103 protein-coding genes, 1 other RNA gene and 1 pseudogene (2 of these 105 cut by a window edge) are annotated in these 113,584 nt (G+C 61.9%); 44 read left to right on the top strand and 61 right to left on the bottom strand.

Annotated elements, in window-relative coordinates; genetic code table 11:
- Positions 1 to 720 carry the 5' portion of a magnesium transporter gene (mgtE, locus tag AC07OF_RS01865; protein ID WP_157194590.1) on the bottom strand. The gene continues 339 nt to the left of window position 1, outside the view, so only the first 720 of its 1,059 coding nucleotides appear in the window; the start codon lies at positions 718 to 720; its stop codon lies beyond the left edge, outside the window.
- A gap of 524 nt (positions 721 to 1,244) precedes the next feature.
- Here mgtE and ilvD point away from each other — a divergent pair.
- Positions 1,245 to 3,086, top strand: coding sequence for a dihydroxy-acid dehydratase (gene ilvD, locus AC07OF_RS01860; RefSeq protein ID WP_157194591.1), 1,842 nt, complete (start codon positions 1,245 to 1,247; stop codon positions 3,084 to 3,086).
- Between the two features lie 77 nt (positions 3,087 to 3,163).
- Here ilvD and AC07OF_RS01855 read toward each other — a convergent pair whose 3' ends face one another.
- The 6 genes from AC07OF_RS01855 to AC07OF_RS01830 form a co-directional block, all read right to left on the bottom strand.
- Positions 3,164 to 5,560, bottom strand: coding sequence for a TonB-dependent siderophore receptor (locus tag AC07OF_RS01855; RefSeq protein ID WP_157194592.1), 2,397 nt, complete (start codon positions 5,558 to 5,560; stop codon positions 3,164 to 3,166).
- Between the two features lie 131 nt (positions 5,561 to 5,691).
- A complete protein-coding gene (locus AC07OF_RS01850; protein ID WP_157194593.1) occupies positions 5,692 to 6,639 on the bottom strand; it encodes a FecR family protein in 948 nt (315 codons plus the stop codon).
- A 29-nt stretch (positions 6,640 to 6,668) separates the two neighbouring features.
- Positions 6,669 to 7,202 carry an RNA polymerase sigma factor gene (locus tag AC07OF_RS01845; protein ID WP_342623611.1) on the bottom strand — a complete coding sequence of 178 codons (534 nt, stop codon included), beginning with the start codon at positions 7,200 to 7,202 and terminating at the stop codon, positions 6,669 to 6,671.
- Between the two features lie 77 nt (positions 7,203 to 7,279).
- Complete coding sequence (locus AC07OF_RS01840) at positions 7,280 to 10,336, bottom strand: efflux RND transporter permease subunit (RefSeq protein ID WP_157194595.1); 3,057 nt, start codon at positions 10,334 to 10,336, stop codon at positions 7,280 to 7,282.
- Positions 10,333 to 11,403 carry an efflux RND transporter periplasmic adaptor subunit gene (locus AC07OF_RS01835; RefSeq protein WP_157194596.1) on the bottom strand — a complete coding sequence of 357 codons (1,071 nt, stop codon included), beginning with the start codon at positions 11,401 to 11,403 and terminating at the stop codon, positions 10,333 to 10,335. Before AC07OF_RS01835 ends, AC07OF_RS01840 begins: the two co-directional genes overlap by 4 nt.
- Positions 11,400 to 12,491: an efflux RND transporter periplasmic adaptor subunit gene (locus AC07OF_RS01830; RefSeq protein WP_157194597.1), complete on the bottom strand. Its 1,092-nt coding sequence runs from the start codon at positions 12,489 to 12,491 to the stop codon at positions 11,400 to 11,402. The genes AC07OF_RS01835 and AC07OF_RS01830 overlap by 4 nt, the downstream gene beginning before the upstream one ends.
- A 148-nt stretch (positions 12,492 to 12,639) precedes the next feature.
- On the opposite strand from AC07OF_RS01830, the gene AC07OF_RS01825 reads away from it, so the two are divergent.
- A complete protein-coding gene (locus AC07OF_RS01825; protein ID WP_495072518.1) occupies positions 12,640 to 13,836 on the top strand; it encodes an AAA family ATPase in 1,197 nt (398 codons plus the stop codon).
- Positions 13,837 to 13,910: 74 nt separating this feature from the next.
- On the opposite strand, the gene AC07OF_RS01820 is transcribed toward AC07OF_RS01825, so the two are convergent.
- The 7 genes from AC07OF_RS01820 to AC07OF_RS01790 form a co-directional block, all read right to left on the bottom strand.
- Positions 13,911 to 14,801, bottom strand: a complete 891-nt coding sequence (locus tag AC07OF_RS01820; protein WP_476446173.1) for an ABC transporter permease subunit — start codon at positions 14,799 to 14,801, stop codon at positions 13,911 to 13,913.
- Positions 14,798 to 15,718, bottom strand: a complete 921-nt coding sequence (locus AC07OF_RS01815) for an ABC transporter permease subunit (protein ID WP_191830578.1) — start codon at positions 15,716 to 15,718, stop codon at positions 14,798 to 14,800. Before AC07OF_RS01815 ends, AC07OF_RS01820 begins: the two co-directional genes overlap by 4 nt.
- Positions 15,715 to 16,857 (bottom strand): polyamine ABC transporter ATP-binding protein, encoded by a 1,143-nt coding sequence (potA, locus tag AC07OF_RS01810; RefSeq protein WP_038615642.1) that lies wholly within the window; start codon positions 16,855 to 16,857, stop codon positions 15,715 to 15,717. The genes AC07OF_RS01815 and potA overlap by 4 nt, the downstream gene beginning before the upstream one ends.
- A gap of 59 nt (positions 16,858 to 16,916) precedes the next feature.
- Positions 16,917 to 18,011 (bottom strand): polyamine ABC transporter substrate-binding protein, encoded by a 1,095-nt coding sequence (locus AC07OF_RS01805; RefSeq protein ID WP_476446174.1) that lies wholly within the window; start codon positions 18,009 to 18,011, stop codon positions 16,917 to 16,919.
- Positions 18,012 to 18,174: 163 nt separating this feature from the next.
- Complete coding sequence (locus AC07OF_RS01800; RefSeq protein WP_157194601.1) at positions 18,175 to 19,272, bottom strand: polyamine ABC transporter substrate-binding protein; 1,098 nt, start codon at positions 19,270 to 19,272, stop codon at positions 18,175 to 18,177.
- Positions 19,273 to 19,441: 169 nt separating this feature from the next.
- Positions 19,442 to 20,800: an aspartate aminotransferase family protein gene (locus AC07OF_RS01795; protein ID WP_038615648.1), complete on the bottom strand. Its 1,359-nt coding sequence runs from the start codon at positions 20,798 to 20,800 to the stop codon at positions 19,442 to 19,444.
- A gap of 47 nt (positions 20,801 to 20,847) precedes the next feature.
- Positions 20,848 to 22,206: a glutamine synthetase family protein gene (locus AC07OF_RS01790; RefSeq protein ID WP_038615650.1), complete on the bottom strand. Its 1,359-nt coding sequence runs from the start codon at positions 22,204 to 22,206 to the stop codon at positions 20,848 to 20,850.
- 581 nt (positions 22,207 to 22,787) lie between these two features.
- On the opposite strand from AC07OF_RS01790, the gene AC07OF_RS01785 reads away from it, so the two are divergent.
- Positions 22,788 to 24,164, top strand: a complete 1,377-nt coding sequence (locus tag AC07OF_RS01785; RefSeq protein WP_038615652.1) for a glutamine synthetase family protein — start codon at positions 22,788 to 22,790, stop codon at positions 24,162 to 24,164.
- Positions 24,165 to 24,332: 168 nt separating this feature from the next.
- Here the strand turns inward: AC07OF_RS01785 and argA are convergent, their stop codons facing one another.
- Both argA and argE read right to left on the bottom strand, forming a co-directional pair.
- Positions 24,333 to 25,631, bottom strand: a complete 1,299-nt coding sequence (gene argA, locus AC07OF_RS01780) for an amino-acid N-acetyltransferase (protein WP_157194602.1) — start codon at positions 25,629 to 25,631, stop codon at positions 24,333 to 24,335.
- Positions 25,632 to 25,746: 115 nt separating this feature from the next.
- Entirely contained in the window at positions 25,747 to 26,904 is a 1,158-nt protein-coding gene (gene argE, locus AC07OF_RS01775) for an acetylornithine deacetylase (RefSeq protein WP_495072517.1), read from the bottom strand.
- Between the two features lie 127 nt (positions 26,905 to 27,031).
- On the opposite strand from argE, the gene AC07OF_RS01770 reads away from it, so the two are divergent.
- Complete coding sequence (locus AC07OF_RS01770; RefSeq protein ID WP_495072516.1) at positions 27,032 to 28,423, top strand: CYTH domain-containing protein; 1,392 nt, start codon at positions 27,032 to 27,034, stop codon at positions 28,421 to 28,423.
- A 3-nt stretch (positions 28,424 to 28,426) separates the two neighbouring features.
- On the opposite strand, the gene AC07OF_RS01765 is transcribed toward AC07OF_RS01770, so the two are convergent.
- A complete protein-coding gene (locus AC07OF_RS01765; protein WP_038615673.1) occupies positions 28,427 to 28,897 on the bottom strand; it encodes an Lrp/AsnC family transcriptional regulator in 471 nt (156 codons plus the stop codon).
- 125 nt (positions 28,898 to 29,022) lie between these two features.
- Here AC07OF_RS01765 and AC07OF_RS01760 point away from each other — a divergent pair, with 125 nt between their 5' ends.
- The 3 genes from AC07OF_RS01760 (at position 29,023) to AC07OF_RS01750 (ending at position 31,521) form a co-directional block, all read left to right on the top strand.
- On the top strand, positions 29,023 to 29,343 hold the full coding sequence (locus AC07OF_RS01760) for an ACT-like domain-containing protein (protein WP_476446177.1): 321 nt from the start codon (positions 29,023 to 29,025) through the stop codon (positions 29,341 to 29,343).
- A 99-nt stretch (positions 29,344 to 29,442) separates the two neighbouring features.
- Positions 29,443 to 31,152: a GspE/PulE family protein gene (locus AC07OF_RS01755; RefSeq protein WP_495072515.1), complete on the top strand. Its 1,710-nt coding sequence runs from the start codon at positions 29,443 to 29,445 to the stop codon at positions 31,150 to 31,152.
- A 54-nt stretch (positions 31,153 to 31,206) separates the two neighbouring features.
- Positions 31,207 to 31,521 (top strand): DUF2388 domain-containing protein, encoded by a 315-nt coding sequence (locus tag AC07OF_RS01750; RefSeq protein WP_157194607.1) that lies wholly within the window; start codon positions 31,207 to 31,209, stop codon positions 31,519 to 31,521.
- Between the two features lie 61 nt (positions 31,522 to 31,582).
- Here AC07OF_RS01750 and gcvP read toward each other — a convergent pair whose 3' ends face one another.
- From gcvP to AC07OF_RS01700, 10 genes are all read right to left on the bottom strand, one after another.
- Positions 31,583 to 34,459, bottom strand: a complete 2,877-nt coding sequence (gcvP, locus tag AC07OF_RS01745; protein ID WP_495072514.1) for an aminomethyl-transferring glycine dehydrogenase — start codon at positions 34,457 to 34,459, stop codon at positions 31,583 to 31,585.
- Between the two features lie 81 nt (positions 34,460 to 34,540).
- The gene (gene gcvH, locus AC07OF_RS01740) at positions 34,541 to 34,924 is read right to left on the bottom strand and encodes a glycine cleavage system protein GcvH (RefSeq protein ID WP_157194609.1); all 384 of its coding nucleotides are present in this window, start codon (positions 34,922 to 34,924) and stop codon (positions 34,541 to 34,543) included.
- Positions 34,925 to 34,969: 45 nt separating this feature from the next.
- Positions 34,970 to 36,052 (bottom strand): glycine cleavage system aminomethyltransferase GcvT, encoded by a 1,083-nt coding sequence (gene gcvT, locus AC07OF_RS01735; RefSeq protein WP_495072513.1) that lies wholly within the window; start codon positions 36,050 to 36,052, stop codon positions 34,970 to 34,972.
- A gap of 121 nt (positions 36,053 to 36,173) precedes the next feature.
- The gene (locus AC07OF_RS01730) at positions 36,174 to 37,796 is read right to left on the bottom strand and encodes an ABC transporter permease (RefSeq protein WP_157194611.1); all 1,623 of its coding nucleotides are present in this window, start codon (positions 37,794 to 37,796) and stop codon (positions 36,174 to 36,176) included.
- A gap of 111 nt (positions 37,797 to 37,907) precedes the next feature.
- Positions 37,908 to 38,909: an extracellular solute-binding protein gene (locus AC07OF_RS01725; RefSeq protein ID WP_038615691.1), complete on the bottom strand. Its 1,002-nt coding sequence runs from the start codon at positions 38,907 to 38,909 to the stop codon at positions 37,908 to 37,910.
- 115 nt (positions 38,910 to 39,024) lie between these two features.
- Positions 39,025 to 40,242, bottom strand: coding sequence for a 2-octaprenyl-3-methyl-6-methoxy-1,4-benzoquinol hydroxylase (locus AC07OF_RS01720; RefSeq protein WP_495072560.1), 1,218 nt, complete (start codon positions 40,240 to 40,242; stop codon positions 39,025 to 39,027).
- A gap of 9 nt (positions 40,243 to 40,251) precedes the next feature.
- Entirely contained in the window at positions 40,252 to 40,734 is a 483-nt protein-coding gene (locus AC07OF_RS01715) for a DUF4442 domain-containing protein (protein ID WP_038615696.1), read from the bottom strand.
- 2 nt (positions 40,735 to 40,736) lie between these two features.
- Positions 40,737 to 41,930, bottom strand: a complete 1,194-nt coding sequence (ubiH, locus tag AC07OF_RS01710) for a 2-octaprenyl-6-methoxyphenyl hydroxylase (RefSeq protein ID WP_157194613.1) — start codon at positions 41,928 to 41,930, stop codon at positions 40,737 to 40,739.
- Complete coding sequence (gene pepP, locus AC07OF_RS01705) at positions 41,927 to 43,261, bottom strand: Xaa-Pro aminopeptidase (RefSeq protein WP_157194614.1); 1,335 nt, start codon at positions 43,259 to 43,261, stop codon at positions 41,927 to 41,929. Before pepP ends, ubiH begins: the two co-directional genes overlap by 4 nt.
- A gap of 22 nt (positions 43,262 to 43,283) precedes the next feature.
- Positions 43,284 to 43,838 carry a YecA/YgfB family protein gene (locus AC07OF_RS01700; protein ID WP_157194615.1) on the bottom strand — a complete coding sequence of 185 codons (555 nt, stop codon included), beginning with the start codon at positions 43,836 to 43,838 and terminating at the stop codon, positions 43,284 to 43,286.
- 152 nt (positions 43,839 to 43,990) lie between these two features.
- Between AC07OF_RS01700 and AC07OF_RS01695 the strand changes: the two genes are divergently transcribed.
- From AC07OF_RS01695 to AC07OF_RS01680, 4 genes are all read left to right on the top strand, one after another.
- Positions 43,991 to 44,200 (top strand): TIGR02449 family protein, encoded by a 210-nt coding sequence (locus AC07OF_RS01695; protein ID WP_010221172.1) that lies wholly within the window; start codon positions 43,991 to 43,993, stop codon positions 44,198 to 44,200.
- A complete protein-coding gene (locus tag AC07OF_RS01690) occupies positions 44,197 to 44,514 on the top strand; it encodes a cell division protein ZapA (protein WP_038615705.1) in 318 nt (105 codons plus the stop codon). The genes AC07OF_RS01695 and AC07OF_RS01690 overlap by 4 nt, the downstream gene beginning before the upstream one ends.
- An 18-nt stretch (positions 44,515 to 44,532) precedes the next feature.
- Positions 44,533 to 44,710: non-coding RNA, 6S RNA (ssrS, locus tag AC07OF_RS01685), on the top strand.
- Between the two features lie 83 nt (positions 44,711 to 44,793).
- On the top strand, positions 44,794 to 45,402 hold the full coding sequence (locus tag AC07OF_RS01680; protein WP_038615707.1) for a 5-formyltetrahydrofolate cyclo-ligase: 609 nt from the start codon (positions 44,794 to 44,796) through the stop codon (positions 45,400 to 45,402).
- A gap of 18 nt (positions 45,403 to 45,420) precedes the next feature.
- On the opposite strand, the gene AC07OF_RS01675 is transcribed toward AC07OF_RS01680, so the two are convergent.
- Positions 45,421 to 45,561, bottom strand: coding sequence for a hypothetical protein (locus tag AC07OF_RS01675; RefSeq protein ID WP_165392175.1), 141 nt, complete (start codon positions 45,559 to 45,561; stop codon positions 45,421 to 45,423).
- Between the two features lie 180 nt (positions 45,562 to 45,741).
- Here AC07OF_RS01675 and AC07OF_RS01670 point away from each other — a divergent pair, with 180 nt between their 5' ends.
- The 4 genes from AC07OF_RS01670 to AC07OF_RS01655 all read left to right on the top strand — a co-directional run bounded on the left by AC07OF_RS01670 (position 45,742) and on the right by AC07OF_RS01655 (position 51,081).
- Positions 45,742 to 46,191: an EVE domain-containing protein gene (locus AC07OF_RS01670; RefSeq protein ID WP_038615710.1), complete on the top strand. Its 450-nt coding sequence runs from the start codon at positions 45,742 to 45,744 to the stop codon at positions 46,189 to 46,191.
- A gap of 92 nt (positions 46,192 to 46,283) precedes the next feature.
- Entirely contained in the window at positions 46,284 to 47,243 is a 960-nt protein-coding gene (locus AC07OF_RS01665) for an HlyD family secretion protein (RefSeq protein WP_157194618.1), read from the top strand.
- Complete coding sequence (gene rbbA / locus AC07OF_RS01660) at positions 47,240 to 49,963, top strand: ribosome-associated ATPase/putative transporter RbbA (protein ID WP_157194619.1); 2,724 nt, start codon at positions 47,240 to 47,242, stop codon at positions 49,961 to 49,963. Before AC07OF_RS01665 ends, rbbA begins: the two co-directional genes overlap by 4 nt.
- Positions 49,963 to 51,081: an ABC transporter permease gene (locus tag AC07OF_RS01655; protein WP_157194620.1), complete on the top strand. Its 1,119-nt coding sequence runs from the start codon at positions 49,963 to 49,965 to the stop codon at positions 51,079 to 51,081. The genes rbbA and AC07OF_RS01655 overlap by 1 nt, the downstream gene beginning before the upstream one ends.
- Positions 51,082 to 51,093: 12 nt before the next feature.
- Here AC07OF_RS01655 and AC07OF_RS01650 read toward each other — a convergent pair whose 3' ends face one another.
- Positions 51,094 to 51,498: a flagellar basal body-associated protein FliL gene (locus tag AC07OF_RS01650; protein WP_495072512.1), complete on the bottom strand. Its 405-nt coding sequence runs from the start codon at positions 51,496 to 51,498 to the stop codon at positions 51,094 to 51,096.
- A gap of 156 nt (positions 51,499 to 51,654) precedes the next feature.
- Between AC07OF_RS01650 and AC07OF_RS01645 the strand changes: the two genes are divergently transcribed.
- Complete coding sequence (locus AC07OF_RS01645) at positions 51,655 to 52,632, top strand: NADPH:quinone oxidoreductase family protein (RefSeq protein WP_495072511.1); 978 nt, start codon at positions 51,655 to 51,657, stop codon at positions 52,630 to 52,632.
- 132 nt (positions 52,633 to 52,764) lie between these two features.
- Here the strand turns inward: AC07OF_RS01645 and AC07OF_RS01640 are convergent, their stop codons facing one another.
- From AC07OF_RS01640 to trxA, 5 genes are all read right to left on the bottom strand, one after another.
- Positions 52,765 to 53,421 carry a gamma-glutamylcyclotransferase gene (locus AC07OF_RS01640; protein WP_157194622.1) on the bottom strand — a complete coding sequence of 219 codons (657 nt, stop codon included), beginning with the start codon at positions 53,419 to 53,421 and terminating at the stop codon, positions 52,765 to 52,767.
- A gap of 275 nt (positions 53,422 to 53,696) precedes the next feature.
- Positions 53,697 to 54,665 (bottom strand): CDP-6-deoxy-delta-3,4-glucoseen reductase, encoded by a 969-nt coding sequence (locus tag AC07OF_RS01635; protein WP_038615728.1) that lies wholly within the window; start codon positions 54,663 to 54,665, stop codon positions 53,697 to 53,699.
- Entirely contained in the window at positions 54,666 to 56,132 is a 1,467-nt protein-coding gene (ubiD, locus tag AC07OF_RS01630) for a 4-hydroxy-3-polyprenylbenzoate decarboxylase (RefSeq protein WP_038615731.1), read from the bottom strand.
- 126 nt (positions 56,133 to 56,258) lie between these two features.
- Positions 56,259 to 57,518, bottom strand: a complete 1,260-nt coding sequence (gene rho / locus AC07OF_RS01625; protein WP_010221159.1) for a transcription termination factor Rho — start codon at positions 57,516 to 57,518, stop codon at positions 56,259 to 56,261.
- A gap of 229 nt (positions 57,519 to 57,747) precedes the next feature.
- Complete coding sequence (trxA, locus tag AC07OF_RS01620; protein WP_045201042.1) at positions 57,748 to 58,077, bottom strand: thioredoxin TrxA; 330 nt, start codon at positions 58,075 to 58,077, stop codon at positions 57,748 to 57,750.
- Positions 58,078 to 58,319: 242 nt separating this feature from the next.
- On the opposite strand from trxA, the gene ppx reads away from it, so the two are divergent.
- Complete coding sequence (gene ppx, locus AC07OF_RS01615) at positions 58,320 to 59,822, top strand: exopolyphosphatase (RefSeq protein WP_157194817.1); 1,503 nt, start codon at positions 58,320 to 58,322, stop codon at positions 59,820 to 59,822.
- Here the strand turns inward: ppx and ppk1 are convergent.
- Together ppk1 and hemB are read right to left on the bottom strand one after the other, a co-directional pair.
- A complete protein-coding gene (ppk1, locus tag AC07OF_RS01610) occupies positions 59,809 to 62,052 on the bottom strand; it encodes a polyphosphate kinase 1 (RefSeq protein WP_157194623.1) in 2,244 nt (747 codons plus the stop codon). The genes ppx and ppk1 overlap by 14 nt on opposite strands.
- A 19-nt stretch (positions 62,053 to 62,071) precedes the next feature.
- Positions 62,072 to 63,082 carry a porphobilinogen synthase gene (gene hemB, locus AC07OF_RS01605; RefSeq protein ID WP_038615739.1) on the bottom strand — a complete coding sequence of 337 codons (1,011 nt, stop codon included), beginning with the start codon at positions 63,080 to 63,082 and terminating at the stop codon, positions 62,072 to 62,074.
- 207 nt (positions 63,083 to 63,289) lie between these two features.
- On the opposite strand from hemB, the gene AC07OF_RS01600 reads away from it, so the two are divergent.
- Both AC07OF_RS01600 and elbB read left to right on the top strand, forming a co-directional pair.
- The gene (locus AC07OF_RS01600; protein ID WP_191830555.1) at positions 63,290 to 63,910 is read left to right on the top strand and encodes a DedA family protein; all 621 of its coding nucleotides are present in this window, start codon (positions 63,290 to 63,292) and stop codon (positions 63,908 to 63,910) included.
- A 153-nt stretch (positions 63,911 to 64,063) separates the two neighbouring features.
- On the top strand, positions 64,064 to 64,732 hold the full coding sequence (gene elbB, locus AC07OF_RS01595) for an isoprenoid biosynthesis glyoxalase ElbB (protein WP_157194625.1): 669 nt from the start codon (positions 64,064 to 64,066) through the stop codon (positions 64,730 to 64,732).
- On the opposite strand, the gene AC07OF_RS01590 is transcribed toward elbB, so the two are convergent.
- From AC07OF_RS01590 to AC07OF_RS01570, 5 genes are all read right to left on the bottom strand, one after another.
- Positions 64,733 to 65,182, bottom strand: a complete 450-nt coding sequence (locus tag AC07OF_RS01590; protein WP_157194626.1) for a YaiI/YqxD family protein — start codon at positions 65,180 to 65,182, stop codon at positions 64,733 to 64,735. It abuts the gene before it with no gap.
- 60 nt (positions 65,183 to 65,242) lie between these two features.
- Positions 65,243 to 67,141 (bottom strand): FTR1 family protein, encoded by a 1,899-nt coding sequence (locus AC07OF_RS01585; RefSeq protein ID WP_495072510.1) that lies wholly within the window; start codon positions 67,139 to 67,141, stop codon positions 65,243 to 65,245.
- Between the two features lie 162 nt (positions 67,142 to 67,303).
- The gene (locus AC07OF_RS01580) at positions 67,304 to 67,936 is read right to left on the bottom strand and encodes a LysE family transporter (RefSeq protein WP_157194628.1); all 633 of its coding nucleotides are present in this window, start codon (positions 67,934 to 67,936) and stop codon (positions 67,304 to 67,306) included.
- 83 nt (positions 67,937 to 68,019) lie between these two features.
- A complete protein-coding gene (locus AC07OF_RS01575) occupies positions 68,020 to 68,598 on the bottom strand; it encodes a mechanosensitive ion channel domain-containing protein (RefSeq protein ID WP_371262016.1) in 579 nt (192 codons plus the stop codon).
- 8 nt (positions 68,599 to 68,606) lie between these two features.
- The gene (locus AC07OF_RS01570; protein ID WP_157194629.1) at positions 68,607 to 70,517 is read right to left on the bottom strand and encodes an ATP-binding cassette domain-containing protein; all 1,911 of its coding nucleotides are present in this window, start codon (positions 70,515 to 70,517) and stop codon (positions 68,607 to 68,609) included.
- 50 nt (positions 70,518 to 70,567) lie between these two features.
- On the opposite strand from AC07OF_RS01570, the gene AC07OF_RS01565 reads away from it, so the two are divergent.
- On the top strand, positions 70,568 to 71,050 hold the full coding sequence (locus AC07OF_RS01565; RefSeq protein WP_495072509.1) for a TIGR02444 family protein: 483 nt from the start codon (positions 70,568 to 70,570) through the stop codon (positions 71,048 to 71,050).
- Here AC07OF_RS01565 and AC07OF_RS01560 read toward each other — a convergent pair.
- On the bottom strand, positions 71,026 to 72,096 hold the full coding sequence (locus AC07OF_RS01560) for an AlgP family protein (RefSeq protein ID WP_495072508.1): 1,071 nt from the start codon (positions 72,094 to 72,096) through the stop codon (positions 71,026 to 71,028). The two genes, AC07OF_RS01565 and AC07OF_RS01560, sit on opposite strands and share 25 nt — an antisense overlap.
- A gap of 226 nt (positions 72,097 to 72,322) precedes the next feature.
- On the opposite strand from AC07OF_RS01560, the gene AC07OF_RS01555 reads away from it, so the two are divergent.
- A complete protein-coding gene (locus tag AC07OF_RS01555; RefSeq protein ID WP_495072507.1) occupies positions 72,323 to 72,988 on the top strand; it encodes an FKBP-type peptidyl-prolyl cis-trans isomerase in 666 nt (221 codons plus the stop codon).
- Between the two features lie 16 nt (positions 72,989 to 73,004).
- Here AC07OF_RS01555 and rsd read toward each other — a convergent pair whose 3' ends face one another.
- The 8 genes and pseudogenes from rsd to AC07OF_RS01515 all read right to left on the bottom strand — a co-directional run.
- A complete protein-coding gene (gene rsd / locus AC07OF_RS01550) occupies positions 73,005 to 73,475 on the bottom strand; it encodes a sigma D regulator (RefSeq protein ID WP_157194633.1) in 471 nt (156 codons plus the stop codon).
- 223 nt (positions 73,476 to 73,698) lie between these two features.
- Complete coding sequence (locus AC07OF_RS01545; protein WP_157194634.1) at positions 73,699 to 74,217, bottom strand: disulfide bond formation protein B; 519 nt, start codon at positions 74,215 to 74,217, stop codon at positions 73,699 to 73,701.
- Between the two features lie 216 nt (positions 74,218 to 74,433).
- Positions 74,434 to 75,672, bottom strand: coding sequence for a heme biosynthesis protein HemY (locus AC07OF_RS01540; protein WP_157194635.1), 1,239 nt, complete (start codon positions 75,670 to 75,672; stop codon positions 74,434 to 74,436).
- The gene (locus AC07OF_RS01535) at positions 75,669 to 76,763 is read right to left on the bottom strand and encodes a uroporphyrinogen-III C-methyltransferase (RefSeq protein ID WP_232478217.1); all 1,095 of its coding nucleotides are present in this window, start codon (positions 76,761 to 76,763) and stop codon (positions 75,669 to 75,671) included. Before AC07OF_RS01535 ends, AC07OF_RS01540 begins: the two co-directional genes overlap by 4 nt.
- 45 nt (positions 76,764 to 76,808) lie before the next feature.
- On the bottom strand, positions 76,809 to 77,576 hold the full coding sequence (locus AC07OF_RS01530) for a uroporphyrinogen-III synthase (RefSeq protein ID WP_495072506.1): 768 nt from the start codon (positions 77,574 to 77,576) through the stop codon (positions 76,809 to 76,811).
- Positions 77,573 to 78,514 carry a hydroxymethylbilane synthase gene (gene hemC, locus AC07OF_RS01525; RefSeq protein ID WP_157194636.1) on the bottom strand — a complete coding sequence of 314 codons (942 nt, stop codon included), beginning with the start codon at positions 78,512 to 78,514 and terminating at the stop codon, positions 77,573 to 77,575. Before hemC ends, AC07OF_RS01530 begins: the two co-directional genes overlap by 4 nt.
- 118 nt (positions 78,515 to 78,632) lie before the next feature.
- A complete protein-coding gene (locus AC07OF_RS01520) occupies positions 78,633 to 79,379 on the bottom strand; it encodes a LytR/AlgR family response regulator transcription factor (protein ID WP_157194637.1) in 747 nt (248 codons plus the stop codon).
- A pseudogene (locus tag AC07OF_RS01515) lies at positions 79,376 to 79,483 on the bottom strand (sensor histidine kinase); the annotation flags it as partial. The gene AC07OF_RS01520 and the pseudogene AC07OF_RS01515, both read right to left, overlap by 4 nt.
- Before the next feature lie 219 nt (positions 79,484 to 79,702).
- Between AC07OF_RS01515 and argH the strand changes: the two are divergent.
- Complete coding sequence (gene argH / locus AC07OF_RS01510; RefSeq protein WP_038615780.1) at positions 79,703 to 81,097, top strand: argininosuccinate lyase; 1,395 nt, start codon at positions 79,703 to 79,705, stop codon at positions 81,095 to 81,097.
- A gap of 52 nt (positions 81,098 to 81,149) precedes the next feature.
- Here argH and AC07OF_RS01505 read toward each other — a convergent pair whose 3' ends face one another.
- Entirely contained in the window at positions 81,150 to 81,812 is a 663-nt protein-coding gene (locus AC07OF_RS01505) for a glutathione S-transferase family protein (protein WP_495072505.1), read from the bottom strand.
- Positions 81,813 to 81,958: 146 nt separating this feature from the next.
- On the opposite strand from AC07OF_RS01505, the gene AC07OF_RS01500 reads away from it, so the two are divergent.
- The 3 genes from AC07OF_RS01500 (at position 81,959) to AC07OF_RS01490 (ending at position 85,583) form a co-directional block, all read left to right on the top strand.
- Positions 81,959 to 82,243, top strand: coding sequence for a hypothetical protein (locus AC07OF_RS01500; protein ID WP_191830543.1), 285 nt, complete (start codon positions 81,959 to 81,961; stop codon positions 82,241 to 82,243).
- Between the two features lie 84 nt (positions 82,244 to 82,327).
- On the top strand, positions 82,328 to 82,573 hold the full coding sequence (locus AC07OF_RS01495; RefSeq protein ID WP_038615787.1) for a TIGR02647 family protein: 246 nt from the start codon (positions 82,328 to 82,330) through the stop codon (positions 82,571 to 82,573).
- A 163-nt stretch (positions 82,574 to 82,736) separates the two neighbouring features.
- Entirely contained in the window at positions 82,737 to 85,583 is a 2,847-nt protein-coding gene (locus AC07OF_RS01490; RefSeq protein WP_495072504.1) for a class I adenylate cyclase, read from the top strand.
- A gap of 3 nt (positions 85,584 to 85,586) precedes the next feature.
- Here AC07OF_RS01490 and rnk read toward each other — a convergent pair whose 3' ends face one another.
- From rnk to cyaY, 3 genes are all read right to left on the bottom strand, one after another.
- Positions 85,587 to 86,006: a nucleoside diphosphate kinase regulator gene (gene rnk, locus AC07OF_RS01485; protein ID WP_157194640.1), complete on the bottom strand. Its 420-nt coding sequence runs from the start codon at positions 86,004 to 86,006 to the stop codon at positions 85,587 to 85,589.
- A 133-nt stretch (positions 86,007 to 86,139) separates the two neighbouring features.
- Positions 86,140 to 86,361 carry a DUF1289 domain-containing protein gene (locus AC07OF_RS01480; protein ID WP_157194641.1) on the bottom strand — a complete coding sequence of 74 codons (222 nt, stop codon included), beginning with the start codon at positions 86,359 to 86,361 and terminating at the stop codon, positions 86,140 to 86,142.
- 1 nt (position 86,362) lies between these two features.
- Positions 86,363 to 86,695 carry an iron donor protein CyaY gene (gene cyaY / locus AC07OF_RS01475; RefSeq protein WP_157194642.1) on the bottom strand — a complete coding sequence of 111 codons (333 nt, stop codon included), beginning with the start codon at positions 86,693 to 86,695 and terminating at the stop codon, positions 86,363 to 86,365.
- Positions 86,696 to 86,886: 191 nt separating this feature from the next.
- On the opposite strand from cyaY, the gene lptM reads away from it, so the two are divergent.
- Genes lptM through AC07OF_RS01445 form a run of 6 tightly spaced genes read left to right on the top strand, consistent with a single transcriptional unit; the run spans position 86,887 to position 91,458 of the window.
- Entirely contained in the window at positions 86,887 to 87,024 is a 138-nt protein-coding gene (lptM, locus tag AC07OF_RS01470; protein ID WP_038615799.1) for an LPS translocon maturation chaperone LptM, read from the top strand.
- A gap of 9 nt (positions 87,025 to 87,033) precedes the next feature.
- Positions 87,034 to 88,281, top strand: a complete 1,248-nt coding sequence (gene lysA / locus AC07OF_RS01465) for a diaminopimelate decarboxylase (RefSeq protein ID WP_191830541.1) — start codon at positions 87,034 to 87,036, stop codon at positions 88,279 to 88,281.
- 4 nt (positions 88,282 to 88,285) lie between these two features.
- Positions 88,286 to 89,116, top strand: a complete 831-nt coding sequence (dapF, locus tag AC07OF_RS01460) for a diaminopimelate epimerase (RefSeq protein WP_157194644.1) — start codon at positions 88,286 to 88,288, stop codon at positions 89,114 to 89,116.
- Positions 89,117 to 89,129: 13 nt separating this feature from the next.
- The gene (locus AC07OF_RS01455; protein WP_495072503.1) at positions 89,130 to 89,867 is read left to right on the top strand and encodes a DUF484 family protein; all 738 of its coding nucleotides are present in this window, start codon (positions 89,130 to 89,132) and stop codon (positions 89,865 to 89,867) included.
- Entirely contained in the window at positions 89,867 to 90,766 is a 900-nt protein-coding gene (gene xerC / locus AC07OF_RS01450; RefSeq protein WP_495072502.1) for a tyrosine recombinase XerC, read from the top strand. Before AC07OF_RS01455 ends, xerC begins: the two co-directional genes overlap by 1 nt.
- Positions 90,763 to 91,458: an HAD family hydrolase gene (locus tag AC07OF_RS01445; RefSeq protein ID WP_157194647.1), complete on the top strand. Its 696-nt coding sequence runs from the start codon at positions 90,763 to 90,765 to the stop codon at positions 91,456 to 91,458. The genes xerC and AC07OF_RS01445 overlap by 4 nt, the downstream gene beginning before the upstream one ends.
- A gap of 67 nt (positions 91,459 to 91,525) precedes the next feature.
- On the opposite strand, the gene sutA is transcribed toward AC07OF_RS01445, so the two are convergent.
- The 3 genes from sutA to glnK form a co-directional block, all read right to left on the bottom strand.
- The gene (gene sutA / locus AC07OF_RS01440) at positions 91,526 to 91,852 is read right to left on the bottom strand and encodes a dormancy-specific transcriptional regulator SutA (RefSeq protein ID WP_038615813.1); all 327 of its coding nucleotides are present in this window, start codon (positions 91,850 to 91,852) and stop codon (positions 91,526 to 91,528) included.
- Between the two features lie 475 nt (positions 91,853 to 92,327).
- Positions 92,328 to 93,659, bottom strand: a complete 1,332-nt coding sequence (locus tag AC07OF_RS01435; RefSeq protein ID WP_157194648.1) for an ammonium transporter — start codon at positions 93,657 to 93,659, stop codon at positions 92,328 to 92,330.
- A gap of 41 nt (positions 93,660 to 93,700) precedes the next feature.
- Positions 93,701 to 94,039 carry a P-II family nitrogen regulator gene (gene glnK / locus AC07OF_RS01430; RefSeq protein WP_002555808.1) on the bottom strand — a complete coding sequence of 113 codons (339 nt, stop codon included), beginning with the start codon at positions 94,037 to 94,039 and terminating at the stop codon, positions 93,701 to 93,703.
- Between the two features lie 371 nt (positions 94,040 to 94,410).
- On the opposite strand from glnK, the gene AC07OF_RS01425 reads away from it, so the two are divergent.
- The 8 genes from AC07OF_RS01425 (at position 94,411) to AC07OF_RS01390 (ending at position 101,123) form a co-directional block, all read left to right on the top strand.
- Positions 94,411 to 94,674, top strand: coding sequence for an accessory factor UbiK family protein (locus AC07OF_RS01425; RefSeq protein WP_038615819.1), 264 nt, complete (start codon positions 94,411 to 94,413; stop codon positions 94,672 to 94,674).
- 43 nt (positions 94,675 to 94,717) lie between these two features.
- Entirely contained in the window at positions 94,718 to 95,146 is a 429-nt protein-coding gene (locus tag AC07OF_RS01420) for a TOBE domain-containing protein (RefSeq protein WP_157194649.1), read from the top strand.
- Positions 95,147 to 95,365: 219 nt separating this feature from the next.
- Positions 95,366 to 96,862 (top strand): YifB family Mg chelatase-like AAA ATPase, encoded by a 1,497-nt coding sequence (locus AC07OF_RS01415; protein ID WP_495072501.1) that lies wholly within the window; start codon positions 95,366 to 95,368, stop codon positions 96,860 to 96,862.
- 140 nt (positions 96,863 to 97,002) lie between these two features.
- A complete protein-coding gene (locus AC07OF_RS01410) occupies positions 97,003 to 97,782 on the top strand; it encodes a winged helix-turn-helix domain-containing protein (protein WP_157194658.1) in 780 nt (259 codons plus the stop codon).
- Positions 97,782 to 98,258 carry a hypothetical protein gene (locus AC07OF_RS01405; protein ID WP_232478220.1) on the top strand — a complete coding sequence of 159 codons (477 nt, stop codon included), beginning with the start codon at positions 97,782 to 97,784 and terminating at the stop codon, positions 98,256 to 98,258. Before AC07OF_RS01410 ends, AC07OF_RS01405 begins: the two co-directional genes overlap by 1 nt.
- Before the next feature lie 135 nt (positions 98,259 to 98,393).
- On the top strand, positions 98,394 to 99,080 hold the full coding sequence (locus AC07OF_RS01400; RefSeq protein WP_476446235.1) for a DUF3313 domain-containing protein: 687 nt from the start codon (positions 98,394 to 98,396) through the stop codon (positions 99,078 to 99,080).
- Positions 99,081 to 99,121: 41 nt separating this feature from the next.
- On the top strand, positions 99,122 to 99,622 hold the full coding sequence (locus AC07OF_RS01395) for an outer membrane beta-barrel protein (protein ID WP_476446236.1): 501 nt from the start codon (positions 99,122 to 99,124) through the stop codon (positions 99,620 to 99,622).
- A 70-nt stretch (positions 99,623 to 99,692) separates the two neighbouring features.
- The gene (locus AC07OF_RS01390) at positions 99,693 to 101,123 is read left to right on the top strand and encodes a mechanosensitive ion channel domain-containing protein (RefSeq protein ID WP_495072500.1); all 1,431 of its coding nucleotides are present in this window, start codon (positions 99,693 to 99,695) and stop codon (positions 101,121 to 101,123) included.
- Positions 101,124 to 101,126: 3 nt separating this feature from the next.
- On the opposite strand, the gene amaA is transcribed toward AC07OF_RS01390, so the two are convergent.
- Positions 101,127 to 102,413 carry an L-pipecolate oxidase gene (gene amaA, locus AC07OF_RS01385; RefSeq protein ID WP_157194661.1) on the bottom strand — a complete coding sequence of 429 codons (1,287 nt, stop codon included), beginning with the start codon at positions 102,411 to 102,413 and terminating at the stop codon, positions 101,127 to 101,129.
- A 130-nt stretch (positions 102,414 to 102,543) separates the two neighbouring features.
- A complete protein-coding gene (gene amaB, locus AC07OF_RS01380) occupies positions 102,544 to 104,034 on the bottom strand; it encodes an L-piperidine-6-carboxylate dehydrogenase (RefSeq protein WP_495072499.1) in 1,491 nt (496 codons plus the stop codon).
- A gap of 136 nt (positions 104,035 to 104,170) precedes the next feature.
- On the opposite strand from amaB, the gene AC07OF_RS01375 reads away from it, so the two are divergent.
- Together AC07OF_RS01375 and hglS are read left to right on the top strand one after the other, a co-directional pair.
- Positions 104,171 to 105,082, top strand: a complete 912-nt coding sequence (locus AC07OF_RS01375; RefSeq protein ID WP_038615849.1) for a LysR family transcriptional regulator — start codon at positions 104,171 to 104,173, stop codon at positions 105,080 to 105,082.
- An 81-nt stretch (positions 105,083 to 105,163) separates the two neighbouring features.
- Positions 105,164 to 106,561, top strand: a complete 1,398-nt coding sequence (hglS, locus tag AC07OF_RS01370) for a 2-oxoadipate dioxygenase/decarboxylase HglS (RefSeq protein WP_476446238.1) — start codon at positions 105,164 to 105,166, stop codon at positions 106,559 to 106,561.
- Between the two features lie 76 nt (positions 106,562 to 106,637).
- On the opposite strand, the gene AC07OF_RS01365 is transcribed toward hglS, so the two are convergent.
- Positions 106,638 to 107,558: a LysR substrate-binding domain-containing protein gene (locus tag AC07OF_RS01365; RefSeq protein WP_476446239.1), complete on the bottom strand. Its 921-nt coding sequence runs from the start codon at positions 107,556 to 107,558 to the stop codon at positions 106,638 to 106,640.
- 155 nt (positions 107,559 to 107,713) lie between these two features.
- Here AC07OF_RS01365 and AC07OF_RS01360 point away from each other — a divergent pair, with 155 nt between their 5' ends.
- Complete coding sequence (locus tag AC07OF_RS01360) at positions 107,714 to 109,105, top strand: NorM family multidrug efflux MATE transporter (RefSeq protein WP_157194666.1); 1,392 nt, start codon at positions 107,714 to 107,716, stop codon at positions 109,103 to 109,105.
- A gap of 102 nt (positions 109,106 to 109,207) precedes the next feature.
- Here the strand turns inward: AC07OF_RS01360 and AC07OF_RS01355 are convergent, their stop codons facing one another.
- On the bottom strand, positions 109,208 to 110,872 hold the full coding sequence (locus AC07OF_RS01355; protein ID WP_476446240.1) for a putative bifunctional diguanylate cyclase/phosphodiesterase: 1,665 nt from the start codon (positions 110,870 to 110,872) through the stop codon (positions 109,208 to 109,210).
- Positions 110,873 to 111,136: 264 nt separating this feature from the next.
- On the opposite strand from AC07OF_RS01355, the gene rep reads away from it, so the two are divergent.
- Positions 111,137 to 113,146: a DNA helicase Rep gene (gene rep, locus AC07OF_RS01350; protein ID WP_038615862.1), complete on the top strand. Its 2,010-nt coding sequence runs from the start codon at positions 111,137 to 111,139 to the stop codon at positions 113,144 to 113,146.
- A 63-nt stretch (positions 113,147 to 113,209) separates the two neighbouring features.
- Positions 113,210 to 113,584: the 5' portion of a xanthine phosphoribosyltransferase gene (locus AC07OF_RS01345; protein ID WP_038615864.1), read on the top strand. The gene runs 198 nt beyond the window's last position; only the first 375 of its 573 coding nucleotides appear in the window; it begins with the start codon at positions 113,210 to 113,212; its stop codon lies off the right edge, out of view.

Genomic DNA, 113,584 nt, shown 5'->3' with positions numbered 1-113,584 from the left:
CAGCGTTGCCGACTGGGCACCGGCATTTCCGCCGCTATCGACCAGCAGCGGCAGGAAGAACACCAGGGCGATATGCGCAGCGATGGTGTCTTCGAACGCGGCAATGCCCGCTCCGGAAAACAGGTTGCCAAACACCAGCAGCACCAGCCAGAGCACGCGCTTGCGATAGAGCAAACCCACCGTAGCCGTCTTCAGGTTGCCCAGATGGGTACCGATCAGCGCGCCTTTATGGAAGTCCTCGGTGGCCTCCTCAACCACCACATCCATGGCATCGTCACAGGTAACGATGCCCACCAGACGCCCGCCGCGGTCCAGCACCGGCAAGGCCAGCAGATCGTGCTCGCTGATCAGTCTGGCCACTTCCTCCTGGGAGGTGGCAGTGCTGACACTGAGCACCGGGCGCACCATCAGTTGCTCTACCGGCAATTCGGGTGTGGCAAGAATCAGCTCGCGCAGGGACAGCGTGCCGAGCAGGTTGCCCTGCTCGTCGAGCACGTAGGACTGGTAGATGGTTTCGGCATCAGCGGCTTCGCGGCGCAGCATGTCGATGGCCTGGCTCGCGCTCAGGCCGCTGCAGATGCAGGAGTAATGGCTGCTCATCAACGCCCCTGCGGTACCGGCAGGGTAGCGACCGGTTTGCAGCAAGTCGTCGCGGCGAGCCTGGGCTTGTTCGCGCGGCAAGGCCAAGCCGCCCAGGTTTGCTTCGTGGATAGTGGTCATATCGATCTCCAGGCAGCGACGCAGCTGCCTGGAGTCCGACCGGAAAGGCTGTCGGTCAGCTAACGGGCAGCCCTGACGCCACTGCGTTCAGTGCCAGAATGTAGGTTCGCGATGAACTGAAACTGGGAAGGTCCATTAAGGGTGTCGTCTCGTAAGCCGCACATGCGGCGCGGGGATAATAGCCAGTCCGGCAGGCGGGAACAGCCGCTTTTCCGGGCTTTTGCGGCATTTCAGAATGGTCCTACAGGCGTACTTAGAAGCGGTCTGACAGACCATTCGCAGAGCAACAGCGCCGCCGATCGCCACCAACCATCTACAACGCCATTCCTTCGCGGCGCCAGCGGTGTAGAATCGGGCTATTCATCGCCAGTCATCCCCGGCGGGTTTATGAGCTCTGGCCGAGCGCACGGCGATCCCGCGGCGATCTCGGCTTCATCCGTACCAGCGGCCACCTGCCTTCGGTGCAAAGGACAAGAGAAGCTCACTCCCCTTTTTGTTACCTGATTAGCCGCCAGGAGTGCTTCATGCCTGATTACCGCTCGAAAACGTCCACCCACGGCCGCAATATGGCCGGCGCACGCGCTTTGTGGCGCGCCACCGGGATGAAAGACGAAGATTTCAAAAAGCCGATCATCGCCATCGCCAACTCGTTCACCCAGTTCGTCCCGGGGCATGTGCACCTGAAGGACCTGGGCCAGCTGGTCGCCCGCGAGATTGAACGCGCCGGTGGCGTGGCCAAGGAATTCAACACCATCGCGGTCGACGATGGCATCGCCATGGGCCACGACGGCATGCTCTATTCGCTGCCGAGCCGCGAGATCATCGCCGACTCGGTGGAGTACATGGTCAACGCGCACTGCGCCGACGCCATCGTGTGCATCTCCAACTGCGACAAGATCACCCCCGGCATGCTCATGGCTGCCCTGCGCCTGAACATCCCGGTGATCTTCGTTTCCGGCGGGCCGATGGAAGCCGGCAAGACCAAGCTGGCCAGCCATGGCCTGGACCTGGTCGATGCCATGGTCATCGCCGCCGACTCAAGCGCTTCCGATGAAAAGGTCGCCGAATACGAGCGCAGCGCCTGCCCGACCTGCGGTTCGTGCTCCGGCATGTTCACCGCCAACTCGATGAACTGCCTGACCGAAGCCCTGGGCCTGGCCCTGCCGGGCAACGGTTCTACCCTGGCCACCCACAGCGACCGCGAACAGCTGTTCCTGCAGGCCGGACGCACCATCGTCGAGCTGTGCAAGCGTTACTACGGCGACAACGACCAGAGCGTCCTGCCGCGCAACATCGCCAACTTCAAGGCGTTCGAAAACGCCATGATGCTCGACATCGCCATGGGCGGTTCGACCAACACCATCCTCCACCTGCTGGCCGCCGCCCAGGAAGCCGAGATCGATTTCGACCTGCGCGATATCGATCGCCTGTCGCGCAAAGTGCCACAGCTGTGCAAGGTTGCGCCGAACATCCAGAAGTACCACATGGAAGACGTCCACCGCGCTGGCGGCATCTTCAGCATCCTCGGTTCGCTGGCCCGTGGCGGCCTGCTGCACACCGACCTGCCGACCGTGCACAGCCCGAGCATGGAAGAAGCCATCGCCAAGTGGGACATCACCCAGACCGACGACGCAGCGGTGCACCACTTCTTCAAGGCCGGCCCTGCCGGTATTCCGACCCAGACCGCGTTCAGCCAGTCGACCCGTTGGGAAACCCTGGACGACGACCGTGAAAACGGCTGCATCCGCAGTGTCGAGCACGCCTACTCGCAAGAAGGCGGCCTGGCCGTACTCTACGGCAACATCGCCCTGGACGGTTGCGTGGTGAAGACCGCAGGTGTCGACGAATCGATCCACGTGTTCGAAGGCAACGCGAAAATCTTCGAAAGCCAGGACAGCGCCGTACGCGGCATCCTTGCCGACGAAGTGAAGGAAGGCGATATCGTCATCATTCGCTACGAAGGTCCGAAAGGCGGCCCGGGCATGCAGGAAATGCTCTACCCGACCTCCTACCTGAAGTCCAAAGGCCTGGGCAAAGCCTGCGCCCTGCTCACCGACGGCCGTTTCTCCGGCGGTACCTCGGGCCTGTCCATCGGCCACGCTTCTCCGGAAGCAGCTGCCGGCGGTGCCATCGGCCTGGTGCAGGATGGCGACAAGGTGCTGATCGACATCCCTAACCGCTCGATCAACCTGCTGGTCAGCGATGAAGAGTTGGCGGCACGTCGTGTCGAACAGGACAAGAAAGGCTGGAAGCCGGTGGAAGTACGCCCACGTAAAGTGACCACCGCCCTGAAAGCCTACGCCCTGCTGGCCACCAGCGCCGACAAGGGTGCGGTACGCAACAAGGCGTTGCTCGACGGCCTGTAAGCCGACGCAGCAAACAAAAACCGGCGCCCTGTGCGCCGGTTTTTTTGACCTGAAAGGTATCGCGGGGCAAGCCCCCGTCAATACTTGGCGCGCAAGGTCAACGTCAGGTTACGCGGCTCGCCATAGAAGTTCGAACCCCAGGAGCTGTCCACCCGCTCATAGTAAGTGCGGTCAAACAGGTTGTTGGCCGTCAGCTTCGCCGACAGGTGCTCGTTGAACTTGTAGCCAACCTGGGCCGTGGTAATCGCATAGCCGCCCTGAACAAAGTCCACATCACGCTTGTAGTAGGTGGCACTTACCGCACGCACCCCTCCGCCAACGTTGAAGTCCTTCAGTGGCCCATCGGTAAACTCGTAGTTGGTCCACAGGTTGAAGTTGTGCTTCGGGGTGATGGTGGTGCCCTGGTTGGTGTCTGCGCCGCTCAGCGACTTGAGCATGGTGAACGCGTAACCGGTGCTGATGCTCCAGTTGTCGGTCAGGTTGCCGCTCAGTTCGGTTTCCCAGCCCTGGCTGCGGATCTTGCCCTGTGGCTCGTAGTACTGATTGTTGGCCACCAGTTCCGCACGGTTTTCGTCGTAGATGCGGAACACCGCGACGCTGCCATTCAGGCGACCGTCGTAGAACTCACGCTTGAGGCCCAGTTCGTACTGTTTGCCCTTGCGCGGGGCGATGGTCTGGTTATCGGCATCGACCTCGGTCTGTGGTTTGAACACGCTGGTGTAGCTGGCGTACGCGGACAGTTCAGGCGTCAGCTTGGCCACCAACGCACCGTAGGGAATGACTTTGCGGTCGATGTTGGTTTCGGTGTTGCTGAAGTTGTTGAAGAAGGCGTTGGCATTGTGCGCCTCGCTTTCGAACCAAGTCACCCGGCTGCCGAGGATGACGTCCAGCCAGTCGGTAGCGCTGATTTTGCTGCGGGCATAAAGGCCGTACTGGTGGGATTTCGACCAGTTGCCGTTATCCATTTCGTACTTACGCTTGGGTATGTTGATGCTGCCCGGATCGAACACATTGGTGTCAAAGTACTCGCCACCACCGTAGGTGAAGTCCTTGTCCAGGTGCTGGTACTCGACCCCTGCAGTAAATTCGTGGGTGCGGCCAAAAGCCTCCACCGGCAGGGTGACAAAGCTGTCCAGGCCCAGGGTCTTGATGTGGGTGTAGTAGGAGTAGGCCACGGCCGCGCTGGCGCCGGTCGCCGGGTCTACCGCGCCATCGCTCCAGGTGAAGTTGCGGGTCGGGGTTTCAGCATCGCGGTAGGTCAACGAGGTCTTGAACTGACCGCCATTCTCCAGGGCGTGATCGACCTCGAAGAAACTTTCCCAGACGTGCTCGTCCAGCTCGTTCCACTTGGCATCGACGAAGGTCGAGCGGCTGACATCCAGCAACTTGCCATTGGCATACGCCGGCAGGCCAAAGGCCGGGGTGGAATGGTTGTTCTGGTAGGCGCCGCCCAGGGACAGCGTGGTGTCCGGGGTCACGTCGTATTCCAGACGGCCGTAAACCATCGGCCGTTCGTTCTGGGCGTAGTCGACAAAGGACTTGTTGTCTTCATAGGCGGTGACAAAGCGTCCGCGCAGGCTACCGTCGCTGTTCAACGGACCGGTGATGTCCACGGTCGAGTGATAGTGGTCGTAGGAGCCGGCAGACAGCTCGCCACTGAGGGCAAACTGGCCCAAGGCGCGCTTGCGTACCAGGTTGATGGTGCCACCCGGCTCGCCCGAGCTCTGGTACAGGCCGGAAGGTCCGCGCAACACCTCGACCCGGTCGAACATCGCCAGGTCGAAGCTGGTCATCAGGTCGCCCTGGCCAGTCATCTGCGAAACCCCGTCAACCTGTACCTGGTCGACAAGGAATCCGCGCATGTAGACATCGTTCAGGCTTGAGCCAGCGTTGTAACTTTTGATGGTCGCACCGGTGACCTGGCGCATCGCGTCCTGCAGGCTGTTCATGTTCTGGTCGTCCATTCGCTGGCGCGTGACGACCGACACCGATTGCGGGATGTCCTTGAGTTTCTGCTCGCCTTTGCCAATGGTCAGGGCACCTGTGGTGTAGGACTGGCTGCCCTCGGTGGTGGCGCCCAGCACCTTGCCACCGACCATGGTCGCGCCCAGCTGCAGGGCAGCTTCATCCGCCTGGCGCCGTTCCAGTGTGACGCTGTCACTGTCGATATAGGTTGCGCTCAGGCCGGTGCCGGCCAGCAGGCGGGCCAGCGCCTGACTCTGTGGATAACTGCCGCTGAGGCCCGGGGAACGCAAACCTTGGGTCACCTCGGCGCCAACCAGCACCTGCACCCGGGTCACCGCACTGAAGGCCGCCAACGCACCGTCCAGCGATTGCGCCGGAATCTGGAACTGATAAGCCTGGGCCTGCACGGCGGGTGCGGCAAGGATCGGCATGGCCAGCGTGCCGCAGCCCAGGGCAATGGCCAGGCTCAGCATAGTCGGCAGGCGCCGGGTGGCGGTGGTGTTATCCATCAGTGAAGCTCCCCCAAATCGTCGAAGTCGTTTAATCGCGCCACACTGTCTGAGAGTGCTTATTATTTGCGCTTACGAGATCAAGGACGTCAGGCTTCGGGGAAACCCTGAAACTTTTTTGAATATTTTTTCTAGCCTTCGCGCAGCACGCGCAGGTAGGGCGTGTACTGCTCAGCACGCAGGCCCAAGGTGTGCGTCAACGCTTTGAGTACAGCGTCGGGCTTGTCGATTTCAAACACCCCGGAGACCTTGCGCTGGCGCAGGGTATCACCGAGCACCAGGGTCTGCCCCGGCCAGTAACGGTTCAACGCTTCGACCACCTCGGCCAGAGGCTGTTGGCGGAACACCAGCTGACGCTGGCGCCAGGCGAACTCGGCGGCAACATCAAAGCCGTGCTCGCTACCCAGCTGCAAACCGCTGTACTCGACGCCGCGCCCTGGATCGAGCAGCACCGATTGCCCCTCGTCGACACTGACCTGAACCCTACCCTGGGCAACCCGCACAAGGGTCTGGTTACCCTGCTGCGCGACGCTGAAGCGCGTGCCGACGACCTTCACCCAGCCGTCACCGGAGCGAATCAGAAAGGGCCGCAACGGATCATGACTGACCTCGAACCAGGCCTCTCCACGCAGCAGGCGCACCCGCCGCTCCCCGTCACCCAACTCGACCTGCACTGCGGTGTCGGTATTGAGTTGCAGCTGTGAACCATCGGCCAGGGCCAGCGTGCGCGACTCGCCCGTAACCGTCGCGTAGTCAGCACGCCAGCGGTCCGGCCAGGGGCTGGCGATCAGCAGACCGATCATCAACAGAACCGCAGCAGCACTGGCCCAGACCCGTGCCCGCGGCTTGTGCCAACGGGCACGCTGAGCCTGGCGAAGCTGTCGGGCAGGCTCGCGCAAGGCACCGAGCAACTCGAGCACTTCATTCCAGGCGCGAACCTGGCTCGGCCCCTGCGCCAGCCAGGCCGCAAAGGCTTCCCGCTCAGTCGGGGTGAGGTCCTCGGCCTGCAGGCGGTAGTACCAGCCACTGGCTTCGGCGAACAGGTCGTCGTCAGCATCGGTGACATTCGGGTCGATCATCGGGGCATCCGTAGCTGCAAAGGGCCGGTTCACAAATGCGGCCCCTGCGTGTCACTGAGCAACCGTGCCTTGATGAAGGCCCGGCAATCGATCAGCGCACGACGCAATTGGTATTCGACACTACGCGGGGAGACGTGCAACCGCTCGCCAATCTCCCGGTAGGAACATTCGTCGACATGGTAAAGCAGGAAGATGTGCCGAGTCGCCTCGGGCAAGGCCTGAATGGCGTCATGCATCAGCGCTTGCTCCTGCATGGCCGCCAGTTGCTCTTCGGCCCCCGGCGAGTCGCAGGGCAATTCATCGCTGGGCTCGCCCACTTCCCGATGCTCGCGGCGGATCATCTGGCGCTGATGATCGCGTATCAGGTTGCTGGCGATCGTGAACAGAAAGGCTGGCAGATTATCGATTTTCTTGTCGGCAGGCAGCCGCGCCAGGCGCAAGAACGACTCCTGGGTCAGATCGGCTGCGACCTGAGTATTGCCGGTGCGCCGAGCAACAAAGGCCTCCAGGGCTTTTTTGTGCTCGGCGAACAACCGGGCAATCTGCGAATTCCACGAAGACACGGCACTTCCTGGCAGTGAATCTCAAGGTGAGCGCACGCTAGCAGAAGATGAGACATATTCGCAATTGATATCTATTTTTATACACGTTCGCTACCCTGCGGCTCCCTGATCTTGTACCAGGCCACATACAAGGCCGGCAGGAACAGCAAGGTCAGCAGGGTGGCGATGATGATCCCGCCGATCATCGCGTAGGCCATTGGCCCCCAGAACACCTCGCGGGCGATAGGGATCATGCCCAGGCTGGCCGCTGCCGCCGTTAATAGAATCGGCCGTCGGCGGTGGTTGGTCGCTTCCAGCACCGCTGCCCACGGCGACAATCCCTGCCCCTCGTACTCATCGATCTGGGTCACCAGAATCACCGAGTTGCGGATGATGATACCGATCAGCGCGAGAATCCCGAGAATGGCCACGAAGCCCATCGGTGTACCCGTTGGCACCAGCGCCAGGACCACACCGATCAAGCCCAGCGGCGCCACGCTGGCCACCAGGAACAGCTTCTGCACGCTGTGCAGCTGGATCATCAGGAACGTGCCCATGAGGAACAGCATCAGCGGCAACACTTTGGCAATCGGCCCCTGGGCCTTGCCACTTGCCTCCACCGTACCGCCGGTTTCGACCGTGTAGCCCACCGGCAGTTTGCTGACGAAATCGTCGATCTGCGGCTTGAGGTCACGCACCAGGTCGGTCGGCTGGATATCGCCACGCACCGCAGCCTTGATGGTGATGGTCGGTTTGCGGTCGCGACGCCAGACCAGCGGCTGCTCCAGCTCATAGCGCACGGTGGCGAAGGCCAGCAACGGAATCGAGGTGCCGTTGGGGGTGACGATCTGCAGGTTCTGCAAGGTCTGCGGCGAACTGCGCTCACTGTCTACAGCGCGGGCGACGACATTGATCAGGTAGATGTTGTCGTTGACCTGGGTGATCTGCGTGCCGCTGACAATGCTGTTCATGACATTGGCCACGTCCTCGGATGACAGGCCAAGCTGGCGCGCCTTGTCTTGCGCAATCTCGACCCGTAACACTTTGCCCGGTTCGTTCCAGTCGTAAATCAAGCTGCCAATGTGCTCATTGCTGTCGAGCAAGGCCGCCAGGGCAATCGCATGTTTGCGTACCTGGTCGATATCCGACCCCATCACCCGGTACTGGATCGGCAACCCCACCGGTGGCCCCATTTCCAGCGACTGGACGTTGCTGCCAATACCGACAAAGTCCTCGCGCAAGCGCTGCTTCAAGCGTTTGATCAGCCCCTCGCGTTCTTCGAACCCTTTACTGACGATCACCAGCTGGGCGTAGTACGGGTTCTGCAGTTGCTGATCCAGCGGCAGGTAGAAGCGAATCGCACCCTGGCCGATGTAGGTACTCCAGCGCTCGATGTCCGGATCGCCCTTGAGCGTTGCCTCAAGCCGGTCCACCGCCTTGCGGGTTTCCTCGATCGAGGCGTTCTGCGGCAGGTTGAGGTCAACGAGAATCTCCGGGCGGTCCGAAGAGGGGAAGAACTGGTTCTGCACGAAACGCATGCAGAACAACGCCAGCACGAACAGCAAAATGGTGCCGATGATAGTCAGCCAGCGATGGCGCATGCACCACAGCAGGCTGTGTTCGAACGCCTTGCCGACACGGCCGGGCTCTTCATTATGCGGTTTGACCTTGGCACTGAGGATGTGCACGCCCAACACCGGCGCAAATACCACGGCTACCACCCAGGACACCAGCAAGGCCGCAGCAATCACCGCAAACAGCGTGTAGGTGTATTCCCCCGCCGAACTGGCGTTGAGGCCTATCGGCATGAAGCCGGCCACGGTCACCAAGGTACCGGTGAGCATCGGGAACGCCGTCGAGGTGTAGGCAAAGGTTGCAGCCTGCTCCTTGGTTTCGCCCATTTCCAGGCGCGTCACCATCACCTCGACAGTGATCATGGCATCGTCCACCAACAGCCCCAGAGCAATGATCAACGCCCCCAGGGAGATCCGCTGCATGGTGATGCCGCTGTACTCCATGAAGATGAACACCATGGCCAGTACCAGCGGAATCGAACAGGCCACCACCAGGCCGGCGCGAATCCCCAAGCTGACGAAACTCACCACCAGCACGATGATCACCGCCTCGAACAAAGCGCTGGTGAAGCCACCGACGGCTTCTTCCACCACCACGGCCTGATCGGAGACGGTATGCACACCGACGCCGACCGGCAGCTCGCTGATCACCCGATCCATCATTTTGTGCAGATCGGCGCCAAACACCTGGATGTTGCCACCGGCCTTCATGCCAATGCCCAGGCCGATGGCCGGCTGTCCGTTGTAACGGAACAGTGGCGCGGGCGGGTCGACGTAGCCACGCTCGATGTCGGCAATATCCGCCAGGCGGAAGAAGCGGTCATTGATGCGCAGGTTGACCGTCTCGAGGTCTTTCTCCGAAGCGAACTGGCCCGTGGTGCGCACCGACACACGCTCGGGACCCGCCTCGATCACCCCGGCCGGGGTGACCGCGTTCTGGCTCTGCAAGGCTTGCAGCACTTGGCGTTGATCAATGCCGAACGACGCCAGCTTGCGGGTGGAGAAGTTCAGGTACAGCACCTCGTCCTGGGTGCCGATCATCTCGACCTTGCCCAGGCCGGGCACTTCGCGGATCTCGGCACGCACCTGTTCGACGTAGTCGCGCAGCTGGCGCATCGTCAGGCCGTCGGCGGTGAACGCATAAATCGAACCGTAGACGTCGCCGAACTCGTCGTTGAAACCCGGCCCCTGGATTCCCTGGGGAAACTGGCCACGAATATCCTGGATCTTCTTGCGTACCTGATACCAGATCTCGGGAATGTCCTTGGCTGGTGTGGTATCCAGCAGGTTGACATAAACCGTCGACTCACCCGGTCGGGTGTAGCTCTTCACATAGTCGAGCGAATCCAGCTCTTCGAGCTTTTTCTCGATGCGGTCGGTGACCTGATTGAGGGTCTCATCCTGAGTTGCGCCCGGCCAACGGGTCTGAATGACCATGGTCTTGATGGTGAACGAAGGGTCTTCCTCACGCCCCAGGTTCATGTAGGAGAACACGCCCATCAGCAAGCTGACGAACATCAGGTACCAGACAAAGGATTGGTGCTTCAGCGCCCACTCCGACAGGTTGAAGCTTCCTTTCATCGTGGGTCTTCCTCATTGACGATGACCTTCTGGCCCGGTTTCAGGCTGTTCACACCTGCTGTTACTACGCGTTCCCCGGCTTGCACGCCCGAGCTCAACACCACACTGCCGGGGGTGCGTTCAAGCAGCTTCACCTCACGGGTGGCAACCGTGTTCTGTTGTGGATCAACCACCCACACCCGTGGCGGGCCATCCCCTTCGAGCAGCGCGGATGCCGGTAACTCGCTACGCGGCGACACCGTCGAGGTCAGCGTGACACTGATTGCCGTCCCCAGATGAAACGACTCGGGTGTAGCGGTCAAGGTCAGGTGTGCACGGCGGGTTCGCGTGGCTGCGTCGGCCTGGGGATCGAGTTCGCGTAAGGTCGCAGTGGTATTGATGCTCGGGTTGAGTTGCGAAGCCACCTCGAACTTCAAGCCGGCAGACAACTGTTCGGCCAGATAGGTCGGCAAGTCGATGACCGCCTCCTTGATATCCGGGCGCGCCAGGGTGACCACTGGCTGACCGGCACTGACGGTCTGCCCAGCTTCAGCCTGCCAGTTGGTGACCACTGCGGCATGATCGGTCTTGAGCTCACTGTAGCCCAGCTGGTCGCGCGCCTGGGCAACGGCGGCCCGGGCCTGCTCCAGAGAAGCACCGGTGGTCTTCAGATTGGTCTGGGCAGCGTCCAACTGCGCCTGGGCGCCGACGCCGCGATCGAACAACTGCTGCTGGCGACGCGCATCGGCCTGGGCGTTGATCCACTGTGCCTGGACCTTGGCCAGATCGCCCTCGGCAGCACGCAGCTGGTTGCGCTGATCAGCCGGATCCAGGCTGGCCAATGTATCGCCCGGTTTCACTTCGCTGCCGACATCCACCCAGCGCCGGGCGATACGACCGGCCACGCGAAAGCCCAGGGTGCTCTCGTAGCGCGCCTCAATAGTGCCGGCAAACCGCCCGAGACTGGCTTGTGCCTGCGGCTGCACGATCACCGACAGTACCGGGCGGATCGGATCGGACTCTGCGGCCTGCTTTTCACAACCGGCCAGCAACAGCACGCTGCACAGGCCCAGTACGACTGCTTTCATTGCGCCACCCCGCTGTCCTTGAGCGGTGCGATTTCCACCTGCATACCGGGGGTGAGCAACTGCCCGCCGGCCACCACCACGGTTTCCCCGCCTTTGAGACCTTCTGCAATGACCACTTTACCGGTGAGATAGCGACTGACCTTTACCTGCTGCAGGCTGACCTTGTTGCCTTCGCCCACCAGCCACACAGCCGGGTCATGCAGGGCCTTGGTCAACGCCGACCAAGGCAATTCGATACTGGGTTTGCCGCGGGCCTGGCCTGTGGCTGTGACGGCCGAACCCAGCTCCATACCCGGCGGGACATCACGCAACGCGACTTTGACTTGTACCGTGCCACTTTGCGCCGAAACGGTCGGGCTGATTTCCCGCACATGGCCCAAGGCCTTGACCTTGGGATTGTCCACCAGGCTGACGGGGATGGTTTCGCTACTGGGCGGCGCGACCAGCAGCGACTCATAGACATTGAACACCGCATCGCGCTCGCCATCGTGGGCCAGGGTGAAGATTGGCGCCGTAGCCTGCACCACCTGCCCGACTTCAGCCTGACGTTCGGTGATCACCCCGGCCGCATCGGCGATCAGTGCGGTGTAGCTCAGTTGATCACGGGCATTGGCCAGTTGCGCCTGGGCGGCCTTCAAGGCGCTCTGGCTACTGCGCAGCGCCGCCTGGGCGGAGTCGTACTCGCTCTGGCTGGTATAGCCCTTGGGCAACAGTTTTTGCTGACGGACAAAGGCGGCGGCGCTTTGGGTCACCCGCGCCTGTTCGGCGAACACTTCGGCCTTGGCTGAATCGACAGTGGCCTGCAAGTCTTTAGGATCAAGTCGGGCCAGAACCTGGTTGGCTTTCACATGGTCGCCAACATCAACGCTGCGGGAAATGATCTTACCGCCCACGCGAAACGACTGATCCGCCTGCACCCGTGCCTGAATATCACCGGTGAGGGTCACGGATGCAGCAAAATCGCTGGGCTGGACCTGTTGCACACCCACCCTGCGAAGCTCGGGTTCAGCGGTGTTTTTCTCGTCACAGCCTGCGAGTACGAATGCCGAACCCAGGCTGACGACCAATACAATACGCAACACCGTCATGCAGGCTCCTAGCATGTGTCAGATCGATACAGAGATGCGAGTGTTAGCGTAGATCAGGGAATGGGCCGCTGCTGTAACTAATGCAATTCCTTTGAGCTCGATCAGTCGGCGATACTGCCGCCACCATTACCTGCGCAAGGACGCCGAGATGCTGACCACATTGGCCGTTGCCAACTACCGCTCGATCAATCACCTGGTGCTACCGCTGGCGCGGCTGAACCTCATCACCGGCCCCAACGGCAGCGGCAAGTCCAACCTGTACAAAGCCTTGCGCTTGCTCGCTGAAACCGCCAAGGGCGGCGTCGTCAATGCGCTGGCCGGCGAAGGCGGACTGGAATCGACCTTCTGGGCAGGCCCCGAGCGTATCAGCCGACGCATGAGCCGCGGCGAAGTGGCCGTCGAGGGTGGTCCGCGCCAGGAAGCCAAGCGTCTGCGCCTGGGCTTTGCCAGCGAGGATTTCGGTTATGCCATCGGCCTTGGCTTGCCTGTATCCAGCGGCCACTTCATGCTCCCGGGGCAAAGCTCGCCGATCCCCTCGCGCTTCACCCTCGACCCGCAGATCAAGCGCGAAAGCATCTGGGCAGGTCCGCTCTATCGTCCGGCCAGCTTGCTGGTAGATCGCCAGGGCGCAATGGTGCGCGCCCGCGAGGGGCGTCAATGGGACGTGCTGGCCCAGCACACGCCGGATTTCGACAGCCTCTACGATCAGGTCGGCAACCTGCGTTCTTCGCCAGAGGTGCTGCACCTGCGCGAGCGCATCCGTGGCTGGCGCTTCTACGATCACTTTCGCACCGATCGCGATGCCCCGGCCCGACGACCACAACTGGGTACCCGCACACCGGTCCTGCACCATGACGGCCGTGACCTGGCCGCTGCCCTGCAAACCATTATCGAGATCGGCGATGCCCAGGCGCTGTGGGATACGATCAGCGATGCCTTTCCCGGCTCACACCTGACCATCGACGCGGTACCTGGCGGCCAGTTCAGTTTGCAGTTCCATCAGGAGGGCCTGCTGCGACCACTATCTGCGGCCGAGCTATCAGATGGAACCTTGCGCTACTTGCTGCTGGTGGCAGCATTGTTGAGCCCCAGAGCGCCGACCATGATGGTGCTCAATGAGCCGGAAACCAGCCTGCACCCGGACCTGCTACCGGCGCTGGCACGCTTGATCATTCGCGCCACCGGGCATTGTCAGGTGTGGGTGGTGTCGCACGCACGGCGATTGGTGGCCGCGCTGGAACAGGATGCGACCTGCAACTCGATTGTGCTGGAGAAGGAACTGGGGCAGACCCGGGTGGCGGGTCAGGGGATGCTGGATGAGCCGGCCTGGTATTGGCCGGATTGAACCTCATCGCGGGGCAAGCCCGCTCCCACAGATTCACTTTGTGAGAGCGGACTTGCCCCGCGATGTGTTTCAGGTCAGGCCGAAACCGGCGTCGCGGCGCGACCCACGTCCGGCTGCTTCCAGGAGTCGGCAGCGCTTTCTTCGATGGCCTGCTGGATCGCCCGGCGGCGACGTTCTTCGGCCTGACGGCTGAAGTACCAGACCATGAAGGTCACCAACGATACCGACAGCAGGATCAGGCTGGCGACGGCGTTGATCTCCGGTTTCACGCCCAGACGCACAGCCGAGAAGACTTCCATCGGCAAGGTGGTCGAACCCGGACCCGACACGAAGCTGGCCAGTACCAGGTCGTCCAGCGACAGCGCGAAGGACATCATCCCGCCCGCCGCCAGCGAGGGCGCGATCATCGGGATGGTGATCAGGAAGAACACCTTCCACGGCTTGGCACCCAGGTCCATCGCCGCTTCCTCGATCGACAGGTCCAGCTCGCGCAGACGTGCCGACACCACCACCGCCACATAGGCGGCACAGAAGGTGGTATGCGCGATCCAGATGGTCACGATACCGCGTTCCTGCGGCCAGCCGATCATCTGCGCCATGGCCACGAACAGCAGCAACAGCGACAGACCGGTAATCACCTCAGGCATTACCAGCGGCGCGGTGACCAGGCCACCGAACAGGGTACGGCCCTTGAAGCGCGTCACCCGGGTCAGCACGAAGGCCGCCAGGGTACCCAGCGCCACCGCGGCAATCGCGGTGTAGCAGGCGATCTCCAGCGAGCGCATCACCGAGCCCATCAACTGGCTGTTGTCGAGCAGGCCGACGTACCACTTGACCGACCAGCCGCCCCAGACCGTCACCAGTTTCGAGGCGTTGAACGAGTAGATCACCAGGATCAGCATGGGCAGGTAGATGAACAGCAAGCCCAGAATCAACATCAGCTTGGAGAAACTGAAACGCTTCATGCCCTGCCCTCCATCTCTTTGGCCTGACTACGGTTGAAGAGCAGAATCGGCACGATCAGGATCGCCAGCATCACCACCGCCAGGGCAGAAGCCACCGGCCAGTCACGGTTGTTGAAGAACTCTTGCCAGAGCACTTTACCGATCATCAAGGTTTCCGGACCGCCGAGCAGTTCCGGGATAACGAACTCACCGACCACCGGAATGAACACCAGCATGCAGCCGGCGATGATGCCGTTCTTCGACAACGGCACGGTGATCTTCCAGAAGCTGTTGAAGGTGCTCGACCCCAGGTCCGACGCGGCCTCAAGCAGGCTCTGGTCGTGTTTGACCAGGTTGGCGTAGAGCGGCAGGATCATGAACGGCAGGTACGAATAGACCACACCGATGTAGACCGCCAGGTTGGTATTGAGGATCTGCAGCGGTTGATCGATCAGGCCCAGCCACATCAGGAAACTGTTGAGCAGGCCGTTGTTGCTGAGAATGCCCATCCAGGCATACACGCGGATCAGGATCGCGGTCCAGGTCGGCATCATGATCAGCAGCAACAGGACCGTCTGGGTCTCCTTGCGTGCGTTGGCGATGGCATAGGCCATCGGATAGCCGATCAGCAGGCACAGCAGTGTGCTGAAGAAGGCCATCTTCAACGAGCCCAGGTACGCCGAGATGTACAGCTCATCCTCGGTCAACAGGCCGTAGTTGGCCATGTTCAGCACCAACTGCACTTTGTCTTCGACGTAGCTGTAGATTTCGGTGTACGGCGGGATCGCCACGTCCGCTTCAGCGAAGCTGATCTTCAGGACGATGAAGAACGGCAGCATGAAGAACAGGAACAGCCAGATGAACGGCACGCCGATCACCACATGGCGCCCTTCAGGCTTTATTCGGTTGAAGGCTCGCTTGAGCTTGCGCATGTTCATGACCGCAGTACCACGCCGCTGTCGTCTTCCCACCAGACGTAAACTTGGTCGTCCCAGGTCGGCCGGGTGCCCTGGCGTTCAGCGTTGGCTACGAACGACTGGACGATCTTGCCGCCAGGCAGCTCGACGTAGAACACCGAGTGGCCACCGAGGTAGGCGATGTCGTGGACCTTGCCGCGCGACCAGTTGTGTTCACAGGTCGGCTGTTGGGTGGTGACCAGCAGTTTTTCCGGACGCAGTGCATAGGTGATGCGCTTGTCTTCCACCGAGGTGGTAACACCGTGGCCGACGTAGATCTTGCGCTCGAGTTCCGAGCTGGCAATGACCGCGTGGCCTTCGGCATCTTCAACCACTTCACCCTCGAACAGGTTGACGTTGCCAATGAACTCGCAGACCAGGCGGCTGGTCGGGGTCTCGTAAATGTCGATCGGGCTGCCGATCTGGGCGATCCAGCCCAGGTGCATGATGGCGATGCGCTGGGCCATGGTCATGGCCTCTTCCTGGTCGTGGGTCACCATGACGCAGGTCACGCCGACCCGCTCGATGATCTCAACCAGCTCAAGCTGCATCTGCGAACGCAGTTTCTTGTCCAGCGCGCCCATCGGCTCATCGAGCAGCAGCAGTTTCGGGCGTTTGGCCAGGGAGCGGGCCAGCGCTACACGCTGACGCTGACCACCGGAGAGCTGGTGCGGCTTGCGCTTGGCGTACTGGGTCATGTGCACCAGCTTGAGCATCTCGCCGACACGGGCGTCGATCTCGGCCTTGGGCATGCGGTCCTGCTGCAGGCCGAAGGCGATGTTCTGCGCCACGGTCATGTGCGGGAACAGCGCATAGGACTGGAACATCATGTTGATCGGCCGCTCGTAGGGCGGCATGTCGGTGATGTCTACACCATCGAGGAAGATGCGCCCCTCGGTCGGCCGCTCGAAACCGGCCAGCATGCGCAGCAAGGTGGACTTGCCCGAACCTGAGCCACCGAGCAGGGCGAAGATTTCACCCTTCTTGATCTCCAGGGACACATCGTCCACGGCGATGGTTTCGTCGAACTTTTTCGTGACCCGGTCGATTTTGACCAGCACCTGTTTAGGTTGCTGGTCGCCCTCGAGGGCTTTCTTATAGGCACCGGAGGCAACAGCCATTTGTGAAACTCCCAACAAGATTTTTTGCGTCCGCCCCTGCCGTGGCGGACTCTGGATTTTTACTTGCCCGACTTGATCTTGGTCCAGCTACGGGTCATCAAACGTTGCACCTTGGGAGGTAGCTCCGAGTTGACGTACAACTTGTCCAGCACTTCTTGCGGTGGATAAACCGCTGCGTCGGTTCGCACGCTCTGATCCATCAGATCGCCAGCCTTGGGGTTCGGGTTGGCATAACCGACGTAATCGCTGACCTGGGCAATCACCTCAGGCTGCAGCAAATAGTTGATGAAGGCGTGGGCCTCTTTGACATTGGACGAATCCTTGGGGATCGCCAGCATGTCGAACCAGAGGTTGCCGCCTTCCTTGGGAATCACATAAGCCACGTCTACACCCTTGCCGGCTTCTTCGGCACGGGTCTTGGCCTGGAACACATCACCGGAGAATCCTGCGGCCACGCAGATATCACCGTTAGCCAGGTCCGAGATGTACTTGGACGAGTGGAAGTAGGTCACGTAAGGACGCACCGCCAGCAGCTTCTTCTCGGCGTCGGCGTAGTCCTTGGGGTTGGTGCTGTTGGGGTCGCGCCCCATGTAGTTCAGCACTGCCGGGAGCATCTCGTCGGCCGAGTCGAGGAAGGCGACGCCGCACTTGGAGAGTTTCTTGATGTTTTCCGGTTCGAACAGCATGGCCCAGGAATCGATCTTGTCGGTGCCCAGCGCCGCCTTGACCTTCTCGACGTTATAGCCGATGCCATTGGTGCCCCACAGGTAGGGGACGGCGTACTGGTTACCCGGATCGTTCTTCTCCAGGCGCTTCATCAGCGCCGGGTCGAGGTTCGAATAGTTCGGCAGCAGCGACTTGTCGAGCTTCTGGAAGGCGCCCGCCTTGATCTGCTTGCCGAGGAAATGGTTGGACGGCACCACTACGTCATAACCGGTACGACCGGCCAGCAGTTTGCCTTCCAGGGTTTCATTGGAGTCAAAGACATCCTGCACCGGTTTGATCCCGGTGGCTTTTTCAAAATCCGCGAGTGTCGTCTGGCCGATGTAGTCCGACCAGTTGTAAATGTGCACCGTGGGCGCCGCTTGGACGCTGATCGCCAGCGTCAGACCCGCTCCAGCCAACATGGCCTTGCGAAATACAGAAATAGACAAGTGGGAGGTCCTCTACAAAAGTGCCCGAGTCGTACGGCAGAAATCCCTGCCGGACAAGCAAACCGGCGCGCAACTTACCTTCGATACACGCATGTCGCAAAAACAATTTGCCACTTTTTGCGATCCTGGGCGTGATTTGCACCACGCCCAGGGTCAATCAGGCTTATTTGCCCGATTTGATCTTGGTCCAGCTACGAGTGATCTCGCGTTGAGCTTTCGCACCTGGGTCGGCAATTGCGTACAGCTGCTTCTTCACATCAGCCGGTGGATAGATGCTCGGATCGCCCGAGATGTCCTTGTCCACCAGCGCGGTGGCCGCCTTGTTGCCGTTCGGGAAACGTACGGCGTTGGTGATACCGGCCATGACTTCCGGCTGCATCAGGAAGTCCATGAACTTGTAGGCGGCGTCGACATTGACGGCATCTTTAGGGATGGCAACCATGTCGTAGAAGGTACCGGCGCCTTCTTTCGGAATCACGTAGTCCAGCTTGACCTTGTCACCAGCCTCGTGAGCACGGGCCTTGGACTGCTCCAGGTCACCCGAGTAACCCACGGCGACGCAAATGTTGCCGTTGGCCAGGTCCGAGATGTACTTGGAGGAGTGGAAGTAGCCGATCGACGGACGGATCTTCATGAACAGATCTTCGGCTGCTTTCAGGTCAGCTTTGTCTGTGCTGTTGGTCGGCTTGCCCAGGTAATGCAGGGCTGCCGGGATCATCTCGGTCGGGGCATCGAGGAAGCTTACGCCGCAGCTCTTGAGCTTTTCGATGTTCTCGGGCTTGAACACCACGTCCCAGGAATCGATCTTGTCGACGCCCAGCGCCGCCTTGACCTTCTCCGGGTTGTAACCGATACCGATGGAGCCCCACATGTAGGGGAACGCAAACTTGTTACCCGGGTCGCTGGCATCGCCAACGGCCTTGAGCAGGTCTTCGTCGAGGTTCTTCCAGTTCGCAAGCTTGGAACGATCCAGCTCCTGGTAGACGCCCGCCTTGATTTGTTTGGCCAGGAAGTTGTTCGACGGTACGACGATGTCGTAACCGGACTTGCCCGCCAGCAACTTGGCTTCGAGGGTTTCGTTGCTGTCGAAGACGTCGTAGACGACCTTGATGCCGGTCTGCTTCTCGAAGTTGGCGACGGTATCCGGTGCGATGTAATCGGACCAGTTATAGACGTGCAGCACTTTGTCATCCGCCTGAACAGCACTGGCCATGGCGCCCATCAGGGACATAGCCAACAACGTCTTGCCCAATTTCTTCATGCGTAATGCTCCAGAATTTTTTATTTAGCCATCTGTCCAGTGGCCGGCTCTTTACGGCGCAAGCTTCGGGCGACTGAAACAGTCGCTAGTCTGGCAAGTTCCAAGGCGCACTTTCAAGGAAAGCGCGCCTTGAAAAACGATGATGCCATTACGCTAGCCTAGCACTTGGCTATTTCAGCGCCTCAAGTGTCAAGTCCAGGCATTTGCGCGCCTTTTCCACCAGCTCGTCGATCTCTTCACGGCTGATCACCAGCGGTGGGGCAATGATCATGGTGTCGCCCACGGCACGCATGATCAGGCCATTGTCGAAGCAGTGCTGGCGGCAGATCATGCCGGCGCCCTGGCCTTCGTAACGGGCGCGGGTTGCCTTGTCCTTGACCAGCTCGATGGCACCGAGCATGCCCAGGCCACGCACTTCACCCACCAACGGGTGATCGTTGAGCTCACGCAGACGTTTCTGCAAATACGGTGCCGTTTCCTCTTTAACCCGCTCGATAATTTTCTCGTCGCGCAGGATTCGCAGGTTTTCCAGGCCCACAGCGGCGGCCACCGGGTGACCGGAGTAGGTGAAGCCGTGGTTGAAGTCACCGCCTTCGCTGACCACCTTGGCCACTTCGTCACGCACGATCACACCGCCCATGGGGATGTAACCGGAGGTCAGGCCCTTGGCGATGGTCATCAGGTCGGGCTTGAGGCCGTAGTAATCGGAGCCGAACCACTCACCGGTACGCCCGAAGCCGCAGATCACCTCGTCGGCAATGAACAGAATCTCGTACTTGGCGAGGATCTCCTTGATCTTCGGCCAGTAGGTGTCTGGCGGAATGATCACGCCGCCAGCGCCCTGGATCGGCTCGGCGATAAAGGCGGCGACATTGTCTTCGCCGACTTCGAGGATTTTCTTTTCCAGCTGTTCAGCGGCCCAGATGCCGAACTCGTCCGGAGTCATGTCACCGCCTTCGCCGAACCAGTACGGCTGCGGAATGTGCACGATGCCCGGCAGCGTGCCGCTCTGCGCATGCATGCCGCTCATGCCACCCAGCGCGGCGCCGGCCACGGTGGAACCGTGATAGCCGTTGATGCGGCCGATGATCACCTGCTTCTGCGGCTTGCCCTTGACCGCCCAGTAGTGGCGGACCATACGCAGGTTGGTGTCGTTGCCTTCGGAGCCAGAACCGGTGAAGAACACATGGGTCATGCCTTCTGGCGCGACGTCAGTCACCGCCTTGGCCAGTTCCAGTGCCGGTGGGTGCGCAGTCTGGAAGAACAGGTTGTAGTACGGCAGTTCACGCATCTGCGCGGCAGCCTTTTCCACCAGCTCTTCACGACCGTAGCCGACCGCCACACACCACAGACCAGCCATACCGTCGAGGATCTTGTTGCCCTCGCTGTCCCACAAGTGCACGCCTTCAGCTTTGGTGATGATCCGCGGGCCCTTCTCTTTCAGCTGTTTATAGTCACTGAAAGGCGCCAGGTGATGCTCACTGCTAAGGGTTTGCCACTCACGGGTTTGCGGGTTGTTGACGCTCATGTGCTTCTCCGTTTTCTGACGGCCGCGGTCCTGCGGCTCCGGGTTGATCAGACCGCAAACAGCAGGAACTCACGTTCCCAGGAGCTGATTACGCGTTTGAAGTTTTCATGTTCGGCGCGCTTGGTGGCGACGTAACCGGCAATGAATTTCTTGCCCAGGTACGGTTCCAGCGCCTGGCAGTTCTCCATGCGCTCCAGAGCGTCCTCGATGGTCAGCGGCAGGCGCAGGTTGCGCCGCTCGTAACCACGGCCCTGTACCGGCGCGCTTGGCTTGAGGCCTTCGACCATGCCGATATAGCCACACAGCAGACTGGCGGCGATCGCCAGGTACGGGTTGGCGTCGGCGCCTGGCAGACGGTTCTCGACCCGGCGGTTCTGCGGTCCGGCATCCGGTACACGCAGGCCGACGGTACGGTTCTCTTCGCCCCATTCGACGTTCACCGGCGCCGAGGTATCGGGCAGGAAGCGGCGGAACGAGTTGACGTTAGGAGCAAACAGCGGCAGCACCACCGGGATGAACTTCTGCAGACCGCCGACATGGTTGAGGAACAGCTCGCTCATTTGTCCATCGGCATCAGAGAAGATGTTCTTGCCGGTGTGCACGTCGATGATGCTCTGGTGCAGGTGCATGGCGCTGCCCGGTTCACCGGTCATCGGCTTGGCCATGAAGGTGGCGGCGACGTTGTGCTTGAGCGCCGCTTCACGCATGGTCCGCTTGAACACCAGGATCTGGTCGGCCAGGGCCAGGGCGTTACCGTGACGGAAGTTGATTTCCATCTGCGCGGTGCCGTCTTCGTGGATCAGCGTGTCCAGGTCCAGGTTCTGCAGCTCGCACCAGTCGTAGACGTCCTCGAACAGCGGATCGAATTCGTTGGCAGCTTCAATGGAGAACGACTGACGGCCGGTTTCCGGACGGCCGGAGCGGCCGATCGGCGGCTGCAGCGGGAAGTCCGGGTCTTCGCAGCGTTTGGTCAGGTAGAACTCCATCTCTGGCGCCACGATCGGCTGCCAGCCCTTGTCGGCATAGAGTTTCAGTACCTTCTTGAGTACGTTGCGCGGCGACAGCTCAACCGGGTTGCCCTGCTTGTCATAAGTATCGTGGATCACCTGAGCCGTCGGTTCGATGGCCCAAGGCACGAGAAACACCGCGTTCTCGTCGGGTCGGCAGATCATGTCGATGTCGGCCGGGTCCAGCAGTTCGTAATAGATGTCGTCATCGACGTAGTCGCCGGTAACGGTCTGCAGCAGGACACTCTCGGGCAGGCGCATGCCTTTTTCGGCAATGAACTTGTTGGTTGGAGAAATCTTGCCACGGGTGATACCGGTGAGGTCGCTGATCAAGCACTCGACTTCGGTAATCTTGTGTTCTTTCAACCAATCGGTGAGCTGGTCGAGGTTGCTACTCATAAATACCTCAGGAGGTAAATGTCTGGACAGTCGTCAGGACACCCGGAGTGGGCCGTCCCAGACATTCTGGATGCCGCGCCCGGGTAAAGCAAAAGCCGCGCAGGGGCACACCGCGACGAGGGCCGCTATAGTGAAGGCAGAGGATATTCGAAGAGGCATCGACAACAGGCAGGCCGCCCGTGCCGTCAATTATTTCAGCCGGGGTACTGCGTGCTGACGCGTAGCGATAGCCGCTCGCGTAAAATGCGTGCAAACCGATCTGCGCGCGGCAGAGGGTGATGCCGGTTGTCGGCAGGCGTGACATGTAACCCCCGGTATTATTGATGTTATGGGTTGCCACCGAGCTTAGCCTTGTTCATTTTTTTACACAACACCCCCGTAAAAAATAGAACACGGCCCGCTCAAGATCGCTCATATCGTACGAAAGCAGCGATTGTCCGCGCCCTCTATTGCAGCAAAAATGCCGCTCGAGGGCCGTTTTAGGGCATCATGGGCTTGGCTTGACTTCAGTAGGGCTTTCCGATTGACTGGAGCTGCAAGCCCCCATTGATTGATATTTTTAACAACAAAGGTGTTGCATCATGTCGGTACCCCCGCGTGCCGTTCAGCTTAACGAAGCGAACGCGTTCCTTAAGGAACATCCTGAGGTTCTCTACGTTGACCTTCTGATTGCAGATATGAATGGTGTGGTGCGTGGCAAGCGCATCGAGCGCACCAGCCTCCACAAGGTTTACGAGAAAGGCATCAACCTGCCGGCCTCCCTCTTCGCATTGGATATCAACGGCTCCACGGTCGAAAGCACCGGCCTGGGCCTGGACATCGGCGATGCCGACCGCATCTGCTATCCAATTCCCGACACCCTGTCCAACGAGCCTTGGCAGAAGCGCCCTACCGCGCAACTGCTGATGACCATGCACGAACTTGAAGGCGAGCCGTTCTTTGCCGACCCGCGGGAAGTCCTGCGCCAGGTAGTGAGCAAGTTCGACGAGATGGGCCTGACCATCTGCGCCGCGTTCGAGCTGGAGTTCTACCTGATCGACCAGGAAAACGTGAACGGCCGTCCACAGCCGCCGCGCTCGCCGATTTCCGGCAAACGTCCGATGTCGACCCAGGTTTACCTGATCGATGACCTCGACGAGTACGTCGACTGCCTGCAGGACATCCTCGAAGGCGCCAAAGAGCAGGGCATCCCTGCCGACGCGATCGTCAAGGAAAGCGCCCCGGCGCAGTTCGAAGTCAACCTGCACCACGTTGCCGACCCGATGAAGGCCTGCGACTACGCGGTACTGCTCAAGCGCCTGATCAAGAACATCGCCTACGACCATGAGATGGATACCACCTTCATGGCCAAGCCCTATCCGGGTCAGGCGGGTAATGGTCTGCACGTCCATATCTCGGTGCTGGACAAAGATGGCAAGAACATCTTCACCAGCGAGGATCCCGAGCAGAACGCCGCACTGCGTCACGCGATCGGCGGTGTGCTCGAGACCCTACCGGCGTCGATGGCGTTCCTCTGCCCGAACGTCAACTCGTACCGCCGTTTCGGTGCCCAGTTCTACGTGCCGAACTCGCCAAGCTGGGGCCTGGACAACCGTACTGTGGCCCTGCGCGTGCCGACCGGTTCACCCGATGCAGTACGCATCGAACACCGTGTCGCCGGTGCCGACGCCAACCCGTACCTGCTGATGGCTGCTGTCCTGGCCGGTGTTCACCATGGCTTGACCAACAAGGTCGAACCGGGCGAGCCAACCGAAGGCAACTCCTACGAGCAGAACGAGCAAAGCCTGCCGAACAACCTGCGTGATGCCCTGCGCGAGCTGGACGACAGCGAGATCCTGGCCAAGTACATCGATCCGAAATACATCGATATCTTCGTGGCCTGTAAAGAGAGCGAGCTGGAGGAGTTCGAACACTCCATCTCCGATCTTGAGTACAACTGGTATCTGCATACCGTGTAAGCGGTTGGGTGCCGGAAAGAAAAACGCCGCCGGTCCTGGACCGACGGCGTTTTTTGTTGTCTTCGAGGAGCTCATCGCTGGCAAAGCCAGCTCCCACAAGGGATGGTGTACACAGAACCCTGTGGGAGCCGGCTTTGCCGGCGATGGGCTGCAAAGCAGCCCCAAAAGCTACAAAGCCTTCTCGAATATCTTCGAATTACGCTGATAGTTGTACAGCGAAGCTCGCGCAGCCGGCAGCCGCTCGACCCCGCTGGGCACAAAGCCCCGCTCCCTGAACCAGTGCGCAGTCCGCGTCGTCAGCACAAACAGGGTATTGAGCCCCATCTCCCGCGCCCGCGTTTCGATGCGCTCAAGCAGCTCATCACCGCGACCGCCATGGCGATACTCGGGATTGACCGCCAGGCACGCCAACTCCCCGGCCTCGGAATCGGCAATCGGGTACAACGCCGCACAGGCGATGATCATGCCTTCGCGCTCGACCACGCTGAACTGCTCAATCTCGCGCTCCAGCACCTCACGCGAGCGCCGCACCAGAATGCCCTGCTCTTCCAGCGGGCTGATCAGATCCAGCAAGCCACCGACATCCTCGATCGCCGCCTCACGGACCTTCTCGAACTGCTCCTGGGCCACCAGGGTTCCGCCACCGTCACGGGTGAACAGTTCGGTAAGCAAGGCGCCATCTTCGGCATAGCTGACGATATGGCTGCGCGCTACGCCGCCACGGCAAGCCTCGGCGGCGGCATCGAGCAACTCGCCCTGATAATCACTGCCAAGACGCTGCAGATGCGCAGGCACCTGTTGTGGACGCAGTTCCCGCACCAGCCGCCCTTGCTCGTCGATCAGACCGCGCTCGGCACCGAACAGCAGCAGCTTGTCGGCCTCAAGCTCGATGGCGGCACGGGTCGCGACGTCTTCGCAGGCCAGGTTGAAAATTTCACCGGTCGGTGAGTAACCCAGCGGCGACAGCAAGACGATCGAGCGCTCATCGAGCAGGCGGTTGATGCCTTTGCGGTCGACCCGGCGCACTTCACCGGTGTGGTGATAATCCACGCCTTCAAGCACGCCGATAGGACGCGCGGTCACCAGGTTGCCGGAGGCCACGCGCAAGCGCGAACCCTGCATCGGCGACGCGGCCATGTCCATCGACAGGCGCGCTTCGATCGCAATACGCAGGTGCCCCACGGCATCGATCACGCACTCCAGGGTGGCCGCATCGGTGATGCGCATGCCGCGATGGTAGTGCGGGGTCAGGCCGCGACTGGCCAGGCGGGTTTCGATCTGCGGGCGCGAACCATGCACCAGCACCAGACGCACCCCGAGGCTGTGCAGCAGCACCAGGTCGTGGACGATATTGCCGAAGTTGGGGTGTTCGACCCCGTCACCGGGCAGCATGACCACGAAGGTGCATTCCCGGTGGGCGTTGATGTAAGGCGAAGCATGACGCAGCCAGTTGACGTAATCGGGCATAACCACAGAGCCTGTAGAAAAAGGGACAAGAACGGGAAAGCACACAGCGCTCGAAGGGTTATCGTCGGAACAGGCTTGGCGTCACGCGCAATCTCCTTTGGGAAAACGGCTGAACTCAGCCGGCAATTACCGGGCTCAGGCAATAATGTTCAATCAACTCACGCAATAGACGCACGGTAGGCTGCAAGCGTGACATTTCAAGGTATTCGCCCGGCTGATGGGCGCACGCGATATCGCCCGGGCCCAGTACCAGGGTTTCGCAGCCCAGGCGCTGAAGATAAGGCGCTTCGGTGCCAAAGGCTACCGCTTCGGCGCGATGTCCGGTAAGACGTTCGGCCAGGCGCACCAGTTCCGCATCGGCGGCCTGCTCGAACGGCGGCACTTCGGGGAACAACGGGGCATAGTCGATTTTCACCTGGTGCTGCTCGGCCAACGGCGCCAGTTTCTGCCGGATGGCCGCACGCAGCGCCTCTGGGTCCATGCCCGGCAACGGCCGCAGATCGAACTCCAGGGCGCACTGGCCGCAGATCCGGTTGGGGTTGTCACCGCCATGGATGCAGCCGAAGTTCAGGGTCGGTTGCGGCACGCTGAACTGGGCGTTGTTGAATTCTTTCTGCCATTGCCGGCGCAAACCCATCAGCTCAGCCATCACCTGATGCATCGCCTCCAGCGCGCTATGGCCCAGGCTCGGATCCGACGAATGGCCGCTGCGGCCAAGGATGTCGATGCGCTCCATCATCACCCCCTTGTGCAGACGGATCGGCTTCAAACCGGTCGGTTCGCCGATCACTGCCGCGCGGCCCAGCGGGCGACCGGCTTCGGCCAGGGCGCGAGCGCCGGACATGGAGCTTTCTTCGTCGCAGGTGGCGAGAATCAGTAGCGGCTGCTTGAAATCATGGGCCAGCAATGGCTGCACCGCCTCGATGATCAAGGCGAAGAAGCCTTTCATGTCGCAACTGCCAAGACCGACCCAGCGACCGTCGACTTCGGTCAGCTTCAGCGGATCGGTCTGCCACAACCCCGGATCATAGGGCACGGTATCGCTATGCCCGGCCAGCACCAGCCCGCCCGGGCCACTGCCGTAACTGGCGAGCAGATTGAACTTGCCCGGCGTCACCTGCTGGATATCGCAGGCAAACCCCAGGTCGCCCAGCCAACCGGCCAGCAAGTCGATTACCGCACGGTTGGACTGGTCCAGCGCAGGTTGGGTACAGCTGACCGAAGGCGCGGCAATCAACGCGGCGAACTGGTCTTTGAGCGATGGCAGCGGCATGCGCGTTCTCCTTGAGGCGAAACCCATCATAGGGCCTTCGGGCACCTGGAATAAACCGTCAGCGGCCGAGTCCTGTACACTGCACGGCCAAGACGCTCCCTGTCATCCGAGCCTGGATTACTCAGCAATGCACAAAGAAACCGAAATCAAACTGCGGGTCAGCCGCGAGACCCTCGCCGCCCTGCGCGAACACCCATTGCTGAAGAAGCGTAACAAGTCTGGCTGGCAGCAGCGCGAGCTGCTGAATCAGTACTTCGACACCCCTGAGCGTGACCTGGCCGCCGCCAAGGTCGCGCTGCGCCTGCGCCGCGACGGCGACGTGGTCATCCAGACCCTCAAGACCCGCGGCCAGAGCGTCGCCGGCCTGTCCCAGCGCAATGAACACGAGTGGCAGCTGCCCAAGGCCAAGCTGGACCTGAAGAAGCTTGACGATGAATGCTGGCCGGCAGAACTCGCCGAGGTCGACAAAAAGTCTATCAAAGCGCTGTTCACCACCGATTTCACCCGTGAATACGCGGAAATCGCTTGGGGCCGTGGTAAAGCCAAGGTGGTTATCGAAGCCGCTTTGGACCTGGGTACCGTGGTTGCGGGCAAGCAGAAAGAAGAAATCTGCGAGCTGGAACTGGAGCTGCGTGAAGGCGAGCCGGAAGCGCTGCTGGAATTGGCTGCCGAGCTGTCGGCCGCCCTGCCGCTGTTCCCGTGCGACATCAGCAAGGCCGAACGCGGCTATCGCCTGCTCGACCCGACCAGCTATGCGCTGAGCCTGCCGGCTGCCGAACTGAACGCCGAAATGTCCCTCGACGACGCCTTCGCCGCCCTCGCCTGGCAACTGCTCGGTGCCAGCCAGCGCCTGGCCGAACAGTACCGTTTCAATGGCCACTGGCGCCTGCTGCAGGACTGGGTGCAAGCCCTGGCCGAACTGCGCGCCCTGGCCAGCAGCCTCGGCCAGGCCGCGCCGCGCACCACCACCGCCGCCCTGCGCAGTAGCCTCGATGCCCTGCTGGAAGACTGGCGCCCGCTGGTACTGGCCGGCAACGACGACGAAGACGTACGCCGTGCGGCTCCTGAGCAGTTCGCCGAAGAACTGCTGGACACCCGTTGGGGTCAGTTCTCCCTGGAAACCTCGCGCTGGCTGCTGGCCCGTGGCTGGACCGTCGAGCGCAACAAGCGCGGCGACCGTCAGGGTGCCGCGCAACTGGCCAACTGGCTCAACGTACTGCTGGCCGACGAAGCCAAGGCCCTGAACCTGCCGCTGTACCATCGTCAGCCGGAAGACCTGGCCGAACAGTTGCCGCGTATCGAGCGCCTGCTGGCCTGGCTGCACCATGCCCGTCAGGTGCTGGAGAGCCCGGACCTGGACCGCCTGTTCGGTGAACTGAACAAGCTGCACGAGCTGGCCAACCAGTCGATCAGCGACGAAGTGGAAGCCGAGGTTCGCAGCGAAGTTCTGCAAGCCCGTGCCGATCAGGCCATGGCCGTGTTCCAGAGCCGCGGCTGGAAGCATCTGCTGCGCAAGTAAGCCTTAACGCAGCACCGGTAGACTGGTCGTGGACTTGATTTCGGACAAGGCCACGATCGAGTTGACCTCCTGGATCCCCGGCACCATCGACAGCTTCTCGAAGAAAAACCGTTCGTAGGCTTCGATGTCCGGGGTGACGATGCGCAGCAGAAAATCCACTGCGCCCATCAGCACATAGCATTCCAGCACTTCCGGGAAACCGCGAATCGCCTCGGTGAACTCGGTGAAGTTGGAGCGTCCGTGGGCGTTGAGTTTGACCTCGGCGAAAATCTGCGTGTTGAGGCCGATCTTCTTGCGGTCGAGCAAGGTCACCTGGCCGCGAATCACTCCCTCCTCTTTCAAGCGTTGAATCCGTCGCCAGCAGGGCGACTGGGAAAGACCGACGCGCTCGGCAATCTGCGCGCTGGACAGCGAAGCATCCTCCTGTAGCAAGGCCAGAATGCGGCGATCGTAGGCGTCCAGCTCGCTTTGCATAATTTCTCTCCAATTGTGCACCCGTGCGAATTGAACAAGTCTTGAATTCGCCATATTCACCGATCATAGAGAAAAAATACCGGCTTGCGCATGTGAAAATTTCTCGCATTGAACCGGAGAATCCCATGAGCGCACTTGAACGCTTCGACAGCCCGCTGACCCCACTGCGTGACGACGTCTGGGCCGTCGGCAACACACACAGCTGCGTGCACTATCAGCTGCAGGTCGAAGCCGAGCCGGACAGCCTGTGTCGTGTTTTGAATCTGTTCGCCCTGCAGTTCCTCACGCCGCATAAAGTGCTGATGAAACAAGAGGACGATCTGCTGGAAATCGAGATCGAGATTACCGGTTTGAGCTGGCACCGGGCCGAACTCATTGCACAAAAAATGCGCAACCTGATCTGCGTCGACGACGTCCGCCTGCGGCCTGCCCAGCGTCCGGGCTGAGTGCGGAAATGCCTGGAAACGCAGATCGTCCTTGCTATTGCCCAGAGTCAACTACGCTTGTGATTGCCACCCCTTCAGGCAGCAAGGCAAGGACGCCACATGACTGTCAGCGACGAGGATCGCAGGCTGAGCCTGGACGGCCTCCTGACCGACCTGCTCGACGCTCGACTCATCAATCCGGACGCTGCTCAGCTACTGCGAACGCAGCACCTGGCCAGCGACGTCCACCCGCTCGAACACATCGCCCGCCAGGCCCTGCCTGACCCACGCCAACCCGGCCAGCGCCTGGATCTGGAAACCCTGTGCCAGTGGCTGGCCAAGCAGGCCGGATTGCCCTATCTGTACATCGACCCGCTGCAGCTCGACCTCAACGCAACCACTGGCCTGATGTCCGCGGCCTTTGCCCGGCGTCACGGCATTCTGGCGATTGCTGTGGATAACCTTGGCGTTACCGTGGCCAGTGCCGAGCCCTATGTCAGGTCCTGGGAAGCCGATCTGGCCCAGGTGCTGCGACGCCCGATCAAACGCGTGCTGGCCAGCCCCGTGCAGATCCGCCAGTTCAGCCAGGCATTCTTCCACCTCGCCCGCTCGGTCAACGGCGCCAGCCGCCAGCCAGTCCCCGCGCCTGCATCGGCCAATCTTGAACAATTGCTCGAGCTGGGCACAAACGGCCAGCAACATGAGGGAGATGATGCCCATATCGTCACCATCGTCGACTGGCTGCTGCAGTACGCCTTCGATCAACGCGCCAGCGATATTCATCTGGAGCCACGACGCGACCAGGGCCATTTGCGCTTTCGCATCGACGGCCTGCTGCACCCGGTCTATCAGTTCCCCGCCGAGGTCACCCTGGCGATCATCAGCCGCCTGAAAACCCTCGGGCGCATGAACGTCGCTGAAAAGCGCCGCCCCCAGGATGGCCGGATCAAGACCCGCCTGGCAGCTGGCAACGAAGTCGAGCTGCGCCTGTCGACGCTGCCCACCACCTTCGGTGAAAAGCTGGTGTTGCGCATCTTCGACCCCGCCCTGCTGCAGCAGGACTTGCGCCAGTTAGGGCTGGAGAATGACGACCTGCTGCGCTGGCAAGCGCTGATCGGGCAACGCCACGGCCTGATCCTGGTCACAGGTCCGACCGGGTCCGGCAAGACCAGCACTCTGTACGCAACCCTCAAGTACCTGGCCACACCTCAGGTCAACCTGTGTACCGTCGAAGACCCGATCGAAATGGTTGAACCCGGGTTCAACCAGCTGCAGGTCCATCCGGCCATAGACCTGGGCTTTGCCGAAGGCGCCCGCGCCCTGCTGCGCCAGGACCCGGACATCATCATGATCGGTGAGATCCGCGACCTGGAAACTGCCCAGGTGGCCTTCCAGGCCGCGTTGACCGGCCATCTGGTGTTATCCACCCTGCACACCAACGATGCATGCAGCGCCATCAACCGCCTGCTTGAGCTGGGTGTTGCGCCGCACTTGATCAAGGCCGGACTGATCGGGGTCATGGCCCAGCGCCTGGTACGTACGCTGTGCCGGGCCTGTAAAGCGCCGGCGCCCGCAGGTGAAGCCGGTTATCAGGCCAGAGGTTGCAATGAGTGCCGGCAGACGGGCTATCACGGGCGCACCGGTATCCACGAACTGCTGTGCCTGAGCGAAAAGCTGATCAGCCAGATTCGTAGCGATACCGACCTGGCAATCCTGCGCCGGCAAGCCTGCGACGAAGGCCTGACAAGCCTGCAACAGCGCGGCGCACAGAAGGTAGCGAATGGCCTGACCACGGCGGCGGAAGTACTGCGTGTCGCCCCAGGGAACTAGATGCGGGGGAACCGATCCAAGCTGCCAGTTAACCTCAGTTGGAGTCACCCGTAGATGCGTCTCAAATTTGCAGTCGCGACCCTTGCCCTGCTCTCCCTGCCAGTCGGTTCAGCCATGGCCGATACGTTCTGGCGCAATGTCATTTCCTCCGGCGCGACCACTGCGTCGTCCTACCTGACGTCCAAGGATCACAAACTGGTGGTTGCAGCGCAGGATGATGCGGGCAGCTTCGTTGCCAGCGAAGGCGCAATTCGTGGTCCGTACCTGGAATCGGCTATCCAGAAAGTCCGGGCTGACAATCCTGGGCTGGAGGTCAGCGATATGGACCTGGCGCAGGCGATCCTGGCCAAGAATGCGGTAGCGCAGTAATTCTTCGCGGGGCAAGCCCGCTCCCACCGGCCTTGCCTGTGGGAGCGGGCTTGCCCCGCGATCAGGTCCGGTAATCCTCCACCGGCACACAAGCACAGAACAGATTCCGGTCACCAAACACGTTGTCCACCCGATTAACCGCCGGCCAGTACTTGTGCAGGCGTACATGCTCACTGGGCGCAATGCCCTGGGCAATGCTGTAAGGCCGCTCCCATACCCCAAGTACATCCGCCAAGGTATGCGGCGCATGTTTGAGCGGGTTGTCTTCTGCCGGCCAGTTGCCGTCCTGCACCTCCCGGATTTCCGCACGAATGCTCAACATCGCCTCGATAAAGCGATCCAGTTCGGCCTTCGGCTCACTCTCGGTCGGCTCGACCATCAGGGTGCCCGGCACCGGGAACGACATGGTCGGGGCATGAAAGCCGTAATCCATCAGACGCTTGGCCACATCCTCCTCACTGATCCCGGTCAAGGCTTTCAACGGCCGCAGGTCGAGAATGCATTCATGCGCCACCCGCCCGTTGCGCCCCCGGTACAGCACCGGGAATGCGCCACCCAGCCGCTCGGCCAGGTAGTTGGCCGAGAGGATCGCCACCTCGCTGGCATCGGCCAGTTGCGGGCCCATCATGGCGATGTACATCCAGCTGATCGGCAGAATGCTCGCGCTGCCCCAGGGCGCGGCACTCACCGCCGTGTTCTGCGGGTCCGGCCCGGGGATGGGTATCACCGGGTGGCTGGCAACGAACGGCGCCAGATGCGCGCGCACGCCAATCGGGCCCATGCCCGGGCCGCCACCGCCGTGGGGAATGCAGAAGGTCTTGTGCAGGTTCATGTGCGAGACATCGGCACCGATGTCGGCCGGTCGGGTCAGGCCGACCTGGGCGTTGAGGTTGGCGCCGTCCATATACACTTGGCCACCCTGGTTGTGGATAACCTCGCAAATTTCGCTGATGCCTTCTTCGTATACACCATGGGTCGACGGATAGGTCGCCATCAGGCACGACAGGCGCTCTCCCGCCGCCTGCGCCTTGGCCTTGAGGTCGGCCAGATCGACGTTACCGGCCTCGTCACACTCGACGATTACCACCTGCATCCCCGCCATCTGCGCCGACGCCGGGTTGGTGCCGTGGGCTGACGAGGGAATCAGGCAGATGTCGCGCTGAGGCTGATGGCGACTACGGTGATACTTCGCAATGGCCATCAGCCCGGCGTACTCGCCCTGGGCGCCGGAGTTGGGCTGCATGCAGATGGCGTCAAAGCCGGTGATCGCACACAGCCAGGCTTCCAGCTCATCGATCATCGCCTTGTAACCCTGCACCTGCGCCGCCGGGGCAAACGGATGCAACAAAGCGAAGCCTGGCCAGGTGATCGGGATCATCTCGCTGCTGGCATTGAGTTTCATGGTGCAGGAGCCCAGCGGGATCATCGACTGGTTCAACGCCAGGTCCTTGTTCTCCAGCTGCTTGAGGTAACGCAGCATCTCGGTTTCGCTGTGGTGCAGGTTGAACACCGGATGCGTAAGGAAGGTCGAGTGCCGCACCAGGGCCGCCGGAATACCTTCCGGCAAGGCCAGGGCATCGAGGCTGGCGATATCCAGGCCGTGATCGACGCCGAGGAAGATATCGAACAGACGCAGTACCGTGGACTCGTCACAGGTCTCGTCGAGACTCACGCCCAACTGACCGCGACCGAGGATGCGCAGGTTGATCTGCGCCGCTTCGGCGCTTTCGATGATCGCCGTCTGACTGCCGCCGACCTCCAGGGTCAGGGTGTCGAAGAAGTGCTCGTTGAGGCGCTTGATGCCCTTGCTCTCCAGCCCCGCAGCAAGCACAAAAGTCAGCGCGTGCACGCGCTGGGCGATGCGCTGCAGGCCTTCCGGACCGTGGTACACCGCGTAGAAAGCAGCGATGTTGGCCAGCAGCACCTGCGCCGTACAGATGTTGGAGTTGGCCTTCTCGCGGCGGATATGCTGCTCGCGGGTCTGCAGGGCCATGCGCAACGCGACGTTGCCGCGGGCATCCTTGGACACACCGATGATGCGCCCGGGCATGGCCCGCTTGAACGCGTCTCGACAGGCAAAGTAGGCGGCATGCGGACCGCCATAGCCCATCGGCACGCCAAAGCGCTGGGACGTACCCAATACCACGTCGGCGCCCTGCTCACCCGGTGGGGTCAACATCAACAGGCTGAGCAAGTCGGCGGCTACGCAAGCCAAGGCGTGCTGGTTATGCAGTTGCGCGATCAACGGCCGCAGGTCGCGGATCTCGCCGTGGGTGTCGGGGTACTGCAGCAAAGCCCCGAATACCTGGTAGTTGCCGAGGTTATCCACAGCATCGACGACCAGTTCGAAGCCGAATCCTTCGGCGCGGGTCTTCAGCACCGAGAGGGTCTGTGGATGGCAATGCTCATCGGCAAAGAACACGTTGCTTTTCGACTTGGCCATGCGTTTGGCCAGGGCCATGGCTTCAGCGGCTGCAGTAGCTTCATCGAGCAAGGAGGCGTTAGCCAGGTCCAGACCGGTGAGGTCGATGATCATCTGCTGGAAATTCAGCAAGGCTTCCAGGCGGCCCTGGGCAATTTCCGGCTGATAAGGCGTGTAGGCGGTGTACCAACCCGGGTTTTCCAGGACGTTGCGCAGGATGACGTTCGGCGTGACGGTAGCGTGATAGCCCATGCCGATCAGGCTGGTCCACACCTGGTTCTGCTCGGCATAGCCCCTGAGCTTGTTCAGGGCAGCCTGTTCATCCAGGGCGGGGGGCAGGTCCAGCGGCCGGTTCAGCCGAATGCCCGGCGGCACGGTCTGCTCGATCAGCTCGCGGCGGGTGCCCAGGCTCAGGGCCTGGAGCATCTCATGCTGCTCCGGGGCATCAGGGCCCAGGTGGCGACGCAGGAACGGATTGGGGTCGTGCAGTTGGCTCAGGGACGGCGACTGGGACATAGCGGCTCTCTCTTCCTAGACCAAGCCTCGACCAGTCGAGGCATATTGAGTCTAGGAAGAGATTGCCGCTTTGTGTGAAAACTATTCGCCGATGGCGGCTTGGTAACCGGCAGCGTCGAGCAGTTTGTCCAGCTCGGCCTTGTCGCTTGGCTTGAGCTTGAAGATCCAGCTGCCATACGGATCGCTGTTCAGCGACTCAGGGCTGTCGGCCAGCGCTTCGTTGACCGCGATCACTTCACCGCTGACCGGTGCGTAGATGTCCGAAGCGGCCTTGACCGATTCGACCACGCCGGCTGCCTCGCCTGCGGCGAAGACCTTGCCGACTTCCGCCAGTTCAACGAACACCACGTCACCCAGGGCTTCCTGAGCGTGGTCGCTAATACCGACGGTCACCGTGCCGTCGGCTTCCAGTTTGGCCCACTCGTGACTTTCGGCAAAACGCAGGTCGGCGGGGATATTGCTCATCTTGTTGTCCTCGATAGGGTCAGCGGTAGGCCCGCCAGAATAGGTTCAGATCAGAATCTTGCCATGGCGCACGAAGGTCGGCTTGACCACCCGCACCGGGTACCACTTGCCGCGAATCTCCACCTCGGCACGATCGGCGGTTGCCATCGGCACCCGCGCCAGCGCAATCGACTTGCTCAGCGTAGGAGAGAAACTACCACTGGTGATCTCTCCTTCGCCAATCCCGGCGACGCGAACCACCTGGTGGGCGCGCAGAACACCGCGTTCCTCCAGCACCAGGCCGACCAGCTTCTGCTCGACGCCGTGCTCGATTTCCGCCAGCAGACCGCTGCGGCCGATGAAGTCACGCCCGGCCGGCTCCCAGGCCACGCTCCAGCCCAGGTTGGAGGTCAGCGGGGTATGCGCTTCGTCGATGTCCTGGCCATACAGGTTCATGCCGGCCTCAAGGCGCAGCGTGTCACGCGCGCCGAGACCGCTCGGGGCAATACCTGCACCGACCAGATCGTTGAAGAATGCGGGGGCCTGCACAGCCGGGAAGATGATCTCCAGGCCGTCTTCGCCGGTATACCCGGTGCGGGCGATAAACCAGTCACCCTCGGCGCGGCCTTCGAACGGCTTGAGCTCGCGGATCAGCGCGGCGCGCGGCGCCGATAGCAGTTCGGCGACCTTGGCGCGGGCTTCAGGCCCCTGGATGGCGAGGATCGCAAGCTCCGGACGCTCGATGATATCGACCTGGTAACTGCCCTTGCAGGCATTCAGCCAGGCCAGGTCCTTGTCGCGGGTCGAAGCGTTGACCACCAGGCGGTAACCGTCTTCGCAGCGGTAGGCGATCATGTCGTCAATGACCTTGCCCTGCTCGTCGAGCATGGTGCTGTACAGGGCCTTGCCGGTTTCAGTCAGACGAGCAACATCATTGGCCAACAGGCGCTGCAGCCAGACAGTTGCCTGCGCGCCATGGACATCGATCACGGTCATATGGGAAACATCAAACACCCCGCAGTCACGGCGCACCTGATGGTGCTCCTCGACCTGCGAGCCATAATGCAAGGGCATGTCCCAACCGCCAAAATCGACCATCTTGGCGCCTAGCGCCAGGTGCAGGTCATACAGAGGCGTGCGCAGTCCCATGGGTTTCTCCTTCCGGGCGTGGCGAAGCTACGGCTGTTGGCAGCATTTCAGCTACCCGGTCTGTAGGACCGGCCGCAGCGAATGCCGCGCATTGTAGCTGCAAGCTTGATGGCTGACATCCTCAGCGCGTTTGACCGACGTGTCGGGCTGAACGTCGAATCAGGCCGATGACCGGCAACAGACCGACCAGGATCAGCGTCAGGGCCGGCAACGAGGCCCGTGCCCACTCGCCTTCGCTGGTCATTTCAAACACGCGCACGGCCAGGGTGTCCCAGCCGAACGGACGCATCAGCAAGGTCGCCGGCATTTCCTTGAGGACATCGACAAACACCAGCAAGGCCGCACTCAAGGCGCCCGGCACCAACAACGGCAGATACACCTTGAAAAACAATCTCGGGCCACTGACGCCAAGACTGCGCGAAGCTTCCGGCAGCGAGGGGCGAATCCGTCCCAGGCTGTTCTCCAGCGGTCCGTACGCCACGGCAATGAAACGCACCAGGTAGGCCAGCAGCAGGGCATACAAGCTACCCAGCAACAGTGGCCTGCCGGCACCGCCGAGCCAGTTGGACAGCGGCACCACCACCTGGTTGTCCAGGTAACTGAACGCCAGCATGATCGACACCGCCAGCACCGAGCCAGGCAAGGCATAGCCCAGGTTGGCCAGCCCGACTCCGGCGCGAATGCCCGGCGCGGACGATTGCCGGCGGGCGAACGCCAGCACCAGGGCGACACAGACAGTGATCAGCGCGGCCATGGCCCCCAGATAGAGGGTGTGCAGGATCAGGCTGGTGTAACGCTCATCCAGGTCGAAACGTCCGCGTTGCCAGAACCACACCAGCAATTGCAGCAGCGGGATAACGAAGGCACAGGCAAACACCAGCAGGCACCAGCCACTGGCCGCCAGCGCCTTGATCCCGCGCAGGTGGTACAGCGCCTTGCCGCGCGGACGCTCATTGCTGCCACGCACGGCGCCACGGGCACGGCGCTCGCCGTAGAGCACCAGCATCACCGCCAGCAGCAGCAAACTGGCCAGCTGCGCGGCACTCGACAGGCTGAAGAAGCCATACCAGGTCTTGTAGATCGCCGTGGTGAAGGTGTCGAAGTTGAACACCGACACCGCACCGAAATCGGCCAGGGTTTCCATCAAGGCCAGGGCGACACCGGCGCCGATAGCCGGACGGGCCATCGGCAACGCCACCCGCCAGAACGCTTGCAACGGCGAATGCCCAAGCACCCGCGCCGCTTCCATCAGGCCTTTGCCCTGAGCCAGGAAGGCGGTGCGTGCAAGCAGGTAAACATAGGGGTAGAACACCAGCACCAGAACGATGATCACCCCAGCGGTGGAGCGTACCCGCGGCAGGCGCATCGGCCCGAACCATTCACGCAGCAGGGTTTGCACCGGCCCGGCAAAGTCCAGCAGGCCGACGAAGACGAATGCCAGCACATAGGCCGGAATGGCGAACGGCAGCATCAACGCCCAGTCCAGCCAGCGCCGTCCGGGGAATTCGCACAGGCTGGTGAGCCAGGCCAGGCTCACGCCGAGCAAGGTGACGCCGACGCCGACACCGGCAATCAGGGTCAGGGTGTTGCCCAACAGGCGGCTCATCTGGGTATCGAGCAGGTGCGACCAGATCTGCATGTCGACCGACTGCCAGGACAACAGCAGCACGCTCAGCGGCAGCAGCACCAGGGCGGCAATGGCGAAAACCAGGGGATACCAGCGGCGTTGGGCGGGGTGAGCCAAAAGGAAACGTCTCTAGATGTTCAATGGCATCGCGGGGCAAGCCCGCTCCCACAGAACCTGTGGGAGCGGGCTTGCCCCGCGAAAAGGCAGCGGTAGGATAAAGCCTTGCGCTTAGTTCCAGCCAGCCCGATCCATCAGGCGAATTGCCTCAGCCTGACGCTTGCCTGCGATTTCAACCGGGATGGTGTCAGCCTTGAACGTACCCCAGGCCGCCACTTCTTCCGACGGTGCGACTTTCGGGTTGGCCGGGAATTCCTGGTTCACGCCAGCGAAAATCTTCTGCGCTTCTTCACCGGTCATCCACTCGACCAGTTTTGTCGCGGCTTCAGGATGCGGCGCGTACTTGGTCAGGCCGATGCCCGACAGGTTGACGTGCACGCCACGGTCAGCCTGGTTCGGCCAGAACAGCTTGACCGCCAGGTTCGGGTTTTCCTTGTGCAGGCGACCGTAGTAGTAGGTGTTGACGATACCGACGTCGCACTGGCCAGCGTTGATGGCCTGCAGCAGGGCGGTGTCATCGGAGAACACGTCGGTGGACAGGTTGTTGACCCAGCCCTTGATGATTTCCTCGGTTTTCTTCTCGCCGTGGGTTTCGATCAAGGTAGCGGTCAGCGACTGGTTGTAGACCTTCTTCGCCGTGCGCAGGCACAGGCGCCCTTCCCAGTTCTTGTCGGCCAGGGCTTCGTAGGTGCTCAGCTCTTCGGGTTTGACCCGCTCGGTGGAGTAGGCGATGGTCCGCGCGCGCAGGCTCAGGCCGGTCCAGTCGTGGGACGAGGCGCGGTACTGCTTGGGAATGTTGGCATCGATGACTTCCGATTTGATCGGCTGCAGGATGCCCATCTGCTCGGCTTGCCAGAGGTTACCGGCATCGACAGTGAGCAGCAGGTCGGCGGTGGCGTTCTGCCCCTCGGCCTTGATCCGCTGCATCAGCGGTGCTTCCTTGTCGGTGATGAACTTGACCTTGACCCCGGTCTTGGCGGTATAGGCGTCGAACACCGGCTTGATCAGCTCGTCGATGCGCGAGGAATACACCACCACCTCGTCCGCCGCCTGGGCGGTACCGCCCAACAGGGTCAGAGCCAGGGCGGCCAATACGTGCTTGCGTGGCAACATGGTGCAGTCCTCGGAGTTCAAATAGAGGCGCAAATGGTAGTTAATCCCATTTGCCTTCTCAACCGAACTCACCAGGGAGGAGTTACTAGATGTTACGGCAGGACAAGAGCCGGCTTCAGGCCTTCGCCAGTTCTGGCAAATCACCACTGAGCCCCAAGGCCTGACGAACGAACAGCGCCTTGGCTTCAGGCAGTTGCTCAACCCATTTCAGGCCACTGTTGCGCAACCAGCGCAGTGGCAGCGGATCGGCCTGGAACAGGCGCTCGAAACCTTCCATGGCCGCCATCAACGCCAGGTTGTGCGGCATGCGACGACGCTCGAAGCGGCTCAATACGCGCTCATCCGCCAGTCGCTCACCACGTTCATAGGCATGCAGCAGTTCTTCGGCCAATACCGCGGCATCGAGAAAGCCCAGGTTGACCCCCTGCCCGGCCAACGGGTGAATGGTATGCGCAGCGTCACCGATCAACGCCAGGCCTTCGGCTACATAGCGTTTGGCATGGCGCTGGCGCAACGGCACGCAAAGCCGTGGATCGGCCTGCAACACAGCGCCGAGACGCCCCTCGAAGGCGCGCTCGAGTTGCGCGCAGAAATCAGCATCGTCGAGCTTCATCAAGCGCTCGGCCTGCTCCGGGGTGGTCGACCAGACAATCGAGCACCAATCCTGCTGGCCATCGCGGATCAGCGGCAGGAAGGCCAGCGGCCCGTCGTCGGTGAAGCGTTGCCAGGCGGTCGCCTGATGCGGCTCGGCGCAGCGCACGCTGGTGACAATGGCGTGGTGCAGGTAGTCCCACTCGCGGGTCTCGCAGCCGGTCAGGCGTCGCACCGCCGAGTTCGCGCCGTCAGCGGCGATGACCAGCGGCGCGCGCAACGTGCGGCCGTCGGCGAGGGTCAGCAGCCACTCGTCATCGGAACGGCGCATCTGTTCCAGGCGCGCGTTGGCCAGTAGACCGACTTCACTGTCATGCAGGCGTTCCAGCAGGCCATCCTGTATCACCCGGTTCTCGACGATATGCCCCAGCACCTCGGCATGCACGCTGGCCGCCGAAAAATGGATCTGACCGGTGCCGCTGCCGTCCCAGACACGCATGTCCGAATAGGGACTGGCACGCCGCTGCTCAATCCCCTGCCAGGCACCCAGGCGTTCGAGGATGCGCTGGCTGGCCATCGACAGGGCACTGACCCGTGGCTCGAAGGCGGCCTGCTCGTCGAAGGGTTTGATCGACAGCGGACTGCCGTCGAGCAGGAGAATCTCCAGGCCACTGTGCTGCAATGCCAGGGCCAGGGCGCTGCCGACCATACCGGCACCGACAATCAACAGATCTGCGCGCATTTCCATGCCTTAAGCCTGTCTCGCTTGCGGCTTGAGCCGCACGTAAAGGGTTTTGTCGACCTGCGCCACCAGCTCGCCGGCAGCGTCACGGATATCGACCTGAAGTCGTGGCAGGTATTTCTTGCCGCCCGCCGTGTGCTCGCGGATATCCGCCAGCAACTGATCGTCGATGCGCAGTTCAGCGAACACCGGGCCTTTGCCCGGAGTGATGAAATCGATACTGGCGGCCTTGTCCCAGACAATGTAATCGCGGCCGAGCAGCTCCATCAGCATCAGCATGTAGAACGGATCGACCATCGAATACAGGCTGCCGCCGAACTGGGTGCCGACGTAGTTGCGATTGAACCAGCCCAGGCCCAGGCGCACCTTTATCTGGCGCAAGTCCGGACTGATGCTTTGCACGTGAATGCCGGCACCGATATAGGGCGGATAAAAGTTCAGCCGCCAGCGCAGCCTGCGCGCACGCCGTGCCAGTTTGCGCGGATCGTCCATGCTCAGCTCCGTGGGTCCGGACGGGTTCCCAGGCCCATGGCCTGGCGGGCAAACCAACGCTTGGCCGGCGGCAACAGGTCGAGCCCGAGCAGCCCCAGGTTTCGTCCGGTGGCAACCAGCGGTTGCGCACTGCCGAACAGGCGGGTGACCCGGTCGGAGAAGCCCACGGTCAGGTCCTGGTCCAGGCGCTGACGCTCGCGGTAGGCCTGCAGCGTGGCAAAGTCGCCCGGCACGGCAGGGCCTGCCAGCAGCCCTTCGGCCAGCGACTGCACATCGCGCAGCGACAGGTTGAAGCCCTGCCCGGCAATCGGGTGCAGGCTGTGGGCGGCGTTGCCCAGCACCACCAGGTGCGGACGTACCTGCTCCTGGGCTTCGATCAGCGACAAGGGGTACAGGTGCCGTGCGCCGACCTGGCGCAACAGCCCCAGACGGTAGCCGAACACTTCCTGCAACTCGCTGAGGAAGCTGCGTTCATCCAGTTCGGCCAGGCGTTTGGCGTCCATCCCGGCACGGGTCCAGACCAGCGCACAGCGGTTTTCCGGCAAGGGCAGCAAGGCCATCGGGCCTTCGTCGGTGAAGCGCTCGAACGCCTGACCACAGTGCGCTTCGCTCGGAGTGATGTTGGCAATCAACGCGCTCTGGTTGTAAGGGCGCTGGCTGACATGGATGCCCAGCTGTTCGCGCAGGCCGGAGCGGCCGCCGTCGGCGAGCACCGCCAGGTCGCACTCAACCTGGGTATCGTCATTGAGCGACAGGCGATAACCGTCTTCCAGCGCCTGCATGGCAGTCACTTCAGCCGGGCAACGCCAGCTCACCACCTCGGCATCCAGGCCTTTCCACAGGCACTGCCCCAGCCAGGCGTTTTCCACTACATAACCCAGAGCGGGAACCCCTTCCTCCAGCGCATCCAGGCGCGTGGCGCCAAAGCGGCCACGGTCGGAAACCTGGATCTGGCGAATCGGTTCGGCCCGGCGGCTGATCTGCTGCCACAGGCCCAGACGCTCATAGATCTGCCGGGTGCCGAAGGACAACGCCGAGGAGCGTGCGTCATAGCTCGGCTGGTAGCTGTCGCCCGGTGCGAAGGGTTCGATCAGCAGGATCTTCCAGCCGCGCGCCTTGGCGCCCGCTTGCAAGGCAAGCGCCAGACTGGCGCCGACCAGGCCACCGCCAATGATTGCCAGGTTCACCCGGTTCATGCCGCGGCACTGCGCGCAGCAGCCATCAAGGCTTCGATTTCAGCGACCGTCTTCGGCACGCCTGAGGTCAGGATTTCACAGCCCTGCTTAGTTACCACTACATCATCCTCGATACGTACACCAATGCCGCGCCACTTTTTCGCGACATTCTGGTTGTCGGCACCGATATAGATGCCAGGTTCCACGGTCAGCGCCATGCCGGGTTCAAGTACGCGCCACTGGCCACCGACCTTGTACTCGCCGACATCGTGCACATCCATGCCCAGCCAGTGCCCTGCGCGATGCATGTAGAAGGCCCGGTAAGCTTCGCTTTCGATCAGCTCCCGGACCTCGCCCTTGAGCAGCCCCAGCGCCACCAGCCCTTCAGTGATCACCTGAACCGTCGCCTCATGGGCGTGGTTCCAGTGCTTGCCCGGCGCGATGGCGGCAAACGCCGCCTCCTGGGCCTTGAGCACCAGCTCGTAGATCGCCTTCTGCTCCGGCGAGAACTGCCCGCTGACCGGGAAGGTACGGGTGATGTCGCTGGCGTAGCAGTCGATCTCGCAACCGGCGTCGATCAATACCAGATCGCCGTCCTTGAGCAGCGCATCGTTCTCCTGGTAATGCAGGATGCAACTGTTGCGTCCGGCGGCGACGATCGAGCCGTAAGCCGGCATCTTCGCCCCGCCTTTGCGGAACTCGTAATCCAGCTCGGCTTCCAGGCTGTACTCGCGCAAGCCCGCACGACAGGCCTGCATGGCCCGCACGTGAGCCCGCGCGGAAATCGCCGCGGCTTCGCGCATGACTTTCACTTCTGCCGCCGATTTATACAGGCGCATGTCATGCAGCAGATGATCCAGGGCAACGAACTCGTTCGGCGGCTGGGCGCCAAGACGCGCCTTGGAGCGGATCACGTTGATCCATTCCATCAGGTGGCGGTCGAATTCCGGATTGCTGCCCATGGCCGAGTAAACCCGGTCGCGGCCTTCGATCAGGCCGGGCAGGATGTCGTCGATATCGGTGATGGGAAAGGCGTCATCGGCGCCAAAGTCGCGGATCGCGCCTTCCTGGCCGGCGCGCAGGCCATCCCACAGTTCGCGCTCGGGGTTGCGTTCACGGCAGAACAGCACGTACTCGCCATGCTCACGGCCGGGGATCAGGGCGATGACCGCTTCAGGCTCGGGGAAGCCGCTGAGGTACTGAAAATCGCTGTCCTGGCGGTACACATGCTCGACGTCGCGGTTGCGGATGGCAACTGCGGCGGCGGGCAGGATGGCAATACTGTTGGGTTCCATCTGCGCCATCAGCGCCTTGCGTCGACGGGCGTATTCCGACTTGGGGATATGGCTCATGGGCAGTGGAGTCCCTCAGCAATCAGTGCAGCGAAGGTTTGGCGGCAGGCTCGACCGGCTTGGCCAGCTCCGTGTACAGCAGCAGCGGCGCGACGCGCAGGTATTCCATCACTTCCATGTAGTCGCTTTCGCCGTCTTCGGATTCTTCCAGGGCGTCCTGGACCTGGGAGATCGCGTCCAGATCCTGCAAGATTTCCTTGGCCTCGACGCTCAGGGTCAAGCCACCCGAGTTCAAGCCAAAGCCATAGAGGAAGCCCTTGCACCACTCACCCAGGGCCCCAGCCCGGTCGGTCAGCGTGGCGTCATCGCCCGGCAGCAGCAAGACAACAGTGATATCGTCGCCGGTGAGTTCGCCTTTGACCATCTCCTGCAGGCCGATCAAAGCGTTACGAACGTTGTCTGCCGGATCGTTTTCCAGCAGGTGGGCGGCGTCGGCCAGCCAGGCCTCGGCATCGAAGCCGGCACCGGCGCAGCTGCGGCCGAGCAACAGCCCGTGCAGTTCGGCAGGGGAAACAGGATGCCCGTTGCTGCTGAGCAAGGTGGCGAAAGCGGTGTACGGCGAATTGGTATTGGGCATGGGCAACTAGGCGCCAGACGGCGCAATGACTAGAATGAAGACCTTGTATCCTAGCACCGGCAGGCGCGCCAAGACCATCGACGTGGCCAACTCGGGGCAGGCCGGGGCATAAACCGGGCAACCACCCCCAGAGCGAATCGAGTGGGCAACCAATGCAAGAGAACGATCTGCAAGCGCTGATGGGCCGATTCGAACTGCTGATTGAGCGAGTCGAGCAACTAAAACGGCAAAACGCACTCCTATTAGCTCAGGAAAAGTCCTGGCGCGAGGAGCGCGCCCACCTCATCGAAAAAAACGAAATCGCCCGGCGTAAGGTCGAATCGATGATTTTGCGACTCAAGGCCCTGGAGCAAGACTCATGAGTTCAAGCAATAGCGTCACCGTTCAGATCCTCGACAAAGAATATTCGATCATCTGTCCGCCCGAAGAGCGCAGCAACCTGGTCAGCGCCGCACGCTACCTGGATGGCAAGATGCGCGAAATCCGCAGCAGCGGCAAAGTCATCGGTGCCGACCGGATCGCCGTGATGGCAGCGCTGAACATCACCCACGACCTGCTGCACAACCAGGAACGCCCTGAAGCGCCAGCAGGCGGCGCCAGCCGTGAACAGGTGCGTGACCTGCTCGAACGGGTCGATCAGGCACTGGCCGACGATCAAGATTCAAATAAGGGCTGAGTATCGGTATACTGGCGCCACTCCCTGGAGTGCTTGCCAGTCGGTCATGTCCCTGAGCCGATACGCACAACCACGGGGGTTGCACGTGGGGCCGGTGTGCATGTCCGCTTGACGGAAAGCCTTAACGCCTCCTGCAATCTCCACCTTGAACTTTCGGGTTCAAGGGCTACACCGACAGCGGTTCGTCGGGGAGCCTGAATTACCTTTGCTCGCGTTGTTGCGCGGGCAAATCGAGCTGCCGCCCTGCGCCAGGCAGCCCTCTCTGGGAACGCCCGTGCCATGACCGACACCGCGCCGCTCACCCGCCCCCAGCTCCGCCGCCTGCTACGCGATGCCCGCCGCGCCTTGAGTCCGGCCGAGCAACGTCAGGCCGCGCTTGGACTGTACCGGCAACTGGCCCAGCATCCGCTGTTCCGCCGCGCCCGCCACATCGCCCTGTACCTGCCCAATGATTGTGAGATCGACCCGCGTCTGCTGCTGCGCGAAGCCCAGCGGCGCGGCAAGCGCACCTATCTGCCGGTGCTGCACGCCTGGCCGAGAAGCAAAATGGTCTTTCAACGTATCGAGCACGGCGAAAAACTGCGGCCCAACCGTTTTCGCATCGCCGAGCCGCACATCAATCTGGCACGGCAACGGCCGATCTGGGCGCTGGACCTGATCCTGCTGCCACTGGTGGGGTTTGATGAAGTCGGTGGCCGGCTGGGCATGGGCGGTGGCTTCTATGATCGAAGCCTGGCCTATCAGGCACGGCGCAAGGCATGGAAAAAGCCCTTGTTATTAGGCCTGGCCCATGAGTGTCAAAAAGTCGAACGACTGGCCCAGGCCAGTTGGGATGTACCACTGCAAGGAACGGTCTCGGACCGTGGCTGGTACCTGGCGCCCGTCTGAAAAGGCGCCAGCAGGCGATTAACGCTGTTGCGGATTGACCGGCATTTCGTACGGAGCGTCGAGTTTGCGCTCCCACAGGCTTTGCGCATAACCGGTAGTGACCACACCCAAACCGAACAGAAACACCAGAATCCAGAGCAAGTCCGGTTTGCGATTCATTGATTGCCCCCCTCAGGCAAACTGATCACGTTGTCAGCAACGTTTTTTAATGGTTGCGGCAGCGTCAAGCTTGAAAGTGGCGCATTCTCCGACAACCTGAGACGACACGCAAACCTTGACGCCAACCGACTGTCGGTTTCATGCAACAGGTTATTTCAAATTTTTACCAGGAGCAGCCCCATGGCCTATTGGCTGATGAAATCCGAACCCGACGAACTTTCGATCAAGGATCTGGCACGCTTGCAGCAAGCGCGCTGGGACGGCGTTCGCAACTATCAGGCACGCAATTTCCTGCGCAGCATGGCGGTGGGCGATCAGTTTTTCTTCTACCACTCCAGCTGCCCCGAGCCGGGCATCGCCGGCATCGCCCGGATCAGCGCCGCCGCCTACCCCGACCCGACCGCCCTGGATCCGCAAAGCCATTACTTCGACGCCAAGGCCAATGCCGAGAAGAACCCCTGGAGCGCTGTCGACGTTGCCCACGTCGAAACCTTCAGCAAGGTGCTGGGCCTGGGCTACCTCAAACAACAGACCGCCCTCGCCGAATTGCCCCTGGTGCAGAAAGGCAGCCGCCTGTCGGTCATGCCGGTGACCCCTGAACAATGGGCCGCGGTACTCGCTCTGCGTTAAATCGGATAGGATGCTATCAATTTGACCAACATCAACGCACCAGGATCGGTGCCGCGTCACACTCTGACGTGAATGCAGCAGGATGCAGACTGATGAGCCAACATACCCCGAAATTTTTCGCCGGCGCCTTGATCGCCCTGCTTGTGGCCGCAGGCGGCCTGGGTTACTGGAAATCCCTGCACGACCGTCTGCCTGATGGCCTGAGCATGGGTAACGGCCGGCTCGAAGCCACTGAAGTGCAGATCGCCAGCAAGATCCCCGGGCGTCTGGCCGAAGTGCTGGTCGACGAAGGCGACAAGGTTCGCCAGGGCCAGCTGCTGGCGCGTATCGACACCCGCACCCTCGAGGCCCAACGTAATCAGGCTGAGGCCGAAGTGCTGCGAGCCGAGGAAAACTACGCGGCGGCCCAGGCCAATGTGCAATTGCGCCAGAGCGAGCAGCTGCTGGCCAGCCAGGAGCTCAAGCGGGTCCGGGAAATCTTCCAGCGCAAATACGCCAGCCAGCAGTTGCTCGACCAACAGCAGGCGCGCTACGACACCGCATGTTCCGCGGTGGTCGCCGCGCGCGCGCAGTTGGCCGCGATCAAGGCCGCGATCGGTGCCGCACAGGCCCAGGTTGCACAACTCACCAGCGAGATCGACGACAGCAGTTTGCGTGCGCCCATCGACGGTGTCATCCAGTTACGCCTGGCCGAACCTGGCGAAGTGCTCGGTGCCGGTGGCCGGGTATTGCTGCTGATCGATCCTAACGACCAGTACATGAACCTCTACCTGCCGGCTTCGACTACCGGTCGCCTGACCGTCGGCGATCAAGCCCGGGTGATACTCGACGCCCTGCCGGAAAAGGCCCTGCCGGCGAAAATTGCCTTTGTCGCCGCCAAGGCCCAGTTCACCCCGAAGCAGGTGGAAACCCGCGACGAACGCCAGAAGCTGGTGTTCCGGGTCAAACTGCGCCTGACCGAGCCCAGTGCCGTGCCGCAGGCCAAACCCGGCATGCCCGGTGCGGGCTATGTGCGCACCGCTGAAGTGGACTGGCCGGCCAACCTGCAATGAACGCACTGGCGCTGCAGGCCGAGGGCATCCGCCACCGCTACGGCAAACTGGACGCCCTGCAGGACATCACCTTCAACCTGCCGGCCGGCACCCGCTGCGGCTTGATCGGCCCGGACGGTGCCGGCAAGTCCAGCCTGCTCGGGCTGATTGCCGGGGTGAAAAAGCTGCAAAACGGTGAGCTGTCGGTACTCGGCGGCTCGATCCGCAAACGCCGTCACCGCAACAGCCTGTACCCGCGCATCGCTTTCATGCCGCAGGGCCTGGGCAACAACCTCTACCCGGAACTGTCGATCAGCGAAAACATCCGCTTCTTCGCCACCCTGTTCGGCCTCAGCGCCGCCGAGTGCGAGCAGCGCATGCACAACCTGCTGCTGGCCACCGACCTCGCCCGCTTTGCCGAACGGCCGGCGGGCAAGCTGTCCGGCGGCATGAAGCAAAAGCTCGGGCTATGCTGCGCGTTGATCCACGAACCGGACCTGTTGATCCTCGACGAACCGACCACCGGCGTCGATCCGCTGTCGCGCAGGCGCTTCTGGGAGCTGGTCGAACAGGTGCGCCAGGAGCGGCCGCAACTGACCCTGCTGGTGGCCACCGCCTACATGGAAGAGGCCGAACAGTTCGAACATTGCCTGATGCTCGATCGCGGCAGATTGATTGCCTCGGGGCTCAGCCACGAGCTGGCCAGTGTCACCGCCAGCGGCAAGCTGGATGATGCCTTCACCCACTATCAAGGCGACAGCGCACACGACGCACAGCCACTGCAGATTCCACCGCGCGCTGACGGCGACACGACGATTGCCATCGAAGCCCATGAGCTGACCCTGCGCTTCGGTGATTTCACTGCGGTGAACAAGGTCAGCTTTGCCATTGGCCGTGGTGAGATTTTCGGTTTTCTCGGCTCCAACGGCTGCGGCAAGACCACCACCATGAAGGTGCTCACCGGCCTGATGCCGGCCAGTGAAGGCAGCGCCATGCTGTTGGGCCGCCCGGTGGACGCCAAGGACCTGGCCACGCGCAAGCGGGTCGGCTTCATGTCCCAGAGTTTCTCGCTGTATGGCGAGCTCAGCGTGCGGCAGAACCTCGATCTGCACGCGCGGCTTTTCGATCTGCCCAAAGCCGAAAGCGCGCCGCGCATCGCCGAGCTGATCGAGCGTTTCGACCTCGGCGCCATCGCCGACCAGCAATCCGGCGCGCTGCCCCTGGGCCTGCGCCAGCGCCTGTCATTGGCGGTTGCGGTACTGCATCGCCCCGAGGTACTGATCCTCGACGAACCCACTTCAGGGGTCGACCCGGCCGCCCGCGATGACTTCTGGCGCTTGCTGATCGAACTGTCGCGGGATCAGGGCGTGACCATCTTCCTGTCCACCCATTTCATGAACGAAGCGCTGCGCTGCGACCGCATTTCCCTGATGCACGCCGGCAAGGTACTGGCCTGCGACACGCCGGCTGCGCTGCAACAACAGTTCGCCGGCGAGACCCTGGAGGACGCTTTCGTCACTTGCCTGGAACAGGCCCAGGAACCGAGCGAACCACCTGCGGCCACCGCCCAGCTGGACGCGCCTGCCTCGACAACGCCAATGCTCATGTCGCAAGGTTTCAGCATCCGCCGCCTGTTTGCCGTGGCCACGCGCGAAGGCAAAGAACTGCTGCGCGACAAGGTACGCCTGGCATTCGCCCTGCTCGGCGCCGTGTTCATGATGGTGATATTCGGCTACGGCATCTCGCTGGACGTGGAGAACCTGGCCTTCGCCGTCTATGACCAGGACCAGAGCCCGCAAAGCCGTGCCTACCTCGAAGCCTTCCGCGGCTCGCGCTACTTCGCCGAGCAAGCACCGATTCGCGACTCGAAACAGTTGCACCAACGCCTGCAGCGCTCGGAAATCAAACTGGCTCTGGAGATCCCGCCCGGATTCGGTCGCGACCTGCACGCCGGGCGCCAACCGGTGGTGGCCGCCTGGCTCGACGGTGGCATGCCGTTTCGCGCCGAGACCAGCCGCAACTACGTCGAAGCGGTGCACCAGGCCAACCTTGAACAACTGGCGGCACTGAGCAGCAAGGCGCAGCCCGGACAATCCCCGGTGCGCCTGGAAACCCGCTTTCGCTACAACCAGGACGTGGTCAGCGTGAATGCCATCGGCCCCGGGGTGATGGCGCTGATCCTGGCCTTCATTCCGGCCATGCTCACGGCGCTCGGGATTGTCCGCGAGAAAGAGCTGGGTTCGATCACCAACTTCTACGCCACACCGCTGACCCGCCTGGAGTTTCTACTCGGCAAACAGGCGCCGTACCTGGCAATCAGCCTGATCAACCTGGCGCTGCTGGTGGCAATGAACCGCTGGCTGTTCGGCGTGCCGTTCAAAGGCAGCGCCCTGGCCCTGGCCTGTGGCGGTCTGCTGTACCTGCTGGCAACCACCAGCCTGGGCCTGCTGATCTCGGCCTTCACCCGCACCCAGATTGCCGCGATTCTCGGCACCATGATCATCACCAGCCTGCCGACCATCCAGTTCTCCGGGCTGATCGTGCCGCGCTCCTCGCTCGATGGCTCGGCGGCGCTGATGGGCCAGCTGTTCCCGGCCGGCTACTTTCTCGATATCGCCGTCGGCACGTTCACCAAAGCCCTGAGCCTGCGTGAGCTGTGGCCACAGTGCCTGGCGTTGCTGGGCTTCTTCCTCGGTTTCACCGGCCTGAGCCTGGCCATGCTGAAGAAGCAGGAGGTCTGATGCATCGCTTGGCACACACCCTGCGCCTGGGCCTCAAAGAGCTGACCAGCCTGCGCCACGACAGCGTACTGCTGCTGTTTCTGCTGTATGCCTTCAGCGTGGCGATCTACATGCCAGCAGCGGGATCGATCATCGGCGTGCACAACGCCAGCGTGGCGGTGATCGACGAAGACCACAGCCTGCTCTCGCGCAAGCTGGCCGAGGCCCTGCAACCACCCGAATTCCAGAGCGCCGTGCCGCTGGCCTACGACCAGCTCGACCAGGCCATGGACAGTGGCCTGTATACCTTCGTCATCAACGTACCGGTCAACTTCCAGACTGACCTGCTCGCCGGGCGCTCGCCAGAGCTGCAGGTCAATGTCGATGCCACGGCCATGAGCCAGGCGTTCATGGGCGCCGGCTACATCGGGCGGATCTTCGAACGCGAACTGCTGGACTACGCCAACCAGGGCTCGGCGGCAACCAGCAGCCCGGCGCTGATCAGCCCCAGGGCGCTGTTCAACCCGAACCTGGAAGGTGGCTGGTTTCTGGCGGTGATCCAGATCGTCAACAACATCACCATTCTGGCGATTGTCCTGACTGGCACCGCACTGCTGCGCGAACGCGAACACGGCACCCTCGATCACCTGCTGGTGCTGCCGCTGACGGCGCTGGAAATCATGCTGGCGAAGATCGGCAGCAACGCCCTGGTGGTGGTGCTGTGCACCTGGGTGTCGCTGGAAGTGGTGGTCAAAGGGGCTTTGGGCGTGCCACTGGCCGGGTCGCTGGGCTTGTTCCTGGCGGTGACCGCGCTGTATCTGTTTGCCAGTACCGCGCTGGGGATCTTCCTCGCCACCCTGGCCCGCTCGACCCCGCAATTCGGCTTGCTGGCGATTCCGGTGATCATCCCCATGCTCTTGCTGTCCGGGGGCAGTACGCCGCTGGACAGCATGCCGCAGTGGCTGCAGTGGGTCATGCAGCTTTCGCCCTCGACCCACTTCGTCAGCCTCAGCGCCGCGATCCTGTTCCGTGACGCCGGGCTGGCGGTGGTCTGGCCCGACCTGCTGGCCCTGGCCGCCATCGGCCTGGCGTTTTTCGCCGTTGCCCTGGGACGTTTTCGCCGCAGCCTTACATCCTGAGGGCCGGGCGGGTTACTGCACGATCAGGTTGTTGAACAGCAGGTCATCAACCAGCGGCTTGCCTTCTTCGTTCTCCAGTACCTGCTGGACCTGCTTCAGGGCTTCCTGACGCAGCTTTTCCTTGGCCTCGACATTGCTCATGCTTTCCAGGTTCTGCTGAGTGAAGAGCGCCACCAGCTGATTGCGGATCAATGGCTCATGATGCTTCACCGCCGTCGCGGCAGCGTCACTGTTGACCCGCAGGGCGACGTCGGCTTTGTACACACGCAGCTTCGGGCCGCCATCCAGGGCGTAGTTGCCCACGAAGGGTGGGCTCAGGGAGATGTAGGAGACCTTCGGTTCCCCTTCCTTGGCTTCTTCGGCCAAGGCCGCCATCGGCAGCATCAGCGCCATTACCATCAAGATCCACGCTTTCACGAATTCGCTCCTCAAACAGTTCGCGCCAGCATACCCAGCGCACCGGTCAAACCCAAGCCCGGGCTTATGCCGGCCTATCAGGACGGGCCATGCTCGTTGACCCGGCACCTGACCCACCTACACTTATCGGCCACTACGCGCAAAGGAATAGTCCCGATGAAAGCAGTGTTGTGCAAAACCCTGGGCCCGGCTCAGGGTCTGGTCCTGGAAGAGGTCGCAAGCCCCGTACCGAAGAAGAACGAAATCCTCCTGGATGTACATGCGGCCGGGGTCAACTTTCCCGACACCCTGATCATCGAGGGCAAGTACCAGTTCCAGCCGCCTCTGCCCTTCTCGCCCGGAGGCGAGGCGGCGGGGATCATCAGCGCGGTGGGCGAGAAAGTCACTGATCTCAAGGTCGGCGACCGGGTCATGGCCCTGACCGGCTGGGGCAGCTTTGCCGAGCAGGTGGCAGTGCCGGGCTATAACGTGCTGCCGATCCCTGAGCAAATGGACTTCACCCACGCCGCCGCCTTTGGCATGACCTATGGCACCTCGATGCATGCCCTGCAGCAACGCGGTCAGCTCAAGGCCGGCGAAACCCTGTTGGTGCTCGGCGCCTCCGGCGGTGTCGGCCTGGCGGCGGTGGAAATCGGCAAGGCCATGGGCGCACGGGTCATCGCCGCGGCCAGCAGCGCCGAGAAGCTCGCCGTGGCCAAGGCCGCCGGTGCCGATGAATTGATCAACTACAGCGAGCACAGCCTCAAGGACGAGATCAAACGCCTGACCGCTGGCAACGGTGTCGATGTGATCTACGACCCGGTCGGCGGCGACCTGTTCGACCAGGCGGTGCGTGGCCTCGCCTGGAATGGCCGCCTGCTGGTGGTGGGCTTTGCCAGTGGGCGCATCCCGCAGCTACCGGTAAACCTGGCGCTGCTCAAGGGGGCGGCAGTGCTTGGCGTGTTCTGGGGTGCTTTCGCCCAGCGCCAGCCAGCTGACAACGCGGCGAACTTCAAGCAGCTGTTTGCCTGGTTCGCCGAGGGCAAGCTCAAGCCCCTGGTGTCGCAAACCTTCCCGCTGGCCGAGGCCGGAGCGGCCATCGACCTGCTCGGTCAGCGTAAAGCGCTGGGCAAACTGGTGGTGACCCTGCGCTGAGCCAATCCTTCCAGCGCTGCGGAACCAAGTGTGTGTGCGGGCTTGTCCCGCGATACGGCCAATAAGGACTGCACGTTCAGCGCTGCCCGTATTACGACCGCTCCGCGGTCGATCGCAGGCTACCGCCAGCTCCTACAGGGTATGCATCCGGTCTTTATGGCAACGTCGGAACCGGGCCTCCAGGTTACGGTCCGGCATGGCATGAATGCGCAACGCGTTGAGGGTCTGCTCGACGTAGTCACGGGTACTGCCATAACGCCCCTTGGCGTTGGCGAAAATCTGACTGAGCAGATCGTCGGGCAGGTTACCGGCGTAGCACGGCAAGTGCCGCTCGAGCACAAAACCCAGGGCCTGAACCTTGCTGCCATCGTCCAGGCGGCAGGTCAGCCAATGCGGCCGGTAAGCCGGGTAAGGCATCTCGCGCTGCCACAGAGCCAACAGGGAGTCTTCCAGGCATTCGTCTGGCAGGCGGTAGGCAAAGCCGCTGCAGGAGCCGCCACGGTCAAGGCCGAAGACCAGCCCCGGGCACTCGGGAGTCCCCCGGTGCTCGTGCGACCACAGGTATAGCCCGCGATGGTAACCATGCACCCTGGCGCGCCGACGCTCGGCGGCGTTGCATTCCGGGCGCCAGATCAGCGAGCCGTAGGCAAACAGCCAGACCGGACCACCCTGATGGCGGGACATGGTGTGCTGAACCGAAAGTTTAAGTTGCTCATGGGACAGTTGTTGTCCGAAGTCGAGCAACGGAGGATAAGCCACAGGCAAAGATGCAGTTTCAATCGCCGACATAGCTGCCGCCAGAATTCCCCGTGAACTACAGAAGTGAGTCACTGTAAACGAATACCTTATCCGCGTACTTACCGTACGGCAGATTGTGTATTGAACACAAGCCTCACCTCGCCCCGGAAGTGCCCTGCAGCAAGGCTTTGAGCAAACCTCAGGGTGTTATTCCAAGTGTAGCGAAAGTTATTTACGCTGCCGGCAATAATAATTGCCTTATGCCCGCTACAAACAACGGTGGTTATTAAACCGGCACGCTATTGCAGCGTGCCTTATTCCGTCATTCAACCGCGAGGGGCATAAGCGAATACATCAGCACGCATCTGATGAGCATCCATACCCGCTTCGACCAGCGCATCGAGGGTGGCATAGACCATGTTCGGCGAGCCGCTGGCGTAAACATGGATACCGGCCAGATCCTGCATATCTTCACAAATGGCCTCGTGCAACAGGCCGCAACGCCCTTCCCAGCCACACAGATCGCTCACCACCTTGTGCAGGAACAGGTTCGGCAACTGCTCCCATTCGGCCCAATGCTCGATCTGGTAAAAGTCCTCTGGCAGGCGCACGCCCCAGTACAGGTGAACCGGATGCTTGAAGCCCTGGGCCCGGCAATGCTCGATCAGGCTGTGCATTTGCGCCATGCCGGTGCCTGCGGCGATCAGAACCAGCGGACCATCGGGCAGCTCAGCCAGGTGAGCATCGCCAAACGGCATCTCGAGCCGCGCCATACCGTTGCGCTGCAACTGTGCAATCAATGCCACCGCACTGTTTTCGCGGGCCAGCACGTGCAGCTCAAGTTCGCGTCCGCTATGGGGGGCCGATGCCAGGGAGAAGGCCGCCTTGTCGCCCGCTTCGCGCTCGATCATCAGGTACTGCCCGGCATGGTAACGCGGCGGTTTGCCCGCCGGTGCCCGCAGGCGCACCCGCCAGACGTCGCCACCGACCTCAACGCACTCACTCAACTGACAGGCCAGTGTCCGTACCGGCAACTCGCCTAACGCGAGCACGCCATCCCATAACAAGACACAGTCCTCCAGCGGTTCGGCGATGCAGGTGAACAGTTCGCCATGGTCACGCTCCTGCCCGTCCTGACGCACGCGTCCTTCCACCAGCAACGCAGCGCAGACATGGCAGTTGCCATTGCGGCAGCTCTGCGGGCAGTCGTAGCCAAGACGCCGCGCCCCATCCAGAATCCGTTCTCCGGGGTTGAGCGCCAACACCGCCCCGGACGGCTGCAAGGTTACCTGCATTTAGTCTATTCCCAACTGGTTCCACAGCTCATCGATCCGCCGGGTGACCGCTTCATCCTTGACGATGACCCGTCCCCATTCACGGCTGGTTTCTCCCGGCCACTTGTTCGTCGCATCCAGGCCCATCTTCGAACCCAGGCCGGAAATCGGCGAAGCGAAGTCCAGGTAGTCGATCGGGGTGTTGTCGATCATCACCGTATCGCGCTTGGGGTCCATACGCGTGGTAATCGCCCAGATCACATCATTCCAGTCCCGGGCATTGATGTCGTCGTCGGTGACAATAACGAACTTGGTGTACATGAACTGTCGCAAAAACGACCAGACCCCGAGCATGACGCGCTTGGCGTGCCCCGGATACTGCTTCTTCATGGTCACCACCGCCATGCGGTAGGAACAGCCTTCAGGTGGCAGGTAGAAGTCGGTGATTTCCGGGAACTGCTTCTGCAGGATCGGCACGAAGACTTCGTTGAGCGCCACACCGAGGATCGCCGGCTCATCTGGCGGACGGCCAGTGTAGGTGCTGTGATAAATCGGATTTTTGCGGTGCGTGATGCGCTCGACGGTGAACACCGGGAAGCTGTCGACTTCGTTGTAGTAACCAGTGTGGTCGCCGTACGGACCTTCCGGCGCCATCTCGCCCGGATGAATCACACCCTCGAGGATGATCTCGGCGGTGGCCGGCACCTGCAGGTCATTGCCACGGCACTTGACCAGCTCGGTGCGGTTGCCGCGCAACAGGCCGGCGAATGCGTATTCGGACAAGGTGTCGGGTACCGGGGTCACCGCGCCAAGGATGGTCGCCGGATCCGCGCCGAGGGCCACGGAGACCGGGAACGGCTGGCCCGGGTGCTTCTCGCACCACTCGCGGTAGTCCAGGGCGCCGCCGCGGTGGCTGAGCCAGCGCATGATCACCTTGTTGCGGCCAATCACCTGCTGGCGATAGATCCCCAGATTCTGGCGCTCTTTGTTCGGCCCGCGGGTCACGGTCAGGCCCCAGGTAATCAGCGGCGCGACATCGCCCGGCCAGCAATGCTGCACCGGCAGCATGCCGAGGTCGACGTCGTCGCCTTCGATGACCACTTCGTGGCAGGCGGCATCCTTGACCACTTTCGGTGCCATCGACACGACCTTCTTGAAGATCGGCAGCTTCGACCAGGCATCCTTCAGGCCTTTGGGCGGCTCAGGCTCCTTGAGGAAGGCCAGCAGCTTGCCGATTTCGCGCAGCTCGCTGACCGACTCGGCGCCCATGCCCATGGCTACCCGCTCCGGGGTGCCAAACAGGTTGCCGAGCACCGGAATGTCGAAGCCCGTAGGCTTTTCGAACAGTAGCGCCGGGCCTTTGGCGCGCAGAGTGCGGTCGCAGACTTCGGTCATTTCCAGGACTGGAGAGATCGGAACCTGGATGCGCTTGAGTTCGCCGCGCTGTTCCAGGCCACGGATAAAGTCGCGCAAATCGCGATACTGCATGCAAAAGCCTCGTATTCGCCGTACCGGTCGGGGTGCAAAGTGTATCGCCTAACCCGGCCGGCCAGAATAGCCAAAGTACAGATAGCAAAAAGCCGGGTTGCCCCGGCTTTTGCGCAACGCACTGGTTTACTTGCGTTTCATCGACAAGAAGAACTCGTCGTTGGTCTTGGTCTGCTTGAGCTTGTCGACCAGGAACTCGATGGCCGCGACTTCATCCATCGGGTGCAGCAGCTTGCGCAGGATCCACATGCGCTGCAGCTCGTCGTCGGCGGTCAGCAGCTCTTCGCGACGGGTACCCGAACGGTTGATGTTGATGGCCGGGAATACACGCTTCTCGGCGATCTTGCGGTCCAGCGGCAGCTCCATGTTGCCGGTGCCCTTGAACTCTTCGTAGATCACTTCGTCCATCTTCGAACCGGTTTCAACCAGCGCGGTGGCGATGATGGTCAGCGAGCCGCCTTCTTCGATGTTACGCGCAGCACCGAAGAAACGCTTTGGCTTCTCCAGGGCGTGAGCATCGACACCACCGGTCAGGACCTTGCCGGAGCTCGGGATCACGGTGTTGTAGGCACGTGCCAGACGGGTGATCGAGTCGAGCAGGATGACTACGTCTTTCTTGTGCTCAACCAGGCGCTTGGCCTTCTCGATGACCATTTCGGCAACCTGCACGTGGCGGGTTGGTGGCTCGTCGAAGGTCGAGGCAACCACTTCGCCGCGCACGGTGCGCTGCATTTCGGTTACTTCTTCCGGGCGCTCGTCGATCAGCAGGACGATCAGGTGGCACTCGGGGTTGTTACGGGTAATGTTGGCCGCGATGTTCTGCAGCATGATGGTCTTGCCCGCTTTTGGCGGAGCAACGATCAAACCACGCTGGCCTTTACCGATCGGGGCGCAGAGGTCGATCACCCGGCCGGTGAGGTCTTCGGTGGAGCCGTTACCGGCTTCCATCTTCAGGCGCTCGTTAGGGAACAGCGGCGTCAGGTTTTCGAACAGAATCTTGTTCTTCGCGTTTTCCGGCCGGTCGAAGTTGATGGTGTCGACTTTCAGCAGGGCGAAGTAACGCTCGCCTTCTTTTGGCGGGCGGATCTTGCCGACGATGGTGTCGCCGGTGCGCAAGTTGAAACGGCGGATCTGGCTTGGCGAGACATAGATGTCGTCCGGGCCGGCCAGGTAGGAAGCATCCGCCGAGCGCAAGAAGCCGAAGCCGTCCTGGAGAATCTCCAGCACGCCGTCACCGGAGATTTCCTCGCCGCTTTTCGCATGCTTTTTCAACAGGGAGAAAATCACATCTTGCTTGCGCGAACGGGCCATATTTTCTATGCCCATCTGTTCGGCCATTTCGAGCAGATCGGTAATCGGCTTTTGCTTGAGTTCAGTCAGGTTCATAAGGGGAGTGACGTAATCATGTAAGAAGGGGAAATTAAGCTTCTGGCTTAATGAAGCCGCGCCGCAGAGAAGGCGACAGGATCGCGTACTGATTCGAATTAGGGATGCGTCGGCGACGGCGTGCAGAGGGCACCGAAGAAACAGTGCGAGGCCGAATGTAACACCTGCTTTTTCTGGCGTCTAGTCACCAGACAAAGAAAAGCCCCGGCGAATGCGGGGCTTTTTTCACTCAGATATTGGCGTCCAGGAAGGCTGCCAGCTGAGACTTGGACAGTGCGCCGACCTTGGTGGCCTCGACGTTGCCGTTCTTGAACAGCATCAGCGTCGGGATGCCACGCACGCCGTGCTTGGCCGGGGTTTCCTGGTTGTCGTCGATGTTCAGCTTGGCGACGGTCAGTTTGCCCTGGTAGGTAGCGGCGATGTCGTCCAGAACCGGAGCGATCATTTTGCAAGGGCCGCACCATTCAGCCCAGTAGTCGACCAGCACCGGGCCTTCAGCCTTCAGGACTTCGGCTTCGAAGGTGGCGTCGGTGACGTGTTTGATAAGATCGCTGCTCATGGAAGTCTCCAAGGTCGTAAGCAAAAAAACGTGGCCCATCATAGCCGCACCGGCGACTTACAGGAAGTCACGGACGATTGAGTGTAACTATAGTTGTGCATGACCGCGCATATCGGTGCGGTCACAGGAAAGTCATATTTCCTCCATCAACCTGCCCCACATCAAGCCTTGATAAGCTGCGCGTTGGCGTCAGCCCTGGATCGTGGCAGGATTGCCGGGTTATCGACCGAGAAACCATGACCATGCCGCAAACCACAGCCAAGAATCTGTCCTTGATCGCTGCCATTGACTTGGGCTCCAACAGTTTCCATATGGTAGTGGCCAAGGCCCACCATACCGAGATCCGTATTCTTGAGCGACTCGGGGAGAAGGTTCAGCTGGCCGCCGGGATCAACGAAGAGCGCCAGCTCAACGAAGAATCGATGCAGCGCGGTCTGGACTGCCTCAAGCGCTTCGCCCAGCTGATCAGCGGCATGCCCGATGGCGCGGTACGTATCGTCGGCACCAACGCCCTGCGTGAGGCGCGCAACCGCGGCGAGTTCATCCGCCGCGCCGAAGAAATCCTCGGGCATCCGGTCGAAGTGATTTCCGGCCGTGAAGAAGCCCGCCTGATCTACCTCGGCGTTTCCCACACCCTGGCCGACACCCCCGGTAAACGTCTGGTCGCCGATATCGGCGGCGGCAGTACCGAGTTCATCATCGGCCAGCGATTCGAGCCGCTGCTGCGCGAAAGCCTGCAGATGGGCTGCGTCAGCTACACCCAGCGCTACTTCCGTGACGGCAAAATCACCCCGGCACGCTACGCCCAGGCCTATACCGCAGCGCGCCTGGAGCTGATGAGCATCGAAAACGCCCTGCACCGCCTGACCTGGGACGAAGCCATCGGCTCCTCCGGGACCATCCGCGCCATCGGCCTGGCCCTCAAGTCAGGCGGCATGGGCAGCGGCGAAGTCAATGCCGAGGGCCTGGCCTGGCTCAAACGCAAGCTGTTCAAACTGGGCGAAACCGACAAGATCGACTTCGACGGCGTCAAACCGGACCGCCGGGCGATCTTCCCGGCCGGCCTGGCGATCATGGAAGCGATTTTCGATGCGCTGGAACTGCAGCGCATGGACCACTGCGATGGCGCCCTGCGCGAAGGCGTGCTCTACGACCTGCTCGGCCGTCATCACCATGAAGACGTGCGTGAGCGCACCCTGACCTCGCTGATGGAGCGTTATCACGTCGATCAGGGCCAGGCGGCCCGGGTCGAGCGCAAAGCCCTGCACGCCTTCGACCAGGTGGCCAAGGCCTGGGACCTGGAAGACGGTATCTGGCGTGAGCTGCTCGGCTGGGCGGCCAAAGTGCATGAAGTGGGCCTGGATATCGCCCACTACCACTACCACAAGCACGGCGCCTACCTGATCGAGCACTCCGACCTGGCCGGCTTCTCCCGCGAAGACCAGCAGATGCTCGCCCTGCTGGTGCGCGGCCATCGCCGCAACATTCCCAAGGACAAGTTCGCCGAATTCGGCGACGAAGGCGTCAAGCTGATTCGCCTGTGCGTGCTGCTGCGCTTTGCGATTCTGTTCCATCACATCCGCGGCACCCAGCAGATGCCGACGGTGACCCTGCATGCCAAGGGCGATAGCCTGGATGTCGAGTTCCCGGCCGGCTGGCTGGAAGAGAATCAGCTGACCCAGGCCGACTTCGGCCTGGAGGCAGAGTGGCTGACCCGGGTCGGCTTCGTCCTCAGCGTACGCTGAGGACCGGGTTGCTCAGGCGCTCGAGCAGAGCCGCCTGGGCACTGCGCGCGTTCTGGTTGCCGGTAGGCGTGCTGCGCACATAGCGGCCGTCCGGCTGCAGGATCCAGGCGTGGGTGTTGTCGGTCAGGTACCCTTCCAGCTCCTTCTTCACCCGCAGGATCAGCTTCTTGCCCTCGACCGGGAAGCAGGTCTCGACCCGCTTGTCGAGGTTGCGCTCCATCCAGTCGGCACTGGACAGGAACATCTGCTCCTCGCCGCCGTTGAGGAAGTAGAACACCCGCGTGTGCTCGAGGAAGCGACCAATGATCGAACGCACCTGAATGTTGTGCGACACCCCGGCAATCCCCGGACGCAGGCAGCACATGCCGCGCACCACCAGATCGATACGCACCCCTGACTGACTGGCCTTGTACAAGGCGCGGATGATCTTCGGATCGGTCAGCGAGTTGAACTTGGCGATGATGTGCGCAGGCTTGCCCTCAAGGGCGAACTGGGTTTCCCGCGCGATCATGTCGAGCATGCCCTTCTTCAGGGTGAACGGCGCGTGCAGCAGCTTCTTCATGCGTAGGGTCTTGCCCATGCCGATCAACTGACTGAACAGCTTGCCGACGTCTTCACACAAGGCGTCGTCCGAGGTCAGCAGGCTGTAGTCGGTGTACAGGCGGGCGTTGCCGGCGTGGTAGTTACCGGTACCCAGGTGCGCGTAGCGCACGATCTCGCCGGCTTCGCGACGCAGGATCAGCATCATCTTGGCGTGGGTCTTGAAGCCGACCACACCGTAGATCACCACCGCACCAGCGGCCTGCAGACGGCTGGCCAGCTGCAGGTTGGACTCTTCGTCGAAGCGCGCACGCAATTCGATCACCGCGGTGACCTCCTTGCCGTTACGCGCGGCATCGACCAGCGCGTCGACGATCTCCGAGTTGGCGCCGCTGCGGTACAGGGTCTGGCGCACAGCCAGAACGTGCGGGTCCTTGGCGGCCTGGCGCAGCAGATCGACCACTGGCGTGAACGACTCGAAGGGGTGCATGAGCAGGATGTCCTGCTTGCCGACCACGCTGAAAATGTTCTCGGCGTTCTGCAACAGCTTGGGAATCGCTGGTGTGAACGGCGTGTATTGCAATTCCGGGTGACTGTCCAGGCCGGTAATGCTGAACAGCCGGGTCAGGTTGACCGGACCGTTGACCTGGTACAGCTCGCTTTCACTCAGGCTGAACTGCTTGAGCAGGTAGTCCGAGAGGTGTTTCGGGCAGGTGTCGGCCACTTCCAGGCGCACGGCATCGCCATAACGGCGCGAGAACAGTTCGCCACGCAGGGCCCGGGCCAGGTCTTCGACGTCTTCGGAGTCCAGCGCCAGGTCGGCGTTACGGGTCAGGCGGAACTGATAGCAACCCTTGACCTTCATGCCCTGGAACAGGTCATCGGCGTGGGCATGGATCATCGAGGACAGGAAGACGTAGTTGTCTCCCGGACCGCCCACCTCCTCCGGCACCTTGATCACCCGTGGCAACAGGCGTGGCGCCGGAATGATCGCCAGACCGGAGTCACGGCCGAACGCGTCGACACCTTCCAGCTCGACGATGAAGTTAAGGCTCTTGTTCACCAGCAACGGGAACGGGTGCGTCGGATCGAGGCCGATCGGGGTGATGATCGGGGCGATCTCGTCGCGGAAGAAGCGCCGCACCCAGGTCTTGAGCTTGGTGTTCCAGTGACGACGGCGGATAAAGCGGATCTGGTGTTTCTCCAGCTCCGGCAGCAGCACATCGTTGAGGATCGCGTACTGACGATGGACCTCGCTGTGTACCACTTCACTGATCCGCGCCAGCGCCTGATGCGGCTGCAGGCCGTCAGCGCCGGCCTGCTCACGGGCAAAGGTGATCTGCTTCTTCAGGCCCGCCACACGAATTTCGAAGAACTCATCCAGGTTGCTGGAAAAGATCAGCAGGAACTTCAGCCGCTCCAGCAGCGGATAGTTCTCATCCAGCGCCTGTTCCAGCACGCGGATATTGAACTGCAGCTGGGACAACTCGCGGTGAATGTACAGACTGCTGTCATCCAGACCGGGAACAGCGATGGCCGGGGCAACTGGCGCCGGGACAGGCGCAGGCGCCTCGACCTCGGCCACAGGCTCAGGCAGCGCAGCAGGCTCCGGCGGTGTTTCGAGCAGTTGCTCCGGTACCGGCTGGGCTTGCTTCATGTCGACATCACTACTGAGTACTTCGTTATTCATCTAGCGTTCCTGAAGGGCGTTACTGCCCTCTCATCAATTGAGCAGCGCGAACAGCGAAATAGGTCAGGATGCCATCAGCTCCTGCCCGTTTGAAGGCCGTGAGGGATTCCAGGATCACACCTTCACTGAGCCAGCCGTTCTGGATCGCGGCCATGTGCATGGCGTACTCGCCACTGACTTGATAGACAAAGGTCGGGACCTTGAATTCATCCTTGACCCGAAAAAGGATATCCAGATACGGCATACCCGGCTTGACCATGACCATGTCGGCACCTTCGGCCAGGTCCGCCGCCACTTCATGCAGGGCTTCGTGGCTGTTGGCCGGGTCCATCTGGTAGGAGGCCTTGTTGGCCTTGCCCAGGTTCAGGGCCGAGCCGACCGCATCGCGGAACGGGCCGTAATAAGCGCTGGCGTACTTGGCCGAGTAAGCCATGATACGCACGTTGACGTGACCCGCCAGCTCCAGGGCTTCACGAATGGCCTGGATGCGGCCGTCCATCATGTCCGAAGGGGCTACCACCTGGGCACCGGCTTCGGCATGGGACAAGGCCTGACGCACCAGGGCATCGACGGTAATGTCGTTCTGTACGTAGCCTTCTTCGTCGAGAATGCCGTCCTGACCATGGGTGGTGAACGGGTCGAGGGCGACGTCGGTGATCACGCCCAGCTCCGGGAAGCGCTCACGCAGGGCGCGGGTGGCGCGCTGGGCAATGCCGTCCGGGTTCCAGGCTTCGGCACCGTCGAGGGATTTTTTCTCGGTTGGCGTCACCGGGAACAAAGCCAGGGCTGGAATCCCCAGCTTCACCCACTCTTGCGCCGCTTCCAGCAACAGGTCGATGCTCAGACGCTCGACACCCGGCATCGAGGCAACTTCCTCACGGCGGTTTTCGCCATCGAGGACAAACACCGGGTAGATCAGATCATCGACGGTCAGCACGTTTTCGCGCACCAGACGACGGGAGAAATCGTCACGACGGTTGCGACGCAGACGGGTGGCAGGAAACAAACGGTTAGCGGGGGTAAAGCTCACGGCAGACTCCTGAGCCCGCGCAGGCGGGCGAGCGCGACAGTTATAAGCGGCCATTATGACGCTTGAATGACAGCCTGGGACAACCCTGCGACTTGAGGACGCAGTCATTGTCCTTGTAGGAAATGTTAACGTCGAGACACATTTGGATACTTTCCCCAACGGCCACGAAGGGTTAGGCTGCGCGTTCATTTCGCCAGCACCCAGAAAATGCTCCAACAATTCCTGCAGGATTTTGGTTACTTTGCCCTTTTTCTCGGCACGTTTTTCGAAGGTGAGACCATCCTGGTTCTCGCAGGCTTCCTTGCGTTCCGCGGATACATGGATATCAACCTGGTGTGCCTGGTGGCCTTCTTCGGCAGCTATGCCGGTGACCAGCTGTGGTACTTCATGGGGCGCAAGCACGGGCGCAAACTGCTGGCGCGCAAACCGCGCTGGCAGCTGATGGGCGACCGGGCGCTGGAGCACATCCGCCGCCACCCGGATATCTGGGTTCTGAGTTTCCGTTTCGTCTACGGCTTGCGCACGGTCATGCCGGTGGCCATTGGCCTGTCCGGCTACCCGCCACGCCGCTACCTGCTGCTCAACGGCATCGGTGCGGCGGTCTGGGCCCTGGCCCTGGGCGCTGCCGCCTATCACTTCGGCGCCATTCTCGAAGGCCTGCTGGGCAACGTGAAGAAGTACGAGCTATGGGTGCTCGGTGGCCTGCTGGCCTTCGGCGGCTTGCTGTGGTTGCGCCGGCGCTTCAAGGCGGCGCGTGTCGCGCGCAAGGAAGCTGCGGCCATGCAGGCCGAACAGCGTGCCGCGGATCAGGACAGCGACCGGCCCTGAGCCAGATAATCCCCGTTGTCGTCCTCACCCTGAACAATGAACACTGCGTCGTTTGCAGAATCCAACTACAAAGGATTTTGAGAAGATGGACGCGGTGATTGGACATCTGCCAATTTAGAGGCGATCTAACGCCTCGACTCGGGAGTAGTGAGCATGACCAAAAAAAAAGTTGCAGTGATCCTTTCCGGCTGTGGTGTCTTTGACGGCGCCGAAATCCACGAGAGCGTGATCACCCTGCTGCGCCTCGACCAGCGCGGCGCCGAGGTGCAGTGCTTTGCGCCGAACATTGCGCAGATGCATGTGCTCAACCACCTGACCGGTGAGGAAATGCCCGAATCGCGCAACGTTCTGGTGGAATCGGCGCGCATCGCCCGCGGCAACATCAAGGATCTGCGTGAGGCCGATGCCAAGGACTTCGACGCCCTGATCGTGCCCGGCGGTTTCGGCGCGGCCAAGAACCTCTCGAATTTTGCCGTTGAAGGCCCGGGCTGCAGCGTCCACCCGGATGTCCTGGCGCTCGCCGAAGCGTTCGCCGAGGCCGGCAAACCGGTCGGCCTGATCTGCATCTCGCCTGCCCTGGCGGCGAAAATCTATGGCCCTGGCGTGGTCTGCACCATCGGCAACGATGCCGACACCAGCGCAGCCATCGTCAAGATGGGTGGCACCCACGAAGAGTGCGATGTGCATGACATCGTCGAAGATACCCAGCGCAAGCTGGTCAGCACCCCGGCCTACATGCTCGCACAGTCGATCAGCGAAGCTGCTGGCGGCATCTACAAGCTGGTAGACCGCGTGCTGGAACTGACGCACGAGAACGATTGATCAGCGCGCCAGCCGCGTGAGGATGCGGTCCAGCGAGTTGGCGAAGGCCTGCTTCTCACGATCGCCATAAGGCGCCTGCCCACCACCGACCTGCCCCTGCTCGCGCAGGTCGGTGAACAGGTTACGCACCGCCAGACGTTCGCCCATGTTGCGTTCGTCGAACTCTCGCCCACGCGGATCAAGGCAGGCCACGCCTTTCTTGACCAGCCTGTCGGCCAACGGCACATCACTGCAGATCACCAGCTCACCCGGCACGGCATGCTCGACCAGGTAATCGTCGGCAGCATCCGGCCCGCTGGGCACGACGATCAACCTGACGCAGGTGAACGCCGGTTTGATCTGGCTTTGCCCGGCCACCAGCACCACTTCCAACTGACGCTTCAGGGCAAATTTGACGACCTGATCCTTGGCCGCCTTGGGGCAGGCATCGGCATCGATCCAGATACGCATGACAACAGATTCCAACGAATACGGGCGAACAGTATCCCTGCTCGCCCGCTCGGCTTCAAATCAGCTCGCTGACACCCGGCGCTTCTCGGCCAGACGGCTGCGTCCGTACAGAATCGCAATGGCCAGCAAGGCCACCACTTGCGCCGCCAGCGAGTAGGCATCGGCGTGGATGCCCAGCCAGTCGAAGTCAAAGAAGGCCACCGGACGGGTACCGAACACCCCGGCTTCCTGCAGTGCCTTGACCCCGTGACCGGCAAACACCACCGACAGCGCACACAACAACGCAGCGTTGATGCTGAAGAACAGCGCCAGCGGCAGCTTCGCCGAACCACGCAGGATCACCCAGGCCAGCCCCACCAACAGCACCAACGCCGTGGCGCCACCGGCCAGTACTGCCTGATGCCCGCCAGGCCCGGCCTGCAACCACAGCGTTTCGTAGAACAGAATCACTTCGAACAGCTCGCGGTAAACCGAGAAGAACGCCAGCAAGGCAAAGCCGAAGCGTCCGCCACCGCTGACCAGACTGCTCTTGATGTAGTTCTGCCAGGCCGCCGCGTGCCGGCGATCGTGCATCCACACGCCCAGCCAGAGCACCATGACACTGGCGAACAGCGCCGTGCAGCCTTCCAGCAGTTCGCGCTGAGCGCCACCGACATCGATGACATAGGCTGCCAATGCCCAGGTGCCGAAACCGGCCAACAACGCCAGGAGCCAACCGATGTTGACGCTACGTACCGCCGACTGCTGGCCGGTGTTGCGCAGGAAGGCGAGAATTGCCGCCAGCACCAGAATGGCTTCCAGGCCTTCGCGCAGCAGGATCAGCAGGCCGGAAATGTAGCTCAGCGACCAGCTCAGGCCATCACCGCCGAGCAAGTCGGCGGCTTCCTTGAGTTTCGCCTTGGCAGCCTGCAGACGCTGGCTGACCTGCTCAAGCGGCAGGCCGTCCTGGAGCGACTGGCGGTAGGCCATGAGCGACTTTTCAGTGTCCTTGCGCACATTGGCATCGACGTTGTCGAGGGAGCTTTCGACCAGCTCGAAGCCTTCCAGGTAGGCCGCTACAGACAGGTCGTAGGCCTGTTCATGGTCACCGCTCTGGTAGGCCGCCAGGCTCTTGTCCAGGGTGCTGGCGGTGTAGTCCAGCAACTGCGCCGGGCCACGCTGAACCTGCGGTGGCTGGGCGCGCTGGGCGCGGAACACTGCCGCCGCTTCCAGCCCTTGCGATGCTTCAACTTCCAGAGGCGTCTGACGCGCCAGATCAGCGAGGTTGTAGCTCGTTTCGCCCTTGGCCTTGGCCGGATCCGCGGTGAAGCTGGCGACGTAGGTAGCCAGGTCCCAGCGCTGACGCTCGTCGAGCTGATCGGCAAAGGACGGCATGTCGGTGCCTTCGATGCCTTGCCCCAAGGTGTTGTAGAGGTCATACAGGCTCAGCCGGGCCAGGCGCTCGCTGCTGCGCAGGTTGGCCGGCGGTGGTTCCAGGCCGACCCCCGCCGGACCGTCACCGGCACCGCTGTCGCCATGGCAGACCGAGCAGTGCTGGGCATACAGCGGCGCCCCGCGAGAGGGGTCCGGGGTGATGACAGGGGCCTGGCTGACTTCATAGGCAACCGCCAGCTGTGCACCGAGCTGACGGGCCTGACGCGCGACGCTGGCGCCGTCCTGGCGCTGATTGATCGCCTGGCGCAGGCTGACCACGCCCTGCTCCAGCGCTTGCCGTTCGGCACGGGCCGGCAAGCCACTGATCAGGCCTTGCAGCACGTCAGTGAATTCCAGCTGCTCGCGGTATTCGCCGTCGTCCACCACCTTGCCCGCCTCGACCGTCGCCGGGTAGTCGGCACCGATGTAGTCGAGCAGGTGCAAGGCCTTGGCGGCGTTTTCGACAGGGTCGGCCAGCAGCGCGGTACTGCTCAGCGCCAGCAGCGGCCAAAGCAACCAGGCAAGCAAGCGGGAACGGGGAATCATGAGCCAATCTCAAATAACAATGCGAGGTATTGCATTGTTCACTTCCAATGGCGATCGCTCAAGGTTTGCGCGGCAATCTCGGTAAAATTTAGTGACAATTTCATCTCGAGAACAAAAAAGGCGACCCTGAGGTCGCCTTTTTTTCTGTGCAAGCATCCCGAATCAGACTGGCGCCCGGCGAATCGTAGCCAGTAAGGTCGCAGCCCCGAGGAACAACCCGGCAAAGGTGCGGTTCATCCGCCGCTGCTGCTTGGGCGTGCGCAGCAAACGCAGTACCCGTGCCGCCAGGCCGGTGTATCCGGCCATGACCAGCAGATCCACTGTCACCATGGTCGCTGTGATGATCAGGTACTGGGGCAGTAACGGCGCATGCGGATTGATGAACTGCGGCAGTACCGCCAGCATGAAGATCAGCGCCTTGGGGTTGCTGACGTTGACCAGAAAGCCACGGAACACCAGCCCCAGCGGCTTGCCGATCGGCCGCACGGCAGACTCGTCGCTGATGTCAGCCGGCAAGGCGCGCCACTGTTTGACGGCCAGGTAGACCAGATAGGCAACGCCGAACCATTTGATCACCTGAAACGCGGTAGCCGAGGCGGCGAGGATGGCGCCAACGCCGGCAGCAATGATCGCAATCTGCAGCACCAGGCCCAGCTGCAGGCCCAGGGCGTTCCAGTAGCCGCGCCAGAAGCCGTACTGCAGACCACAGGACATCGAGGCAATCGCCCCGGCGCCCGGTGAGAGACTGATCACCCAGCAAGCGGCAAAAAATGCCAACCACGTTTCCAACGACATCACGCACCTCGGCCATAGCTTGTTACAAAGCTCTAAACTAGTGCGCTGGCGAAAAAATAACCACGGTTTTTTTCAGCGGCCGATCATTTGCCGACGATTTTGTCTTCACCCACCAGCGGCACAATCTCAGCGCCGCGCCAGCGCCTGACCGACTTCTGGAAAAACTGGCTGTTGGGCACCTGGACAGTCGCGCCACCGGCCTCCGGCATTTCGATCAGGGTCGTGAACAGCAGGTTGATGGCCACCACCCGCCCTTTCACTCCGGGTTTGTCGATGGTCTCGACCAGCTCCACCACGTCGCCGATGCGAAATGGCCCGACGGTGAAGATCAGCACCGCACACAGCAGGTTCGACAACACACTCCACATGGCGAAGAACGCCACCGCCGCGACGGCGACGAAGCCGGACAAGGCCGTCCACAATACCGTGGCGGAAACGCCCAGGCGCTCGAGTACGAACACCAGCGCACTGCCCATGATCAGCCAGCGCAGGCCACCGCGCACCGGCATCATCAGCTCCGGGGGCAAGGGATAACGTTCGCCCAGACGCTTCAGGCAGCGCCCGACCAGGCGCTGCAGGACAAATGCAGCGCAGAGGATCAGGAGAATCTGCAAGCCCAGCCAGAACGGTGCGATCCACTCCGGCGGCACGGGCAACTGCAACGACGCGATCAAGACAACGCCTCCAGCTCCGCCTGCATGGTCTCCAGCTGCTCAAGGGCGGCCATCCAGGCTTCTTCCAGTTCTGCTTCGCGGACTTTGAGCTTGGCCTGCTGGGCCAGCAAGTCACGCAGCTCATCCTTGCGTGCAGCTTCGTAGATAGCACTGTCACCGAGGCTGGCATCGATCTTTGCCAGTTGCTCATGCAGAGTGCCCAGTTCGCGCTCCAGCTTGTCGGCCTCACGCTTGTGCGGGGCCAGTTGCTGACGCAGCGCTGCCGCCGCCTGACGCTGGGCTTTCTTGTCGGTCTTGTCGGCATTCACCGGCGCAGTACTGACCGGCGCGTTGCGCTGGCGATACTCGACCAGCCAGCGGCTGTAGTCGTCGAGGTCGCCGTCGAAGGTTTCAACCTTGCCATCGGCCACCAACAGGAAGTCGTCGGTGGTGCTTTTGAGCAGATGGCGATCGTGGGAAACCACCAGCACCGCACCGCTGAATTCCTGCAGTGCCATGGTCAGTGCCAGGCGCATTTCCAGGTCCAGGTGGTTGGTCGGCTCATCGAGCAGCAGCAGGTTCGGGCGTTCCCAGGCGATCAACGCCAAGGCCAGACGCGCCTTTTCGCCACCGGAGAAATTCAGCACCGGCTCGTCGATACGGGCACCGCGGAAGTCAAAGCCACCGAGGAAGTCACGCAGCGTTTGCTCGCGCTCGGTTGGTGCCAGACGCTGCAGGTGCAGCAACGGGCTGGCCTTGTTGTCCAGCGAGTCCAGCTGATGCTGGGCGAAGTAGCCCACCGACAGGTTCTCACCGCGCACCAGACGGCCGCTCAATGGCTCCAGCTCGCCGGCCAGGTTTTTGATCAGCGTCGATTTGCCCGCGCCGTTGGGGCCGAGCAAGCCGATACGCGCACCAGGAGTGAGCTGCAGCTTGACCTTCTCAAGGATGGTCTTGTCGCCGTAACCCAGACGACCTTCGGACAGGTCGAGCAAAGGACTGGAGATCTTTTCCGATTCACGGAAGACGAAGTCAAACGGCGAGTCCACATGCGCCGCCGACAGCTCTTCCATGCGCTCCAGGGCCTTGATCCGGCTCTGCGCCTGGCGGGCCTTGGTGGCCTGGGCCTTGAACCGGGCGATGTATTTTTCCATGTGCGCGCGCTGGGCCTGCTGCTTCTCGTAGGCCTGTTGCTGCTGCGCCAGACGCTCGGCACGGGTGCGCTCGAACGCGGTGTAACCACCGCGGTAAAGGGTCAGTTTGCACTGCTCGACATGGGCGACATGATCGACCACCGCATCGAGGAAATCGCGGTCGTGGGAAATCAGCAACAGCGTGCCCGGGTAACCCTTGAGCCAGTCTTCCAGCCAGAGGATCGCATCGAGATCGAGGTGGTTGGTCGGCTCGTCGAGCAACAACAGGTCGGAGGGGCACATCAGCGCCTGGGCCAGGTTCAGACGCATCCGCCAGCCACCGGAGAAGTCGCCGACGCGGCGGTCCATCTGCTCGTTGGTGAAACCCAGACCGGCCAGCAGTTTGCGCGCACGGGCATCGGCGGTGTAGCCGTCGGCGCTGTCGAGCTCGATATGCAGACGCGCCAGCGCCGTACCATCATGGGCGGCTTCGGCCGCAGCCAGATCGGCCTGAACCTTGCGCAGGCGGATGTCGCCATCGAGCACATAGTCGACTGCCAGGCGGTCGAGGGTATCGACCTCCTGGCGCATGTGCGCGATACGCCAGTCGGCCGGCAGCTGACAGTCGCCGGAGTCGGGCGTCAGCTCACCGCGCAACAAGGCGAACAGGCTGGATTTACCGGCGCCATTGGCGCCGATCAGGCCGGCTTTGTGACCGGCGTGCAGGGTCAACTCAGCGCCTTCTAGCAGGCGCTGGGGACCACGCTGTAAAGTGAGGTTCGATAGTCTGATCATAATGGCCGCGGAGTCTACCAGCTTCGTCGGCAACTGGCGCGAGTGGGACCATGCACACCGACCTGTGGAATTTTGCCCTGAATCTTTACGCCCGCCCAGGTGTCGAGGCAGCCTGCCTGCAATGGCAGGATCAAGGCGGTGACGTCTGCCTGCTGCTGTGCGCGGCCTGGCTCGACACGCGCGGCGTGATGCCGAACGAGCAACGCCTGCAAGCATTACGGGAAGTGGCCGAGACCTGGCAGAGCAATGTGGTCAAACCGCTACGCAGTTTGCGTCAGCAATGGCGCAATGCGGCCATGCAGGACCCGCAGCTGGCGAATTTGCGTGAGCAAGTGAAGGGACTGGAACTGAAGGCAGAGCGCATTGTGCTGGAGCGCTTGCAGGAGGCCTGTGAGGACTGGGCAACAACACCCGAAGCTGGCATCGGCTGGCTGCAATGCCTGACGTCATTGGACGGTGGTTTGCATCACGACGCGCTGCATACGCTGCGCGCCGTGATGCAGTCGACTCAGGATGCCGAAGATGGCGTCTGAGTTGGCGTTACCGATGATGCAGGTGCAGTCGGTGCGCTGCTCGCCGGTGCAGTGACCGCAGGAGCGGGTGCGGAAGCTGCTGGCGCAGGTGCGCTGGCAGGCTTGGCGGCAGCAGGCTGTGCGGCTGGTTTGGCAGCAGGACGAGTCGCAGGTTTGGCCGCTGTTTTCGCGGCAACAGGCTTGGCCGCTGCTGGCTTGGCGGGTGCTTTCGCGGCGGCCGGTTTGGCCGCAGGCTTGGCAGGAGCTTTCGCCGCAACAGGCTTGGCTGCTGGTTTGGCCGCTGCTTTCACTGCGGGTTTGGCAGCTGCAGGTTTAGCCGCTGGCTTGGCGGCGGGTTTTGCAGCTGCGGTTCTGGCGGCAGGTTTTGCCGCAGCTTTGGTTGCAGGCCTGGCTGCCGGTTTTGCCGCAGCAGGTTTGGCAGGCGCTTTCGCCGCTGCAGGTTTGGCTGCAGCAGTTTTGGCCGCAGGTTTGGCGGGCGCTTTTACTGCAGCAGGTTTGGCGGCTGGTTTGGCAGCAGCGGTGCGTGCAGGGGCTTTTGCTGCCGGTTTGGCAGCGGCTTTAACCGCAGGTTTGGCGGCAGGCTTGCTCGCAGCTTTTACCGGTGCCTTGGCAGCCGGCTTGGCAGCTGCAGCAGCAGGTTTTGCCTCACGCTGAGTCAGCGCCTTGGCAGCCGCTTCCTTGACCTTGCCAACACCCTGGGCCAGTTTCAGGCTTTCCTGGGCATCGCGCTTGAGCTGCAGAATGTAAGTGCGAGTCTGCGACTGGCGCTCTTTCAGCGAGTCGAGCAGCTCTTCCAGTCCAGCCGCTGCCGACTTGGCCTTGGCCTGTGCCTTGGCTTTTCCGGACTTGGCTGCGTCTTGCAGTTTGAGACGAGACTTGTGCAGTTTTTCTTGTGCCTTGCCGCGTTGTTTTTCCAACTTGGCGAGCAGTTTTTCAGCATCAGCCAGCGCTTGCGAGCAGGCATTTTCCAAATGATCGAGCAGGCTGCCCGAGAGTTGCTGGAGCAGGTGCAACGGCGTACTTACTGGCTTCTTATTGGCCGACATGGTTTACCTCCTGGCTGACGAGAGTGCGGCTCATACTATGCTTCTGCTGCTACCGCCGCTAGGGCATGTTGACAGTATCGAAGGCGCCGCGTTGCATGCCTGGGCAAAGTTGTTATCGCTGCAGCTGGAAACAAGTGTAGATGCTTCGCAAAGTGTTGCTGATATTTGCACGAAGTCGCAGAGCAAGGCTGGCATACTTTACTTCCGCTGAAGCAGGAGTACGCCAGTGTCGCGCTATCTAGTGTTAGCTGTTTTTCTATTGCCGGCAGCGCTCTTGGCAGCGCCCGCCGAAACCACGACAAATGATCACGACCTGGCCTACAGCCTGGGCGCAAGCCTTGGTGAACGGCTGCGTACAGAAGTGCCCGACCTGCAACTGGAAGCCTTGCTTGAGGGGTTACGCCAGGCCTATCAGAACAAGCCGCTGACCCTGAGCAAAGAGCGCATGGCGGCAATACTCGGCGAACATGAAACCCGCGCCGACGAAGCAGCGCTACACGCGCAAAGTGAACAGTTACTGAGTGCGGAAAAACGCTTCATGGCCAATGAGCGGGCCCGCGCAGGAGTGCGCGAATTAGCCGCAGGCATCCTGGCGACAGAACTGGTCAAAGGCAGCGGCGCCAAACCCGGCGCAAAGGGCAAAGTCCAGGTACGTTATGTCGGCAAGTTGCCAGACGGCACTGTCTTCGATCAGAACCAGCAAGCGCAGTGGTTCAATCTGGACAGTGTGATCGAAGGGTGGCAAGTAGCATTGCCGGAGATGGCGACAGGGTCCAAGTGGCGTCTGGTGATTCCTTCAGCCCAGGCATATGGCGCCGAAGGCGCGGGCGACTTGATAGCGCCCTACACGCCACTGGTGTTCGAGATCGAGTTGCTGGGGGGCGCCGACTGAAGCGTCGGCACACCCATCAGGCCTGTACCGCGCCCTCTTCGCTGTGCGCGTTGTGCAGCACTTCGATCAGGCAGTCTTCGAGTTCGAAGCGCTCATGCAACAAGCTGCCGAGCTCGGTCAGCTTCTTCGCAAAGCGCTCAGGGTCGTTGCAGTCACCCTTATCGCAATGATCGTTGAAAGCCGAGGCAATTTCGGTGGTCGCATCGATTCGGGGGCTGATCTGCTTCGCCAGCTCCAGGCCTCGCGTATCGCCAAAGGCCTTGGCTTCGCTGACCAGTTGCTCGCTCACTTCGAAATGCCAGGCTGAAACATAATCGATCAGCACCGCACAGAAGTCCCGGCTCTTGTCCTTGTCGGCGAATGCCGGCCTGGCATCGCGCAACTCACGAAAGGCCGTTACCAGCTCTGCACGCTCATCCAACCAGCGGTCAATGAGCTTGTGAACCCCACCCCAGCGTTCCTGAGCATTCTGACAACTATCTAGCATGGCGATCTCTTCCCTTCTGGGTAATGCGCCTGCCCCCGCTCGCAAGTGTGCGCAGCAATGGTGAAATCAGCAGACGGCATCGAGCAGCTGTGTTTTCGGTATGCGTGCAGGGAGATTATTCCCGTGCGCCCTTGGCTTCAAGGTACGCAGACGACAAAGTTCATACAAGTGTTTAATACCTTATGAAGGTGCCGCCGGTCGTTTGCACTTGCAATCGATTGCTTCAGTTTTTTGCCCGATGGCTGATGAGCGCACGCTTGTGCGCACACAGGCGCAAAAGCAGCAGTGCGGCCAACAGTACAAATGACAGCAAGCTCCACTCGGGGACCGTCAAGTCGAGAAAACTCCAGTTGATGGGTGTGCACTCAGGGCTGCCGAGCACCATGATTTTGAGCGACTGGCTCAGGGGCAGGCTTTCGAAGAAATAGCTCATCGATGGCTGGCATCCCATGTTCGCCAGCGGCCTGCCTTGCAACCACACATGCCGGGCTGCAAGCAGCGCTCCACCCGTGGCAAAGAACAGCGCCAGCGCCGCATAAAGACGCGCCCCCAGGCGCCCGGGAGCGTGCACCACTGCGCACAGGCAAACCAGTGCAAAGCCCCCCAGAAACAGCCGCTGGCTGTAGCACAGCGGACACGGTTCCAGCGCCATGCCCCATTCAAGATAGAACGCAGCAGCCAGCATCAGTACCGAGGCCAGCAAGGCCGGAAGGAACATTGAACGCAAGCGAGCCAACGGCATGGTAGTTCCGCAATCGAGATGGGCAGACTTCAACGGTAGAGGATTGCCGCATCTTGTTTCAAGGCGCGACAAATAGGATAAGTCGTTGACTACAAAGGGAATGATCGCGAAACAAGCTAGAAATATATTCAGCTATTGTCGGACGAGGACGTAGGGGTTTGTAGGCGTTTTCTCCGAGGGCTTGGGCTTGCGGTTTAGCGCAAGCCCAAGGGTAGCTCAAGCTCGAACAGCTTCCGGCAAGGGCAGCGCCAGCAGGCGTTCGTCCAGCAGGCCCAGCCCCTCCTGGAACAGCTGGTTGCTGCGCTCGGTATCCCCCAGCCCGGCCAGCAGGCGCGCCAGTTCGGCGCAGGCCTCGGGATTGCGTTGCAGGCGCAAGCTGCTTTCCAGATAGTCACGCGCCTTGCCCCACAAGCGGTTCTGCAGGCTCAACCGCCCCAGGGTGAGCAGCAGGCCAGGGTCATCGCCGTGCTGCTTCAACCAGCCTTCGGCGGTCTGCAGCTGGCGCGCCAGGTCGGTACCGCGCACCAGGCCATAGAGCCGCGCCAGGTGGCTCTCATACTGGCGCTTGAGTGCTGTGCGCAACACCTCTTCAGCCTCGCTCTCCGCCCCCAACTGCCGCAACTGCTCGGCATAGGCCAACACCAGTTGCGGCTCCTGACGCTGAGCGGTGGTCAGCTGCTGCCAGGCCCGTTCCAGGGACTGACGGGCACTCTGCTCCTCACCTTCACGGCTGGCGGCCAGGCTGAGGTTCTCGCCCCAGGCGCGTCGCTCCAGCTCCGCCAGTTCAGTGGCGGGCAGGACCTTGTCCTTGCGCAGCTCAGGCATCAACCGGATCAGCGCCGACCAGTCACCGCGCTCACGGTACAGCCGCTGCAACAAACGCAGCACCTGGGCGTTATGCGGATGACGCTCTTGCATGGCCTGCAAGGTGACCAGCGCCGCATCGCTTTCACCGTGATCCATCTGCAGCTGAGCATGGCTCAAGGCAATCGCCAGCTCCGCCTGCGGCTGGCGCTCCAGGGCGCGCTCGAGCAGGTTGTCACGGTCTTCGGTGCGCCCCAGTTCGTTCGCGGCGCGCGCAGCGCCCAGGTAGTACAGCAGCGGTTGACGCTCCGCTTCGGCGGCGCGCTGCAGGTGGCGCTGAGCGCTGGCCCAGCGGCCCTCGGCAAGGTCCAGCTGGCCCTGCTCGATGGCCAGACGGGTACGACGACTGCGGTTGCGGCGCGACCAGGGATTGACCACACCGCTGGAAGTCAGCACCAGGCCGACCAGATAGCGCACCAGCAGCACGGCGAGAATGATGCCGGCCAACACCGCCAGTGCCGCCCAGAGCCCGGATTGATAGCGAAAGCTGCCGTAGGAAATCAGCACATAACCGCTGTGCTTGGCGATCGCGATCCCGAGTGCGGCAGCGGCCGCAATGGCCACCACCGCCAACAGGTAGACGCGTTTCATGGTTTGCCCTCCTCGGCCGGCAAGTGCCGGCGCTCGAGGTAGGCTTGAACCGCACTAAGGCTGTCGGCCAGGTCCGGGACCACCACCGATACCGGCTCTTCGGCCAGAGCATTGAGGCTGTCGAGCATTGCCTTGCTTTGCGGGTTGTCCGGGTTGAAGTTGGCCAGCAGCACGCTGCGCGCATCATCCAGGGCCTGGGTATACACCTTGGCTTCGCCATTGAGCGCAGCCCACTGGGCCTGCTCGATGGTCAGGCTGAGCGCCAGGCGCAGTTGATTGAGCGACTGCCCGGCAAGCAATGGACGAACATTTTCGTCGGCGTTGAAATCAATCTGGAAGTACTTGGACAGCTCCGCCCACCACTGCGACCAGCGACTGGCGCCATCGCCATCGGCGGTCAAGGCACCCAGGGCATTGGCATCGCTGTTGAATTCCGGCGACACCGCACTGAGCTGCTGTACCAGTTCACGCTGGGCCGCCAGTTTCAGGAACAAGCCGGTACGGTCCGGTTGCTGGACGCTGCTGAGGGTGGCCAGGCTTTTCGCCAGCTGCTCACGGGCGGCAAAGGCACCCGGGTCGCTCTGCTCGCGCAGAATGTCATCGGCACCCTGGACCAGTGCGCGGGCACTGACGATGTCCTGCAGGGCCGACAAGCGCAGACTGGCCAGACGCAGCAAGTGCTCGGCTTCGGCCAGGCGCCAGTCTTTGCGGCTGGCACCCAGAATACTTTCCAGGCGCTGGCTCAGACGTTGCTGATCGCCCTGCAGTTGCGCCACCAGGCGACGGCGGTCTTCAAGTTCGGTCGCCGCAGGCAAACCCGCCAGCTGCGCCGACATCTGCTGCTCACGCAATTGCAGCGCCTGGGTCTTTTCGCTCAAGGCTTGCAGGTACTGGCCCTGGCCTTGTTCGGCGCCCTGGAGCTGGCGCACCTGCCATACCCCCCAACCGCCAACGGCAACGCCCGCAGCACCGAGCAGCAAGGCCAGGATTGCCAGGCCGTTGCCCGAACGTTTGGCCGGCGCGGTGGCGGAGGGTTCAGACGCGTCAGGCGTCGATTGCAAGTCATCGTTGGGCAAGACAGTTTCGCTCACGTATCCATCCTTTGCATTGGGCTCGTCGCCAATCAGCTTAGCGCTTCAGAGGGCAGGTGCAGGCATTTGCTGCAGGGCTGCCAACAACGCCGCGGCGCTGGCACCGCGACAGTCCACTACATTCTGTGCCCCGGCTGCCCGGGCTTGCGCGGCAACGCGCGGGCTGGGCACGAACAGCGGCAGCTGTGCCAGCTGCGGCCACTTCTCCCCGGCCAGTTGCTGCAAGTGTTCAAAACCCTGCCCACTGCTGACCACCAGGCCGTTCAGGCGTTCCTCGGCAATTCGCGCAGATAATGCGCCGTCCGGATAGGCCGGCAGGTAGCGGCGGTAGAGTTGCAGATAATCGACACTAGCACCTTGCTCGGTGAGACGCTCGGCGAGCAATTCGCGCCCGCCTTCACCACGCATGATCAGTACCCGCGGTGCCGGACCGGCAATCGCCTGGTGCAACGCGGGCAGTTGCAGGAGTGCTTCGCTGTCATCGCCGGCCGGCGGAAAACTGACCTGGCAGCCCTGGTCCTGAAGAATCTGCGCAGACGCAGCCCCCACGGTAAACCAGGCTGACTGCGGCAGCTGCGGCCAAAAGCGGGCCAGCTCCGCCAGCCCCAGGCGCGCAGCCGGCTTGCTGACCACGATAATCGCAGCGTAGCGATCAAACCCGCGCAGCAGGCCGAGCTGGGGCTCATCCAGGCTCAAGGCCTCGATCTCCAGCAGCGGCAGGCTGCTGCTGGCAACCCCTTGCTCAGCCAGCACCTGTGCCAGCGCGGTGCATTCTTCCGCCGGCCGGGTCAGGAGCAGGCGCCAGCCGCTCACGGGTGACCGGCCTCGCCATACACGGCTTTGAGGATGTCTTCGGCGCCTTGCTTGAGCAGGTCTTCGGCAACCTGAACGCCCAGGGCCTCAGCATCGCCACGCGGCGCACGGGCCTGAGCGGTCAGCAGCTTGCCACCGCTCGGTTCGCCGACCAGGCCGCGCAGCCACAGTTGGTCGCCCTCCAGCACGGCGTAACAGGCGATCGGCACCTGGCAGCCGCCATTGAGGTGCTTGTTCAGCGCTCGCTCGGCAGTCACGCGGTCAGCCGTGTCCTGATGGTGCAAAGGCGCCAGCAGCGCATGGATCTCGCGGTCGGCGCTGCGGCATTCGATACCCACCGCGCCCTGGCCACCGGCAGGCAGGCTGTCATCGACACTGATGCCGGAGGTGATGCGCTCTTCAAAGCCGAGACGGATCAGGCCGGCAGCAGCGAGGATGATCGCGTCGTACTCGCCGGCGTCGAGCTTGGCCAGACGGGTGTTGACGTTGCCGCGCAGGAAACGGATCTCGAGGTCTGGGCGACGGCTCAGCAACTGGGCCTGACGACGCAGGCTGGAGGTGCCGACGATACTGCCGGCGGGCAGCTCATCGAGGCTCTTGAAGGTATTGGAAACAAAGGCGTCACGCGGGTCTTCGCGCTCGCAGATGCAATACAGGCCCAGCCCCTCGGGGAAGTCCATCGGCACGTCTTTCATCGAGTGCACGGCGATGTCAGCCTGGTTTTCCAGCAATGCGGTTTCCAGTTCCTTGACGAACAGGCCCTTGCCACCGATCTTCGACAGCGGCGAGTCGAGCAGCTTGTCGCCGCGACTGACCATAGGCACCAAGGTTACCAGCAGACCAGGGTGGGCCTGCTCCAGACGGGCTTTGACGTATTCGGCCTGCCACAGGGCAAGGGCACTTTTACGCGTGGCAATGCGGATTTCGCGAGTGGACATGGATCGATCCGTACAAAGATAGATGTAACGGATGATAACAGTTCATTCAGACCCGCTTGCAGATCTATGTCACAGGAGAAATTAACCATCCCTGGTAGGAATATTCTCCAATCCCGGCCTAGAGGTGCTGCATCATCTTGCGCACGCCCGCCACATGCCGACGGCTGACGATCAGCGCATCGCCATTGAGGCCTTTGAGAAACAGCTGAAAATGCCCCAGCGGCGTGCGCTGCAAACGCTCGATGCGGTTGCGGGCCACCAGGGCGTTGCGGTGAATACGCACGAAACGATCACCAAACTCGTCTTCCAATGCTTTAAGTGGCTCATCCAGGAGCACTTCACCGGACTCATGGCGCAAGGTCACGTACTTGTGATCGGCGATAAAGTAAATCACCTGGTCCAGGGGGATCAGCTCGATGCCTTTGCGGGTTCGCGCACTGATGTGGCTGCGCGGGCCACTGCCGCTCTCGGCTGCCGGTCGCGTCAGCGCCGCCAGCTGCACCCGACTGGGCCGCTCGGCCTTGCGCAACGCTTCGCGCAGGGCATCGGCCGTTACCGGTTTGAGCACATAACCCAGAGTGCTGTCCGTAAACGACTGTACGGTGAATTCGTCGTCTCCGGTACAGAACACCACGGCAGGCGGGGCTTCGCGTTCGCACAGGCGAGCGGCGACCTGGAGACCATCCAGGCCCGGCATGCGGATGTCGAGCAGGACTACCTCGGGTTTGAGGCTGTCAATAAGGGCCAGAGCCTCTTCGCCATTGGTGGCGCTGGGCTCCAGCACTGTATAGCCCCCCAGTTCGCCAAGCAGTCGGCTCAGGCGTTCCCGGGCTTGGGCTTCGTCATCAACGATCAGGACATTCATATTGCGCTGGATTCCTGCGTGAGTCTCGCACAAGGGTAGCGTAGACAGGTGAGGTGACGACCGTCACGGCAATCCACGCTCAGACTCGCACGATGGCTAAAGATTCACTGGCTCAGCATGAAACATGCCGAGCCTCTGTCCAACTGTAGACGGTTGCCGGAACGCTGCCGTTCATTCGATAAATATCCTGTTGCGAACGCCCTGTCGCCTGCCTTTACCGCGACATAATCACGCATTTGCCCCGACCGCCGTCCTGCGGCACGCGCCTCAACCCTGTTATCATCGACGCCACTTTTCCGTTCACGCCTTCAACGAGTGAATCCATGAGCACCGACAAGACCAATCAGTCCTGGGGCGGCCGCTTCAGTGAGCCCGTCGACGCCTTCGTCGCCCGTTTCACCGCCTCCGTCAATTTTGACCAGCGCCTGTACCGCCACGACATCATGGGTTCGATCGCCCACGCCACCATGCTGGCGAAGGTCGGCGTGCTCACAGACGCCGAGCGCGACACCATCATCGATGGCCTGAAAACCATCCAGGCTGAAATCGAGGCCGGCAACTTCGACTGGCGCGTCGACCTTGAAGACGTGCACATGAACATCGAAGCACGCCTGACCGACCGCATCGGCATTACCGGTAAAAAGCTGCACACCGGCCGTAGCCGCAACGACCAGGTCGCCACCGACATCCGCCTGTGGCTGCGTGACGAAATCGACCTGATCCTGGCCGAGATCACCCGCCTGCAGCAGGGCCTGCTGGAGCAGGCCGAGCGCGAAGCCGAAACCATCATGCCCGGCTTCACCCACCTGCAGACCGCCCAGCCAGTGACCTTCGGCCACCACCTGCTGGCCTGGTTCGAGATGCTCAGCCGCGACTACGAGCGTCTGGTCGACTGCCGCAAGCGCACCAACCGCATGCCCCTGGGCAGCGCCGCGCTGGCGGGCACCACCTACCCGATCGATCGCGAACTGACCTGCCAGCTGCTGGGCTTCGAAGCCGTGGGCGGCAACTCGCTGGACGGCGTCTCCGACCGCGACTTCGCGATTGAATTCTGCGCCGCAGCCAGCGTGGCGATGATGCACCTGTCGCGCTTCTCCGAAGAGCTGGTGCTGTGGACCAGCGCCCAGTTCCAGTTCATCGACCTGCCTGACCGCTTCTGCACCGGCAGCTCGATCATGCCGCAGAAAAAGAACCCGGACGTTCCGGAGCTGGTTCGCGGCAAGACCGGCCGTGTGTTCGGCGCCCTCACCGGCCTGCTGACCCTGATGAAAGGCCAGCCGCTGGCCTACAACAAGGACAACCAGGAAGATAAAGAGCCGCTGTTCGACGCCGCCGACACCCTGCGCGATTCGCTGCGTGCCTTTGCCGACATGATCCCGGCGATCAAGCCGCGCCACGCGATCATGCGTGAAGCCGCCCTGCGTGGTTTCTCCACCGCAACCGACCTGGCTGACTACCTGGTACGTCGTGGCCTGCCGTTCCGTGATTGCCACGAAATCGTCGGCCACGCGGTCAAGTACGGTGTCGATACCGGCAAGGACCTGGCCGAGATGAGCCTGGAGGAACTGCGCCAGTTCAGCGACCAGATCGAACAGGACGTATTCGCCGTGCTGACCCTCGAAGGTTCGGTCAACGCCCGTGACCACATCGGCGGTACCGCCCCGGCGCAAGTACGCGCCGCCGCAGCCCGCGGCAAGGCGTTGCTGGCCAGCCGCTAAGCCCTGCGCACAGGCTCGCCGGCGTCCTGCCGCGAGCCTGCTGCATCTGCTGTCAGCGCTTGCCGCTACGCACCATTTCAAGGAACGCCGGCATCTGCGCCTCCTTGTCGGCCATGATCTTCTGCACATTCGGATTGTTCTTGAAGCGCTCAAGCAGCTCGCGCGCTTGCGGGAAGTCCTCCAGCACATCGATGCCGAAGATCTTTTTGCCCACCGCATAAGCCAGATCGACGCTGAAGCAGAACATCACATCGGCGATGGTCAGGCTGTCGCCGGCGACATACGGGCTGAACTTGCCGTTGCGCTTGAGGGTGGCAATACCTGCCAGCAACTCGGTCTTGGCCTTGTCCTTGATGGCCTGGTCTACCTGGGCACCAAAGAAAGCTTCGGGGAAGCAGGCGCGGGCCGGCAACTCGATGTACAACTCGATTTCCTTGGCCAGTTCATGCACCTTGGCCTGGGCGAAAACCCCTTCAGGCAACAGCGCCTTACCCGCCTGGGTCCGCTCGATGTAATCGAGGATCAGGTTGGTTTCACTGAGAAAACCGTGCTCGGTCTCCAGCGTCGGCACCTTGCCGCGCGGGCTCATCTTCAGTGCTTCGGGGCTCTGGCCGCCGAAAAACGGCACTTCTTCAAACGGTACACCCTTTTCCAGCAGCGCCAGCTTGACCATGTTGTAGTAGTTGCTGACGGCAAATCCATAAAGCTTAAGCATGAAAACAGCCTCCAGGCCGTAAAGGGGTTGGCCGGATTGTTATAGACCCATGACCGGGTACTGACCAGCATCATGGAGATTGTCGATAGCCGGGCATTGACGCTTGGCTCATGGCAAACTGGGTGCCCCTTCAGAGGAGATCGCCCATGAGCGAGCCAACCGACATCGACAGCGACGAAGAAGAGTTCGCCGAGTCGACCCTGATCGAAGCGATCGAAAACCAGATTGAAAGCGACAACCCGCCAGCGGCCAAAGCCACGTTCAACAAGCTGACCCTGGTGGGTTACGAGCGCGAAGACATCCTCAACCTCATGGCCCATGTGCTGGCCCACGAGATTGACGCGATGCTCGAAGATGATCGCGCCTTCAACACCGAATGGTATGAAACCGCTTTGCGCGCCCTGCCCGAGCTGCCGCCGGAAAAGGACTGAAGCAAAGCAGGATTTCCCTGACTACACTGCAAAACCAGGCACCGGCGACGGTGCTGCCCTCCTTGTCTGGAAGTCGGAGTCTCTATGTCGTTTACCCCCGAACTGATTGCCGAGCTGGAAGTCCTTGCCCTGTTCAACCTGGATAGCAGCCAGGAAGGCATCAAGGTCCATAACACTGCCTCCAAAGAACTCATCGCTGCAGCTCAACGCCTGTACGACAAGCAACTGACCGACCAGCCTGATGGCGGTTATCTGACCAGTCTGGGGCATGATGCTGCCGAGCACGCGCAGCAGCTGTTGACCATCCTGAACGTCGCCCAGCCTGCCTGAGAACAATGATCATCGCGGGGCAAGCCCGCTCCCACAGGATTAACACCACCTGTGGGAGCGGGCTTGCCCCGCGATGCATTGAGTGCTAATAAAATGGCGTCAAAATTAAATTAACGCTTAAACTCGCCACAGCTTCCCCCCAGACGGCCGGTTGTAGCCCGCGATGAACCACCCCCACGAAATCCGCCCCGACCTTGATCAGGGCATTGACCGCAAGGTGCTCAGCCAGCTGCGCCAACGCTTCCTGACGCTCAATCGGGGGCGCCTGGAGCGAGCCATGGACGGACTGTCGAGCCGTCAACAGCAGGTCATGACCCTGCTGCCGCTGTTCTTCCACGTCAATCATCCGCTGCTGCCCGGTTATGTGTCCGGCGCTACACCGGCGGGGGTCGCCAATTTCGAACCCGATGCCCAGCTGTTGGCCGAAGCCCAGCGCCTGACCCGTTCGTTCGCCTACAAGGCGCGCCGCGGCAACCCGCCCCAGCCGATCCACGGCCTGTTCCTGATGGGCAGCCTGGGCACCCTGGCCCAGGCCGAGCAGAGCGACATGGACGTCTGGGTCTGCCACGCCGCCGACCTCAATGACAGTGACCTGGAGGAGCTACGCAAAAAGTGCCAGCTCCTGGAGAGCTGGGCCGCCAGCCAGGGTGCCGAAGCCCACCTGTTCCTGATCGAGCCGGAGAGCTTCGCCAAAGGCGAACGCGACAGCAAACTGAGCTCCGATGACTGCGGCACCACCCAGCACTACCTGCTGCTCGACGAGTTCTACCGCACCGCCATCTGGCTCGCCGGACGTACACCTTTGTGGTGGCTGGTGCCGGTCTACGAAGAACCGCGCTACCACCGCTACATCGAAACCCTGCTGTCCAAGCGCTTCGTGCGCGCCGAGGAGCACCTCGACCTCGGCCATCTGGCGCATATCCCGCCCGGCGAGTTCGTCGGCGCCGGGCTCTGGCAACTGTTCAAGGGCATCGAGTCGCCGTACAAGTCGGTGCTCAAGCTGCTGCTGACCGAGGTCTATGCCAGCGAACACCCACAGGTGCAGTGCCTGAGCCTGCAGTTCAAACAGGCAGTGTTCGCCAATCGCCTCGACCTCGACGAACTCGACCCGTACATGATGGTTTACCGGCGCATCGAGCGGTACCTGCTAGGGCGCGGCGAACAGCAGCGCCTGGAACTGGTGCGCCGCAGCCTGTACCTGAAAGTGAACAAGAAACTCAGTGGCCTGGCCCGCCAACGCAGCGCCAGCTGGCAACGCGACCTGCTGCAGCGGCTGAGCCAGGAATGGGGCTGGGACGAACGTCAGCTGGCCCTGCTCGACAGCCGCAGCCAGTGGAAAGTGCGCCAGGTCGAGGTCGAGCGCCGCGAGCTGGTGGCCGAGCTCAACTACAGCTACCGCTTTCTGTGCCAGTTCGCCCGTGGCCAGAACGCCAGCAGCCGCATCGACCAACGCGACCTCAGCGTCCTTGGCCGACGCCTGTATGCGGCCTTCGAACGCCGCGCCGGCAAAGTCGAATTCATCAACCCGGGAATCGCCCCGGACCTCGCCGAAGACACCCTGACCCTGGTCCAGTCGCCCAACCGCAAAGAGCCAGGGCAACTCCACTGGGGCCTGTACAACGGCAATCTTGGCGTGCACGAGTGGGAGCACTTCGCCCCGATCAAACGCTGCCGCGAGCTGCTCGAACTGTTGACCTGGGCCCACCGCAACGGCGTGATCGACAGCAGCACGCGTCTGGCCCTGCACCCGGGTAGTAGCGACCTGAGCGAGTACGAGCTGTTCAACCTGCTCGGTAGCCTGCAACAGAGCGTCGCCCTGCCCTTGCCGGCGGTCAGCGAACAACGCCTGCTGCAGCCAAGCGAGGCTGACGAAATCCTCTTGCTGGTCAACGTCGGCGTCGATCCGCTGCGTCACCATCGCGACCTGAACATCCTGATGACCACCGAGCGCACCGACTCGCTGAGCTATGCCGGCGTGCGCGAGAACCTGGTGCTGACCCTGGACCAGGTCACCCTCAACAGCTGGAACGAGGTCCAGGTACACCGCTACGACGGCGAACATGCCCTGCTACGCTGCCTGCGAGATTTCCTCGGCAACCTCGGCGCCAACCATTCGCCCAGATTGCGCGTACGTTGCTTCTGCCATAACCGCGCCCAGGCCATCGCCCAGCGGGTAGAGGAAGTATTCACCAGCGCCCAGGCACTGCTGGCGCAGCATCTCAACCACCGCTATCTGCTGCAGGTCCAGCAGCACACTCATGTACTGGAATTGCAGGCCGGGGCGGTGAACCTGGTCACGCTTGATGATCAGGAAGCCGTGCTGCGTTACCTCAGCGAAGAACGCAGCGACTACAGCCCGCTGCACCTGGATGCCAACGCCCTGCAGGAGCTGGACCTGGCCCAGATCCTGCCCTTGGGCCAGCCGCAGTGCATCCAGCTGTTCTACCGGGTGCAGGATGCCTGGGCGGATGTCTACGTACTGGATGAGCACAACGCGCTATGGCAACAACGCCTGCCGTTTCATGATGAAAACAGCCTGTTGCTGCCGTTGCAGCGTTTTCTGCAGTCGGTCGTGTTTCGCCGTGAAGCCCGCCTGCCGCTGGACAGCCTGCAGGCCCAGGGCTCGCTGGATATTCTTTATTACCAATTGTTGCCATCAGGCACTGGCAAGGTCCGTCAGGTGGAAACGCGGCAGGTTACGATCACCGCCATCGACACGCCCTATTACGAAGTGCAGGCGATTCTGCAGGCAGGCGCCAGCGATGACGTGCAGGTCACGTTGTACTGCAATCAGCGGGAGTTTTCCGAGCTTGAACATGGCGACCAGCTGTATGCCGTGGTCGCCCGCGAAATCATCGGGCAGCGCCGCGAGACCGAGCGCTACCGTTGCTACATCACCGACCTGGACCTGTCCGGCCTGCTGGCCGACGGCCTGGGTTCGAGCATTCTCTACCTGCGCTACAAGGGCGAGCTGGAGCGGGCGCTCAACGAAGCCCTGGCGCAGGCATAAGGCTCAGAGGTCGAAGTCGCCCGCAGCTTCTGGCTGATACTCGACCGCCAGCAGCTCAAGCTTCAGGGTCTTGCCGCCCGGGAGTGACCAATCAATTTTGGCGCCCACCGAAAGGCCCAGCAGCGCGCTGCCAACCGGCGCGAGGATCGAGATCTTGCCCTCGTCGGCATTGGCATCCTTCGGATAGACCAGCGTCAGGTGGTAGTCCTTGCCGCTGGCTTCTTCGCGGCAATGAACCCGGGAGTTCATGGTCACGACACCGGCCGGAACTTCCTCGTGACCGACCTGCTCGGCGCGGTCCAGCTCGTCCTGCAAGGCGAGCACACCCGGAGAATCCTGCGTCTTCTCGTCGAGGCTGTCGATCAGACGCTCGAGACGCTGAACGTCCAATCGGGTGACGATAATGGAAGGCTTGGTGCTCATGATCCAGTCAGACTCCTTTTTTTGAGCGATATAAAGCAAAACCCCGCCCAAGGGCGGGGTTTGCAGGAATTCGGCACAGCCGAAGCAAGCTCGACACTACCACAGCCAAGTAAATACACAATACCCGCAGGGTTTAGGCCGATCCTGCCAGTTGCCGACGCGCCTGGGCTTGCGCGCAGATCTGCCGGCGCTGTTGGTCATCGGCCGAACGCCACTGACGAATATCTTCGACATGGCGAAAGCAGCCAATGCAGACCTTGTGCTCATCCAGTCGGCAGGTGCTGATGCAAGGCGACGGCACCGCCGGACTGACATTGCTATAGAGCGGCTTGGCCGGCTTTGGCGCGTTGCTCATCTCAGATCTCTTCGAAGTCGAGCTTGACGCCCGCACGCTCCCAGACGATGCGCTCAAGCATCTCGCCCAGCAGCTCTTCGCTTTTCTCGCAGGTCCACTTGCCGTTCGCTTCGTCGTAGTCGAAGTGGAAGCCACCGGACTTGTCGGCCAGCCACAGCTGACGCAGCGGCTCCTGGCGGCTGAAGATCAGCTGGGCGCCGTCTTCGAACTTGATGGTCAGGATCCCTGCCGAGTTCTCCATGTCCAGATCCAGATCAGCTTCGTCGAACAGGTCTTCCAGGGCCTGTTGGGTCGCGTCGACCAGGTCGTGAAAACGCGCTTCGGTCAAACTCATTGCAAGAACCTCAAAAATGTCTGCACACACGCAAGCCGGGCAAGATACGAGCGCGGCGCGCCGAATGCAAAGGATAACGCCCGCCACCTCCCCCCGGCAGCCCCCGCCCGACGGCGGGCCGCCCGCATAGGCAAGGCGGCAGGCGCTCGGTATACTCGGGCGCAATACTGCTTATTACAAAGGATTACGCCATGAAGCGCCTGATCTCCACCCTCGCGGCGCTCGTCGCGGTTGCCTGCCTCGTTTCCGCCTGCGGCCAGAAGGGCCCGCTGTACCTGCCAGAAGACGGCAAAGACGGTCAAAAGTCGCAATCGCACAAGCACCAGTAAGGGTAACCCATGGACGCTTTCAACTACCGCGACGGTCAACTGTTCGCGGAAGGCGTGGCCCTGTCGGCCATTGCCGAACGTTTCGGCACGCCAACCTATGTCTACTCGCGCGCCCACATCGAGGCCCAGTACCGTAGCTATGCCGACGCTTTGCAGGGTGTTTCGCACCTGGTGTGCTTTGCCGTCAAAGCCAACTCCAACCTCGGCGTGCTGAACCTGCTGGCCCGTCTGGGTGCAGGCTTCGACATCGTTTCCGGCGGTGAGCTGGAGCGTGTGCTGGCCGCCGGTGGCCGCGCCGATCGCGTGGTTTTCTCCGGTGTCGGCAAGACTCGTGAAGACATGCGTCGCGCCCTGGAAGTCGGCGTGCACTGCTTCAACGTCGAGTCCACCGACGAGCTGGAACGCCTGCAAGTGGTTGCCGCCGAGATGGGCCTGCGCGCGCCGATTTCGCTGCGGGTCAACCCGGACGTCGATGCCGGCACCCACCCGTACATCTCCACGGGTCTGAAAGAAAACAAGTTCGGTATCGCCATCGCCGATGCCGAAGAGGTGTACATTCGCGCCGCCCAGTTGCCTAACCTGGAAGTGGTCGGTGTCGACTGCCACATCGGCTCGCAACTGACCACGCTGGAACCCTTCCTCGACGCCCTCGACCGCCTGCTGGCGCTGATCGACCGCCTCGGCGACTGCGGTATCCACCTGCGTCACCTGGATCTGGGTGGCGGTGTTGGCGTGCGTTACCGTGACGAAGAGCCGCCGTTGGCCGGCGACTACATCAAAGCCATCCGCGAACGCCTCGGCGAGCGCGACCTGGCCCTGGTGTTCGAACCGGGCCGCTACATCGTGGCCAACGCCGGTGTCCTGCTGACCCGCGTCGAATACCTCAAGCACACCGAACACAAAGACTTCGCCATCGTCGATGCGGCCATGAACGACCTGATTCGCCCGGCCCTGTACCAGGCCTGGATGAACGTCACCGCGGTGCAGCCGCGCGCCGGTGAAGGGCGTACCTACGACGTGGTCGGACCGATCTGCGAAACCGGCGATTTCCTGGCCAAGGAGCGTACGCTGAACCTGGCCGAAGGCGATCTGCTGGCGGTGCACTCGGCGGGCGCCTATGGTTTTGTCATGAGCTCGAACTACAACACCCGTGGTCGCTGCGCCGAGGTCCTGGTCGATGGTGACCAGGCGTTCGAAGTTCGCCGCCGGGAAACCGTAGCCGAGTTGTTCGCCGGCGAAAGCCTGCTGCCGGAGTAAACCCATGCTACTGCGTTTTACCAAAATGCATGGGCTGGGCAACGACTTCATGGTCCTCGACCTGGTCAGCCAGCATGCGCACATCTTGCCCAAGCACGCCAAGCAATGGGGCGATCGCCACACCGGTATCGGCTTCGACCAGTTGCTGATCGTCGAAGCGCCGAGCAACCCGGAGGTGGATTTCCGCTATCGGATCTTCAACTCCGACGGTTCCGAGGTCGAGCAGTGCGGCAACGGTGCGCGCTGCTTCGCCCGCTTCGTGCTGGACAAGCGCCTGACCGCGAAAAAGCGTATCCGCGTTGAAACCAAGGGCGGCATCATCGAGCTGGACGTGCGCAACGACGGGCAGATCTGCGTCGACATGGGCCCGCCTCGCCTGGTGCCGGCCGAGATTCCGTTCGACGCCCCGGCCCAGGCCCTGAGCTACCCGCTGGAGGTGGCCGGAAAGCAGGTCGAACTGGCCGCGGTGTCGATGGGCAACCCCCACGCCGTGCTGCGCGTCAACGACATCAACAGCGCCCCGGTGCACGAACTGGGTCCACAGATCGAGCACCATCCGCGCTTCCCGCAGCGGGTCAACGTCGGTTTCATCCAGGTCATTGACCGCCATCGCGCGCAATTGCGTGTCTGGGAACGCGGCGCCGGGGAAACCCAGGCCTGCGGTACCGGGGCCTGCGCCGCTGCCGTGGCCGCGATCAGCCAGGGCTGGATGGACTCGCCTTTGCTGATCGACCTGCCCGGTGGACGCCTGTCCATCGAGTGGGCCGGCCCTGGCCAGCCGGTGTTGATGACTGGCCCGGCCGTACGCGTCTTTGAAGGACAGGTTCGTCTATGAGTGAGTGCCAACCATGACCGATCAGCCCCAGGCTCCCGCCGAACAGCCCACCGACCTTAGCGCCGAGGGCTCGACGCCCGCCTTCGGGGCTGAGGCCGTGGTTGCCTTTCTACGTGACAACCCGACGTTCTTCGCCGAACACGACGAGTTGCTCAGCGAGCTGCACATTCCCCATCAGCGCGGCGATAGCGTTTCGCTGGTGGAGCGTCAGCTCAAGCTGCTGCGCGACCGCAACATCGAGATGCGCCACCGTCTCTCGCAGTTGATGGACGTGGCCCGTGACAACGACCGGCTGTTCGACAAGACCCGCCGGCTGATTCTCGACCTGCTCGATGCCGACAGCCTGGAAGCCGTGGTCATGGCCGTCGAAGACAGCCTGCGCCAGGAGTTCAAGGTGCCCTTCGTCAGCCTGATCCTGTTCGGCGAATCCGCCGCGCCAGTCGGGCGCTGGGTCAATAGCGCCGACGCCCAGCAAGCCATCGGTGGCCTGTTGTGCAGCGGCAAGACGGTCAGCGGCAATCTGCGTGACCATGAGCTGGACTTCCTGTTCGGTGAAGACCAGCGCAAGGAAGTCGGCTCCACCGCCGTCGCCACCCTCAACCACCAGGGCCTGCACGGCGTACTGGCCATCGCCAGCCGTGACCCGCAACACTACAAAAGCACGGTCGGCACCCTGTTCCTCAGCTACATCGCTGAAGTGCTCGGCCGCGTGGTGCCACGCTTTACCCAGACCTTGCGCCCGGTGCGCTGATGGAACGCCAGCTGCAGGCCTTCTGCGCGCACCTGCGCAATGAGCGTCAGGTGTCCGAGCACACCCAGCTGGCTTACCGCCGCGACCTCGACAGCGTCCTGGCCTACTGTGCCAAGTCCGGTATCGACAGCTGGAATGCCCTGCAGATCCAGCACCTGCGCCAGTTTATCGCCCGCCAGCATCACCACGGCCAGTCGTCCCGTAGCCTTGCCCGGCTGCTCTCGGCAGTGCGCGGTTTCTACCGCTACCTCAACCGCGAAGGCCTGTGCAGCCATGATCCGGCCAATGGCCTGTCGGCGCCCAAGGGTGAACGGCGCCTGCCGAAAACCCTCGATACCGATCGTGCCTTGCAGTTGCTCGAAGGCGCGGTGGAAGACGACTTTCTCGCCCGTCGTGACCAGGCCATGCTTGAGCTGTTTTATTCCTCCGGCTTGCGCCTGTCGGAGCTGACCAGCCTCGATACCAACCAGCTCGACCTGCCCGCAGGCCTGGTCCAGGTGCACGGCAAGGGCAGCAAAACGCGGGTATTGCCGGTCGGCCGCAAGGCACGCGAAGCCCTCGAACAATGGCTCGCATTACGCGGCATCAGCGCACCACAGGACAACGCCGTGTTCGTCAGCCGCCAGGGCCGTCGCCTCGGCCCCCGGGCTATCCAGCTGCGCGTACAGGCTGCCGGCGAACGTGAGCTGGGCCAGAACCTGCACCCGCACATGTTGCGGCACTCTTTTGCCAGCCACCTGCTCGAATCGTCCCAGGACCTGCGCGCCGTGCAAGAGATGCTCGGCCATGCCGACATCGCCACCACGCAGATCTACACTCACCTTGATTTCCAGCACCTGGCCGCCGTCTATGACAGCGCCCACCCTCGGGCTAAACGCAGTAAGGGCAGCGATTCATGAGCATCAAGCTGATCACCTTTGACCTCGACGACACCCTGTGGGACACCGCCCCCGTGATCGTTAGCGCCGAAGCCATCCTGCGCGACTGGCTGGCCGCCAATGCGCCGGACCTTGGCGCCGTACCCGTGGAGCACCTGTACGCCATCCGTGAGCGCCTGGTGCAGGCTGAGCCCGGGCTCAAGCACCGCATCAGTGCCCTGCGCCGCAAGGTGCTGTTCCGCGCCCTCGAGGACGTCGGTTACAGCGAGAACAAAGCCCGGGAGCTTGCCAACGAAGGCTTCGAGGTGTTCCTCCACGCGCGTCACCAGATCGATATTTTTCCCGAGGTCCAGCCGGTGCTGGAGATCCTGCGCCACAGCTACACCCTCGGCGTGGTCACCAACGGCAATGCCGATGTGCGCCGCCTGGGTCTGGCCGACTACTTCAAGTTCGCCCTGTGCGCCGAGGACCTGGGGATTGGCAAGCCCGACCCTCAGCCTTTTCTTGAAGCGCTGCGCCAGGGCCAGGTCGAAGCCCATGCGGCGGTGCATATCGGCGACCATCCCGGCGACGACATTGCCGGCGCCCAGCGCGCGGGCCTGCGGGCCATCTGGTTCAACCCGCAGGGCAAGACCTGGGAGGCCGACAACCGTCCCGACGCTGAAATCCAGCGCCTTTCGCAGCTGCCCGAGCTGCTCAACAGCTGGCGCTGATCCCGCTCCTACAGACAGGCACAAAAAAGCCCGCAGCGACGGCGGGCTTTCTTGCTGACGGAACCACTCAGATAGGGCGGCTACCGTACTTGTTGTCCGGCTTCTTGGGCGGATCGGCGACCACGTTGGCCTCCACTTCCTGCACCTTGCCGCCACGGGAGAGGAACTCTTCCATAGCTTTGGCCAGGGCATCACGCTCCTTCTGCTTGGCTTCCATGCTCGGCATCTCGTCTACCGAGACAGCTGCCGACTTGGACTTGCCCTTGGCAACAGGTACCGGGCTGTCGTCACCGCTGTCGTCAGCCACATCATCGGCTGCCGCTTCGAGGCCTTCATCACCTTCGTCTTCGTCGCCTACTTCGAGGTCGTCATTTTCCAGATCGTCGTCGCTCATGTTCTACCTCATGACTTGCGAAAAGCACATTAGTTATAGACCAGCAGCGCCGTAAATCGACAGCCGCCGGAAAAATTCAAAGGGTCGCGGGTTTGCCGCCACCTCGGGTGTGCGCCAAAGAGCCTGGCGAACACCGTGCAGGTCCCGCTCTTGGCAGGGCCTGACGAAATTAAAGAGCTGCCGATAGTGAACCGTCGGCCTACCCTGGCGTGATCAGCCTGCTCATTGGCAAGCCTAGCAAAGGGTAGCGAAGTTTGCGGACAGCTTGTCAGCTCCCTTCGGCGCGCATTCTAGCGTGCTCAGAGAAAAAGCAAAGTGCCTAACTATCACTCTGGTCTGTAAGTTTTCTGCCTATCTGCAGCCAGCCGAAAAAGTGGCGGCAAAAGCGCCGAAAGAAACCGTTTGCGTTGCCTGAAAGCGACAAACTGCAGGCAAAAAAAATGCCCGGCAAGCCGGGCAAGATTTTTCGAGACGGTTACAGGTTGTAGCCGCGCTCGTTGTGTTGCGCCAGGTCGAGACCGACCGACTCTTCTTCTTCGTTAACCCGCAGGCCCATCACCAGATCCAGCACCTTGAGAATCACGTAGGTGACGATCGCGGTGTAGATCACGGTAAAGCCGACGCCCTTGGCCTGAATCCAGACTTGCGCGCCGATGTCTTCGACGGTGCCGAAGCCACCCAGTGCCGGGGCTGCGAACACGCCAGTGAGGATCGCGCCGACGATACCGCCGATACCGTGCACACCGAAGGCGTCCAGCGAGTCGTCGTAGCCGAGCTTGCGCTTGAGGCTGGTGGCGCAGAAGTAGCAGATCACACCGGCTACCAAGCCGATTGCCAGGGCGCCCATCGGGCCGACAGTGCCGGCAGCCGGGGTGATGGCGACCAGGCCAGCGACCACACCCGAGGCAATGCCCAGAGCGCTTGGCTTACCGTGGGTCAGCCATTCGGCGAACATCCAGCCCAGCGCCGCCGCGGCGGTGGCGATCTGGGTTACCAGCATGGCCATGCCCGCAGTGCCGTTGGCGGCCGCGGCGGAGCCGGCGTTGAAACCGAACCAGCCGATCCACAGCATGGCCGCGCCCATCAGGGTGTAACCGAGGTTGTGCGGGGCCATCGGCGTGGTCGGGAAGCCCTTGCGCTTGCCCAGCACCAGGCAGGCGACCAGACCTGCGATACCGGCGTTGATGTGCACCACGGTGCCGCCCGCAAAGTCCAGAACGCCCCAGTCCCACATCAGGCCACCGTTGCCGCTCCAGACCATGTGGGCAATCGGTGCGTAGACCAGGGTGAACCAGATGGCCATGAAGATCAGCATCGCCGAGAACTTCATACGCTCGGCAAAGGCACCGACGATCAGCGCCGGGGTGATGATCGCGAAGGTCATCTGGAAGGTGATGAATACCGCCTCGGGGAACAACGCCGCCGAAGAGGTCAGGCTCGCAGGCGTCACGCCAGCCAGGAAGGCTTTGGACAGGCCGCCGACGAAGGAATTGAAGTTGACTACACCTTGCTCCATACCGGTGGTATCGAACGCCAGGCTATAGCCGTAAACCACCCACAGCACGCTGATCAGGCCGGTGATCGCAAAGCACTGCATCATCACCGAGAGCACGTTCTTGGAACGCACCATACCGCCGTAGAACAGGGCCAGGCCCGGGATGGTCATGAACAGCACCAGGGCTGTGGCGGTCAACATCCAGGCGGTGTCGCCGGAGTTGAGCACGGGGGCTGCCTCCTCTGCCAGGGCCAGGCCGGGCATTACGAGAGGCAAAAGGGCTCCTAGCCCTGCGAATTGACGCAGAGTCATGTTGTTTTCTCCTGGGGCGTTGGGGTTTGGTGAGGCTTTTTTTAGATCGCGTCGGTATCGGTTTCGCCGGTACGGATGCGAATCGCCTGCTCCAGATTGACCACGAAAATTTTCCCGTCACCGATCTTGCCGGTGTTGGCCGCCTTGGTGATCGCTTCGATGACCCGGTCCAGATCCTTGTCGTCGATGGCGACGTCGATCTTCACCTTGGGCAGGAAATCAACCACATACTCAGCACCGCGATACAGCTCGGTGTGGCCCTTCTGCCGACCGAAGCCTTTGACTTCAGTAACAGTAATACCCTGCACGCCGATTTCAGACAGCGACTCGCGCACGTCGTCCAACTTGAACGGCTTGATGATGGCAGTGACTAGCTTCATGAAACTCTCTCCCGAATTGGTGGACTTGCCCCAGGAAAACAAACCCGACTCAAGTCTAAGCGCAGCGCCTGGCTTTGTAACGCGTCGTCGACCGAAACCGCTTGATGCTCCGCCTGCACCCCGTTTCGTCACGGTGACTGCATCAGTGCATGGGTCACCAAGGTCTTAGCAGAAACCTTGCCAGATCCGCTAAATCGTCCAATTACAGGCACTTGCGTTGAACGCTGTTAATTGGCCAGTCGCCATCAGCGTTTCGCTGCACAATTACGGTGCGTGACGATTGACCGCGATGCGCAAAAAGCGTGCAGCTCAAGGCCGCTAATACTGCGTGCTACACTGGCGCCCCACTTGGATACAGCGGATAGCCGAACATGCTCGCGCCCAAAGCCTTTCTCGATGCCCTGAGCGACCAAGCCTCGCGCCTGTTCAGCGGCGACACCTCGCAACCTCGCGCCGAACTCGAAAGCCAGTTCAAAGCCCTGCTGCAAAGCGGCTTCAGTAAACTGGAACTGGTCAGCCGGGAAGAATTCGACAGCCAGATGGTCGTCCTGGCCCGCACCCGCGCCCGTCTTGAAGCGCTGGAGGCCAAGGTCGCCGAAATGGAAGCACGCCTGAACCCGCCTGCGGCGGAATAAGCCAGCGCCGCCATCACACATCACAGCCAGCAGAGGTTCCCCGATGAAAGTCAGTGCACGTAACGTGTTCAAAGGTACCGTCAGCAATGTCCAGGCCGGCGCGGTCAATGCCGAAGTCACCCTGAAACTGTCTGGCGGTGAGCAGTTGGTGGCCGTGGTGACCATGGCCAGCCTGCAGAGCCTCGGCATTGCCGTGGGCAAGGATGCAGTCGCGCTGGTCAAGGCACCGTGGGTGGTGCTGATGACCGACAGCGGCGGTTACAGGTTCTCGGCCCGCAACTGCCTCGAAGGCAAAGTTGTGCGGGTGAGCGAAGGCGCGGTGAATTCCGAGGTGGTGGTGCAACTGGCCGGTGGCACCGAGGTGTTCTCCATCGTTACCCGCGAGGCGGTCGACGAGCTGGGCCTGAAGCCCGGCGTGTCGGCGACCGTGGTGATCAAGGCCTCGCATATCATTTTGGGCGTCGCCGGCTAAACACCCGGCAGCACCGGCCTCATCGCCGGCAAGGCCGGCTCCCACAATGGTTCGGCATGCTCGACCCCTGTGGGAGCTGGCCTTGCCAGCGATCGATCGCAACGCGGTCACAGATCTAGCCTGTAAAAAACAGACTCACTCTTTCTCGCCTTGGCCCTTCTCACCCCACTATCTTTGTTAAGCCGCAGGACGCGGCCCCGTATCGATCATGGAGTGTTCATGTCTCTCGCCCTTGTCCACAGTCGCGCTCAGGTCGGAGTATCGGCCCCGGCGGTCAGTGTCGAAGCCCATCTGGCCAACGGCCTGCCGGCGCTAACCCTGGTCGGTTTGCCTGAAGCGACCGTCAAGGAGAGCAAAGACCGCGTGCGCAGCGCGATCCTCAATTCGGGCCTGGAGTTCCCCGCCCGGCGCATCACCCTCAACCTCGCCCCGGCAGACTTGCCCAAAGACGGCGGACGCTTCGATCTGGCGATTGCCTTGGGGATTCTTGCCGCCAATGGCCAGTTCCCGGCCACCGCCCTGGGCGAACTGGAATGCCTGGGAGAACTGGCGCTATCCGGCACCATACGCCCGGTACAAGGTGTGCTACCGGCTGCCCTGGCAGCCAGAGCAGCCGGCCGGGCACTGGTAGTCCCTCAAGAGAATGCCGAGGAAGCCTGCCTGGCATCAGGTCTGGTGGTGTTCGCGGTCGGGCATCTGCTGGAGCTGGTAGCCCACCTCAACGGGCAGACACCGCTCAATCCCTACGCCGCCAACGGTTTGCTGCTGCAGGTCCGGCCGTATCCCGATCTGAATGAAGTCCAGGGCCAGCAAGCCGCCAAACGCGCGCTGCTGGTCGCCGCCGCCGGGGCGCACAATCTGCTGTTCAGCGGCCCGCCGGGCACCGGCAAAACCCTGCTCGCCAGCCGTCTACCCGGCCTCTTGCCGCCGCTGGATGAACGCGAGGCCCTGGAGGTGGCGGCGATTCAATCGGTAGCCAGCCACGTACCGCTCAGCAGCTGGCCGCAGCGACCGTTCAGACATCCTCACCACTCCGCTTCCGCGGCGGCGCTGGTAGGTGGCGGCAGCCGCCCGCAGCCCGGCGAGATCACCCTTGCCCATCACGGTGTGCTGTTTCTCGATGAATTGCCGGAATTTGAACGGCGGGTGCTGGAAGTGCTGCGCGAGCCATTGGAGTCAGGCGAAATCGTCATCGCCCGGGCCAAAGACAAGATCCGCTTCCCGGCACGCTTCCAGCTGGTCGCGGCGATGAACCCCTGCCCCTGTGGATATCTCGGCGACCCCAGCGGACGCTGCCGTTGTGGCAGCGATCAGATCCAGCGCTACCGCAACAAGCTCTCCGGCCCCTTGCTCGACCGCATCGACCTGCACCTGACCGTTGCCCGCGAGGCCACGGCCTTGTCCCCGGTTGCCGGCAATGGCGAAAGCAGCGCCAGCATCGCGGCGCACGTCGCCAGCGCCCGGGTGCTTCAGCAACAGCGTCAGGGCTGCGCCAATGCCTTTCTCGACCTGCCGGGCCTGCGCCAGCACTGCACGTTATCCACCGCCGACCAGCACTGGCTGGAAAGCGCCTGTGAACGCCTCAGCCTGTCGCTGCGCGCGGCACATCGCCTGTTGAAGGTGGCCCGAACCCTGGCGGATCTTGAGCAGGCCAGGCTTATTGACCGCTCGCATCTTGCCGAAGCATTGCAGTACCGGCCGACAACTACAGCGTGAGCAATTATTTCAGTCTTGAAATATAGAGTTCCCGATATTTTATTAATGCACTCACGTAATAGCAAGCGCCCTTCATCGACTTGCTTCGCCGATAACGACCATTATAATAGTAAGGAATTCCACAACGCGCGTAGTGCTTGATGATCTACAATTTTCGACTAAAAAACAGCGACCTTGTGGAGTTTAATTCCGAGCACTGCAAGATTATTATCAGCAAAAACCAAGGTGAGCCAGAGGAATTAACACTGGCGCGCGCAGAGTCGCGAATACTCGAACTTCTGCTGATGGAACCCGGCGCGATCTGTTCGCGCGAAGCGATTCTGGAGTTCGCCTGGGATGACCGCGTCGTCTCGGCAGGCAGCCTCAACCAATCCATTTTCATGCTCAGAAACGTCCTCGGCGACGGCAAGGATCACGAGATAGTGATCACTGTGCCGCGACGCGGCTATCGCTTCAACAGCGACCATATGGTCGCCCCTTCCGAGGCCGTTGAGGCGCCTTTAGATGAGCCTCAGCAGGCAAGTCCGGTTGCGCCCGCCCCCTCGCCGGACAACAGGCAAGGCATTGGCACGGCGGTGATTCTCGGGTACCTGGCGGCGACAGTATTTGCTGTCTTGTCCATTTGGCGCCTGGTTGCCTGGTATGAGCCGACCCGTGAATTGCATGTTGCAGTTATCAAACAAGGCGAACTTTCAATTTCAGCAGTCGGCAAGAACGAGCAAGAAGTAAACACGCTCAAAACTGACATATCCAATTTAAACTTGCCCACAGAAAACATCAAAGGCGAGGTCTTTATCAGCCGTAAAGGATCGCGGATGAATATGTCCTGCATCCGCACAACAGGACACACTTACAACTTTGAATTTCAGCTCCAGAATGAGCAACTCATCAATATGTTGAAAAAATGCGCGGGCGAATAATGAAAAACAATCGAGTAGCTTGGCGCCACTGGTTAGTTATCGCCGCTATTTTTCTGGCAGGTCTGGTAATGCAATTGATTGCACTGCCGCGCCCCTACATTAATAGTCAGCCTTATCGTACCGAGGGCCGAAACTTCATAGAAAATGAAATAATGGAGTCCAAGGAAGCGCTGACCATCAGTGAACCCAGCGCAGTGATTAGTGTACTTGAGCGCCTCGGCGATAAAGAGCGGCATGTTGCCGTTGGCGCCTCGCTCGTTGATACCTCGCGCTGGCGAGTAAAGATCAAAGTTGAAGATCTCCAGGCCAGTAGCCAGACCGAACTGTTCGACGTCAGCCGTCATTCCGATCTGTTGTTTGCCCGTCAGTACTTCAGGCTCGGCTCTATCCTCAGCCTGGTCATCATCCCTACCGACAGCGATGCGCTGTGCTACTACTTCCTTGAGCTCGACCGGATGCGCTGCATGAGCAATTGATGGCGGACCGCGGCGCACGCCGTGTGAACCGGCGCGAAGGCCATAAATAACAATTTTTGATTCCTGTTTTCCTCACTCGCGGCCCTAGAGTGGGGATAGCCCGGTCACCTCAACGTGACTTCAACAGGAATTCCCATGCACTTTAAAACACTTTCGCTGCTGTTGCTCTCGATGACCCTGTTTGGTTGTTCGATGGCGCCAAGCATCGACACCGCGATAACCCCGGAACAACAAAAAACCAACGCACCTCTGCACGTTATCGAACACGATGACGGTACCGTTGCGTGGAAGAAATCTGATGCGCCTTTGTCGAAAAACCATGACAAAGCAATTTTCCTCAACTTGCCGAAAAGTATTTCTTTCGACAGTACCGATCCGCGCCTTGCCAAGTTTAATGGTGATGCAGACAAACTGCGCCAACACTTCCGAACCCAGTTGGTAAAACAACTCACCGCTGGCGGTTATCGCCTGGTCGACAAACCCACCAAGGGCGCACTGTCACTACAAGTATCGGTTGCCGATATTGAACGCAAACCGCGTGATCCTAATGTCACCGAATACATTCCCATCGGCATGCTGGTCGGCCTCTCCCTGCACGCCACTGGCGTACGCGATGAAACCCTTTATCTGTTCTTCCAGAGCGAAGTCAGCGACAGCCTGAGCGGTGAAACCCTTGCCCGCGCCGTAGACCGGGCCAGTGGCCGGAACATCGGCCAGGACAAGGCCCCTGTGATCGAGGACATCTACCCGGCCATGGACACCGCCGCGCAGATGATCCGTGAACGCCTGGACAGAGAGTTCCTGCCCAAGAAACCGGCTTGATCAGCCCTTTCTCCCATTAACCAAACTCCATTGGACGAACGATGAACTTCGCAAAACAGCTTGCAGCCGCCCTCCTTGTACTCAGCTCTGTGAACGCCGTGGCAGATGACCGTGGCCTCTATCTGGGCGGCGGCCTGACCAAGGTGGAAACCGACGAGCACCAGCTCAGTGACGACGACAACGCCTACAAGGCCTTTGTCGGCTACCGGCTGAATCCGTACCTGGCAGTGGAAGGCGCCTGGGTAGACCTGGGCAACTTCAGCGGTAAGGACGGCGACTTCGAAGGCCACTCGCTACAGGCCGCCGCCCACTTCGGTATCCCGGTCGGTAAGCGCGTGCGCCTGTTCGCCAGCGCCGGCGTGCATGCCTGGGACGCTGACAACGATATCGCCGGCGACAGCAGCGACCTGGACATGACCTACGGCCTCGGTGTCGAAGTGGACGTGTTCCGTAACATCGGCGTGCGTCTGGAACAGGAAGTGTTGAAGGTTGGCGATATCGATCTGGACCAGACCAGCGCCAGTGCCTACGTGATGTTCTGAGCCCACGCGCCAGTAGTAATTGCCGCCAACCTGCTCTTTACTAGCAACATCCCCGCGTCGTGAGACAGGTATGTTCGCTTTTGCCCAGAGTTACCCCCTGCTGATCGGCATCACCTTGATCGCACTTGATCTGCTGCTCTGGCAGGTGATCGCGGTCAGCCGGCGCCCCTTGCGCATCGGCCTGCGGCTGGGGGTGTTCCTGCTGTTCACCTGGGTGCTGATCAGCGCCGGGGTCAGCCCCCTACAAGCCGCACCCTGGGTCGAGGATGTACCGCGCAATTTGCTCGCGACGGTGCTGGGGATCGGTTGGTGGCTGTTCGCGGCGCGGACCGTTACGGTGGTGATCGGGGTCATTCTGGGCTCACGTAGCGGCCATACCGGACGACTGTTGCAGGATGTGCTGGGTGCAGTGATCTTCCTGGTCGCGGTTGTTGCCGCCGCCGCGTATGTACTGCAGCTGCCGGTCAAAGGCCTGCTGGCGACGTCCGGGGTGATGGCAATCGTTATCGGTCTGGCACTGCAGAGCACGCTCAGCGATGTGTTCTCCGGCATCGTCCTCAACACCACCCGTCCCTATCAGGTCGGTGACTCGATCAGCATCGACGGCACCGAAGGCAAAGTCATCGACATCGACTGGCGCGCCACCCGCCTGCTCACCAGCAACGGCAGCATGGCGGTGATCCCCAACTCGGTCGCGGCCAAAGCCAAGCTGCTCAATTTCAGCCAGCCCAACGATATACATGGGGTCTCCATCAGCGTCGTGGTGCCTGCCAAGGTGCGCCCGCGGCGAGTACTTGATGCCCTGGAGAAAACCTTGCAGGGCACACGCACGCTGCTCGCCACACCGCCGCCCAAGGCAACGATCAAGAGTTCGACCCTGGAGTCGGTGGAGTACGAAGCAAGTGGTTTCGTCAGTTCCATGAACCAGAAAGTTGAAGTGCGCAACCATATGTTCGACCTTGCTCACCGCCACCTGGAAGCGGCGGGTGTGGTCTGGAACAGCGACACCCTGACGCCGAAAACCTGGAGTCGACAACGTGCATTGCTTGAGGATGTGCGGATCTTCCGCTCACTGAGCAGCGAGGAAAAAGACAGTCTCAGCCAGCGTATGACTGCGGTGGAATACCTGGCCGATCAGGTGATCCTCGGGGTTGGCGACAGCTCGGATTACCTGTTGGTGATCGGCACAGGCGTGGTGTCTGCGGGCATTCGCGATGGCGACAAGCTGATCGAGGCCGGACGCATGGGGCCAGGTGAGGTACTGGGCCTGGAAGGCCTGCTGGAAACGGACGATTCCACCGCCGAATTCCGTACCCTGACCAGCTGCATCCTCTACCGTATCGACAAGGCTGACGTGCGCAGTTGCCTGGAGCAACGCGGTGAGGTCAAGACGGCGTTGATCAAGCTGCAACGCATTCGCCAGCAAACCCGGCAGTCGCTACTGGAGCAGAAACCGGCAGCCATCAAGAAAGGCGGCTTTCTCAGCTGGCTGCACAAGTAGCGGTTACAGCACCACGCGCAAGCATTGCCCGGCGTGATACAGCGAGAACCCGGTTTCGTAGAAGCCGGTGCGTAGCGCCGGGGCCGATACCGGTTTCATCGGCGAGAACGGAATCGGCAAGGCATCCGGGTTGTCCTGCAGCAGGAACCGGGCGAAGGCTTTGCCGATCACCGTGCCGGTGGTGTTGCCTCGGCCATTGTAGCCAGTCACCGCCACCAGGCCCGGGGCCGGTTCGAACAGGCGCATCAGGTGATCGGGGGTGAAGTCGATGCAGCCGGTCCAGTGCATCTGCCACTCGACCTTGCCCAACTGCGGGAAGTAGTGATTCTGGATGCGGTCGGCCCAGCTGCGAATGAACCAGCTCGGCTTGTTGTCAACCCGCCCCAGGCTGCCGAGCAGCAGGCGGCCTTCATCGTCGCGACGAATGCTGCTCAGCACCGTGCGGGTATCCCAGGAGCCCTGGCCATGCTTGAGCACGTTGTCGGCGGCCTCGCCTTGCAGCGGCACGGAGGCGACCTGGTAGTAGTAACCACGGAAGAAGTGCTTCTGCAGGGTCGTCCAGTCGCCTTCGGTGTAGGCGCCGGTCGAGATCACCACCTTGTCGGCACTGACCGAGCCCTGGCCGGTCTTGACCCGCCAGCCACGACCTTCGCGCTCCAGCCCTTCGACTGCCGACTGCTGGAAGATCTGCCCGCCCAGACGGGTGACAGCCGCAGCCAGGCCCTGGGTGTAAGCCATGGGGTTGATGGTGCCGGCGCGGCGATCGAGCAGCGCGGCGGAAATCTTGTCGGTACCGCAGTACTCCTCGCAGCGTGCTCCGGTGAGCAGCTCGACGTCGGCACCGCGACGGCTCCACTGCTGGTGACGCGCTTCGAGGTCGGCAACGCCGCTGGCGTTATGCGCCATGTGCAGGGTGCCGCTGTTGTGTGCCTGGCAATCGATGCCCAGGCGTTTGATGGTGGCGAAGACTTCAGCAGGGGCTTCACCCAGCACCTTGTTCAGGCGGCTGCCTTGCTCATGGCCAAGGGTGGCTTCGACATCGTCGGGACGAATCCAGGTACCGGCGTTGACCAGACCGACGTTGCGCCCGGAACCGCCGTGACCGATTTTCCAGGCCTCCAGCACAACCACCGACTTGCCCGCCTCCAGCAGGTGCAGCGCGGCGCTAAGGCCGGTGATACCACCGCCAATGACGCAGACGTCGGCCTTGAGTTCGCTGGCCAGTTTATCGACCGGCGTCGCGAGCCTGGTTACGTGTTCCCACAGACATTGTTGGCGCAGCTCTGACATGGCCGGCTTCCTTGATTGTTCTTGTTCGGTAGAGCGCCTATCGCCGGCAACGCCGGCTCCCACAGGGTTCTGCATACAGCAGGGATCTCTGTGGGAGCTGGCATTGCCAGCGATGAAGCCAACGCGGTGTTCAGTCGAACACAATCCCCTGAGCCAATGGCAGCTCACGCGAATAGTTCACCGTGTTGGTCTGCCGACGCATATAGGCTTTCCACGAATCGGAGCCCGACTCACGGCCACCACCGGTTTCTTTCTCGCCACCAAAGGCACCGCCAATTTCTGCACCGCTGGTACCGATGTTGACGTTGGCGATACCACAGTCGCTGCCCGCCGCACTCTGGAAGCGCTCGGCTTCACGCAGGTCGGTGGTGAAGATGCACGAGGACAGGCCTTGTGGCACTTCGTTGTTCAGGCGCAGGGCCTCGTCGAAGTCGTCATAGGCCAGCACGTAAAGGATCGGCGCGAAGGTCTCGTGACGCACTACGGCGATTTGCGCCGGCATCTCTGCGATGGCTGGCGACACGTAGTAGGCGTTCGGGTACTGCGCCTGCAACTGGCGCTCGCCACCGAACACCTGGCCGCCTTCGTCGCGGGCACGGGCCAGGGCGTCCTGCATGGCGCTGAAGGATTGTTTGTCGATCAGCGGACCGACCAGGTTGTCTTTGCGTGGATCGCCGATACGCACTTTGGCGTAAGCGGCTTTGACCCGCGCCACCACTTCGTCCTTGATCGAACGATGGACGATCAGGCGGCGCAGGGTGGTGCAACGCTGACCGGCAGTACCGACGGCGCTGAACAGGATGCCGCGCACGGCCAGGTCCAGATCGGCGCTCGGCGCCAGGATCATGGCATTGTTGCCACCCAGTTCGAGGATGCTGCGACCAAAGCGTGCGGCAACCCGCGGACCGACTTCACGACCCATGCGGGTGCTGCCGGTGGCACTGACCAGCGGCACGCGCGGGTCATCGACCAGCGCTTCACCGGCTTCACGATCGCCGATGATCAGCTGGCTCAGGCCTTCTGGCGCATCACCAAAGGCTTTCAGGGCTTTCTCGAACAGCGCCTGGCAGGCCAGCGCGGTGAGCGGAGTCTTCTCCGAAGGTTTCCAGACCACAGCGTTGCCGCAGACCAGCGCCAGCGAGGTGTTCCAGGCCCAGACCGCAACCGGGAAGTTGAAGGCGCTGATGACCCCGACCACACCCAGCGGGTGCCAGGTTTCACGCATGTGGTGGCCAGGACGCTCGGAGGCGATGGTCAGGCCGTACAGCTGGCGCGACAGGCCAACGGCGAAGTCGCAGATGTCGATCATTTCCTGCACTTCACCCAGGCCTTCCTGGGTGATCTTGCCGGCTTCGACGGAAACCAGTTCGCCCAGCGCCGCCTTGTTTTCCCGCAGGACTTCGCCAAACAGGCGAATCAACTCACCGCGACGCGGCGCCGGCACGTTGCGCCAGGCCTGGAAGGCCTGCTCGGCCTTGTCGATCTTGGCCACGACCTGGGCTTTGCTTTCCAGGTGCACCGAGGCAATCGCGCTGCCATCGATAGGGGTGTGAACGGGATGGTTGCCGTGGGTGTAGGCACTGGCCGGGACACCGAGGCGGTCAAGCAGTCCATCAACCATTTTCTTCTCCTGCATGCGATGAGTGGTTGAATTAGTGATCGGGATCAGTATTAATCCGATCACTCTGGCGCAACAAACGACCTTTATTCTGCATATCATTCCGCCAGGTAATGATCTACCCGCTGCTGAGGCCGCTATGTCCAAACGTCTGGTGCCATCGATGGCCGCCCTGCAGTGCTTTGAGGCTGCTGCCCGGCACCTGAGCTTCACCCGCGCCGCCGAAGAACTGCACCTGACCCAGAGCGCGGTGAGCAAACAGGTCGCGCAGCTTGAGGAGATGCTCCGCCATCACCTGTTCCTGCGCATCCGCCGGCGTCTGCAACTGACACCCGCCGGCGCGCTTTACCTGGCTGAGGTCAACAAGATCCTCACCCAGGTCGACATGTCCAGCCGCTACATCCTCTCTTATGGCGAGCAGACCGAAGTATTGAAGGTAGCCACTCAACCGAGCTTTGGCGTGCGCTGGTTGATTCCGCACCTCAAAGGCTTCGGTAAACGCCACCCCAACATCCACCTGGATATCCGCAATGAGATGGAGCCTTTCGCCTTGCTGCAGGGCAAGGCCGACGTGGTGTTTTTCTACGGTCAGGGCACCTGGCCCGGTGCGACCTGTATAGAACTATTCGGTGAAGAGGTGGTGCCGGTCTGCGCAGCGGAATTGTTGCAGGGCCGCACCTTGAACGACGCCAGCGAACTGGCCGAGCTGGTACTGCTGCAAAGCACCTCGCGCCCGGAAGCCTGGCATGAGTGGTTCCTCGAACAAGGCCTGCATTCGGCCCATAGCTACCACGGGCCGCGCTTCGACACCTTCTATATGAGCCTCAGTGCCGCCCAATCCGGTTGCGGCGTAGCCCTGGTACCACGTTACCTGGTAGCGCAGGAGCTGGCCGAAGGCAAACTCATCGTGCCCTGGCAACACAGCATGCGCAGCAATGGCGCGCATTTTCTGGCGTTTGCCGAGCACGCGGCAGAAGTGCCCAAGGTACGGGCGCTGGTCGACTGGATCGCCGCCGAGCTGGCGTCGGAAGATCAAGAATCCACGGAATGACAGATCGACTTTTTTTCGCTTGCGGGAGTACTGCATTCCTCGCTTTCATGTAGGGGTGCCCACCTCACCAGGAAGCTTTCGATGCCCGCTCAAGATTTCGTCAGCCCGGACAGCATTCGCGCGCAGTTCTCCGCCGCCATGTCGCTCATGTACAAACAGGAAGTGCCGCTGTACGGCACCCTGCTGTCGCTGGTGAGCGAAATCAACCAGCAGGTCATGGCCGAGCAGCCAGAGGTGGCCCAGGCCCTGCGCTGGACCGGCGAAATCGAACGCCTGGACCAGGAGCGCCATGGCGCCATCCGCGTCGGTACTGCCGAAGAGCTGGCGACCATCGCCCGCCTGTTTGCGGTGATGGGCATGCAACCGGTGGGTTATTACGACCTCAGCTCGGCCGGCGTACCGGTGCATTCCACCGCTTTTCGCGCCGTTCACGAACAATCGCTGCATATCAGCCCGTTCCGGGTTTTCACTTCGCTGTTGCGCCTGGAGCTGATCGACAACCCGGCTTTGCGCGAGTTAGCCCGGCAGATCCTCGCCAAGCGGCAGATCTTCACCCCGCGCGCTCTAGAGCTGATCCAGCAGTTCGAACGTGATGGCGGCCTGAATACTGATGATGCCCGCATTTTTGTTGACGAGGCCCTGCACACCTTCCGCTGGCACCACGATGCCACCGTGACTGCCGAGCAGTATCAACAGTTGCATGATCAACACCGTCTGATCGCCGATGTCGTGGCCTTCAAAGGCCCGCACATCAACCATCTGACGCCACGCACCCTGGACATCGATGCGATCCAGCTGGGCATGCCGGCCAAAGGCATTCCGCCCAAGGCGGTGATCGAAGGCCCGCCACCACGGCGCTACCCGATCCTGCTGCGTCAGACCAGCTTCAAAGCCCTGCAGGAAAAGGTCGCGTTCAGTGATCAGCAAGGTGCTGCGGGTGGCAGTCACACGGCACGCTTTGGCGAGATCGAGCAGCGTGGTGCGGCGCTGACCCCCAAAGGGCGCCAGCTGTATGACCAACTGCTCGATGCTGCCCGCGACTCATTGGGCGGCGTACCGGCAGAAGCCAATGCCGAACGCTACATGCAGTTGCTCAAAGACAGCTTCCAGGCATTCCCGGATGACCTCGCGCAGATGCGTGAGCAGGGCCTGGCGTACTTCCGCTATTTCCCCACCGAACGCGGCCTGGCTGCACGGGGCGACGCGGGGCGCCCAACCTCGCTGGATGGCCTGATCGATGCCGGTCATGTGCATTTCGAAGCATTGGTGTATGAAGACTTCCTGCCGGTCAGTGCGGCGGGGATCTTCCAGTCCAACCTGGGGGATGAGGCGCAGAGCGAGTACGGCAGCAATGCCAACCGCGATGCCTTTGAACAGGCGCTGGGCAAGCCGGTGCAGGATGAGCTGGCGCTGTATGCGCAGAGTCAGCAGCGGTCGTTGCAGGCCTGTGCCAGGGCACTGGATTTGCCGGGGCTGTAAGGGCCTCTTCGCGGGGCAAGCCCGCTCCCACCGAGGTTGCAATGATCCCGGTGGGAGCGGGCTTGCCCCGCGATAGCTACCTGAGGACCTCCACCTTCGGCAGGTCCATAGCATCGGCCTCACCCTGCAGAAAATCACTCAAGCGCCGCAACCGCTCCCCCCCCGGGCGGGTTTTCGGCCACACCAGGTAATAGTCCAGGCCACTGGCCACCGCTGTCGGCCAAGGCAGGCTCAAACGCCCCTGGGCCACATCCTCGGCCACCATCAGCAAATCGCCCATCGACACCCCGTAACCCCGCGCGGCAGCGATCATCCCCAGCTCCAGGGTATCGAACACCTGACCGCCCTTGAGCGAGACCTTGTCCGTCAACCCCATGCGCGCCAGCCAACTGCGCCAGTCACGCTTGTCAGGTGTCGGGTGCAACAGCTCGATAGCGGCCAGGCGTTTTGCGTCCCAAGGCCCTTCAGCCAGCAGCTCGGGGGCCCCCACCGGGATCAGCAGCTCGGAAAACAGCCGCGCCACTTCCCAGTCCGGCGGAAAGCGCCCATCGCCAAGCAGTACCGCGCAATCAAAAGGCTCATGGTTGAAATCGACATGATCGACATCCATCCAGGCGCTGGTCAGTTGCACCTCATTGCCCGGCTGCAGATGACGAAAGCGACTGAGGCGCGCCAGCAACCAGCGCATGGTCAGCGTCGAGGGCGCTTTCATGCGCAGGATGTCGTCCTCGCTGCGCAGCGTATTACAGGCGCGCTCCAGTGCCGCGAAGCCTTCACGCACGCCCGGCAGCAACAGCCGCGCCGCTTCGCTCAGTTGCAGGCTGCGGCCATTGCGCACGAACAAACGGCAGGCGAAATGCTCTTCCAGCGTGCGGATATGACGGCTGACTGCGCTTTGGGTGATCGATAACTCATCCCCGGCGCGGGTGAAGGAGCTGTGTCGGGCAGCCGCCTCAAAGGCCCGCAAGGCATACAACGGCGGTAAACGACGGGGCATGGACGAATCCTCCGCATAAGCCCTGGGTAATCCACAGGATCATACTTGCATGAGTTTTAATCATGCCACTGATCGTTTTTATCCTTTTGCGAATAACCGTATAAAGGATGAGAATTTCCCGCTTTCCCACAGCAATGCTAGAAAAGGACGATTCAATGCAGGCCGCACCCACTCATGAACTCAAGGCCCTGTTGCGCCTGGCCGGTCCGCTGATCGCCTCGCAACTGGCGCACATGCTGATGGTGCTGACCGACACCCTGATGATGGCCCGCATCAGCCCGCAGGCCCTGGCTGGCGGTGGTCTGGGCGCGGCAAGCTACTCGTTCGTGTCGATTTTCTGTCTGGGCGTTATCGCGGCCGTCGGTACCTTGGTGGCCATTCGCAAGGGTGCCGGTGACACCGTCGGTGCCACCCGCCTGACCCAGGCCGGGCTGTGGCTGGCCTGGGCCATGGCCCTGGTGGCGGCGCTGGCGCTGTGGAACCTGGAACCGGTGCTGTTGCTCCTCGGCCAGAGCCCTGACAACGTCGAAGCGGCCGCCCAGTTCCTGCTGTTGCTGCCCTTCGCCCTGCCCGGCTACCTGAGCTTCATGGCCCTGCGCGGCTTTACCAGCGCCATCGGTCGCTCGACGCCGGTGATGGTCATCAGCCTGGTCGGCACCGTGGCCAACTTTCTGCTCAACTATGCGTTGATCGAGGGCATGTTCGGCCTGCCGAAACTGGGACTGGTGGGTATCGGTCTGGTCACCGCCATCGTGGCCAACTGCATGGCCGTGGCCATGGCCCTGTATATCCGCTGGCACCCGGCTTATGCGCCCTACCCGATTGCCAAGGGCCTGAGCCGTCCGTCCTGGCCTGCCTTGCGCGAATTGTGGCGCCTGGGTCTGCCGATCGGCGGCACCTACACCGTAGAAGTCGGCCTGTTCGCCTTCGCCGCGCTGTGCATGGGTGTGCTCGGTAGCACCGAGCTTGCGGCGCACCAGATCGCCCTGCAGATCGTCTCCACGGCGTTCATGATTCCAGCGGGCCTGTCGTATGCCGTGACCATGCGTGTGGGGCTGTATTACGGTGCCGGTAACCTGCTTGGCGCACGCCACGCCGGCCGCGTCGGGATCGGTTTTGGCGCGGCGATGATGCTGATGTTTGCCATCCTGTTCTGGCTGCTGCCGGACCCGCTGGTAGGGCTGTTCCTCGACCACGATGACCCGGCCTTTGCCGACATCATCCAGCTGGCGGTGAGCCTGTTGATGGTCGCGGCGTGGTTCGAGCTGTTTGACGGCGTGCAGACCATCGCCATGGGCTCGATCCGCGGGCTCAAGGACGCCAAGACCACCTTCCTGGTCGGGCTGTTCTGCTACTGGGTGATCGGCGCCCCGGCGGCCTGGCTGCTGGCCTTCACCTTGGGCATGGGCGCGGTTGGCGTCTGGTGGGGTCTGGCACTGGGCCTGGCGTGTGCGGCGGTGACCCTGACGCTGGCGTTCGAGTGGCGGATGAAGCGGATGTTGGGGCGTTCTAACGGCGTGAACGACGCAGCAGCTTCAGTGAGTTGAAAGTCCTCATCGCCGGCAAGGCCGGCTCCGACAATGACAAGATGATAGAGATCCTTGTGGGAGCTGGCCTTGCCAGCGATGGGGTGCGCAGCAGCCCCGGGCCTACAACGCCACCGACCGCTGCGCCGACCCGCTCTGCAAAAACACTATCAACTCATCAACCGGCAACGGCCGACTGATCAGGAAACCCTGTACCTGATCACAGTTGAAGCTGCGCAGCAGGTCCATCTGCTCCGGGGTTTCCACCCCTTCGGCCACCACCTCCAGGTTGAGGTTGTGCGCCAGGTTGATCATGGCATGGACCAGTTTGCGATTCTCTTCCCGCTTTTCCATACCACCGACAAAGCTGCGATCGACCTTGAGCAAGGTGATCGGCAGGCTGTTGAGGTGGACGAAGGAGGAAAAGCCGGTACCGAAGTCATCGAGGGAAAACCGCACCCCCAGGCGACCCAGGGCGTCCATGGTCTTCTCGACCAGATCGTTACGGCGCATCACCGCGGTTTCGGTGAGTTCGAACTCCAGCCAGCGGGCATCGACGCCATGCTCGATGATCAAGCGACTCAAGGTGGCCAGCAGCTGGCTGTCCTGAAACTGGCGGAACGACAGGTTCACCGCCATGTGCAGCGGCGCCAGGCCCTGTTCACGCAGCGCCTGCATGTCGCGCAAGGCGCGGGAAATCACCCAGTAGCCCAACGGCACGATCAGCCCGCTCTGCTCGGCCAGCGGCACGAACTCGCTGGGCGGCAGCAAACCGCGCTCGGCGTGACGCCAGCGCACCAGCGCCTCCAGGCCGACAATACGCCCGTCGGCCATGTCCAAGCGTGGCTGGTAGTGCAACTCCAGCTCGTCGCGACGCAAGGCGCGGCGCAACTCGCTTTCCAGATCGGCGAGGCTGCGCGCGTTGCGGTTGATGCGTTCGTTGAAGACATGAAAGGTGCAGCCCTGAGTGCCCTTGGCCTGTTGCATGGCAATGTGCGCATGCCACATCAGCGGGTCCGCACCGCCTTGGGCACGGGCATGGGCGACCCCCAGGCTGCAGCCGATCAACAGGCTCTCGCCGTCGACCCAGTAGGGTTCGGCCAGGGCCTCGGTAATACGTTCAGCCATCCATTCAGCGCGTTGTGGCTCGCGGCGCGTGTCGATCAGCAGCGCGAATTCGTCGCTGCCCAGGCGGGCCACCTGGTCGCCGGCCTCAAGCTGGCTTTTCAGGCGCCCGACCACCTGCAGGATCAGCCGGTCACCGGCCTGATGGCCAAGCGCATCGTTGGCCCGGCGAAAGTTGTCCAGGTCCAGGTGACCGAGGGCCACCCCACGCCCGTCGTTGTCGGCCAGGCGTGCGGCCAGCAGGGTCTGAAAGCCCTGGCGGTTGGCGATACCGGTCAGCGGATCCTGTTCGGCCAGGCGCAGCAGGGTGGCCTCCAGCACACCGCGCTCGCGCACATGGCGCAGGCTGCGGCGCAAGGTATCGGGGCCGAGCTGGTCAAGTACCAGCCAGTCGCTGACACCCGGCGGTGGCACCTGCGGTTCATGCTCAAGCAGCAACACCATCGGCAAGATGCAGCGGCCGGGCGCCGGCTGCAGTTGCGGGGTGGCCAGCACCAGGGCATTACGGTCATTGGCAAACAGGCTGTCGACTGCGTCCCAGTTCGGTGCGGTCAACAGCACCGCACTGCCCGCCAGCGGCGTCAGGCAATCACGCAAGGCGGCGGCCCATTCAGGCTCGTCAGCCAGCAAGAGCAAACGCAAGGGTTCGACAGGCGTAGACAAGCTGGCTCCTTAGGACGTGGACACAGTCATATGACAATGGGCAGCGAGAGGCTCATCCTAAACCATTAGTGAAAATGATTTTCACTTAACATCGAGCCATTCCATTGCCGACATCCCGCAGGTTTCGCCACGCATCCTGCGGGAAAGTAACAAAAGCGGCAAATTTAGATCGCGTGGTACGTCACACTGTCAGACGGTCGCGGCAGAATCTCTCCACCCCTGCTAAAATGCGCGGCTATTTTTCTAGCGACCCCGGTTTTCGTCATGTCCCGACTCAATCCCCGGCAACAAGAAGCCGTGAACTACGTCGGCGGCCCTCTTTTGGTGCTCGCCGGTGCCGGTTCCGGCAAGACCAGCGTGATCACCCGCAAAATCGCGCACCTGATCCAGAATTGCGGCATCCGTGCGCAGTACATCGTGGCCATGACCTTCACCAACAAGGCCGCGCGGGAAATGAAAGAGCGGGTCGGCACCCTGTTGCGCAAAGGCGAGGGGCGCGGCCTGACCGTGTCGACCTTCCACAACCTGGGCCTGAACATCATCCGCAAGGAACATCAGCGACTGGGCTACAAGCCGGGTTTCTCGATCTTCGACGAGACCGACGTCAAAGCGCTGATGACCGACATCATGCAGAAGGAATACTCGGGCGACGACGGTGTCGACGAGATCAAGAACATGATCGGCGCCTGGAAAAACGACCTGATCCTGCCGCCCGAGGCCCTGGAAAAGGCGCGCAATCCCAAGGAACAGACCGCTGCTATCGTCTACGCCCACTACCAGCGCACGCTCAAGGCGTTCAACGCGGTGGACTTCGACGACCTGATCCTGCTGCCGGTGAAGCTGTTCGAGGAACACGCCGACATCCTGGAAAAATGGCAGAACAAGGTGCGCTACCTGCTGGTGGACGAATATCAGGACACCAACGCTAGCCAGTATTTGCTGGTGAAAATGCTGATCGGCACGCGCAACCAGTTCACCGTGGTCGGTGACGACGACCAGTCGATCTACGCCTGGCGTGGCGCGCGCCCGGAAAACCTGATGTTGCTCAAAGAGGATTACCCGTCGCTGAAGGTGGTGATGCTCGAGCAGAACTACCGCTCCACCAGCCGCATCCTGCGCTGCGCCAACGTGCTGATCTCGAACAACCCGCATGCGTTCGAGAAGCAGCTGTGGAGTGAGATGGGCCACGGTGACGAAATCCGTGTGATCCGCTGCAAGAACGAGGAATCCGAGGCCGAACGGGTGGCCATGGAAATCCTCAGCCTGCACCTGCGCACCGACCGCCCTTACAGCGACTTCGCCATCCTCTACCGCGGCAACTACCAGGCCAAGCTGATCGAACTGAAGCTGCAGCACCATCAGGTGCCGTACCGTCTGTCCGGCGGTAACAGCTTCTTCGGACGCCAGGAAGTAAAAGACCTGATGGCCTACTTCCGCTTGCTGGTAAACCCGGACGACGATAACGCTTACCTGCGGGTGATCAACGTACCGCGCCGGGAAATCGGCTCGACCACCCTGGAAAAGCTCGGCAACTACGCGACCGAACGCAAGATCTCGATGTACGCCGCCAGCGAGGAGCTGGGCCTGGGCGAGCATCTGGACAGCCGCTTCACCGACCGTCTGCAGCGCTTCAAGCGCTGGATGGACAAGGTCCGCGAGCAGGTTGCCCTGGAAGATCCGATTGCCGCCCTGCGTGGCATGGTCACCGACATCGACTACGAGAACTGGATTCGCACCAACAGCTCCAGCGACAAGGCCGCGGACTTTCGCATGGGTAACGTCTGGTTCCTGATCGAGGCGTTGAAAAACACCCTGGAGAAGGACGAAGACGGTGAGATGACCATCGAGGAAGCCATCGGCAAGCTGGTCCTGCGTGACATGCTCGAACGTCAGCAGGAGGAAGAAGACGGTGCCGAGGGCGTGCAGATGATGACCCTGCATGCCTCCAAGGGCCTGGAATTCCCCTACGTGTTCATCATGGGCATGGAGGAAGAGATTCTTCCGCACCGTTCCAGCATCGAAGCCGACACCATCGAAGAAGAACGGCGTCTGGCCTACGTGGGCATTACCCGCGCGCGCCAGACCCTGGCCTTCACCTTTGCGGCCAAACGCAAGCAGTACGGCGAGATCATCGATTGTGCGCCGAGCCGCTTCCTTGACGAGCTGCCCGACGATGACCTGGCCTGGGAAGGCCTGGACGATGCGCCCACCGAAGTGAAGGCGGCGCGCGGCAATAATGCACTGGCCGATATCCGCGCCATGCTGAAACGTTAGATAATCAACCTTTGCTGCGGCGCACTGCCGTAGCCACTCTTGCTACATCGAGGAAATACCACAGTGGAAGCACTGCACCAGAAGATTCGCGAAGAAGGCATCGTGCTTTCCGATCAGGTTCTCAAAGTCGATGCGTTTCTCAACCATCAGATCGACCCTGCGCTGATGCAACTGATTGGCGACGAGTTCGCCCGGCTGTACGCCGACTCCGGCGTCACCAAGATCGTCACCATCGAAGCCTCGGGTATCGCCCCGGCAGTGATGACCGGCCTGAAGCTGGGTGTCCCGGTGATTTTCGCGCGCAAGCACCAGTCGCTGACCCTGACCGAGAACCTGCTGACCGCCTCGGTGTACTCCTTCACCAAGCAGACCGAAAACACCGTGGCGATCTCCCCGCGCCATCTGAACAGCAGCGACCGCGTGCTGGTGATCGACGAC

This window comes from Pseudomonas sp. GW821-FHT10B02, assembly GCF_059415665.1.
This window is presented reverse-complemented; position numbering and strand designations above follow the sequence as displayed.

Excerpts from the sequence above, each read along its gene's own strand:
- ilvD (WP_157194591.1), top strand. The coding sequence starts at position 1,245 with ATGCCTGATTACCGCTCGAAAACGTCCACCCACGGCCGCAATATGGCC.
- AC07OF_RS01855 (WP_157194592.1), bottom strand. The coding sequence starts at position 5,560 with ATGGATAACACCACCGCCACCCGGCGCCTGCCGACTATGCTGAGCCTG.
- AC07OF_RS01850 (WP_157194593.1), bottom strand. The coding sequence starts at position 6,639 with ATGATCGACCCGAATGTCACCGATGCTGACGACGACCTGTTCGCCGAA.
- AC07OF_RS01840 (WP_157194595.1), bottom strand. The coding sequence starts at position 10,336 with ATGAAAGGAAGCTTCAACCTGTCGGAGTGGGCGCTGAAGCACCAATCC.
- AC07OF_RS01835 (WP_157194596.1), bottom strand. The coding sequence starts at position 11,403 with ATGAAAGCAGTCGTACTGGGCCTGTGCAGCGTGCTGTTGCTGGCCGGT.
- AC07OF_RS01830 (WP_157194597.1), bottom strand. The coding sequence starts at position 12,491 with ATGACGGTGTTGCGTATTGTATTGGTCGTCAGCCTGGGTTCGGCATTC.
- AC07OF_RS01825 (WP_495072518.1), top strand. The coding sequence starts at position 12,640 with ATGCTGACCACATTGGCCGTTGCCAACTACCGCTCGATCAATCACCTG.
- AC07OF_RS01820 (WP_476446173.1), bottom strand. The coding sequence starts at position 14,801 with ATGAAGCGTTTCAGTTTCTCCAAGCTGATGTTGATTCTGGGCTTGCTG.
- AC07OF_RS01815 (WP_191830578.1), bottom strand. The coding sequence starts at position 15,718 with ATGAACATGCGCAAGCTCAAGCGAGCCTTCAACCGAATAAAGCCTGAA.
- potA (WP_038615642.1), bottom strand. The coding sequence starts at position 16,857 with ATGGCTGTTGCCTCCGGTGCCTATAAGAAAGCCCTCGAGGGCGACCAG.
- AC07OF_RS01800 (WP_157194601.1), bottom strand. The coding sequence starts at position 19,272 with ATGAAGAAATTGGGCAAGACGTTGTTGGCTATGTCCCTGATGGGCGCC.
- AC07OF_RS01795 (WP_038615648.1), bottom strand. The coding sequence starts at position 20,800 with ATGAGCGTCAACAACCCGCAAACCCGTGAGTGGCAAACCCTTAGCAGT.
- AC07OF_RS01790 (WP_038615650.1), bottom strand. The coding sequence starts at position 22,206 with ATGAGTAGCAACCTCGACCAGCTCACCGATTGGTTGAAAGAACACAAG.
- AC07OF_RS01785 (WP_038615652.1), top strand. The coding sequence starts at position 22,788 with ATGTCGGTACCCCCGCGTGCCGTTCAGCTTAACGAAGCGAACGCGTTC.
- argA (WP_157194602.1), bottom strand. The coding sequence starts at position 25,631 with ATGCCCGATTACGTCAACTGGCTGCGTCATGCTTCGCCTTACATCAAC.
- argE (WP_495072517.1), bottom strand. The coding sequence starts at position 26,904 with ATGCCGCTGCCATCGCTCAAAGACCAGTTCGCCGCGTTGATTGCCGCG.
- AC07OF_RS01770 (WP_495072516.1), top strand. The coding sequence starts at position 27,032 with ATGCACAAAGAAACCGAAATCAAACTGCGGGTCAGCCGCGAGACCCTC.
- AC07OF_RS01765 (WP_038615673.1), bottom strand. The coding sequence starts at position 28,897 with ATGCAAAGCGAGCTGGACGCCTACGATCGCCGCATTCTGGCCTTGCTA.
- AC07OF_RS01760 (WP_476446177.1), top strand. The coding sequence starts at position 29,023 with ATGAGCGCACTTGAACGCTTCGACAGCCCGCTGACCCCACTGCGTGAC.
- AC07OF_RS01755 (WP_495072515.1), top strand. The coding sequence starts at position 29,443 with ATGACTGTCAGCGACGAGGATCGCAGGCTGAGCCTGGACGGCCTCCTG.
- AC07OF_RS01750 (WP_157194607.1), top strand. The coding sequence starts at position 31,207 with ATGCGTCTCAAATTTGCAGTCGCGACCCTTGCCCTGCTCTCCCTGCCA.
- gcvP (WP_495072514.1), bottom strand. The coding sequence starts at position 34,459 with ATGTCCCAGTCGCCGTCCCTGAGCCAACTGCACGACCCCAATCCGTTC.
- gcvH (WP_157194609.1), bottom strand. The coding sequence starts at position 34,924 with ATGAGCAATATCCCCGCCGACCTGCGTTTTGCCGAAAGTCACGAGTGG.
- gcvT (WP_495072513.1), bottom strand. The coding sequence starts at position 36,052 with ATGGGACTGCGCACGCCTCTGTATGACCTGCACCTGGCGCTAGGCGCC.
- AC07OF_RS01725 (WP_038615691.1), bottom strand. The coding sequence starts at position 38,909 with ATGTTGCCACGCAAGCACGTATTGGCCGCCCTGGCTCTGACCCTGTTG.
- AC07OF_RS01720 (WP_495072560.1), bottom strand. The coding sequence starts at position 40,242 with ATGCGCGCAGATCTGTTGATTGTCGGTGCCGGTATGGTCGGCAGCGCC.
- AC07OF_RS01715 (WP_038615696.1), bottom strand. The coding sequence starts at position 40,734 with ATGGACGATCCGCGCAAACTGGCACGGCGTGCGCGCAGGCTGCGCTGG.
- ubiH (WP_157194613.1), bottom strand. The coding sequence starts at position 41,930 with ATGAACCGGGTGAACCTGGCAATCATTGGCGGTGGCCTGGTCGGCGCC.
- pepP (WP_157194614.1), bottom strand. The coding sequence starts at position 43,261 with ATGAGCCATATCCCCAAGTCGGAATACGCCCGTCGACGCAAGGCGCTG.
- AC07OF_RS01700 (WP_157194615.1), bottom strand. The coding sequence starts at position 43,838 with ATGCCCAATACCAATTCGCCGTACACCGCTTTCGCCACCTTGCTCAGC.
- AC07OF_RS01695 (WP_010221172.1), top strand. The coding sequence starts at position 43,991 with ATGCAAGAGAACGATCTGCAAGCGCTGATGGGCCGATTCGAACTGCTG.
- AC07OF_RS01690 (WP_038615705.1), top strand. The coding sequence starts at position 44,197 with ATGAGTTCAAGCAATAGCGTCACCGTTCAGATCCTCGACAAAGAATAT.
- AC07OF_RS01680 (WP_038615707.1), top strand. The coding sequence starts at position 44,794 with ATGACCGACACCGCGCCGCTCACCCGCCCCCAGCTCCGCCGCCTGCTA.
- AC07OF_RS01675 (WP_165392175.1), bottom strand. The coding sequence starts at position 45,561 with ATGAATCGCAAACCGGACTTGCTCTGGATTCTGGTGTTTCTGTTCGGT.
- AC07OF_RS01670 (WP_038615710.1), top strand. The coding sequence starts at position 45,742 with ATGGCCTATTGGCTGATGAAATCCGAACCCGACGAACTTTCGATCAAG.
- AC07OF_RS01665 (WP_157194618.1), top strand. The coding sequence starts at position 46,284 with ATGAGCCAACATACCCCGAAATTTTTCGCCGGCGCCTTGATCGCCCTG.
- rbbA (WP_157194619.1), top strand. The coding sequence starts at position 47,240 with ATGAACGCACTGGCGCTGCAGGCCGAGGGCATCCGCCACCGCTACGGC.
- AC07OF_RS01655 (WP_157194620.1), top strand. The coding sequence starts at position 49,963 with ATGCATCGCTTGGCACACACCCTGCGCCTGGGCCTCAAAGAGCTGACC.
- AC07OF_RS01645 (WP_495072511.1), top strand. The coding sequence starts at position 51,655 with ATGAAAGCAGTGTTGTGCAAAACCCTGGGCCCGGCTCAGGGTCTGGTC.
- AC07OF_RS01640 (WP_157194622.1), bottom strand. The coding sequence starts at position 53,421 with ATGTCGGCGATTGAAACTGCATCTTTGCCTGTGGCTTATCCTCCGTTG.
- AC07OF_RS01635 (WP_038615728.1), bottom strand. The coding sequence starts at position 54,665 with ATGCAGGTAACCTTGCAGCCGTCCGGGGCGGTGTTGGCGCTCAACCCC.
- ubiD (WP_038615731.1), bottom strand. The coding sequence starts at position 56,132 with ATGCAGTATCGCGATTTGCGCGACTTTATCCGTGGCCTGGAACAGCGC.
- rho (WP_010221159.1), bottom strand. The coding sequence starts at position 57,518 with ATGAACCTGACTGAACTCAAGCAAAAGCCGATTACCGATCTGCTCGAA.
- trxA (WP_045201042.1), bottom strand. The coding sequence starts at position 58,077 with ATGAGCAGCGATCTTATCAAACACGTCACCGACGCCACCTTCGAAGCC.
- ppx (WP_157194817.1), top strand. The coding sequence starts at position 58,320 with ATGCCGCAAACCACAGCCAAGAATCTGTCCTTGATCGCTGCCATTGAC.
- ppk1 (WP_157194623.1), bottom strand. The coding sequence starts at position 62,052 with ATGAATAACGAAGTACTCAGTAGTGATGTCGACATGAAGCAAGCCCAG.
- AC07OF_RS01600 (WP_191830555.1), top strand. The coding sequence starts at position 63,290 with ATGCTCCAACAATTCCTGCAGGATTTTGGTTACTTTGCCCTTTTTCTC.
- elbB (WP_157194625.1), top strand. The coding sequence starts at position 64,064 with ATGACCAAAAAAAAAGTTGCAGTGATCCTTTCCGGCTGTGGTGTCTTT.
- AC07OF_RS01590 (WP_157194626.1), bottom strand. The coding sequence starts at position 65,182 with ATGCGTATCTGGATCGATGCCGATGCCTGCCCCAAGGCGGCCAAGGAT.
- AC07OF_RS01585 (WP_495072510.1), bottom strand. The coding sequence starts at position 67,141 with ATGATTCCCCGTTCCCGCTTGCTTGCCTGGTTGCTTTGGCCGCTGCTG.
- AC07OF_RS01580 (WP_157194628.1), bottom strand. The coding sequence starts at position 67,936 with ATGTCGTTGGAAACGTGGTTGGCATTTTTTGCCGCTTGCTGGGTGATC.
- AC07OF_RS01570 (WP_157194629.1), bottom strand. The coding sequence starts at position 70,517 with ATGATCAGACTATCGAACCTCACTTTACAGCGTGGTCCCCAGCGCCTG.
- AC07OF_RS01565 (WP_495072509.1), top strand. The coding sequence starts at position 70,568 with ATGCACACCGACCTGTGGAATTTTGCCCTGAATCTTTACGCCCGCCCA.
- AC07OF_RS01560 (WP_495072508.1), bottom strand. The coding sequence starts at position 72,096 with ATGTCGGCCAATAAGAAGCCAGTAAGTACGCCGTTGCACCTGCTCCAG.
- rsd (WP_157194633.1), bottom strand. The coding sequence starts at position 73,475 with ATGCTAGATAGTTGTCAGAATGCTCAGGAACGCTGGGGTGGGGTTCAC.
- AC07OF_RS01545 (WP_157194634.1), bottom strand. The coding sequence starts at position 74,217 with ATGCCGTTGGCTCGCTTGCGTTCAATGTTCCTTCCGGCCTTGCTGGCC.
- AC07OF_RS01540 (WP_157194635.1), bottom strand. The coding sequence starts at position 75,672 with ATGAAACGCGTCTACCTGTTGGCGGTGGTGGCCATTGCGGCCGCTGCC.
- hemC (WP_157194636.1), bottom strand. The coding sequence starts at position 78,514 with ATGTCCACTCGCGAAATCCGCATTGCCACGCGTAAAAGTGCCCTTGCC.
- AC07OF_RS01520 (WP_157194637.1), bottom strand. The coding sequence starts at position 79,379 with ATGAATGTCCTGATCGTTGATGACGAAGCCCAAGCCCGGGAACGCCTG.
- argH (WP_038615780.1), top strand. The coding sequence starts at position 79,703 with ATGAGCACCGACAAGACCAATCAGTCCTGGGGCGGCCGCTTCAGTGAG.
- AC07OF_RS01505 (WP_495072505.1), bottom strand. The coding sequence starts at position 81,812 with ATGCTTAAGCTTTATGGATTTGCCGTCAGCAACTACTACAACATGGTC.
- AC07OF_RS01500 (WP_191830543.1), top strand. The coding sequence starts at position 81,959 with ATGAGCGAGCCAACCGACATCGACAGCGACGAAGAAGAGTTCGCCGAG.
- AC07OF_RS01495 (WP_038615787.1), top strand. The coding sequence starts at position 82,328 with ATGTCGTTTACCCCCGAACTGATTGCCGAGCTGGAAGTCCTTGCCCTG.
- AC07OF_RS01490 (WP_495072504.1), top strand. The coding sequence starts at position 82,737 with ATGAACCACCCCCACGAAATCCGCCCCGACCTTGATCAGGGCATTGAC.
- rnk (WP_157194640.1), bottom strand. The coding sequence starts at position 86,006 with ATGAGCACCAAGCCTTCCATTATCGTCACCCGATTGGACGTTCAGCGT.
- AC07OF_RS01480 (WP_157194641.1), bottom strand. The coding sequence starts at position 86,361 with ATGAGCAACGCGCCAAAGCCGGCCAAGCCGCTCTATAGCAATGTCAGT.
- cyaY (WP_157194642.1), bottom strand. The coding sequence starts at position 86,695 with ATGAGTTTGACCGAAGCGCGTTTTCACGACCTGGTCGACGCGACCCAA.
- lptM (WP_038615799.1), top strand. The coding sequence starts at position 86,887 with ATGAAGCGCCTGATCTCCACCCTCGCGGCGCTCGTCGCGGTTGCCTGC.
- lysA (WP_191830541.1), top strand. The coding sequence starts at position 87,034 with ATGGACGCTTTCAACTACCGCGACGGTCAACTGTTCGCGGAAGGCGTG.
- dapF (WP_157194644.1), top strand. The coding sequence starts at position 88,286 with ATGCTACTGCGTTTTACCAAAATGCATGGGCTGGGCAACGACTTCATG.
- AC07OF_RS01455 (WP_495072503.1), top strand. The coding sequence starts at position 89,130 with ATGACCGATCAGCCCCAGGCTCCCGCCGAACAGCCCACCGACCTTAGC.
- xerC (WP_495072502.1), top strand. The coding sequence starts at position 89,867 with ATGGAACGCCAGCTGCAGGCCTTCTGCGCGCACCTGCGCAATGAGCGT.
- AC07OF_RS01445 (WP_157194647.1), top strand. The coding sequence starts at position 90,763 with ATGAGCATCAAGCTGATCACCTTTGACCTCGACGACACCCTGTGGGAC.
- sutA (WP_038615813.1), bottom strand. The coding sequence starts at position 91,852 with ATGAGCGACGACGATCTGGAAAATGACGACCTCGAAGTAGGCGACGAA.
- AC07OF_RS01435 (WP_157194648.1), bottom strand. The coding sequence starts at position 93,659 with ATGACTCTGCGTCAATTCGCAGGGCTAGGAGCCCTTTTGCCTCTCGTA.
- glnK (WP_002555808.1), bottom strand. The coding sequence starts at position 94,039 with ATGAAGCTAGTCACTGCCATCATCAAGCCGTTCAAGTTGGACGACGTG.
- AC07OF_RS01425 (WP_038615819.1), top strand. The coding sequence starts at position 94,411 with ATGCTCGCGCCCAAAGCCTTTCTCGATGCCCTGAGCGACCAAGCCTCG.
- AC07OF_RS01420 (WP_157194649.1), top strand. The coding sequence starts at position 94,718 with ATGAAAGTCAGTGCACGTAACGTGTTCAAAGGTACCGTCAGCAATGTC.
- AC07OF_RS01415 (WP_495072501.1), top strand. The coding sequence starts at position 95,366 with ATGTCTCTCGCCCTTGTCCACAGTCGCGCTCAGGTCGGAGTATCGGCC.
- AC07OF_RS01410 (WP_157194658.1), top strand. The coding sequence starts at position 97,003 with ATGATCTACAATTTTCGACTAAAAAACAGCGACCTTGTGGAGTTTAAT.
- AC07OF_RS01405 (WP_232478220.1), top strand. The coding sequence starts at position 97,782 with ATGAAAAACAATCGAGTAGCTTGGCGCCACTGGTTAGTTATCGCCGCT.
- AC07OF_RS01400 (WP_476446235.1), top strand. The coding sequence starts at position 98,394 with ATGCACTTTAAAACACTTTCGCTGCTGTTGCTCTCGATGACCCTGTTT.
- AC07OF_RS01395 (WP_476446236.1), top strand. The coding sequence starts at position 99,122 with ATGAACTTCGCAAAACAGCTTGCAGCCGCCCTCCTTGTACTCAGCTCT.
- AC07OF_RS01390 (WP_495072500.1), top strand. The coding sequence starts at position 99,693 with ATGTTCGCTTTTGCCCAGAGTTACCCCCTGCTGATCGGCATCACCTTG.
- amaA (WP_157194661.1), bottom strand. The coding sequence starts at position 102,413 with ATGTCAGAGCTGCGCCAACAATGTCTGTGGGAACACGTAACCAGGCTC.
- amaB (WP_495072499.1), bottom strand. The coding sequence starts at position 104,034 with ATGGTTGATGGACTGCTTGACCGCCTCGGTGTCCCGGCCAGTGCCTAC.
- AC07OF_RS01375 (WP_038615849.1), top strand. The coding sequence starts at position 104,171 with ATGTCCAAACGTCTGGTGCCATCGATGGCCGCCCTGCAGTGCTTTGAG.
- hglS (WP_476446238.1), top strand. The coding sequence starts at position 105,164 with ATGCCCGCTCAAGATTTCGTCAGCCCGGACAGCATTCGCGCGCAGTTC.
- AC07OF_RS01365 (WP_476446239.1), bottom strand. The coding sequence starts at position 107,558 with ATGCCCCGTCGTTTACCGCCGTTGTATGCCTTGCGGGCCTTTGAGGCG.
- AC07OF_RS01360 (WP_157194666.1), top strand. The coding sequence starts at position 107,714 with ATGCAGGCCGCACCCACTCATGAACTCAAGGCCCTGTTGCGCCTGGCC.
- rep (WP_038615862.1), top strand. The coding sequence starts at position 111,137 with ATGTCCCGACTCAATCCCCGGCAACAAGAAGCCGTGAACTACGTCGGC.